Below are 94,065 nucleotides of genomic sequence, written 5' to 3'. Positions count from 1 at the left end.
AGCCCCGCCGACTACGAATCCGTTCACGCACCCGATAACATGGCTCAAGCCGCGTAATCACAAACCCCGTGTCCAACTTCCGGGGTCAAGGCCCAACTTCAGTCCGGAGGGCGTGCTGTGGTCGCAGGTCAGTGTGTCGCAGCCGTACGAGATTATGCTCGGGGCCGCGGAACTGCTGGCAGGAGTACTGCTGCTGATCCCGCGCGCCACCGCGGCCGGCGCTCTCTTGTGTGCGGTGGACATGACACAGGTCTTCCTGTTGAACATGACCTACGACATCCGCCTGAAGACGGTGTCCTCGCAGTTCCTGCTGCTGAGCCTGTTCCTGCTCGCGCCCCATGCGCGGCGGCTGTTTTCGGTTCTGTTCTCCGACAAGGCAGCTCCCGCCTTCAAGCCGGTCCCGCTGTTCGGTACTGCGAAGGCCAACCGAATCGCGCTGGTGGCCCAGCTCGTGGTGGGTCTGATCCTGCTCGGTGTGACCGGTGCACAGAATTGGCGGCAGTGGCACAACCACACACCTGAGTTGTACGGCATCTATCAGGTGGCCGCGTTCTCTTCGGAGGGCTATGCGCGCGATCCTCTGCTGACCGACGAATTACGTTGGCGCCGAGTCGTTGTCGATCGGCCGTTCCATGTCGCCGATCCGGTGGTGCTCACTATCCAGCACATGGACGATTCCTTCGAGGAGTACGGCGGCACGATCGACCCGCGGCGTCATTTCATCGATCTGCACAACCGCATCACGCTGGGCACTTATGCGGAAACCCCGGTGCGCGTTCGGCTCACGTATTGGTGGCCGGGCCCCGGCCGCCTCATCATCGATGCCGATGACTATGCCGGCCATCGCATCCACGCTTCGTTCACGCGGCTGGACCCGAATTCGTTCCCGTTGACGGGCCGTGGCTTCAGCTGGGTCCAGGAGCAGCCCTACAACCGTTGAGCCGCCGGTAGCATGTAGTGACACGATTCTGGAGGGGGACACCATGTCGTCGAACAGTCACCGAGAGCAGGCCGCTGATCCACGCGCCCGCTGGCGGCACCTTCCCGCCGAACCCGCCCGGTATGTGGAGGAAACCCACGTCGACGGGAGTTCGTCGAGCTACACGGTGCCCGCCGTCGATCCGACTCAGGACTTCATTCGCCTGTACGGCGGTTAGCTTTCCACGACGGCTTTGATGCGCTCGAGCGTCTTCTGCATGCCGTCGGTATTGGTCTTGCCTCGCAGCCGTCCCGCGATCATCCAATACAGGCGTAGCGGCAGGATCGGGTGTAGCTCATAGGATTCGGTGACGTCGGTGCCGCCTTCGACCGGTTCGAAGTGGTAACGCCAGGTGTTCACCTGGGCGCCGCCGGGACCCAGCACGGTGAAGGCGAATTCGCGGCCCGGGTCGGAGGCGATGATTCGGCATACGGTCCAGTACTTGAGCCCCCAGCCGTTGCGGTTGACGTGCCCGCGGAACTTCACCCCCACGGCGGGGCCGGTTGCGCCACCGAGCCACTCGGCGGCGAAGGTCTCCGGGCTGAACTTGCCAGTGTTCGTGATATCGCTGACGAGCTCCCAGATCTTCTCGGCGGGCGCGGCCATCCGAACTGTCACACTTCCCTGCATGCCCGTACGCTAACAGGGTTCTCGGCGGGGTGATCGGCCCTGCCGTCCCGGTCGATACCGCGCGGTTCAGGCCTCGGCGGATCAGCCTGCTCAGCTGTCTCGGGATCGGCTCGAGGACCGTCGAATACGCAGGCCCGGCCATCAGTTGTATTGGGCGCGGATCTTGCGTTTGAAGAGTTTCCCGGTGTCCTCGCGGGGGAGGTTGTTGTCGAAGACGACGACCTTCGGGACCTTGTAGCCGGCCAGGTTCGCGCGGACGTGGTTGCGGATGTCGTCTGCGGTGAGGCCGGTGGCTTCGACGTGGGCGGCGATGGATTCGCCGAGATCGGGGTCGGGGATGCCGAAGACGGCGACGTCGCGGACGCCGGGGAGGTCCAGGAGGCAGGCTTCGATTTCGGCGGGGTAGATGTTGACGCCGCCGGAGATGATCATGTCGGTGCTGCGGTCGTTGAGGTAGAGGTAGCCGTCGGCGTCGAGGTAACCGATGTCTCCGATATCGAGGTAGCCGTCGCGTTCCATGGCTGCGCGCTTGTCGGGGTTGCGGTGGTAGGTGAAGTTCGACCAGCCGGTGGGCGGGCGGAGGTAGACGCGGCCGGATGTGCCGGTGGGCAGCAGTTCTCCGGTGTCGGAGTGGATGCGGACGCCGGCGTCGGTGATGGGGCGGCCGACCGTTCCGGGGTGGGCGAGCCATTCGTGGCTGTCGCAGGCGACGCAGCCGCCGGTTTCGGAACCGCCGTAGTATTCGCGCACGATCGGGCCCAGCCAATCGATGATGCGGCGCTTGATTTCTGGCGGGCAGGGGGCGGCGGCGTGCACGATCGTCTTCAACGAGGACAGGTCGTAGCGGGTGCGGACCTCCTCGGGGAGTTGTAGCAGCCGGACGAACATGGTTGGGACGGCCTGGAAATGGTCGATCTGGTGGGCTTCGATCAGGCGCAGCATTTCCTCCGGATCGAATTTCGGCATGATCGTCAGGTCGATACCCGACGTGGCGCTGGCCAGGCAGTGCACATTCGGTGCGGTGTGGTAGATGGGTGCGGGGACCAGGGTGCGCATTCCCGGTGCGAGGCCGAAGGTTTCGTATAGGAGTCCGGCGCTCGCCTGGCTTTGCTCCGGGGTGGTGGCCTCACGCACGATCCCCTTGGGACGGCCGGTGGTTCCCGAGGTGTAGATCATGGATTGTGGCGCCCGCATGGGCGGCTGGGACCACGGCTTCTGCGCGGCGAGCCAGTCCTCGTAGACGCGGTGGCGTCCGGTCGGCGGCGCTGCTGCGTGATTCACCTCGATCAGCGGGCGGTCACCGGCCACGGATTCGGCGATCGGCATCAGGTCCGAATGGGCGAAGATCACTCGGCTGTCGCTGTCGTCGAGCAGGTAGGACAGTTCCGCGCCCTTCCAATGCCAGTTCACCGGAACCGGAGTCGCGCCGAGGATGCTCGCGCCGATACTCGCCTCGACGAACGGGATGTCGTTGTGCAGGTAGATCGCTACCCGGTCGCCGGCGCACACACCGTGCTCGGCCAGCCCGGTGGCTACCCGGGCAGCTCGAATTCCCAGTTCATCGTAGTCGCGGATGGTCTGCCCACATCGGATCGCGGCCATTGTCCCTCGCCCTTCGCCGGATGAAATTGGTTGTACAGCAATGTATTCAGGATCAGTCAGCGATCCGCTTCGTGCGCCAGGAATCGAAGGAAGAGGCGAATTCGCCGCGTTGGAAGGCGGCGGCCTGTGCCACCGCTTCGAAGTCGATGGCGGTCGCGAGATCGACTGTGGCGGTTGTTCGCAGCAGTCGTTTGGTGGCCACGGCGGCTTCGGGATGCCGGGTGAGTGTCGCGGCGAGATCCAGTGCCGCCTGTAAGGGGTCGCTGCTCACCTGTGAGACCAGGCCCAGTTCGCGGGCGCGCTGCGCATCGACCGGTCGCCCGGCCAGCAGCATCTGCAAGGCGGGGCCTTCGCCGATGAGCCGTGGCAGCAGCCAGCTCACGCCGCAGTCGGGCAGCAGGCCCATGCGGATGAACGAGGGCAGGAACATGGCGGTGGGGGAGGCCAGGCGGATATCGCAGGCCAGTGCGAATCCCAAGCCGCCGCCGACGGCCGGACCGTCGATGGCGGCGATGGTCGGCTGCGGCAACGCCCAGAGCAGCGCCGACGCACGCATGGTGCGCGACAGGTTCGCGGCCACGACCGGCTCTGCGGCATTGCCGAGCTGGGCGATTGTGGCGAAATCGCCGCCTGCGCTGAAGGTTCCGTTCGCCCCGGTCAGTACGACCGCGTGCACGGTGGGGTCCGTGGCGATCGTGTCCAGCTGCCGGATCAGTGCGGTGAACAGCTCGTCGGTGATCGCATTGTGGGTGGCAGGCCGATCGAGGGTCAGTACGCACAGGCCGTCGGGCCGGCGCTGGACCCGCAATCCCGCGAGGTCGTCGAAGGTCGAGGTATCGGTACTCGTCACCGTGGTCCCGTTTCATCCGGAAATACAGGTCACTTGACCTGTGTCGCACGTTACAGGTCAAGTGACCTGTCGTCTATATAGTGGTGGCCATGGTTTCCACCGCCGCCGCTCCGGGACAACGGGAACGCAGTGATCAGATGCGTGCGCGGCTGATCGACGCGACCATCACCTGTATTGCGGCACACGGCTATCCGGCCACCACCACCCGGCGCGTGGCCGAGACCGCCGAGGCTTCCCTCGGCGCGATCGCGCACCACTTCCCGGTGCGACTAGACCTGATCGTCACCGCCCTCGATGAAGTCGGGCGACGGATGGCAGTCGAATTGCGCGCTGCCGCCGCCGAAGCCGTCGCGACGCGGCCGCAGGACCGCACCCCGGCCCTGCTCGACGTCCTCTGGACCGCCTTCACCGGCAACCTGTTCGGCGTCTGGGTGAAGGTGTGGATCGCCGCCGTCGACGATCCCGAACTCTATGCGGCCCTCGCGCCCCTCGAGCCGGCCTTGTCGGCAGTCTTCGCCGCCATCGCGGATGACGTTGCCCCCGAACATCTTCCGCGCGCGGAATGGACCCGCCGCATCGCCGTCGCACTCGACGCCATGCGCGGCCTCGCCCTCACCCTGACCATCCAGCCCCGCCCGGCACCGATCCGCCACGACCCCTGGCCCACCACCCGCACCGAACTCACCGCCCTACTCGACCGCCCGGCGACCTGACCCCCGCCGACCGGGCTCGAGAGTTCCGCCCATCCGGCTACCGAATGTTTGCGAGGATGGTCGGATGGCGGAGGAACTCGCACGATTGCGATCCATCACCAGCACCGCCCTGCTCGCCGAATTCGCACTGGGGCGCGGGCTGGAGCCGTCAGTGATCTTGCGTCACACCGGAATCCGCGAGGCCGATCTGCACGATGCCATGGCCGAAGTCACCGTCGGCCAGGAAATCACCGTGATGCGTAATATCGTGCACGCCATCGGCGACGAGCCCGGCCTCGGATTGCTGGCCGGAATGAACTGCCGCGCCGCCGGACTCGGAGTCCTCGGCTTCGCCCTGATGAACAGCCCGACCCTCGGCCACATGCTCGACGTCGTACTGCGCTACATCGACCTGGCCTTCAACCTCGCCCCATGCCACCTGCGCCGCACCGGCACCGAAGCGCAAGTGATCCGCGACGACAGCTTCCTGCCTGCCGAAATCCGCCGATTCGCACTCGAACGCGACTTCACCATGGTCGCCATCGCACAACAAGAACTGCTCCCCGGACCGGTACCCGGAGTCTGGATGGAACTGCGCCTCCCTCCCCACCCGATCTACGAGGCCTTCGGCGCCGCCCTCGGCATCGACAAAATCATCACCGGCGCAACCCGCGACATGCTCGTCATCCCCCTCGAAGCCCTGGACGTCCCCCTACCCCGAGCAAACCCACCCATGCTCCGCTACTACGAACAACAATGCGCCGACCTGATCCAGCAACGCCGAACCCGCCTCGGCGTAAGTGGACAAGTCCGCGACCTCCTCATCCGCCAAGGCCGCTTCGTCGACCAATCCGGCGTAGCCGCCGACCTGGGCCTCAGCGTCCGCACCCTCCGCCGCCGTCTAGCAGACGAGGGCACCACCTTCCGCGAGCTGAGCACCGAAACAATGGGTCTCCTAGCCGAAGAACTCCTGGTAGCCGGCCTCACCGTCGAACACGTCGCCGACCGCCTCGGCTACGCCAGCGTCTCAGCCTTCGGCGCCGCCTTCCGCGGCTGGAAAGGCCAGTCACCCGGCCACTTCGGCCGCGCCCACCGCGGCCGCCCCCTCGTACGCGCCTAGCGCTCTCTCGGCGAGACCGGCCGCAGTAGCCTGAACGCATGGGCGTTGTCGCCATTGAGGTTCTGCGAGATGCGCTGTGGAGGTCATGGTCGGCAGACACCAGCAAAAGCCCTGGCTGGAGCGAGCATGATCGCCCAAGGGGCAATGCGCTGTCACGGCGTGCGTGGTTCAGGACTATCTCGGCGGTGAGATAGTGAATTCGATTGCCAGATTGCCCAGCGGCGAAGAAGTCTCCCACTACTTCAACGTCATAGACGGTGCAGCCGTGGACCTGACGATTCAGCAGTTTCCGCCAGGTACGAGCTTCTCGGAGGCAGCGCCGAAGACCAAGGGCTACCGGTCCACTCGTGACTATTGCCTCTCCTTCGAGGACACAGAGCAGCGGTATCTAGTGCTCAGCGCACGGATGGCCGGCCTTGTCGGCGTGGACGATTGATCTCGTCAGCGTGCTGTCCATCTCCCCAGGAATTCGCGCACCTCAGGCACCGCCGCGTGCGGGCGGAAATCTGCGACGAGCTCGGTGACAGCGGTGCGCAATCGTGTCGAGGCGACGTCGCTGATGTTGTCGAAGTTGTCGGTCATTACTGTGCAGCCCTCGGCTATCGCACCTGACCGGATGTAATTCTGGGCCAACCTGATTTGCCAGGCAGTTCGCTCACGGGGAAAGGCGGCGGTCCCAGCGATCGCGGATTGCAGATGGGCCGCGGCTTCTCGATAGGCGCCGGACCGTATGAAGGCCAACCCCGTCAGACCACTGAGCTGTGCGGCGGACAGGTAGGAGAGATAGCCGGGATCATGCCCCTGGTCGATTCGTACGCTCGATCGGCTCGGCTGATCGCCGCGATCAAGGAGCTGAGGCTGGGCGCGGTCCGGGTGCCGGCCGAGCTCGGAGGGGGCGGCTGGACCGTTGCCGAGTTGTTCGACCTGCTGATCGATCTCGCCGAAGTCGATCCGGATGTGCCGCATATCCTGCGCATCCACTTCGGATTCGTAGAGGAACTGTTCACCCTGCCCCGCACGCAGCAGAAGGATGCGTGGCTGCCGCTGGTGCTCGCCGGTCTCCTGTTCGGTGGCGCCCTGACCGAGCTGAGTGACAAACCGGTCGGAAACTACGCCTACGACAGCACATTGACACCGCGGGCCGGTGGCGGCTTCGTGCTCGACGGACGCAAGTTCTACAGCACCGGCGCCCGCTTCGCCGACTACGTCCGCGTCAGCGCCGCCCTGCCCGACGGCGGCATCCTCACCGCCGTCGTCCCGGCGGACCGCGACGGCGTCGAACATGTCGACGACTGGGACGGCATCGGTCAGCGGCACACCGGCAGCGGCACCACCGTCCTGACGAATGTCCTTGTCGCCGAATCGGAAACGCTGCCCTTGCGCGGCGCCGACAGCGCGGTCGAACCGCGGATGGGATTCCCGCAATTGTATTTGCATGCCCTGGCCGCGGGAATACTCCGGTCGGTCGCCTCCGATGCGGCCGAGCTCGTCCGTACCCGCAAACGCAATTTTGTCTTTGCCAATAGTGCGGAGCCGCGCCATGATCCGCAGCTGCTGGAAGTAATCGGTTCCATATCGGCGGCGGCCTTTGCCGCCGAAGCGATTGTGCGCACGGCGGCACAAGGCCTGGACCGTGCTTTCGCGGCCGCCCGCAGCACCGGATTCGATGCACGCCTCGAAGACGAAGCCGCGGCACAGGCCGCCAAGGCCAAGGTATCGATCGAAGAATTCGCGCTCCGTGCCGCCACCCGCCTTTTCGATGTCGGTGGCGCGTCGGCCACCCGTTCCTCGGCTCACCTGGATCGCCATTGGCGCAACCTGCGAACCCTGTTCTCGCACAACCCGGCCGCGTACAAGGCGCGCGCCCTGGGAGACCTGGTCGTCAATGACACCCCGTTGCCCGCGGCCGGTCATTTCTGACGGCGCGCGGCCGGATCCGTTATGTGCCCACATTATTGAACCATTTGTTCGGCTCGCTGTGGCGTTGCCCGCCCTCCTGAACCTGTGAAATATTGCTGACCGCACCACGCACGCAACGGAATGTAATCTCAGCCGCACTGCAGGGAGTACCGCCGTGAACGAACACAGGATGGACGCGGACTACGACAATGACGTGACGAAGGTGCGAGTTCCCGACATGATCGTCGAGATCTCCATCGACTCGATAGATATCGGCGGTGCGCTCCGGGTACGGGCCGAGGATTCCGCCCATACCCAGGTGCTGGCGGGAACCGGGACGGAACTGCCCCCGATCCTGGTACACCGCCAGACCATGCGCCTCATCGACGGCGCGCATCGGCTGGAGGCGGCGAAATCCAAGGGTGCGAGCCTTATTCGGGCGCGATTCTTCGACGGCACCGAGGAAGAGGCGTTCGTGCTCGCGGTGCGGGCCAATATCGCGCACGGCCTGCCACTGTCGATCGTCGAACGCAAAGCCGCCGCCCTGCGCATCATGCGGATGTATCCGATGTGGTCGGACCGCAAGGTGGCCGAGGTGACCGGACTCGATCACAAGACCGTCGGTGCGGTGCGCCGGCTTTCGACTGGGGAAGTTCCCCAGACTGGACATCGGCTCGGTCGTGATGGTCGGCTCCGCCGGGTACGGGTTCCCTCCGGAAATCCTCAGCGGCACAGTAACACTCGCGACGAGGAGGGTGCGGAGCGCGTCGAGCCCCCGCCCATCGCGGCGGAACGGGTGTGCTCGCGGGCGGTGCTGCAGAGCCTGCGCCGCGATCCGTCGCTGCGGCTCACCGAATCCGGGCGCACGCTGCTGCGCTGGCTCGATGCCGGCCCCCGCACGCCGATGCAATCGGCCGATCTGGCCGACCGGATTCCCGAACACTGCCTGAACCTGATCCTGGACATGGCCCGCCAGAACGCGGCCAACTGGCAGAATTTCGCAGCACGAATCGGTGACCGAATGCAATGCCGCTGAGAATGTATTTCGCCGTTCGCGCAAGGGAATTCCCCAGTTTTCCCCAGTCGATTCGGACACTGTGAATATGGTTCTACTTGAATCATGAAATCCATTAATCGAAGGCCCGGCCTCACCACCGCATTGGTGATCGCCTCGGTGGCAATAGTTTTCGCAATGAGTTCGGGTGTCACGGCCCAGCCGCCGAGCACCCCGTCCACTCCCGGAAGCTCGGATCTCGGGGCCGCGCCGAAGGAGGTATTCAAGGATCCGCAGGGCATGGTCACCCAGGTGGTGCCCAAGGATCCGGTGCCGGCCCCGGCGGGGACACCGTCCGACGCCGGCGCCCAGGCGCAGGCCCAGGCCGATACGGTCAAGCAGGTTTTCGAGGCCGCCCCGGTCGGCAATCTCGTTGTCGACCAGGTGTTTCCGGTCGGTGAGGGCTCCACCGTGCGCATGCGTCAGGAGATCGACTCGATACCGGTCTTCGGCGCCTCGGTGGCGCAGTCGCTGGCCGCGGACGGCTCGCTCATCTCGGTGACCGGCGCCCTGACCCAGAAGTCGCAGGGCACCTTCCCGGAGGGCGCCGCGACTCCGCCCGCCGAGGTGTCGAAAACCGCGGTGCAGGCGATCGCCGATCAGACCCAGCAGCCGATCGACCGCTATGCCGTCACCGAGGTGAAAGCCAATTGGTACGACCCGAAACTGGCCGCCGTCGAAGACGCGGCGAGCGTGGCCGTTCCCGCGTTCAAGGTCGCGGTGAAAGACCCTGGTGAAAAGGGCGGGCACCCCGGAGAATGGGTGGTATTCGTCGATGCCGGCAATACCGGAAAGGTCCTCGACAGCTGGGGCGAGACCAAGCAACTCAACCGCGTCGTCTGCGATGCCGCACGCACCGTGGTCGACCTGGACAGCCAGCAGGATCCGACCGAATGCGGGACCTCCAACGGTTTCCCGGCCACCAGAGCCGAAGGGCAGGCCCCGGCCTCGATCGCCGATGTCGACAATATCTACGACTACTTCGGCGCCACCGAGAAGTTCTATCAGGGGTACACCCCGTTGAAGAATCTCACCGATCTGATCGGCGCCGATACCGGTGACGGTAATGGAAAAGCGTTGCGCGGCACCGTCCGTATCTGCTCACCCGATCAGTGCCCGTACGCCAATGCCTTCTGGAACAACGACCACATGGCTTATGGCGAAGGCGTCACCACCGACGACATCACCGGCCATGAACTCACCCACGGCGTCACGCAGCACGTGAACGGTCTCGTCTACCGCAATGATTCCGGCGCCATCAACGAATCGATGTCGGATGTGTTCGGGCAGTTCGTTTTCATCACCAATGCCGGTCCGTACTACAACGCGGGCACCCGCTGGCAGCTCGGCAATGGCAGCGTCCTGGGCGTCATTCGCGATATGAAGGATCCCAAGTCGCACAAACAGCCTGACAGCTACCAGGGGCAGTACTGGTACACCGCCGCCAACCCCAATGATCCGCGGCAGCAGTCGGCGCTCGTGCACACCAACAGCGGTGTCGGAAACAAAGCGGCGCAACTGATCACCGACGGCGGCAGCCTCAATGGCCAGAACGTCGGCGGCATCGGCCTCGAGAAGGCCGCCCAGTTGTACTGGACCACCCAGACGTTGCTGACCGGCAATGCGACCTACCGGACCTTGGGAACCGCACTCGCCACCGCGTGCAAGACCAACGTGCAGAACAAGGTGGCCGGGACGACCGCCGATGACTGCGCCCAGGTGGTCAATGCCACCAAGGCCGTCAAGATGCCCTCGCTCGACCGCACCACTTAGCACCGCACACAACAGGAGGCCGGTCCCTCGGGACCGGCCTCCTTTTTTGTGTCTCAACCCGCGTGCCCGATCTCGAGATTGAGCTGATCACCGAGCCACTGGATGGCATTGCGACCATCCTGGTCGACCACGAGCGAACCGTAATCCGCATGCACACCGGATGCGAAGAAGTCCGCCGCGCTCAGACCCTCGTCGATGAGGGCGACCGGATCGACATGCTCGGCAGGGGCGGCGAACGCGGCGAGCACACCGGTCAGATCGAGATGGCCGATCTGCTGGGCGGCGTCGGTCAGGAGGTCCAGACCGGCGGATGCCCAATGGGCCGGATCGGGATCCTGCTGTATCCGGTCGATGATTCCGGCAATCCGGGAGGTGTCGACCTGGGAGAGCAGCGAAGTCACCGCCGCGGCGAGCCGCGCGCACGGGCCGGGAAACATCGACAGGATCTGCGAGAGCCACTGCGGATCAACAGCATTGGCCAGCTCGAGCAACGGCTTGAACTGACCGGCCAGCTGACCGGCGATCGCCAGCGCGCCCGGAGCATCCAGCGCGACGACCTTCTTGGGCAGCAGCGCGAGATTGCTCAGGATGCCCGGAATATCGAGCGTGCCGATCTTGGCGACGGCATCGATCGTCTGCTGAACCAGCACAGCGGGTTTCAGCCCCGCCAGCGTCCCGGCCGCCGTGGCGAGAGTATCGGCCGGAGTGGCGAGGAGCGGTGCGATCAGCTGGCCGAGCCGGTCGGCTGCGTTCTTCAACGGCACCGCCTGGGCCGAACCGGTCTGGAGTGTCCCGACACCGGTATTCAACAGTGACCCTGCGGTATCGGCGATCGTGCGCACCGTTGAGACCACCCCGGACAGGTCGGATTGCCGTGCCGTGGTGAGGACCTGTCCGGCGTCGTTCTCGGCCGTTCCCGCCGGGGCGGCGGTCAACCGGGACAGGGTCGCCGGGCCGGCCGCGCCGGAGCCGAGCAGATCGGCGAGCGGGTCGATGGTGTCGGCCAGCTTGTCCGCGCTGTCGCGTAATCGGCCCAGCTCGATGCCACCGGGTGTGGTGAGCGCGGCATTCAGATCGCCGACGGTGGTGGCCGTGCCTGCCAGGTCCGCCTTCGAGAAGTCCGAGGTGAGTGTCTTGGCCAGCCGGGAATTGTCGCCGCTGCTGAGAGTTTTGCCGAGCAGTGAGCCCAGATACCCGAGGAGTGGATTGGCGCCCTTCTGAATCGAGCAGTACAGGTCCCCGGGATGGCAGATCGAGTACACCCGCCCCGCAAGCGATCCCATGCCCTGCGGGCGCGGATCGGCGATACCGGTGCCGGGGGTGGGCGGCCCGACCACGCTCTCGCCGCTGGTGCCCGCTCCGGGATCGGCGAGCAGGCCGACGGCCAGCACCCGGTCGGCGGGCACCGGACCTTGATCGTTCCCGATCGCGGAGGCGAGATCGCCCGCCGCATCGGCGCCCTGGCTGTAACCGCTGATCGTGAATTCGGCTGCGGGGCACCGGCTGCTGTAGTCGCGCAGGACCTGCTGCGCATTGTTCAGCGCGGTGCTTTTGCTGTCGGCGTAGGTGTAGCCGTTGTCGAAGGCGCGGGCCATATAGGGAACGAAGTAGATATCGGTGTCCGAGCCGTGTTCGCGGCGAACGGCTTCGGCGGCCGGCCCGAGCATGCCGCGGGGCTGTGCGGGGTCGGCGGCTTCGTCGGTTTCCCAGGTGCCGGGGATGAACAGGTTGAAGGTGGCGGCGCATTCGGGCGGCGGTGCGGGGACGGCGGCGGTGGCGGTGGCTGCCGAACCGACTGCGAGACAAGCGGTCACGATCGTTGCGGCCATGCGATGCGGGCATGAACGAGTCAGCGGCGTGGAATTCATGTTCCAGTAGAACCATATTCGATCATCCCCGGCGACTGGGGATTGACTGGGGAGACGGCGCTGGATCAATTCCGGCGAGCGCTGTTACCTTCGTCTCGGCATCCACCGATCGGATGCGTCAGTTCAAATACTGTTCCGAGACAGGCGGTTCGAATCATGCATACACTCATGAGCGCAATGGATGCAGTCAACTATATTGCCGGCGGAACCGGAAACAACGGCCAGTACACGCCCGGCGGCGGCAGCGGGCTCTCCGGCAGCGGCTCCTCCGGAATCGGCATCGGACTCATCAAATTGCTGCTGGGCGTGTTCAGTTCATTCCTCGGCAGTTTCTGAACCGGGTGTGGCGGCCATGGTCTCCGACCATGCGGCGTATCCACCGAGCAGATCGGTGGTCGCCGAATGCCCTTGGGCGCGAAGGAGACTGGCCGCCACACTCGACCGCCAGCCGCTCTGGCAGTGCACGACCACGGGCCTGCCATCCGGCACCTCGGACGCTCGCCGGGCCAGCTCGGCGAGCGGGATGTGCAGCGACCCGGCAATGTATCCCGATTCCCGCTCGCCGAGATTGCGGACATCGAGCAGGGTGATGGAATTCTGCTCGAGCAGGTCCGCCAGTTCGGCGACCGTGACGCGATCGGTGTGCTCGACGAATTCGGAAAGTGAAGCGGGGAAGGCGGATCCGGATTCACCCGGGCTGGTGTCGTAGACACCGATGACATTGTCGTATCCGATGCGGGAAAGACGCAGCAGGGCTTCCTGCTCCTGGCCGGGATTCGTGATCGCGAGGATCGGGTCGCCGATATCCGCCACCATGCCACATGTTTCCGCGAATCGGCCGCCGAGCCCGACATTGACCGAGCCCGCGAGATGACCGACCGCGAATTCCTCCGGTGCCCGGGTATCGATCACGAATGCGCCTGCTCCGCTCAGCACATCGCGGAGTTCGGCGTCGGTGAGCGCGGGAACCGTCTTGGTGCTGTCGAAGAGGGTGTGCACCCGGCGGTTGAGGTCGGCGTCGGTGCTGAAGTAGCCGGGCACCGCGGGCTGACCCGCGGTGATGAGGGCGACGAAATCATCCTCGGTCATCGGCTGCACGGCCGGATTGCTCAGGCGCTGTTCGCCGATGGTCGACACCAGCGCCGCCGACAGATTCTTGCCGCACGAGGATCCGGCGCCGTGCGCGGGCATCACCTGGACATGGTCGGGCAGGGTCAGCAGCGTCTTGTGGATGGTGCCGTACATGGCGCGCGCCAGATCGGTATTGGTGCTGCCGCCCAGATTCGCGAGATCCGGGCGGCCGACATCCCCGATGAACAGCGAGTCGCCGGTCAGCACCGCAATGGGCTCGGCGCCGTCCCGGACCAGCAGACTGACCGACTCCCAGGTGTGCCCGGGCGTGGACAGGACCTCGATCTCGACCGCGCCGAGCGAGATCCGCTCGCCGTGGCGCAGCCGGCGGATCGGATAGTCGGTCTCCGCGGCCTCACCGAAACCGATCCACGCGCCGGTGGCGGCGGCCAGTTCGAGATGGCCGGAGACGAAATCGGCGTGGAAGTGGGTATTGACGACACCCTCGATGCGCAGGCCGTCCCGTTGCGCATCGGCGAGGTACTCGTCCACATCACGCCGCGGGTCGACGATGATCGCCCGGCCGGTCGCCTCGTCCCCGACGAGGTAGGAGGCGTGGGAGAGGCACTGCAGGTAGAACTGTTCCAGAATCATGCGTGAACTCCATTCTGTGTTACGGCAGTAGCCCGAAACTGCGAGCGCCCACGTAACCGGCCACTACTAGCAACATCGCCGCGAAGCTGCGAGTCAGTACGGATTCGGAGGTGCGCTGCGAAATGACCTTGCCGACGACGGATCCGAGGATCGCGACCACGGTGACCGGTATGACCACCGACCACTCGATCGGCTGATGGCCGATCCGGGCCAGTAGCGCGGTCGCGGAGTTGAGCGAGACCACGAGCAGCGAGGTGCCGACCGCGACCGGCATGGGGTAGCCGAGCAGGATCACCAGCACCGGGACGATGACGAATCCGCCTCCGACGCCGAAGAATCCGGTCAGGCCGCCGATGAGGAGACCGGCGAGTATGACTTCTACTGCGCTGCGGATCTGTGTTGTCCGCTCGGAGCGTGGGAGGTCGTTCGACTGGGTCGCCGGGGAGATCGAACGGGTCAGCCGGGATCTCGACCGATAGAGCAAGGACAGGGCCACCACGAGCATCAGGACCGCGAACGAGGCCAGTGCCGTGCTCGCGGGTATCAAACGACCGAAAGCCGTTCCGCCCCAAGCGGCAAGCGCGCCCACCGCGCCGAGGGCGATGCCCGCGCGCCATCGCACATGACCGGCGCGGGCATGACCGGCGACGGCGACGACGGCGGAGATTCCGACGATCACCAGGCTCTGGGTGATGGCCGTCGAGAGCGGCTGCTGCAGCAGATACACCAGCGCGGGCACGGTGATGATCGACCCGCCGCCACCGAGCGCACCCAGGCACACCCCGATACACGCGCCGATCACGGACGCGATGACGATCAACGGGTCCCCTGACCGGAATACGAAAGATCCCTGGGCGCAGCGAGATTCACGGTGTAGCCGGATCGCGCGGAGAAACTGGCGAGAACGCTGAAGCGATCGCCCCGGATCAAGGACATGCGCCACTCGACCGGCAGGCCGTTGACCGCACCGATCCGGTCGACCCGCATGGCGGCGGTCTCCGGGCCGATCTCGAGCAGTCGCTGCTGGGCGGGCGTGGGGACCACCGCGCGGATCTGCTCGTGCCCGTCGGTCAGCCGGACGCCGCAGCGAGTGGAGAGTTCCTCGTAGAGCGAGGTGTGCGAGAAGTCGGCATCGAGCAGCCCTAGCGCGATCGAGGCCGGAAGCCAGGCGCAATCGAGGGCCAGCGGCTGTTCGTCGGCCAGACGCAGCCGTTCCAGATAGACCAGCGGCGTCGACTCCTCGAGGCCCAGCCGTACCGCCGCGTGCGCGTCGGCTCGAACATCCAGGCGCCGCACGATGCTGCGCTGGCGTTGATCGGCGGCCTCGACGGATTCGAACAGACTGTAGAGCGCGCCGAGCGGCTGGGTGATCTCCGCTGGTGCGGCGAGTTTGGCGGGTCGGCCGCGGCTCGCGGTGACCACGCCGTCCTCGCGCAGTCCGCGCAGGGCCTCGCGCACGGTGTGGCGGCTGACGCCGTACTCGTCGCGCAGTTCCAGCTCGCCGGGAAAGTGCTCGGTGAACTCGCCTGCGCGCAGCCGGCGCTGCAGGTCGGCCTGTAGTTGCCGCCACAAGGTGGTGCCCGCTTCGCGCGGCAGCGGACGGGCGGGGGCCTGGTCCGGGTTCGTGGGCATCGGATCTCCTGCGTTTTTGGCGGCGTCTCGCGGGTCAGACTAATGTACGGACATTAGGAATCATAATGTACGGACATTTTGACGATCGGCAGGGGAGAGGCAGCAGTGATGCCCGCACACGCTCTACGTCACGAAATCGTCGTTCTGGGCGGCGGTAGCGCCGGAATCAGCGTCGCCGCGCGACTGCGGCGGAAAGGCCGGGAAGTCTGCGTCATCGACCCGGCGGTCACGCACTACTACCAGCCGCTGTGGACCCTCGTCGGCGGCGGGTGCGCCGGCATGGGGGAGAGCGGCCGGCCACAGGCGGCGGTCATGCCGAAAGGGGCGAGCTGGGTCCGGCGGGCCGCCGAGAGCATCGACCCGCATCAGCGGCAGGTCATCCTCGACGACGGCGGCACCGTCGGGTACCGGCGCCTCGTCGTCTGTCCTGGCATCCAGATCCATTGGGACGCAATCCCCGGCGTGCGCGAGGCCCTCGCCGGCCCGCACGCCTCGAGCAACTATGCCCGCGAACTCGCACCCAAGACCTGGGAGCTGATCCGCAATATGCGTTCGGGCACCGCGGTTTTCACCATGCCGAGCGGACCGATCAAATGTGCCGGTGCGGCGCAGAAGATCGCCTACCTGGCCTGCGACCATTGGCGCCGCGTCGGGGCATTGCGGGACATCCGCGTCGTGCTGGTCATGCCCACACCGGCCATGTTCGGGCTCGCGGCCTTCGCGGCCGAACTCGAGCGCGTCGCGGCCGGGTACGGCATCGAAGTGCGCTTGAACAGCGAACTCATGCAGGTCGATCCCGACGGGCGGCGGGTCACGATCCTGGACAATGCGAACGGGACCACCGACTCGATCGGCTACGACATGCTGCATGTGGTCGCGCCCCAATCGGCGCCGGACTGGCTCGGGTCCTCCTCGCTGTCCGACCCGGACGACACGGCCGGTTGGATCGACGTCGACCGATACACGCTGCAACACAACCGGTTTCCCGAAGTCTTCGCCCTGGGCGACGTGTCGTCCACCCCGAACGCGAAAACCGGTGCCGCCGTGCGCAAACAAGCCCCCGTTGTGGTGGACAACCTGCTCGCCACGTTACGGTCGAGGCCATTGCCGGCGCGCTACAACGGCTACGGTTCATGCCCGCTGACCACCTCGCGAAGAACCATGCTCCTCGCGGAGTTCGACTACAGCGGCACCCACACACCGTCGTTTCCCCTCATCGACACCACCAGATCGCGGCGCGACATGTGGTACCTGAAGCGGTACGGGCTCCCGTTCTTCTACTGGAACCTGATGCTTCGCGGCCGCGCATAGCCCGCGCCGGTGGGGGCGCGGAAGGCGTCGAGATTCTCGGCCACGTAGGACTCGAGCGAGCGAGGCGGCCTGCCGAGGATGCGCGCGACGGTATCGGTCGGATGCTCCGGGTTCGCGACGGCCAATTGCTGGATCTCGGTGATGTGGTCGGCCAGCCAACCAGGCATGCCGGACCGCTCGATGAGCTGTGCGCGGAAATCCGCGGGCGAGAGCACGAGGTAGCGGACCGGGGTGCCGAGCATGCCGCTCAACAGGTTTGCCAGCTCTGGGTAGCTGTAGGTTCGTGAACCGGTGAGAGTGTATGTGCCGCCAGCTATTTCGGTTCGAGTCAGCGCCGCGGCAGCGACGTCCGCGATATCACGGGCGTCGATGTAATTGCACGCGGCCGAACCCATGGCCCCGAGAATCGTGCCCCGCGCCGCCACCTGCGGGCCGAGTAGCGGCAGCTTCTGCATGAAGGCGTACGGACGTAACAGCGTGTGCTCGAGACCGGAGGCTCGCAGTGTCTGCTCGATCGCATGATGCCAGCGCGAGACGCCCACCGGCGAGTCCGGCGCGGCAGCCGGGGCCGACAGCTTGACCACGTGCCGAATCCCGCATTCCCGCGCGATTTCGATTGCGCGAGTCTCGTGTTCGACCTGCGCCGGACTGTTGACCATGGTGAGGAACAACTGCGTCGCGCCCTCGAACGCGACCCGGAGCGAGGCTGTATCCGCCGCATCGGCATACGCGACCTCGGCGCCGGCTGTCATGGCGCGCAACCTATCCGGGTCGCGGCTCAGCCCCCGACAGGGGATACCTTGCTCGATCAGGCGGATCAACAGTGCATGACCGGTCGCGCCCGTGGCGCCCATGACGGCAATCATCTGGCTGCCTCTCGTCGGGCCGAGCACCAGCGCCACGTGATGATCGTGGCGGCCAGCGCGGCGGCAACAGGAAAGTCGATCCGAATGCGATCGGGCAACGACGTGGTGGCAGTGAGGAATTGAGCCTCCACCCCAGCAGCGACGCCCGCCCCGACCCCGAACCCCACGGTGAGCAACACCGCCAGCTCCTCCCACAGCCATTCATAGCGAAATCCCTGGTACTTCAACCAGATTCCGAGCAGAAAGGCCACGAACGCGGAAGTCCCCGCAATAGAAGTCACCGCAGCACGCAGCAAACCCACCTGCCCGGTGATCAACCCGCCCGCCCCGGCACACACCGCCGGTGCCAGGTAGGCGAACAGCACTTCCCGCCACACGACGAATCGTGCCGACCCGATACCTTCACTCATCTGATTAGGTCCCTAACAACATGGTCAAAAGAGAGCGCCGACCGATGCGCATGCGATCAGTCGGCGGTGAGGGCACCCATACCCTGCGTGATCCGCCCAAGCAGATCCAGGAAGGTAGCTCGCTCATCCCGCGTAAGCCCCCCGACCATCGATTGCAGCCGACCGAAAAGCTCAGGCGCCATCTCGCGCAACTGCTGCGCCCCCCGCGCGGTAAGCACCACCACCACAGCGCGCCCATCCTCGGCAGACCCCCGCCGCACCACCAGCCCCTGCTGCTCCAACCCATCGATCAACCCGGAAACCGTTGCCCGCGTAACCCCCAACCCAGCCGCCAGCTGCGAAGGCGACTTCTCCCCACCGGCATCCTCCAGATCGGCCAACAACCGATAACGCCCCGTAGACAACCCGAACCGAGCAAAATGCGCCTCGGTAGCCTGCCCGAGCCGCGCCCCCGCAGCCAACAGCCGCACCGCAACCAGCACCGCCTGCGGATCCACCTCGGACTCCAGCCCATACCGCCGCAACTGCGTCCGCGCCTGCCCCAGCGTAGGAGCGTCCAGCGCCTCCGAACCCGATGCCATGAATCTAATATGGCACCTAACTATCTACCCGGTCAAAGTAGCCTTGCTCACGTCCTAGGCTCTGCCTCGATCGGTCAGCCACCACACTCCGCGGCCTGAGCGGCCGTACAGAACAGCCCGTCCTGCTCGCCATTGATGGACCACTGGATGGCCTGCCCCCAAGATTCCGACTGCAACGTCACCGTCACCGGCTCCCCGACCGAGTAGGCCGCGGTATCCGAACTGGCAGTGACGGTCCCACTGGCTACATTCCCCGACACTGACGTCAGAGTGAAGTTCACCGTGCTCCTCGGTGCGTCTGCCATCGAACAGCCGGAGCAGTTGTGAAAGTCCGTGTAGTCGAACTGTCCGCTCCCGCCGGTGCCGATGACGACATCCTCCCGCATCCCGTCCCATGTCCCGGCGAAGGCCCCCACCCCCGCATCGGCGCTCGCAGGTGCCGCGAAAAGCAAAACGGCAAAACCGATTCCGAGCCCACTCGATACGATCTTCATTTCTGTCCTTACCGACTCCAGGCGCAATTATCCCGCCGCCGGTTGTCTTCGCGATAGATGCGAGTTGCGGCCGAGGTGGGCCTGGATCAAGCGGTCAAACGTCACCGTCGTCCGGGGTGCCCGAGTATCGGAAGGGCTGAAGGGCGAGCCTCAGTCTGGCCTCACGTGCCGCGGCTTCTCCTGTCGTCCAGCGAAACCGGCTCACTGGCTTGACGGTGTGGAGCTCCGCGAACTTGGTCACGGCCACCGGTGAACCGCCCACGTGATCGAGGTTGGGTGTGATGACGATGGCGGCGTCGAGCTGGCGGACCATGCTGAGCAGCTCGTTTACTCCGACGTTGATGTTGTCTGCCACCAGGACCCGACCGACCCGAAGGTTGTGGCCGATCGCATATTGCCTCGCGTAGAACTCTGCCCAGTCCAGCCGAGCCTTCGTTGCCGCGAGCGCCCTGTAGATGAAGATGACCGCCTTTGCCGGCGGCTGCTGTGGAGTGTCAGTCATGTCCGCCCCTGTCGTCGTTGGTGAAGCAGCTCGGGGTGGCTCGACCGGCTCCGAACTCCTGCCTGAGACGCTAGAGACGAGAGCGGTTGCAAGACCAGGAAATTGCTCGGGATTGCTCGACGATCTGCCTGATGTGCGAGTGATTTCGAGCAATAATGGATGCCTGGACACTCTCCTTCGGAGGCAAAGCCATGCGTTTGCGCTTTCTCGGCAAGAACACCCAGGGCGACCATTCCCCGACTCTGTATGCCTCGGACCGAGGTACCTACGTCTGTCAGGGGTGGCGCGTCCCGGAGGACCCGGACCTGATCGAAATCCCCCATCCACTGCTCGCCTATCTCGAACCCGGCACCTGCCTCGGGACGCTGCTACACGACACCGGGCACGGTACATTCACTCTCACGGGTGACACTGTTGCTGATCCGGAAGCGCTGGCGCAGATGGACATTCCGCCCTACGAACGCAGCATCGAAGTACCTGTCGGAAAAGAGATTCGCCGCGATGCTCCACGTAATTGACGACGACTTCACAGAGATGTTCCGATCGTGCCGACGTTCGGCCTTTCATCTCGAGGTCCAGGACAGCTACGAGACGCCGGAGGAGTCAGAACCGTTCCGGAAGTTCTTGACCGGTGAACCCGATGACTTCGGCTGGCTTCAGGGGTGGCTCGATCTGGTCCGTGAATCAACGTTGCGTGGTGTGAGTTTCAGCCGGGTTCGGGTCGTGACGGAGCCGCATCTCGACTACGTGTGCTGGAGTCTGGCCGTGTCGCCGTTGAATATCGAAGCGGGGGAGGATATCCGGTATCTGCCGCGGCGTCGTGTCGCGGTCGACGAGCTGAGCACCGATGACTATTGGTTGTTCGATGACGACACAGTCGCTTTCACGCTGTTTCGAGTAGACGGGTCAGCCGCCGGAGCGGCGGTGACCACCGATCCGGTCCTGGTACGACGGTGCGCGCAGGTGCGTGACGCTGCCTGGCAGCGCGCGATTCCGTATGCCGATTACCGCCGGACGGCCGCTACCGCGTGACCAACGTCCAGAAGGCGCGCGAAGCGCTCGGACAGCAACTCCGAGACCTTCGCAGGGATGCAGACCTGACCGGCCGCCAGCTGGCCGAGTTGGCCGATTGGCACCCCTCGAAGGTTTCGAAGATCGAGTACGGCAAGCAGACGCCGTCCGAGGACGACATACGGACGTGGTGTGAACACACCGCCGCCGAAGACCACGTACCCGAACTCGTTGCCGGCCTCCGCAATATCGATGCCGCTCACCTCGAATGGCGACGATCACTCAGTATCGGCATGCGCCGCGCACAGCAGCATGTCAACGAAATCGAATCGGAGACAAGGCTTATCCGCGGATACGATCCGGCTCTGATCCCAGGATTGCTCCATACTCCGGAATACGCCGAGGCCGTGTTCCATCGCGTCGCCGAGTTCAACCAGACGCCGAACGATGCCGAGGAGGCCGTGGCCGCGCGTATGGACCGCCAGCAGCAATACCTGTACCGAGGGGCTCGGCGTGTGCACTACATCATCGGAGAGCAGGCGCTCTATACGACCGTCGGAGGCGACGGGGTGATGTTCGGGCAGTTGGACCGCTTGCTGACGGCAATGTCGCTTCCCCGGGTATTATTGGGAATCATCCCATCGACGGCCCAATACCTCGTATCCCCAACCAATTTCGTCATCTATGACAACAAACTCGCCGTTGTAGAGGGCATCACTGCCGCTCTGAGTACCACTCAGCCACGCGAGGTGGCCGCATATGGCCGCGCTTTCGATCTCCTCGCAGCACAATCAGCCAAGGGCGAGGCGGCGCGAGCGCTGATCCGCAAAGCAGTCGAGACCCGACGAACCGCGTCGACAGGTTCAATCGAGGACTTCAGTTAGCCGGGTTGGGGATGGCGCACCGCGTCACTGTTGGTGGTCCGAGCCCGGATAGTCGCCCCGGTTGCGGGTGTTGTCGCCGTCGTCGTTGTCGTGCATGTCGGTGCAGTATGGGTTGTCGGCGGTGGGGTAGGGGCAGACGCCTGTGTTGGGGTCGGGGCTGTCCGGGTCGGCGGTGGCTAGGCCGGTGGTGAGGATTGATAAGGGGATGCACAGGGCTGCTAACAGTGCAGCTGGGCGTGAGGACCGCATGATGCCTCCTCGTGTTGGTTGGGACGAACACGGAGTGACGCTTTATGGGTCAAGATAGCTGACTGTTCACTGTTGTGATCGAGGGGTCGGGGTTGTCGGTGGGGTGGCCTACGGTGGTCGGGTGACGATCAATGGCTCCGGCTCATCCAGCGACGCTGTGCCTACCGGCGTCGGACGTACTGCGCTCATGGTCGCCGCTATGCGGGCGGCGGAGACTCGGCGAGCGGATCGGCTCTTCGACGATCCCTACGCGGCTGACTTTCTACAAGCGAGTGGGGGTGATCCGTTCGGGAGTGAGAATGCCGGGGGTGGTGAGGGGTTCGCGGATATTTGGGCGAATTTCGCCAACTATGCGCCGATTCGGACTCGGTTTTTCGATGAGTATCTGCGGGAGGCTACGCGGGGGATTCGGCAGGTGGTGATTGTGGCTGCGGGGCTGGATACTCGGGCGTTTCGGCTGGGGTGGGCGGCCGATGTGACTGTGTACGAGCTGGATTCGGCTGAGGTGCTCGGATTCAAGCAGCGGGTGCTCGATGGGTGCGGGGCGAAGCCGGAGGGGCGGCGGGTCGCGGTGGCGGTGGATTTGCGGGAGGAGTGGGGGTCGGCGCTGGTTGCGGCCGGGTTCGATGCGGGGGAGCCGTCGGCTTGGCTGGTGGAGGGGCTGGTCAGTTATTTGACGCCGGAGCAGAACGATCGGTTGTTGGGGGCGATCAGTGGGCTGGCTGTTTCGGGGAGCCGGATCTCGGTCGAATATCTGCACGTTGATGCTGTGGCGTTGATGGGGCGGGCGATGAGTGTGGCCGCGGGTGAGGACGTGGAGTCGATGTGGTCGGGGTGTGGGATCGGCGAGGCCTCGGCGGTGTGGCTGGATCGGTTCGGGTGGGACTCCGAGGCTTTCGACGCGTTCGAGCGGTCGATCGCTTATGGGCGCGAGCTACCGCCGCCGGGGGATACGCCGATCGATCGGTTCACTGCCGCTGCGCGGAATGGGTTCGTCATTGCCCGTCGGCGGTGACGCGTAGGCCGTCTAGGGTTACGGCGAGGAGGCGGTCGGCTGCGTCGGGGGATGTTTCGCAGGCTACGCCGATGCCGTGGCCGATCCTGAGCAGGTCGCGGGATTCGATGTCGGAGCGGATCGCGCCCGCGTCCCGGCCGGCTTGCAGTAGGGCCTCGGCGGCCTCGTTGAGGGCCGTCCGGCACAGGGTGAAGGTGGGGGAGCCGTGATCCATGCCGGCCTTGAGGGTGGTGGCCAGGATGCGGTTGGCCATCACCCACTGCACCTGTTCGCGTAGCCACTGCTCCAAAGCCGTGGCGGGCGGCTGGGTTTCGAGCAGTTCGTGGGCGCGGGCGCTCAACTGCTCGATATTGGAACGGTAGACCGACTCGATGAGCACGTCTCGATTCGAGAAGTGCCGATACAGCGTGCCGATGCCGACGCCGGATCGGCGCGCGATCTCCTCCAGCGGCGCGTCCGGTCCCAGTTCGGCGAAGGCCTGCTGGGCGATCGACACGATCCGCTCGTAGTTCCGGCGTGCGTCGGCGCGCATCGGTTTGGACGGTGCTTCCACGAACCCTCCAGTAGAAAACGGATGGACCCTCCGGATAGACTTGCGTAAGTGGAGGAACCCTCCATATGATAGCTCTATCGGAAACGGAGGATCCCTCCGTTTGATTTCCATTCGTTGGAGCTTTCCTTGTCGACCAGCCTTTCCTCGGACGCTGCCGTCACCGGCACCCGCGTCTCCCCACCCTCCGAGAGCCGACTTCGATCGAACCTGGTGCTGGTCACGCTGCTGACCTGCCAATTGATGATCGTCCTCGACATCACGGTCATGAATGTGGCGCTGCCGCGCATCCAGGCCGATCTGCACTTCAGCGCGACCGGCCTGTCCTGGGTCATGAACGCCTACACCCTGGTCTTCGGCGGGCTGCTACTGCTCGGCGGGCGCGCCGGTGACCTGTTCGGGCGCCGCACGCTCTTCATCGCCGGCGCAACCCTTTTCACCCTGGCCTCACTCGCGGGCGGGCTCGCGCCCTCCGCCGCATGGCTGCTCGCGGCCCGCGTCGTGCAGGGCATCGGCGGAGCCATGGCCGGACCCAGCACTCTCGCGCTGCTGACCACCATCTTCCGTGAACCCAAGGCCCGCATCCGGGTGCTCGCACTGTTCTCCGGCATGTCCAGCGCGGGCTTCGCCATCGGCCTCATCGTCGGTGGCCTGCTCACCGAATGGCTGAGCTGGCGCTCGGTGTTGTTCATCAACGTGCCCTTCGGGCTCTTGGTCGTGGTGCTGGCACTGCGCTACCTGCCCCGCGCCGAACGACAGTCCGCGCATCTCGACCTGCCCGGCGCCATCACCGCGACCAGTGGCGTGGCCGCCCTGGTCTACGGCTTCATCAGCGCCGCCTCCCACGGCTGGGGCAATGCGACCACCGATATCTCGCTGGCGGCCGGCGCCGCGCTGATCCTCGCCTTCCTGGCCATCGAATCGCGTTCGGCCCAACCGCTGTTGCCCTTGCACCTGTTCCGCGATCGCAATCGCGCCACCGCCTACGCCAGCATGTTCCTGGCCCCGATGGCCGGCATGTCGATGTTCTTCTTCCTCACCCAGTTCCTGCAGGATGTGCTCGGATTGAGTGCGCTGGCAACAGGTTTCGCCTTCCTGCCCACGGCACTGCTGATGTTCACCATGATCCGCACGATTCCGCGCCTGCTACCGCGCTTCGGCCCCAAGCCGCTGACCATGACCGGTACGGCGTCCATGGTCGCCGGACTGATCCTGCTCACCCAGCTGACCGATCGCAGCGGCTACTTCCCGCTGCTGTTCATCGCGATGATTCTCATGGGATTCGGTATCGGCCTGGCGGTTTCACCGCTGAACGTCATCATCATGTCCAATGTCGAGCCGCACGAAGCCGGTGCGGCGGGCGGTGCGCTGCAGACCCTGCAGCAGACCGGCGCCTCGCTCGGCCTCGCCATCCTGGTCACGATCTTCGGCACCACCTCGCGCGGTGCGGGCGGTTCGGTGCAGCACGCCCTGGTCAGCGGGATGACGGCCGCGTTCGCGGCCGCCGCGGGCATTGCCGCGCTGACCTTCGTCGTCGCCTTCATCTACCGGAACCCGCGCCCGGCGAACTGAAATGGCCCGTGAACCGAGATCAGGGATTCGGCAGGATGACGGCCCGGCCACGGACCTTGCCGTCGTGCAGATGCTGATAGGCGATCGGGGCATCCTCGAGGGGGTAGGTCTCGGTATGCACCGAAATCACCCCGGCCCGAGCCAGATCCAGCACTTCGATCAGCTCGGTCCGGCTACCCCAGTACGGGGCGGTCACCGACACCTCATACGGCAGGGCGCCGAAACCGACCGGCAGGGCGCCACCGCCGATCCCGACGATGGTGACATCCGATTCGACGCGGGCACACGCGCCGGCGGTCGTCACCGTCGGGGGAGCGCCGACGAAATCGAAGATCGCCTCGGCCCCGACGCCGCCGGTCAGGTCCCGAACCTGCTGGGCCGCCGCGGCATCGGAGCGGACCGTCTCGTGGGCGCCGACCTCACGGGCGAGCTCGAGCTTCTCGTCGCTGACATCCAAGGCGATCACCCGGGCCGGGGTCAGTGCCCGCAGGATCTGGATGGCGACGTGGCCGAGCCCGCCGGTGCCGATGACGACCGCGGTCGAACCCGGAACCAGTTTCGGCAGCGAACGTTTGATGGCGTGATACGGAGTCAGGCCCGCATCGGTCAGCGGGACCGCCTGCACCGGATCCAGATCGCCGAGCGGCACCAGATGACGCGGGTCATCCACCAGCATGTACTCGGCGATCGCGCCTGGCGCGCCCAGACCCGGCGGGTGGATGCCGAGATCGCGGGCCCGCAGACAGTAATTCTCTTTGCCCGCAGCACATTCGGTGCAGCGGCCACAGCCCCACGGACCGTAGACGGCGACGGCGTCACCCACCGCCACGGTGGTGACTCCGTCGCCGAGTTCGGCCACGATCCCCACCCCTTCGTGGCCGAGCGTCAGCGGTAGCGGAAAGCTCAACTGCTCGGCCGGCACTCCCATGATCAGGAAGTCGGAATGGCAGACGCCCGCCGCCGTGACCCGCAGCAATACCTGGCCGGGACCGGGCACGGGTTTGGGTATCCGCACCACCTCGGGTGCTGCGCCGACCGATGGGTACTGGATGGCTTTCATCGATTCCGTCACGAGGTCGTTCCCTTCCGGTGTGGGGCAGGTCCCTAACCGAGCCTAGGCCGAGGGGCCGGGCGTCAGGTGAACAAAGAACCGGTCAGCGGATTGATCCACAGCGGGAAACCGTCGGCGAAACACACACTGCCGGAATTGATTCCGATCCGATGCACCTCGATATCGAGCCGCCCCGACGAGAATCGCCCGTCCGGCGCCCACTGCCGCACCTCGATGGCATGCCAGCCCAGATTGCCCGGTGTCCACAGGACCTGCGGGTCGCCGTTCTGATCGATCGTGACCGGCTGCAGTTGAGCGCCATTGTCGGTGATCTCGTATCGACTGCCGGCGGGGTCGGTGATGCCCGCTTGGATGGTTTGCGGGCAGCCCATGACCGGGCCTTGGCTGCCCGTGTTGTAGACGATGATGCCGACGATCTCCGCATTGGCGGGCGGAGCCGCGGGCAGCAGCAGCGCCGCCGCGGAACATACGGCCAAGGTCACCCCGCGCCGGCCCCCGAGACCCAGCGTGCCCATGAGTTTCGTAATCGCTGTGTGCCGCATCGAACGCCCCTCTCCGCAGGTACAGGATCAATAACTGAAGCGTAGCTGTTGGGTCGCTCCGGCCAGCGGGAATCCCCTGCGCGAGGGATACGGAATCCCCCGGCGGTGCGATGAATCGGGCCGTGGCCGTCATTAGCGTGAAGACATGACCCCCGCTCCCGAAGCAAATCTTTTGCCCCAGACCGCCGCCCCCGCCGATCCGGTGCGCGCGGTCTTCGGGCGACGGCATGTGGTCGACGCCGTGGTCCCCAATGCCGGGTTCCTGCTCGGATACCTGACCCTCGGCGCGATGGGCGGGGTGGTCGTCGCGCTGCTCCTCGCATCGGTGCTGGTCGTGGTGCGGGCGGCATCCGGGCAGCCGTTGCGGCTGATCACCCTGTCGTTCTGTGGCGTACTGCTGCAGGCCGGACTCGTCCTCGGGACCGGGGAGGGGCGCAACTTCTTCCTGTCCTGGCTGGCGCTCAATACCGCGCTCGTCCTGGTGTTCGCGGGCTCGCTGCTGCGCGGCCGTCCGGCCACGGCGTTCGTCGCGCGGCGGATGGATCTTCCCGGCGACGTCGCCGTGCACCGGACCTTGACCGGATACTGGCTCGGGCTGTGGTCCTTGCACCTGGTGGTCGGCATCCCGCTGTATCTCGCGAATCAGGTTGTCGCGCTGGGGATTGCGCACTTCGTGCTCGGCCTGCCCATGCTGTTCGCGCTCGCGCTGATCTCCTGGCGCCGGATTACGGCCGCCCAGCCCCAGGGACAGTGACGGGCAGTGCGAGGATCTCGCCGGTCCGCGGGCCGGTATTGATCCGGGTCAGATTGTCGGTGACGCTGTCGGATTGACGCCATTCGGCGGTCAGGATGAACAGCGTCGAGCGATCCGGACCACCCAGCATCAGCGCGAAAGGCGCACGGTTCTCGGCCAATTCGACCCGCTGCAGGATCTCACCGCCCGCCGCCACCCGCACCACCGAATTCCCGCCGGTCGAAACCCACACCGCGCCTTCGGCATCGAGGCAGATGCCGTCCGGGCCTAGCCCCTCGGCGAACACCCGCCGGTTGGACAGGCCGCCGTCGGTGTCGATATCGAAGGCGGTGAGACTGCCCGCGAAGGATTCGGAGATGATCAGCGTCGCGTTGTCGGGCGTGATGACCATGCCATTGGGAAACGCGATATCGCCGGCTACCTCTCGCAACCGGCCATCGGGGGTGAGGAGCTTGATGTAGCCGGGCTCGGGCGGCGCACCGGCGGCGAAATCGAAGTCCGCGCCGTTGAGATAGATATTGCCGTGCGCGTCCACCACGATCTCGTTGGCATGCTGGTCGGCATGCACGACCAGCTCCCCGTCCGCCTCCTGGCGCCGCAGTTTGTCACCGGTCACCAGCAGCCGGCCGTCGGGCAGCCAGTCGATGGAGTAACCCATCGGATGGCTGTCGGGCTCGCGGACGGCCATCACTTCGGCCTTGCCGTCCATATCGACGGCGACGACCTCGCGCGCGATCCAATTGCAGAACCACAAGCGATCCTCGTGCCAGCGCGGCGACTCGGGAATCCCCAGCCCGTCCAGCAATACCTTCGGCTCGGCCATGACCATCTCCATTCGTGCGGCTGTCTACTTCTTCATCAGCTATACGAACGAGATCTCGCCATTCCGACAGTCAGCGATAACCGCGCTTGAGCAGGATCTTCGCCCCGGACGCGTAGCCCTCGGGGGTGAGCAGTTCGAAACCGAAGGCGTCGGCGAGGCGGTTGGTGGTGTCGAACGCGGTGCAGACGGCCAGCGCGTCCTCGATCTGTCGGCGAGTTATGCCCGCGGACAACACTTCTCGCATGTCGCCGGCGGTGACCGTGCCCTCCCGGGTGAGTTTGCCGAGCATCCGCAGGGTTGCGCGCAGGCCGTCCTCGATCGGAGCCGAATCCAGATCCGCCAGCACGGCGGCGACCTTCGCGCTGTCCTGGTAGGCCTGTCCCGCGGTCGCGGTATGCGCGCCGATGCAGAACGGGGAGTCGTTGACCTTGGATACGTAGGCCGCCATCAACTCTCGATCGGCCACCGACCAGGCCGAGGGGCCGCGCATCGCCTCGTGCGTGAACTTCTTCGCGCGTGCGCCGTAGAAGTCGGGGCGATAGAAGACGAGTTTGGCGGCGTCGGGCAGCGGTTGCCTGGAGACCACGCGGATCACCGTGAAGAGGGCTTTGGTCGCGGCACCGTACCCGCTGTTGAGAATCTCGAGTCGCATTATCCGGCCTCCCCGGCCGCCTCGGCCAGGGCCGCCAACCCCGCCGCGTACATCCGGTCGGATCGCCCCACCGCGGCGGCCACCACGACCTCGAAGATCTCGTCCTCGGTGAAGGCCGCCCGTTTGGCCGCGGCGAAGTCCGCGTCGGTGACTTCCGCCGGCTCCGCAACCACCTTCTCGACCAGCGTCCGAAGCGGCAGCGGGACATTGGTATTGCCGAAGGCGTTGGCGCGCAACTCGGCCGACGCCTTCCCCTGCCCGGTCAGAATGTGATCCACCAGAGCCTGATGCGCTACTTGTTTCTCGTCTACATAGGACACAGCGGCCTCCACCCTTCTGTCCGGGTCTCAACGCTCGGTACCACGATAGACGTGAGAGGCCGAAGCCTCCCGGATAGCCGGAAGGCTTCGGCCTCGTGTTCGACATTAGTCGGTGAAAGTGACGGCTCCGGACGGACAGATATTGGCTGCCTCCCGGACGGCAGGCCGGTCGTCCTCACCGGGGACCGGGTTGAGGAGTTCGACCAGGCCGTCGTCGTCCTGATCGAAGACGGCGGGCGCGGTCAGGGCGCAGAGGCCGGCGCCTATGCAGATATTGCGGTCGGCGGTTACCCGCATGACGGGTCCTTTCGGGTGGTTACCAGGTGACCGGTAGCTCGTTGACGCCCTGAATCGTATGTCCGGGGCGGAGTTTCAGTTTCGCTACCGGGACGGCCAGGCGCAGCGTCGGGACGCGGGCCAGGAGGGACGTGAGGATGATTTCCAGCTCCAGGCGGGCCAGGTTCTGGCCCAGGCATTGGTGGACGCCGTAGCCGAAGGCTATGTGGTGGCGTGCCGAGCGGTGGACGTCGAAGGTGTCGGGCTCGTCGAACACCGTGGCGTCGCGGTTGGAGATGGAGTTGGAAATGATCACGCCCTCGCCCGCTTTGATCAGCTGGCCTTCGATTTCGATGTCGGCCTTGGCGAATCGGCCCCCGGCGATGTCGGCGATGGAGAGATAGCGCAGCAGTTCCTCCACGGCGCCGGGGATGAGTGCCGGGTCGGCGCGCAGGGCGGCGTGCTGATCGGGATGTTCGAGCAGCGTGATGACCGACAGCGAGGTCATGGAGGCGGTCGTCTCGTGGCCGGCGACGAGTAGCAGGATGGCGGAGGAAACCAGTTCCTCGCGGTCGATTTCGCCATTGGCCAGCTGGTCGTCGATCAGGCTGGTCAGCAGGCCCGGGCGGGGCTCGGCCTGCAATCGGGTGATCAGTCCGTCGAGATAGTGGTCGAGGTGTTCGCGGGCGGCGATCGCGTCTTCGGCGGTCGTCGACTGTAGTAGTCGCCGGCTCGCGTCCTGGAAGAGCTCGTGATCCTCGTACGGCACGCCGAGCAGCCGGCAGATCACCATGGACGGAATGGGTAATGCGAACTGGCGCACCAGATCCGCGGGCGGGCCGGCGGCGAGCATATCGTCGATGAAGCCGTCCACGATCCGCTCGATCTCCGGCCGCAGGCTCTTGACGCGGCGAACGGTGAACTCGCTGATCATCATTCGCCGTTTGGGGCCGTGTTCGGGCGGGTCGAGGCCGATGAAGGCCGGTCGCCGGTCCCGGAAACTCACGAATCTCGGTGAGGTGGCGGGGAAGTCGGGATGGGCGCGGTCGGAGGACATGCGCGGATCGGCGAGCAGGGCGCGGGCGGTTTCGTGCTTGGTGACCACCCAGGCCGTGCGGCCGTCGTAGAGCGTTACTTTCTGCAGCGCGCCGTGCGCCGCGCGGAGCCGGGAGTACTGCTCGGGGAGCTGATATGGGCAGGTCCGGTCGCTGGGGAAAGTGGGGGAGAGTTCGGAATGCAGCGTCGAAACAGTCTCGGTCATTGGTTCCCTCAAGATCATAAGATACTATCGGTACTCTATTCCCAGACTAAAACTCCTTACCCAGAGAACGCAACGTTCTCTCGAAGCGCTTCCAGGAGTCACGCTGCCACTGAACGTCGAGCAATCCGTCGACGCGACAGTTGACCACCGCAAAGGCCCGCGCCGGCGCGGCGAGCAACTCGAGCAAGCGATCCTGACGGCGACGCTGGAAGAACTTGCCGACGGGGGTTACTCCGCACTCACCATGGAACGCGTCGCCATCCGAGCGCGCACCAGCAAGGCCGTGCTCTACCGGCGCTGGCCCGGCCGCGCCGAATTGGTCATGGACGCATGCAAATTGAACGGCGTCTCCGATGTCGACATCCCCGACACCGGCTCCCTGCGCACCGATGTCATCGCGCTGCTGCGCCAGCTCTCCGCGAAAATGGCCACCCCACTGGGCGGCATCATCCGCGGCCTGATCGCCGAAACGGCCCGCGACCCCGAATTCGCCCGCCTCGTGCGCGAACGCGTGCACATCGGCCCCGCCGCGATCGACACCATCCTCGAGCGCGCCGTGACCCGCGGCGACGTCGAGCCCGCGATCCTGACCTCCCGCCGCGCCACCGTCGCCACCGACCTGCTCCGAAACCAGTTCCTGCTCTTCGGCGCCCCGATCGACGACGCGATCATCCTCGAGATCGTCGACGACGTGTACCTGCCGCTGGTTCAGCGAGTGGTGTAGCCGCCGTTGGCGAACAGGGTCTGGCCGGTGATCCAGCCGCCGTCGGTGACCAGGAATTGGACCAGGGGTGCGATGTCCTGGATGCGGGTGAGGCGGTTGCCCATGGCCTGGGAGGCGTGGAACTGGGCGCGGTCCGGGGTTTCCTGCGGATAGAAGAACGGGGTGTCCATGGGGCCGGGGGCCACATTGTTGACCGAGATTCCGCGGGCAGCAAACTCTTTCGCCGCCGCGCGGGTGAAGTGTTCCACGGGGCTTTTGGAGCCTGCGTAGGTGGAGTAGCCGTCGGTGAAGGCGGCCAGCAGCGACGTGACGATCGTTACTATTCTGCCGCCGTCTTCGAGGCGTTTACCGGCTTCCTTGAGGAAGAAATAGGCGGCCTTGGCATTGATGTCGAACATCGAATCGTATTCGGCTTCGGTGGTTTCCACGATCGGTTTGCGCAGGACCTTGCCGACGGTATTGACGGCTATGTCGATGGATCCGAATACGTCCAGGGCGGTTTCGAACAGGAGCTCCACGTTCGAGGGGACGGTCAGGTCGGCTTGGAATTTCAGGGCTTGCACGCCGTGCCCGCGGGCGGCCATGACGGTGCGGTTGGCCTCGTCCTCGGTGCTCGTACTGTTGTAGTGCACCAGCACATTTGCGCCCTCAGCTGCGAGTGAGGTGCTGATCAGGCCGCCCAGGTTCTTGGCGCCCGCGGCGATGATCGCCGATTTGCCTGCCAGGGATCCGGTCATGGGGCGGTCTTTTCGATCTGCGGTCTGGCCCGGTCGCCGAAGCGGCGGCGTTCGCGGGCGGTCATGCCGCCCCAGACGCCGAAGCGCTGGTCGTTGTTCAGGGCGAATTCGAGGCACTCCGTGCGGACCTTGCAGGAGAGGCAGATTCGTTTGGCGACGGTGGAGGATTCGCCTTTGCTGGGGAAGAAAGCCTCGGGATCGGTTTGGGCGCAGACTGCTTGACGGTGCCACAACTCGGGCCGGAGTTCCTTCGATGGCTCCGGTCGAAGTTCCTTCGATGCGGGGCATGATTGCACTTCGGTCGCTTGCCTGTTCATAACTTCGCTTTCGGTAGTTATGTGTCAGAACTAGTGGATTGCGACGAAGGTACATCGTCAGCAATGATTCAGCAATCCCTATGGATTGTTGTGATCAATCGGGGCACAGGCCGGTGAGTGCACCGAACTCGGTTGCGTCGGCCGGGTTTCCGCTGTCCGGTTCGTCCTGTGTGGACCGGCAGAGCTGTGCGGCCACCGCCGCCGGATCGGTGGTCCAGCGTTCGGATGCCAAGTCCGAAATGCCCAGTACCCGGTTCTCGTCCGTGCCGTCGAACTGCACGAACCAGCGCGCACCCAGATCGATGGAGATCGACGGGCCCAGCGGCTCGGGCTGCACCGAATTGCCCACGTCCCAGAGCCGGATCGACTGATCCACGCCCGCCGACACCAGCCGGCGACCGGACCGATCGAGGGCCATATCCGTGACCGAAGGGGTATGCACGACAGTCTCTCTCGGCGGTCCCGCCGCGGTCGCCGTGCCGAGATCCCAGGTGCGAATGGTCTCGTCGTTGGCCGCGCTGAACAGGTGCCGGCCGTCGGCGGCGAAAACGAGGGACGAGACCGCACCCCGATGCCCGGTGAGCCGCGCCTGCAGCACCGGTTTGCTGCGGTCACTGATATTCCAGAGATAGATGGTGGCGTCACCGGAACCGGTCGCGGCCAGCTTGCCATCGGGCGATACCGCCAAGGATCGGAACGATCGGGTGGTCTCCGCGGACGCGGTTCCCAGCGGGCGCGCGGCCGCCGGATCACCGACATCCCAGAGCCGGATCGAGAAATCGTCGTCACCGGTGACGAGCACCCGGCCGTCCGGAGTGAACGCGGCGGAGGTGAAATTTCGGGTGCGCGTCGGCAGCGGAGCACCGAACGGAACCGGCCGGGCCGGATCGGCCAAGTTCCACAACTGCACACCGCCGCCCTCGGAATCGGTGGTGGTCAGCGCCTTACCGTCGGGCCGAATCTGCACCCGCACACCGTGATACGGCTGCACCTCGGTGCGGGCTTCGGCGGTCATCGACACGTCGTCGGGGCCGACCGCCCACACTTGGAAGAGGCCGTCCGCGCCACCGGTCACCAATCGGGAACCGCTCCTGTCGAGCTCCACCGACGTGAACGGCGCCGGCGAGACCACCGCGACATTGGCCGGGGGACGAGTCCACACCCGGACCCGGCCGTCCTCACCCGCGGTGACCAAGCGGCCGTCATCGACCGGCAGCAGGCTCGAGATCGCCCCGCGGTTACCGCCCACCGGCCGCCCGAACGGCTGGAAACCGGAGGACGTCTGCTGCCAGAGACAGACCTTGCCATCGTCACCCGCGGAGGCCATCAGATCGTTCGAGACGAACATCAGCGCATTGACCGCGGCGCCGTGCAGGGTGCGCGGCAACCCGAATTCCCGTGGCGCGGCCCGATCGGCGAGCGACCACATCTGCACCGACCCGTTCGCGGTGCCCACCGCGAGCCGATCATCCGGGCCCAGTGCCAGGGATTTCACGGCATCGGTCGCGATCACCGGTTGACCGAGCGGACGCAGATCATCGCCGAGACTCCAGAGCCGGACGGTGTGATCGTCACTGCTGCTGGCCAGCAGGGTCCCGTCGACACTCGTTGCCAGCGCATTGATCGCATCGGCGTGTGCGGGAACCTGCGCGCGGATGCGCGACGCCGCCGGATCGGTGACATCCACCAGGGTCAATTGCCCGCTCTCACAACCCACCACGATCGAGCGACCGTCCGGTGCGTAGGTCATCGTCAACACCGGCGCACCGAGCTCCAGAACACCCAGCGCCCGGGGCTGTTTCGGATCGCGGACATCCCAGAACCGCAGCGTCTTGTCATAACCGGCGGCCGCCAGCACACCGCCACCCGGCGCGAACGCGACCGCGGTCACCCCGCGCTTGTTACCGCGCAGGCCGTCACCGAGCGCGGTCGGCCGATCCCCACCGGCGAGCGTCCAGAGCCGAACCACGCCATCATCACCCGCACTGGCCAGCAACCGACCAGCCTTGTCGTACGCGAGCCCGTTGACCCGCCCCGCATGCCGCTCGAGTGAGGTACTGATGCCCGGATACGCCTGCGTGGACAACAGCCGCGCCCGCGCCTCCAGATTGTCGGGCCGGGTTCGATACGCCGCCAGCGCCATTCGCGCCGATTCGGCCGGATCGAAGTTCTGGATCCGCTGCGACTCGTGGATCAGCGCCGCGACCTCGGCATCGGTCCGCTCGTGCTGGATCGCGCGATACTGCACGACCGCCAGCGCGGCAGCGAGCAACGCGACCACGCCCAGCATCGCCGCCGCCGACCACAGGATCCGCCGCCGCGACGACTGACCCCGCTGGTGGCGAATCGATTCCGCCACGAACTCCTGGGCGATGCGGTTGATCGAGCCGCCGGTACCGGTCACCACATCGACGGTCTCCAGGCGTTTCGCGTCGTAGAGCAGGGTGGCCGGGCGGCCCTCGCCGGACCAGTTCCGCGCATCCTCCTCGATGCGATGCCGGGCCGGCCCGAATTCCTTTTCCTCGCTCACCCATTCGGCCATCCGCGGCCAGACCCGCGGCACCGCCTCGTGCAGCAGCTCGATCTCGTCGCCGTCCACGACCACCAGCCGCGCATCGACCAGGCGGTTGACGACCTGTTCGGCGAGGCGAGGATCGGTGGATTCGCCGATGAGCGCGCTGTGCGGCACCCGATTTCGCGTCACCGACCGCGGGCCGATCACGGTCAGCGTCATCAGGATCGAGCGCGCGAAATGCCGCTGCTCGGAAGTCAGCTCGCCCCAGGCCCGTTCGGCCGTGGCCGCGACGGAACCGGCCATCTCGCCCGCCGCCCGATATGCCTCCAGGGTGAGGGTGCGGCCCCGGCGCCGCGACCAGGTCGCATCCAGCACATGCGACAACAGCGGCAGCAGTGCCGCCCGGCCGTCGTCGGAGGTGGCGGTATCCAGATCGCGCAGCACCACATCGATCAGCGCGGGCTCGACCTTGAGCCCGCAGGCCTGGGCCGGGCCGATGATGGCCTCGCGCAGTTCGGGCTCGGTCATCGCGCTCACGATGACCGAGGAGTCCTTCATCGCGGCGGCCAGCAGCGGTTCCTCGATGACATCGTTGAAGAAGTCCGAACGCAACGCCATCACGACGGTGATCCGCCGATCGGCTTCGGGCGCGGTGATCTTCCGCAGTTCGTCGAGGAAAACCCGCCGGGCAGTGCCGTTCTCGCCGAGGGTGAACAGTTCCTCGCCCTGATCGATCAGCAACAGCAGGTCATCGGCGTCGCCGGCCTGCTCGATCGCGGCGCGCAGGGCCGCGTCCGGCCGTGTCCCCGGGCTGATCAGCACCGGCGTCCGCACCTGGGCATGCGCCTGTAGGCCGGCGGCCAGCAAGGACGACTTGCCCGCGCCCGAGACACCGACGACCAGCACGAGCCGGGGCCGGTCACGGTCGGCTTCCACCGCGGTGATCGCCGCGTCGATGGCCGCGCGGGTGCTGTCGCGCCCGAAGAACAGGTCCGCATCCTCGGCGCGATACGGGGACAGCCCGCGATATGGCGGATGTCCCGGCTCGCGGACGCGCAGGGCCGCGGCACTCGGACCGTTCTTCGCCTGCTGCCACAGCGCCAGCCAGCGCTCGAGGTCGAGCAGTTGCCGATCGCCGTCCGCGGACTGCGGCCGGGCCTTGGCATCCTCGATCAGCACGGTGAGCACCGGCAGCACGGCCTCGAAGCTGGCGGGCAGCGTATTGCCGCGCCGCCAATCGCTGAACCGCTGCCCGGTGACCGTGGGCGCGCCCGGCACGCCCTGAGAGTTCGCGCGGCGGACAACCGATTTGATGACGGGCGCACCGGCGAGCTCGAAGAGCGCGGTCAGCCATTCGGCAAAGCGCTCACGCGCACCTGGTACCACCTGCAGACTCCTGAAAACTTCCGACGATCCGGTTCCGAACACGCCGCCTCGGGCATCGCGGCCGCATCGAACGTAGCAGCTCGCCTCGGTCAGCAAACTTCTAGCGAACTCATCCTGACGCCCGCGTGGATGTCAAACGGATTCCTGTAAACCTCTTGTTAACCAATGCCGCCCCGGATTATTGACATAAACGATCTGCCTGCATAAACGCGCAATTTCGCCGATCCGAACTTGGTAGCCGACCGCTCTTCAGGAAAGGATCGACGCTGTTCGGAAGGAATGTGAGGAGTCGTCCGAGAATGGACATCATCGATCCCGAGTTCAGCGCAGCGAACATCCCGCCGACCATCCTGGTCCGCCTGTGCGACGTCGCCGCCGAGCGCGGCGTGGACCCCGAGCCCTGGTTCCTGGGCACCGGCGTCTCGCCGGCACAACTGGACGCACCGGAGGCCCGGTTGTCGTTCCGGCAGGAGACGGCGATCCTCGGTCGCGCCCTGCGCAGCCTGCCCGAGGGGCCCATCGGGCTCGCGGTCGGTTCCCGCAATGCGGTCGTGGGATTCGGCATCATCGGATTCGCCATGCGGTCCTGCCGTACCGCCGGCGACGCCCTTACGCTCGGCATGCAGCTGCACCGGCTGGCCGGCAGCCTGATGGACTTCGAATTGACCGATCACGGCGACCACGCCGGCGTGCGGGCCTTCGAACGGCTGCCCGATCCGGAACTGGTCCGCTTTCTCTGCGAGGAAGCGATGGCCGCCTCGATGGCCTTCGGCCGCTCGCTGCTGAACGATGACTTCGATCCGATCCGGATCCGGCTGAGCTACCCCGAACCCCCGTATGCCGCCGAGTATCGCCGCTACTTCCGATGTCCCATCGAATACGACTGCGCGGAAACCGAACTGCTCTTCGATTCCGCACTGCTGCAACGACAGCTGCCGACCTACAGCGAGGCGAGCCTGGTGGTCGCGCGCGAGGCCTGTGAGCGGCTGCGCGGCGATTCCGAGGACCGGCACGACACCGTGTCCTCGGTCGAATCGATCCTGGGGGAGAACCTGCGCCGGTCGATGACCATGGCGGAGGTGGCCGAACAGCTCTTCGTCACCGAACGCACCCTGCGCCGGCACCTGCAGGCCGCGGGGGAGAAGTTCAGTGACATCCGCGATCGCGTCCGCCAGCAGCGCGCGCTGTATCTGGTCCGGGAGACCGGGATGACGATCGCGCAGATCGCGGCGGAGACCGGCTTCAGCGATGCCCGTGAATTCCGGCGGGCCTACATCCGATGGAACGGTGAACCGCCCAGCCACACCCGCAGCGCGACCCGATTGCCATGGGGCGCTGCGACGGTGGAAGCGGCCACGGCGAAATCGGCAGCGGCCGCGGCGAAGTCCGCGGCCGACCGCATGGCGTCCTGATCTCCGGACCGGTGTCTCACAACCGATCAGCGCACCGGGTGCAGGGCGCCGGCCTGTTTGGTCTGCGCCGTCACCTCCCGCGACACCGTCAGCAGGGTGCGGGAGCCGTCGCGCAGGGTCCGCCCCGCGCGGGTGAGCGAGACCCGCCGGGTGGTGCGCTCGAAAAGCAGGACGCCGAGCTCTCTTTCGAGGCGGCGAATCGAGGTGCTCAATGCCTGCTGCGTGATGTGCAGGCGGCGTGCCGCCTGGGTGAAGCTCAGCTGTTCGGCCACCTCGAGAAACTGCGCCAGCCGGTACAGATTGAGCGGTTCTGCGGCCGTCGGCAGCGGAAGCGATTGCATAGCTACAGATTCGCTGAATGCCATGCTCGAAGCGTATTTCGACCGCGATCCGACCGGGTAGGGGATTACTGGCCGAAAGGGTGCGCTGCCCGGACGTCTCGTCGGATCGCTCAGGTCGTGGCGGCGCGCACGGCGGCGTCGAGCCCTTCGGGGGTCAGGTTCGTGACTGTGGTGGAACCGATTCGGACGGTCGGGACGTGAGTGAGCTTGGCGGCGACCGCTTTCCTGGTCTGCTCGGCCACGAAGGCGCTGTAGCGGTGGGAGGTCACACATTCGGCGAAGGCGGGGGTGGCGGTGAGGCCGGCGCGGGTGGCGCCGGCGATCAGGTCCTGATCACTCGGGCCCGGTGTGCCTTCGGCGGGAACCTGATTCAGCAGTTCGCGCTGCCAGGCCGACCATTTGCTCAGGTCCGCCTCCGCGACGCAGGCCGAGGCATTGGCCGCGCGGCTCGAATAACCGTTGGTGGTGCCGCGATCGCGGATGGCGACCAGGTCGTAGTCGATCGCGATGGCATTGCGGCCGACCAGTGCGTCGAGGGCAGGGCCGGTGACCGACTGGAATGTCTTGCACAGCGGGCATTGTGCGTCCTCGACGATGGTGACCACGACCTTGGCGTCCGGGCTGCCGACGCGGACCATGCCGTCGGCGGTCAGCGTGTTGGGGCCCGCGACCGCGGCGGCGGCCCGGGTCGCGGCCCGCTCGTGATTCTTGATCTGGACGAACAGCCCGGCGACGATCGCCACGGTCAGCATTGTCAGGACCGCGGCCCCGAACAGGCGGCCGGTGGGGCCGACGCGTTGCAGTTGATCCGCTTGGGGGAGACGGATCTTCCGGGTCTTGCGCATGGCTGGTTTCTCCCCTGACTTCCGAGTGCCGCCAAGTTAGCAAACAGTTAGCTATCAAGCAATCGTGTCCAGATGTCAAGTGCTAACCCGAGAATTCTGTGTAAGAAAATCCCGGACCGGAAAGTCTGTACGTGCAAGTTCATCTGGGGTTACAACTCCGACCCGGGTAATCGTCATTGACGCCTGCGGTACATCACTCGACTATGGCCGTGCACCAGCAATCCGACGGCTACTAAGGATGACCCAGATGAATGAACAGGCAACCCTGCACCTGGAGTACCTGTACGGCCCGCAGTGGCAGCACGTCGTCGCGATCGTGGAACGGGCAGCGCAACTCACCGCCGAGGAGCGCGAGCGGTTGAACGCCGCCGCGGGACGCATCGCGGAAACCCAGATGAAGAACCTGCAGAACGTGGCCGCCAATGGCGGCGGCCTCGCCGGTCTGCTGGCCGGCTTCGGCCAGCAGACCACCGGCCAGCCGCTACAGATCGCCACCCAGGTGGCCAAGGGGTTCGGCCGCGCCCGCAATACCCAGATCGCGACCGCGGTTGCGGGCCAGGCCATGTCGCCCGGCGCCGGCGCCGGGGATATCGGCGGCATCCTGCAGTCCCTCGGTGCGCTCGGCGCGGTCACGGTCGTCTCGCAGGCGGTGACCGCCGCGGTGCTGAGCGATCTCGTGGGCCGGGGCGATTTCACGCAGAGCGTCTACGACGACCTCGTGCGGCCCTGGCAGGAAGGCATCGCGGACTGACCGATGAACAGCACCAACCAGGCCGGCCAGTTCCCCACTGGCGGATCGCCGTCATTCACCGATATGTCCGAGCTCAGCGGCGGATCGGTCACCTTCGGTTACGAACAGCAGGATGTGGCCGAACGTCCGGAGGCCGTCGCGCACAACAAGACCGAGCGCCGCGGCCCGATCGGCTGGTGGAATCGGCACAAAATGCTGACCACCGGAGTGGGGTTGGCGGTGGCGGCGAATCTGGCCTTCGTGCCGCTCATCCAGAACGCGGCACTGGTGGTGCTCGGGCATGTTCTCTAGCACCGGAACACGATTCCGGCTCGGCCTCCCGGTCCTGCTCGCGATGGTGATCGCACTGCTCACCGCGTGTGGCGCCGCCGAGGGCGACGCGGGCTCCCGGACGGCAACCACCACGGGAAGGGATTCCGCCAACTGCTCGGGCGGCGCGACCGCCACCAGCAATCTGCAACCGGAAATCCGCCGGCTCACCGACGGTCTGAACGGACTGCAATCGGCTTCCCAGCGAAACGATCTCGACGCGGTCCTGCAGCAACTCGACAGCGCCCGCCAAGCCGCGGACCGGATCGGCGGGGGACTGAGCACGGCGGCCGCCGCCATGAGCACACCGTCATTGATTCGCACCGAATTCGAGAACGCCTCGGCTTCCGGTGCGGGACTGCGCGACACCCTCGACGGACTCCGCGCGGTGCTCACGGGCAACCGCGCGCAAGACGATCAATCGGCGCAGCTGCAGAACTCGGTGACGGCATTCAACACCTCGGTCGAGCGACTCTCGCTGGCCTGCTCGAATCTCTTCTCCGCCTCGACGGTGGAACCGACAACCACGGTTCCACCCAGTCGAATTCATCACTGATCAGTGTTACTTCCTCGAAAGGCGACACGTGCAGTTGAACCATGACTACATACCCGGTCTGAAAACGCGAGTCACCAAGGCCTCGGTGCGAAATCAGAAGAAGGTGATCAGGAACCGGCGCGGGCTCTACGCGGCCGCCGCGTTCGCTTCGGTCGCGACCGCGTCGCTGGGGGTCGGCGGCGCGGCCCATGCCGATACCGCGCCGCCCGCCGAGGGTGGGCTGCTCACTCAGGTCGGGAACGCCGTCGGGACGAATCTCGATCCGGGCGCGCGGTCCCAGTTGGAGTCGGCGCTCAGCGGTGTCGCATCCATCACGGACGGAAGCCCTTTGGCGAACCCCGTCAGCGAATTCGCGGGCGCGGTACGCGGCCCGGCAGGGAACGACGGCCCGCTGATCCGCCAGGCGGCGCAACCGACCGGAGTCGAGAATGAGGGGGTCGCCAGCAATGGCGGCACCGGTCGGGCGCCCGCCGCGGTGGAGGAGATCGCCGGCACCGTCAGCCAGGTCGTGTCCTCGGGACTGGACCTGAAGCAGATCGGCGCCTGGGCCGAGCAAGTGCCGGACGGTCCACTGCGCCAGCCGGTACAGGATCTGCTCGCCTTCGTCTCCGAGGCAACCCAGATGGCGGGCAGTCAGCGCCGCGACAGCCGGGGCACCGTCATCGACGACCTGATCCAGCAGGCGCGGCAGGTCTTCGATTTCCCGCAGGGCGGCGATGATCCGACCAAGGCCCTGCGTGAACTGCTCGAGCCGGTGGCCACCCAGGCCGCGGGCGCCGACTGGTCGCCGGTGCTCGAACACATCGCTCCCGCACTGCGCGAAGCCGCCGCGGGTACAGATATCAAAACTGTTCTGACAGAACACCTTACGCCGTTGTTGCAGTCCGGTCCGCTGGCCGATGCGGTGCGGCCGGTCATCATGCAGTTCGCTCCGGCCCTGCAGGAAGTCGCCCCGACGCTGACCGCGGTCTCCGAGGGGACGCTGCCGGCCAACGCACTGCTCGGTGCGCTGGAACAGGTACTGCGCTCCGGCACGCTGGCGGCCTCGCTCGCGCCGTTCGCCGGATTCCTGGCCCCGGTGCTGAGCGCGGTGGCCGATCCGGGTTCGGCTCTGGGCGCGGCGCTTTCGCCGGTGCGTGACGGGCTGCTGCAGGCGGTGCGCGCCTTGATGCCGACGCAGTTGCACGACACCGCGCTGCCGCTGGTGCTGCCGTTCCTCGCGATTCCGATCTTCGTGGCGATACTGGCCGCGCCGGTGATCGGCATTGTGGTGCTGGGTCTCGCGGCGGCGGCGCTGGCCGCCGTCGTGGTCGGCGCGCTCGTCCTCGGCGGGCTCGCGGTGGCCGCGGTGGTCGGCGCGCTCGTGGTGGGCGCCATCGTGCTCGCGCCGGTGCTGCTGGTGGTGGGAATCATTGCGCTGCCGGTGATTCTGGTGGGCCTGTTCCTCTTCCAGTTCGCGGCGCCGTTCATCCTGGCCGGCCTGCTGGCCACGATCCTGGTGGTCGGCGTCGGCGCCATCCTGGCCGCCGCGGCCGCGCTGGTCATCGGAGTTGTGCTGACCGCGCTGGCCTTCGTCATCGCCGGTATCGCGGCGGTCGTGCTGACCGCGTTGCTGCCGCCGCTGGCGCTGGTCCTGGGGCCGCTGCTGTTCACCGGCGCGCTCGCCGTCCTCGTGATCGGCCTGTTGCTCACTGCCGCAGCCGTTTTCGGGGTGCTGCTGATCGGTGGTCTGGTGTTCGCCGCGCTGGCGGTCGTCACCGGCCTGTTGTCGCTGCTGACGCCGTTCGGTCTGCTGGCCTTGCCAATTCTGGCCGTGCTGGTGGTCGCGGCGGTAATCCTTTTCGCCGCAGTCGGTTTGATCGCCCTGGTGGCGCTGCCGTTGGTGTTCATCGCGGGCCTGGTGCTGCTGGGGATCGCGGCGGGCGTCACGGTGACCTGGTTGCTGCTGCTGGCGCTGGTGGGTCTGGCGCTGGCGTCGGTCGCCGGTGTGATCATGGGCTATCTGGTCGGTTCGGCCGCGAAGCTGCTCGCCATCGGCGGTCTGGTCGTGACGGCACTGGTGCTGGTGTTCGGCACGGTCGCCGCCGCACTGCTGATTCTCGGGTTGCCGATCATCGGCCCGTTCCTGGCGCCGCTGTTCTTCCTGGGCCTGGTCGCGCTGCCGATCGCCTTCGGGTTGTTCCTGATGCTGGGCGGTCTGGCCGCGGGCATCATCGCCACCGTCGCGTGTGTCGCCATCGGGCTCACGCTGATCGCGGGCCTGGCCGCCGCGGTGCTGGTCGGTTCGCTGTTCCTGATGGTGTTGATGCCCTACGCGATTCCGATCATCCTGCTGGCGGACATCGTGTTCGCGGCGGTGGTCGCGGTGACGCTGGGCCTGCTCACCATCGGCGCCACCATCCTGACGCTCATCGAGGGCGGGGCCTTCATGCTGCTGACGGTGGCGGCGGCGGTCATCGCGGTGGGTCTGCTGTTCGTGAGCGGATTCCTGTTGACCGTGGTCGCCTTCGTGGGCTTCGTGCTGGCCGCGCTGTTCCTGCTGGTCTTCTCCCCGCCGCTGTTCGTGCTGGCCTCGCCGCTCATCTTCGGTGCGATCCTGCTCGGCCTGCTGGCCATGATCGCGACCACGATGGTGGCCGCCAGCGTGGTGGCGCTGGGTGTGGCAGCGGCGGTGATCGGCTTCGGAATCGTCTGGGGCCTGGCCGTTCTCGCGTTCGCGGCGACCCTGGTGCTGGTGACGGGCCTGTTCCCGCCGCTGTGGATCGTGTCGATTCCGCTGGCGCTGGCCATTGTCGCGGTGCTGTTCGTGGCGATCGCCGCGGCGGTGGTGCTGGCGCTGGCGGTGACCGCCGCGATCTTCCTGATCGGCAATGCGCTCGCCCTCGTGCTGGGTGTGATCGCGGTGGCGGCCGTGGCGATCGTCGGTGTGGTCGCGGTGGCCTTGGCCGCGGTGCTGTCGATTCCGTACCTGCTGCTCTTCCCGATCGCGGTGTTCGCCTTCCCGGCCGTGGCGCTCGCGCTGCTGGTGCTGCTCTCCCCGGTGCTGGCCATCGCGCTGGCCATCGCGGCGGTGGCGGCGCTGGTGGTGCTGGCCGTGGTCACCTTGGGGCCGTTGGTGATCGGTGGTCTGGCGGGCAGCCTGTTCGTGGTCGGCTGCGTGCTGTTCGTCGGCGCGATCGCACTGGGTCTGCCGCTCACCTTCTCCTGGCCGCTGGTGTTCGTCTCCAAGCAGGTGGACGGCCCGGCGGCGACCGGCGCGGCGCGCACCGGCCGGCGCAATGGCGAACTCACCACCGAGGAGATCGTCGCCGGACTGCAGGACCTGTTGCGGCCCATGCCCGCCGCGGCTCCGGTCGCGGCCGAGGTCCCGACGGTCGGCGCTGGTGTGACCGATGGTCCGGTCCGTGGCTCGGCCAATCGACTGGTGTCCGTCTCACTGTGATCGCCTGATCGCAGTACCGGGGCCGGTCACCCGACGATGTGGGCCGGCCCCGGCTCGTTCTCCGATATTCCGAGGTAAACCGATGATTCGTATCAAGACCCGCGCCGTGCCGAGACTGCTCGCGGCACTGCTGGCCGCGGTGGTGGTGAGCGCGGGAAGCACTGTGGCAGTGGCGAATGCGGTACCGGCGCTCCCCGGCCTGCCGCCGGGACCGGCAGCGGACCCGTTCTACGCGCAGCCGCCATCGTTGACCCAGTACAAGATGGGTGATGTCGTGGACAGCCGCCCGGTGGCGCTGCGTGATATCCCGGCGCGCACGAATCCGACTGCCTGGCAGGTCAAGTACGTGAGTCAGGATACGAACGGCAAGCCCTGGACCACGGTCGCGACGATCATCCGGCCCGAGGGCGGCGCGCAGCTGTCCAAACTGCTGGTCTTCGATCCGTGGATCGACGCGCTGGATACGCGATGCAATCCGTCGTATCAGCTGCGCGCGGGCGCCGGGTTCATGGCGGGTACGGGCATGGTGTCGGAGCTGCCCGATCTCATCGCTCTGCTGGATCGTGGCTACACGATGGTCGTCCCCGACTATCTGGGCCCGGACAATCAGTTCACCGCCGCATATGTGGAGGGCCGCAATACGATCGACGGCGCCCGCGCCGCACTGAATTTCGCCCCGGCGGGTCTGTCGCCGACGACACCGGTGGGCATGTTCGGCTACTCCGGTGGCGCGCGCGGCACCGAATTCGCCGCCGAGCTGGCGCCGGCCTACGCGCCGGAACTGAACCTGGTCGGCGTGGTCGCCATCGGAATCCCGGTGAGCCTGGCGAATTCCGGCCTGCACATGAACAAGAGCCTGTTCACCGGCATCGACGTGTCCTCGGCCTTCGGGCTGGGCCGCGCCTATCCGGAATTGGACGTGCCGGCCATGTTCACCGATCCGGACCTCGGCGACAAGATCGGCAGCGTCTGCAATGCGGAGGCCATGGCCACCTACGCCTTCGCCGACGGCCGCGATATGACCGTCAACCGGATCTGGCCCCTGGACGAGCCGAAGATGGCCGCGGTGGTCGCGTCGATCGTGGCGGGCAAGCTGGGAACACCCAGGGCCCCTTTGTATCTGGGCGTCGGCGCCAATGACGAGGTCGCGCTGCCTCAGGACAATGACGCGCTCGCGGCGGACTACCGCCGGCGCGGCGTGGACCTCACCTACGAGAAGTTCCCCGTGGTGAATCATCCGACCTCCATCGGCGTGGCGGCGCTGCCGTCGATGGAATGGCTGGCCGCTCGTCTCGACCACGCCTAGCAACTCGATCCGAACTGGCAAGAAATCTCGAGAGGTTTTCATGACTGTACGAAAGAGCGTCGCGCTTTTCCCCGGGCAAGGCGCGTATTTCGCGGGCGCTCTGGTTGCCGTGCAGGACTATCCGGAAATCCAGGATATTCTGCGCGAGATCGACGAAGTGGCACAGCGGCTGGCGGGCGAGACGGTCTCGGAACTGTTGTTCTCCGCGGACGCCCCGGCCATCGACGAACTCCTGGAATCGAATCCGGACCTGCTGCAGCTGGCCATCTACAGCACGTCGGTGGTCGCCCATCGCGTACTGCTGTCGCGCGGACTGCATCCGGATGTGCTGGCGGGCCACAGTTTCGGTGAGATCGCCGCACTGGTCTGCGCGGGCGCGTTCTCCGTGGGCACCGGCGCGGAGATCGTCTGGCATCGCAGTGCCGCCCTGCGCGCGGCCGGTGAGCTGGACGGCTATCTGCTCGCGGTGAGCACCGATGTCGGCAGATCCGAACAGATCCTGCGGCTGGTGGGCGATCCGGAAGCCGTTGTCGCCGTGGAGAATCACGAGGGGCAGACGGTGCTCGCGGGTCCGCGCGCCTCGATCGATACCGCGGGCGCGGTGGCGAGTGCGCTCGGAATCGGTGCGGTGTCGTTGAAAGCGCCGTACCCGTTCCACAGCCCGCTACTGCGTGATGCGGCGTTCGATTTCGCCGCCCGGACCCGGCACATTCCGCAGCGCCGGATCGAGGTCGAGGTCTACTCGCCGATCCTGGGCCGTGCGTATCGCGACACCGACAAGCTGACGGCGGTGCTGGCGGGGCATTTGACGCGGCGGGTGAGCTTCGCCTCCGCGCTGCGGGCGCTGCAGCGCGGCGGCGCGAATACCTTCGTCGAATGCGGTTCCCTCGATACCTTGTCCAAGATCGCCCGCCACGTCCTCGGCGACGGGCCGGAAATCATCCCGCTCTTGCTGCCCGGCTCGACCTTGCCGGAAGCCCTTGCCACACAGGGAAATGCGGGTGCCGCAGTCGTGCGCCCGCGCGATGCGCTGCGATCGGCGCTGGCTCCCAGGCTGTCCGCGGGCGAGTTCGAGCGACTGTGGAAGACCTGCGTCGAGCACATCGTGCAATTCACCATGAGCGAGTTCGCCCCGGCCGCGCCCCCGGTGGACGAGGCGCCACCGGTCCGCATCGAGACGCTGCCCGCCCCGGTCCCGGAACCCGCGCTGCCCGCCGTGCCCGTCGAAACGCCGGTGCTCGCCGGAGTTCCGCAGCGCGACCAGCTCTTTCAAGAGCTGGTGTTCATCTACGCCGACGCCCTCGAGTACCCGCCGGAAGTCTTCGACGAGGACACCGACCTCGAAGCGGAACTGGGCGTGGACTCGGTGAAACAGACCGAACTGCTGCGCCGGATCGGGGAGACCTATCGGCTCGGACCGCTGCCGACCGACTTCAAGATCGGGGAGCACAACACCCTCGGCCGCATCGCAGACATGATCACCGCGGCCTAGGCGACAGCGATGACAGCAAGATTCGAGGGCAGGATCGCGCTGGTCACCGGTGGCGCGCGGAACGTGGGCCGCGCCATCGCGCTGCGCCTGGCGGCCGACGGCGCACTGGTGATCATCAACCACTTCCGCTCGCCGGCCGCGGCACGCGCGACCAAGGCCGAGATCGAGGCCGCGGGCGGCCGGGCGCACATCATCCGCGCCTCGGTGGCGGACGCGGCGCAGCGGAACCGGATGTTCGAGGAGATCGCCCGCGAGTTCGGCGCCCTGGACATTCTGGTGAACAATGCCGCCGACGGCCGCCTCGCCGCCAATGCGGAGGTCGAGGAGGCGATGATCGACCGGGCGATCGAGACGAATCTCAAAGGCGGACTGGCCTGTGCGCGCCTCGCGCTGCCGCTGATGAAGCATCGACCAGGCGCGAGCATCGTGAACGTGTCCACACTCGGGGGCGGACAATTCGTGATGGCCGACTATCTGGCCTGTGGCCCGGCCAAGGCCGCGGTCGAGGCCATGACCCGTTATCTGGCCGTGGAGTTCGCCGAATTCGGCATCCGGGTGAACACCGCGGCCGCCGGCATGCTGGAAAGCCCGGTGGCGGATCAATTTCCGCAGGCCGAGGCCAGACAGCACGCCACGATCGCCGCGACGCCCATGCATCGGCTCGGCACGCCCGAGGAGTTCGCCGCGATCATCGCCTTCCTGGCCTCACCGGATGCGAGCTGGGTGACCGGCCAACTCCTGCTCGCCGACGGCGGCCTGTCCACCGGCGCCGCACTGCTGTCACCGCCGCTCGAAACAGTCGTCGAGGATGCCGAAGACGCCATCGCCATTGTCGGCATGGGGATCACGGTGTCGGGAGCCAATGACCCGGACGAATTCTGGGCCGAGCTCATCAACGGTGATGATCGCTTCCTGCATGTACCGCCGGAGCGCTGGGACAACAGCAGCTTCCATTCGCCGGACCGCGAGGCCGAAGACAAGTCCTACTCCGAGCATTCGGCCTTCATCACCGAATTCGTCCCGCATCCGGCCTTGGCCGCGGAACTCGCCGCCGCCGGGAAGACACCGGCCGAGGTCGAGTCCACCACCCTGTGGCTGCGCAATTCGCTGTGGCAGGCCATGGATTCGGTGGCCCGGCGCCCTTCGGACAGGTTCGGCTTCCTGGTCGGTTACACAGCCGACGGCAATCAGCACGCCGAGGAGGCCACGGTTGTCGCGGGCATCGTGCAGCGCGCGCGAAAGGCATTGCTGGAGCGCGGGATCGACGATCCCGAAGCCAAGCTGGCGGCGATCGAAGCCCGGCTCCGCGCACGGTACCCACGCAGCGCCATCGACCCGGATCGCGTGTTCCCGCATCAGGTGGGCGCGGGCGCGATGGCCGGTGTACTCCCCGCCGACACCGAGATGATGATGGTCGACACCGCCTGCTCATCCTCGTTGTACGCCGTGGACCTCGGGATCAAGGGCCTGCTCGAAGGCCGCCACGATATCGCGGTCTGCGGCGGCGCTTTCGCGGTGGGCCCACGCGGCTCGGTGCTCTTCGCGAAGCTGAACGGCCTGTCGCAACGCGGCGAAGTGCGCAGTTTCGACAAGACCAGCGATGGCGTGCTGTTCTCCGACGGCGCGGCCACGGTCGTGCTGAAGACGGTGCGCCGCGCGCGGGCCGACGGCGATCGAATCCTCGGTGTCGTCAAGGGCTTCGGCGCGTCCTCCGACGGCAAGGGCAAGGCCATCTACGCGCCCAATGCCGCCGGTCAGCAACTGGCCATCCGGCGCGTGCAGGCGCAGCCGCAGATGGCGGGGGTGATCCCGGACTGGGTGGTGGCGCATGCGACGGGCACTCCGGCGGGGGATACCGCCGAGTTCACGACCTTGCGGACCACCATGGCGGGCACCGAACCGGTGCGGGTGACATCGAACAAGTCGGTCATCGGCCATACGGGCTGGGCGGCCGGGACCGCGTCGCTGATCCAGGTGCTGCTCGGGTTCGACCGTGAACTGATTCCCGCACAGCACCGATTCGACCAGGCCCCACCGGAATTCATGATCGATGCCAGCAATGTAGAAATCCCCAAGACCGCGGTGCGCTGGCCCGTGGATCGGCGCAAGCCGCGCATTGCGGCGGTGTCCGGCTTCGGCTTCGGCGGCACCAACGCCCATCTGGTGGTCGAGGAACCACCGGCGGCCGGTCAGCGAGTCGCCACGCAGTCAACCGGCGCGAAGCCGACCGACGCCGGACGGCTGGCCGTGGTGGCGGTCGCCACTCGTCTACCCGGTGCAGGCGATCCGGAAGAATGGCTTGCCGCAACGGATCCCGCGACCACCTTCGGTGACCGGTACCCGCTGCCGACCATCGACGAGGTCAAACTGCCGCCCGGCCTGATGCGATCGATCGACCGCTGCCAGCTGATGATCCTCGCCTGCGCCCGTTCCCTGCACAGTCGGCTCGGCGACTTCTGGACCGCGAACCAAGCCGAAACCGGCGTCATAGTCGGGCATTTCGGTGAGACCCGCAATGCCACCCTGTACGCGGCGCGCTGCTATCTCGACGATGTCGCCACCACCCTGCGAGCCGATCCGCACCTGGCCGACGGACCGTGGCTGGAGCAGATGCTGGCCGATATCGCGGCCGACATTCGTGAACTCGTCCCGCCCGCCACAGAGAACACCTTCCCGGGCCTCATGCCGAACGTCATTCCCGCCCGAGTCGCGAACTACTTCGGCCTCAATGGTCTGAACATGACCGTGGACACCGGCTTCACCTCCGCGCTCACCGCGATCGACGTGGCCGCGCGCTACCTCCGCACCGGTGAGCTGCGAATGGCATTGGTGGGCGGGATAAACGGCAACACCACCGCCGAGCACCGGGCGCTGCTCGGCGAGCTGCTGCCTCCTGAAGCGGCGATCGCGGAGGGCGCGTTCCTGCTGGCCTTGACCACCGAAGACACGGCGGCACAGGCGGGACTACAAGTTCTCGGCTTCCTGGATCCCGTCGCCGCGGACATCGAGGGTGAAGTCGAATGTGGTGCCCGCAATGCCACCGGGCGTGCGAACTTTCTGGGCGGCGAGGGCGCATTCGGCATTCTGTCGGCGCTGCGATCGGTCGCCGTCGGCAGGTCCACAGTGGTGCGGTGCCATGGTGAGGACGGCGCACCGGATGCCGCGATTCGTATTACCGGGCCGGACATGCCCGTCGAGTTGCCCTCCACCGTGGCCACTCGCGTCGACAGTCATGCATGGGGGCTGGAGCCGGAACCGGGTGTGGCGGTTCGCCCGCCGATCGGCTTTCTCCCCGATGCGCCGACCCTGCTGCTGGTCGAGGATCCCGCACTGTTGCACGGTATTGCGCTGCCCGACCGGACCACTGTGCTCTCGCTGCATCCCGGCACGGGCGCGTTCCACGTGCCCGAGGTGACCGCGGAGGCGATTGCCCAGATACTCGAACAGTGCGACGGCCGGTCCGAGATCCGCCATGTGCGCCTGATCGCCGATGTATCCGCTGACGTTTGCGCCGAACGCACCGACGCGCTGCGCGCCTTGCACGATCTGTGGTTCCTGGTGTCCCAACAGCGTTCGAACGCACTGGCCGAGCCCGATGCGTCCACGGTGGCCCTGCTGCTCCGCGGGCTCGACGGCACCACGCCCCGCCCGTACGTGGGCCTGTTCACCGGGGCGATCAAGGTCGCCGCGCTCGAATGGCCGCACAGCACCACCTTCGCCCTCATCACCGATGGCGATCTCGCGGCGGGCAGCGCGGCCGCGGCGGACGAGTCGATGCTGGCCCGTCCCCTGCCGATCGCCTACTACTCGGACGGCATCCGCTACCGCAGCGCGCTGACCGTACTGGACCAGGAACCGGACGAAACCGCACGCCTGGACCGTAATTCGGTCGTCGTCGCGGCCGGCGGCGGCCGCGGCATCACCGCCGAGCTGCTGGTGGCCGTTGCCCGCCGATTCGGGGGCCGGTTCTACATCCTCGGCAGCAGCGAACTCGGTGCGGTGCCGCCGCGCTACCTCGGACTCGGCGATACCGAATTCGCCACGGCGAAAAGGGAATACATCCGGCAACGGCTGACCGAGGATCCCACGGCGAAACCGCGGGAGCTGAACGCCGAGTTCGAGCGAATCGGCCACGCGCGCACGACGATCCGGAACCTGCGCCGCATGCGGGAGGCCGGCGCCACCGTCGAGTACCTCGCCTGCGATATCGGCGACGCCGCGGCGGTGCGGCGGGCGATGGACATCGTCCACGCCGCGGCGGGCCGGATCGACCTGTTGATCAACGCGGCGGGCCTGAATCGGTCGGCGCGGATCGCGGCGAAGGATTTCGCCGAATTCCGTCGTATTCGCGATATCAAGCTGCTGGGCTACACCAATCTGGCTGCGGCACTGGCCGATCGCCCGCCGCGCCGCTGGTGCAACTTCGGTTCACTGCTCGGCGTCACCGGCCAGGTCGGTGAGGTGGACTATGCCGCGGCCAATGACTTCCTGGGCACCGCGGCGCTGGCGGCCGTTGGCCGCGACGAGTTCACCATCGGCTGGACGCTGTGGGGTGAAGTCGGTCTCGGCGCGAACGAACTGACCAAGTCCTACTTCGATCAGTCCGGCCAGTACTCGAACATGCCCACCGACGAGGGCGTGCACCATTTCATCCAGCAATTGCAGGCGATCCGCCGCAGCCCATACGTCGCACACCTCGGGATCGCGGAATACGGCGCGGTGGACGCCTTGCTCCCCGGTTTCCTCGGGCCGACCCCGCGTCCGTTCTATCTGGATCGCCGGGTGGATTCCGGTGTCACGGAAGGTCGTTCATGGGCCGTCTTCGAGCGATCGTTCGACCTGCACCGCGACGGCTACCTGGCCGATCACCGCGTCGGCGGCGTGCCGACCTTGCCCGGCTCGTTCGTCGCGGAAATGGCATTGGAAGCGGCCTCGGCGCTGGTCCCGGTACGGCGGGCATATGCCCTGGAGGACTTGGCCTTCCACCACTTCCTCAAGCTGCACTCATCGGATCGCCCCGTACACAAACGGATTAGCGCCGAGGTGCTGGAGGACGACACCGACCTCGGCGAGGTGCGAGTGGCTGTCGAGGTGACCGGTGATGTGATCGCGCCGAATGGCACCGTACTGGTGCGGGATCGGGTGCATTTCAGCGCCGTCGTCCTGATGGCGCCCGTACTGCCCGCGGCTCCCCGGTGGCAGCCCTGGTATCCGGCGGCGGAACAGCCCGTCGTGGATCCCTACCATCGGGACGGCTCACCGGTGCCGCTGACCGGCGTCTTCGAATCGACTTCCGGCACCCGCCTGCACCCGCTGGGGAAGCGTTCGACCTACAGTCTGCGGCTGGCCCCCGGCGATCCGGTGTTCTCCCGCTTCCGCATTCCGGTCATCCTGCTCGATGGTCTGTTGCGGACCGGTGTGCTGTCCGCCGGTGACGCCGCGGGTTTCGTGCCGATCGCGGCGCCTTTGCGGATCGCGCGGCTGGATCTGTACGAGCACACCAATGACGCGCTCGTCGCGGCCTCCGGCCCGGTCGACCTGTACGCCATGGTCGCCGGTTCGGACAACTTGTTCGTGGCCGCCCGCCCGGATGGGCGAACCATCCTGTCGCTGCGCGGCCTCGACTGGACCACCACCGGCTACCTGCACCCCGCCACCGGCGAATTCGCCGCACCGGGCACAGGGAAAGGGGCCGAGTGAAATGGCCACCATCGATATCGGCGCCCCGCACCGCATGCCGCCGGGACCGCGCGGCGCGCACCGGATTCCGGAGCACGTCAAGGCACTGCGCACCAATGGCCCCGGCTTGTTCGAAGCCCTGCGCCGTACCTACGGCGACACCGTCCGCCTGCCGCTGGGCCTGCTGACGGCCACCCTCGTCTTCCATCCGGACGGCATCAAGCATGTGCTGCAGGACAACAACGCCAACTACATCCGCGGCAAGGGCTACGAACGCTTCAAGATCTTCATGGGCAACGGCCTGCTGACCACCGACGGCGAGGCCTGGCGCGAGCGACGGCGAACGGTGAATCCGCTGTTCCACCGCACGGCCATAGACGCCATGGTCGACACGATGGTCTCGGTGACCGCCGAGGTGCTCGACGACTGGGAGCGCCGCGGACCCCGCGGATACACCGCCGATGTGATCCCGCAGATGATGCGAATCACCCTGGGCGCCTTGGGCCGCATCATGTTCGACACGGACCTGGACCGCGACCGCCATCGCGTCGGCACGGCCATGGACACCGCCATCGAGGCCATGGTCTTCCGCGGCACCGTGCCGGAACTACTGCCCCCGTGGCTACCGTTCCCGTCCAACCGGCGCACCGACCGCGCCCGCGACACCCTGTACGAGGTGGTCGGCCGGATCATCGACGCACACCGCACCGGCGCGCACGCCGACCGCCCGGATCTCGTCAACCTCCTGCTGGCGTCCTCGACCGACGAGGAGGTACGCGACGAACTGATGACAATCTTCATGGCCGGCCACGAAACCACCGGAACCGGCCTGGCCTGGGCACTGTACGAACTGGCGAATTCCCCTGACGCACAACAACAACTGCGCGAGGAAGCCCGCCGCGTGTTCGGCGGCCGCAACCCGGTCACCGCGGATCTGGCCGAGCTCACCTACACCAAGCAGGTGGTCGACGAGGCGTTGCGCCTGCACCCGCCGATCTGGATCTATCCACGCGCCGCAGTGTCCGACGACGAGATCGCGGGCTGGCACGTGCCGGCCGGTGAATGCGTCTTCCTGAGTCCATTCGTGACACAACGACATCCGGACCTGTGGGTCGAGCCCACGCGTTTCGATCCCGGCCGCTTCACCGCGAGCGCCGTACGGAATCACCCGAAGTACGCCTTCTTTCCCTTCGGCGGAGGTCAGCGTAAATGCGTAGGCGAGTCGATGGCTACGACCCAGATGTACCTCACACTGGCAATGCTGTTGTCCCGCTTCACGATCCGCCCCGTGCCCGCCACCGACGTCACCCTGTCGACGGCGGTGTCGCTGCGCCCGGTCGGCGGCATCACGCTGCGCCTCACGCCGAGGAACCCATGACACTGACGTCCGGCCCCGACATTCGGGCCGACCGTTCCGTGCTGCCGGTGCAGCGATTCGTCTGGCGGCCCATGGAACTCGAGCCACTGCCCGCCGAGCCGAGCCCTCAGTTGCTCGGCCGCCGGATCGCGGTACTGGGCGGGAGCGAGGCGTCGGTGGATCGGGTGATGGTGGCCCTGCGCGCGGGCGGCGCGGCACCCTTGCGACTGGCCCCACCGCAGACCGGCGGCGATGCTGCGGACTTCTATCGAGCCGTCTGCCCCATCGACGGCATCATCGATCTGAATCACGAACGCCCCCTGAGCCTTTCCGAGTCCGGCGACTGGGAGGCGCAACTACTCCAGACGATCGAGCTGCTGCAGCAGTGCTATCCCGACTGGCGGGCCGAAACCGGCAGCGAGCGCCTGTTCTACCTCGCGGTGACCCGCCTCGACGGCCGGCACGGATACGCCGGTGGCCGCATCGCCCAGCCACTGGGCGGGCTGTGGGCCGGCCTGGCCAAGGGCCTGCCACGCGAGTTCGACACCGTGAACATCCGGGTACTGGACTTTCCCGCGCACCGCCTAGCGATCGAGCCCCTCGACGACGAGATGGCCGATGTGATCTGCCGTGAGCTGTATCGATGGGGCTACTTCGAGATAGGCCATGACGCGGGCCGCCGCTACACCCTGGTGGCCGATCGCGCGGACGTGCCACCACCGTCCGTGGACCTCGGGCCCGGCGATGTGGTCGTGATGTCCGGCGGCGGCCGCGGGATCGGCTTCGAGTTGGCCCGCCGCCTTTGTCAGCGGCACGGCTGCCGCGTGATCATCTCCGGCACCAGCCCACTGCCGGATCCCGCCGATCCGATCGCCCAGCTGCCGGACCGGGACTTCCGGGAGTATCGCGACCGCAGGCTGATCGAGGCCGCCCGCCAGCACACGCTCCGGCAGACCCGCGCGGAGCTGTCTCGTCTGGAGCGAAGTCGCCGGCTCGTCGCACGACTGGATGCCGCGCGAGCCGACGGACTCGACCTCGTCTACCACCACTGCGATGTCACCGATCCGGCCCAGGTGCGCGCACTGCTGGCCGCCGCCGGGCCGAAGCTGGCCGGTGTGATCCACAATGCGGGCGTCGATACCCCGGTCCGGCTGCCCGCCAAGTCACCGCAGGCCATCCGCCACACCGTCGGGGTCAAGGTGACCGGCCTCCTGAATCTCCTTGCCGCACTGGCCGATCACCCGCCGATTCGCTTCTTCAGCACCGCGGGCTCACTCGCCGGCCGTTGGGGCGGGATGGTGGGACAGCTCGAGTACGGCGCCGCCAATGACGCCCTGAGCCGGATCGGCCTGTGGGCCGCCGCGGAAGGATCCGATCGTATTCCGGTCGCCACCATGTGCTGGCCGACCTGGGAGCGGCTGGGCATCATCACCAATTACGAAGCGACCCTGGCCTATATGTCGGCCATGCGGGTCGAAGAGGGCCTGCACCACTGGGAGGACGAGATCCTGGCGGGTACCGCCGGCGAATTCACCTTCGTCGGGGAATTCGGCCGGGCCTGGCTGCCGTCGCTCTTGCGCGGATACCACCCGGCCGCGGACCTCGCCGGGCTCGACCGGCTCGCGGCTCGGCTGTTGTTCCTGGGCACGCCGATCCGATTCGCCGCCGGTGCGATGCTGGAGATCGACCTGGATATCAGCCCGGATACGTTCCCCGCCTGTCTCGATTTCCGGGTGGACGGCAGCCCGGCCGTCCCGCTCAGCGTGCTGCTCGAATTCATGCGCTCCCTGGGCGATTGGGTCCAGCCCGACGGCGTCGAGCAACGGCTGTCCGGCATGCACGACATCCGGATCGACCTGACTGCCATCGGTGTCGACGATCCGGGCGCGCGGCTCCGGGCCACCGCTGAAGGCCGATGGGGCGCGGACGGGGCCTGGGAGGTCGTCGTGCGCGTCCGGCGTGGCGGCGTCCCGGTCGCGAGGACGACCCTCCGCTACGGCAACGGAATCGAAACACGCACCACATCAGCCGATCTCGCCATCGAGGCCGAGAGCAAGCCGGCGCGCCCGGTGCGGCGATTGCAGTGGAGCGGTCACCGCATGCGCGATCTGGTGCTGGACGCGCCGGCGCCCCGGCCGGACCTGCCGCTCGACGAGCTGGAGACGCGGCTTCGGGACGCCTACGTGCGGCAAGCGCTCGACTCGGTGCGCTACCTGACCATCGACTCGATCGAATACGCCCGGGACAGCGATACAGAGCCGGAAGTCCATGAAATCCGCTATGGGAAAGGATGATTCGATGAGTGCCACGCACATCGATCGCTACTGCGTGATCGGCGCGGGCGCAGCGGGCCTGACCGCGGCCAAGAACCTCCTGGAATACGGCATCCCGGTCGACGTGATCGAACGCGCCTCCGATGTCGGCGGCACCTGGAATCTGGACTGCCCGACCAGCGCGGCCTACCCGTCCATCCACCTGATCACCTCGAAACCGTTCATCCGCTACACGGATTTCCCGATCCCGGACGAGTACCCGACCTACCTCGGCCAGCGCCACATCATGTCCTACCTGCGCGCCTACGCCGACCATTTCGGCGTGCGCGCGCATATCGAGTTCGACAGCTCGGTCGAATCGGTGCATCGGGTCGACGGCGGCCCGGAATGGATCGTCCGGATCCTCACACCCGAAGGCGTTTCCGAGCGCAGGTACGGGGGAGTGGTCATCGCGAACGGCCACAACTGGTCCCCGCGGCAGCCGCATTTGCCGGGCGTCTTCGACGGCCTGTCGATGCACTCCGCCGAATACCGCGGCCCGGAAGCCTTGCGCGGCAAGCGGGTACTGGTCATCGGCGCGGGCACCTCGGGCTGCGATATCGCCGTGGAATCCTGCCAGACCGCCGCCGCCGAGACCTTCCTGAGCGTGCGGCGCGGCAACTACATCTGGCCCAAGTACATGTTCGGCCTGCCCACCGACGCCTACTACGAGCTCATCCTGAAGTCCCGCATGCCGCGCCCACTGGTGCGCGCCTTCGGAAAACCCTTGCTGCGCATGAACAGTGCGGGCAATCCGGCCCGCTACGGCCTACCGCGGCCGCGCCACAAGCTGCTCGAAGAGCATTTCGTCATGAACTCGACCCTGCTCTACCATCTCGGGCACGGCGAGATCGGCGTCAAGCCGGAGCCCACCCGACTATGCGGTGATCGTGTGCGTTTCGCCGACGGCTCCACCGAGAAGATCGATGTCATCGTCTACGCCACCGGCTACCGGCAGGCCGAATTCCCGTTCATCGACCGCAAGTACCTGAACTGGACCGACGGCCCCATCCCGGAATTGCACCTGCATGCCTTCCACCCCGAGTACGACAACCTGTTCGTCATCGGATACTTCCAAACCTCCACCGGCACTTGGCCGATCATGGATTACCAGTCCCAGATCATGGCCAGATACCTGTACCTGCGCCGGATCGACCCGCAGCGCGTGGCGCGGTTCCGTCAGGCGAAGGCGAATCCGATCCACGGTGCGAAGTTGAACGGCGGCATCGACTTCTACCGTTCGGAACGACATTGGCTGCAGGTCGAGCACGTGTCCTACCGGGAGCGGCTGCGCAAGCTGGCCGCGCAGCTGGCGGTGGACCCGCCGTCCGCCGTTCAGCCGGGGTAGACGCCGGCGACGAAAGCGCCCTTGGTGGTGTACTTCCGCAACGGTTGCAGCGTCGAGGTGTCGTAGGCGACGACCGAGGCGTCCAGATCCGCCAGGTTCCACATGAACGGATCCCACGCCTGCTGCTTGGCATGGAACCACCCGGCCAGCGGGCTGAAGTAGATCAGCGGCGCGCCATCGGACACCGTCGACAGGTACGCGGTCTTCCCGTCCCCGGAGAATCCCGCGTACACCGCCGCACCGTCGGAGGCGAAGCGGTTCAGCTCGTCACCGGTCTGCGCGTCGAGCACGATCACCTGATCGGAGTTGTAGAGACAGACCCACAACTGGCGACCGTCGGGGGTGATGGTCGCCGAGATCGGTTCGGACCAGAGATCCATGAAGACGGTCTTGCGTACCGTCCAGCTCGGCACATCGACGAAAGTGACTCCGGCCCAGAAGTTGACCGTGTAGAGGGTGTTGCCGTCCACGGACAGCGCACCCCAGCCCGGCGTGGTCCCGTTGAGGAAGATCGGCGGCGCTTGGACCGCGCCGGTGACGGCGTCGTATTTCGTCAGCGTGCCGGCCGCGGCCATCACATAGATCGAGGAGCCGTCCGGGGAGACCTCGATGTGTGCGGGCCCGGGCGGCAACAGGATCGGTATCGTCCGGATGACCTCGAGGGTCCGGGTGTCGATCACCTGCGTCATGGACAGCGCCGTGGGCACGAACAGATACCGTGCGTCGCGCGAGAGAATGATGGTCGCGTACGGCGCACCGAGCGTCGGAATGCGTTTGACGACAGTGCCGCTCGGCATATCGATCACCGACACGTTCCAGGTGAAGGGATTGCCCGGGCCGAAGTTGCCGACGAACATGCGCGAGCCGTCGGGCAGCGCCTTGATGACCATGGGATGGTCGCCGACATTCCGTACTTCCTGTTGCACGGTCAGCGTTTCCGGATCCAGTTTCAGCACCGATCCGACACCGTAGTTCGGGATCCAGATCGGTCCGCCGGACCCGGTGGAGGACCCGGATATCGAGGGATTCGCCCGGGCGATACCGGAGGTACCGAGTGCGGCGGTCGCACAGAGGGCGGCGAGCATGGTTCTGCGTCGGATCAAAACGAAATCACCTTGTCGAAGTGTCGGGGTGGTCGATCGGGCCGATTCGGACCGCGGCGCTGATGGATTCGCCGGTCAGGAACCACAGCAGCAGCCCGGCCGGATCGATATCGGAGCGGATGCGCAGATCCCGATCGGCGGTGATGGGTGAGTTGTATTCGATGACCGCGCGATACGGTTCGGTCAGCAGTTCGGTGTGACCGGGCAGCAGCTGTTCGACGGCCTGCCAGTACGCGGCATTGTTCATGTGCTGGAACAGGTCGATATCGACCTCGCGGAGGGGATACGGCAGGTCGTATGCGGGGTCGGTGGGCGGGGTGTCGCCGATCATGCGGGACCAGCGCAGCCGGTGCTCCGCGGTGGTGGCGGCGAGGTGGGTGAAACCGGCGTCGCTGATTCGCGCTGTGGTGCCGCTCTTCTCGTCGACATTGATCCAGAACGCCTCGGTCTCGACGAGCCCGCCCGCGGCACTGGTGATCCGGACGCGCATGTTCGCCCAGCGGGTCGAGACGCCCGAGCACCAGCGGTGCAGCGTGACCCGGTCGGGCCATTCGATCGGGCGGATCACATCGATGACGGTGCGCCGCACGATCCAGGTGGGATCGGAGGTGACGAATCCGCTGGTGTTCAGGTCTTCCCAGGCGATGTCCTGCAGATAGCGTGCGATGCCGTCGAGCCGGAGCCGCCCGTGGCGGTCGACGTCGCCGGCGCGGACCGGCCAGTGGTTCGTGTAGCCCGCGTCCTGCGACGGCGGATCGGGCAGGGTGCCGATGGTGCTGGTCATCAGACTTCTCTCTGCGTAACGGGCGGGGTGGCGCTACTTCATGAGGGGCAGCCAGGCGGGCACGCCCGGGCCTACATTCATCGGAATCGGGTCGCCGACAACCTGATCGGTGCGCGGATCGAAGACGACGATCTGTCCCGGCGTGAGGCCGATGCCCGCGGTCACCAGATTGCCGAACAGCACCGGGTCGAGAATGGGCCCCGGGTAGGCGTTGGACGACGGACCCATATCGGTGATGTAGCCGCGGGTGCCGTCCTCGCTGAACATGACCGCGGTCGAGGCGCCGGTCGTCGGAATGCGGCCGATCACTTCGTCTTTCGCGGTATCGACGACCAGGACGTCCTTGCCGCCGAACACGGTGACGTACAGCTTCTTGCCGTCGGGGGTGAGGGTGGAGACGAAGGCGCCGGGATTGCTCAGGTGGTAGTTGCCGTCCTCGCTGGTGTGCAGCAGTTTGGTCACACGCCAGTTCTTCAGATCGATCACGCTGAGCGTATTGATCGAATTGGCATACAGTTTCGAGCCGTCCTTGCTGAACGTGTACCAGAAGGTGCCGATGCCGCCGACGATCAGCGGCGGGCGCACCACATTGCCGGTGACCGGGTCCAGGGCCTCGATCATGCCGCTGTTCATGAACCCGACATAGAGCAGTCCGTCGGGGCCCTGGATGGCGCCGGCCGGGATCTCGGGATGTCGTCCGGCGGCCAGATCGGGATACCGGAAGCGTCGCACGATGGTGTCGGTGGCGACGTCGAGGACCTCGATCACGAAGCCCACTTCGGGGATGAAGATCTCTTTGCCGTCGTTGGAGGTGAAGATGCCCAGTGGCGGGCTTTCCACCGGAACGGATCTGGTGGTGTTCGCGGGCCGGTCGATGATGGTGACGCTGGGCGGCTGGAACCCGAAGTTGTCGACGTAGATCTTCTTGCCGTCCGGGGTCGCGGCCAGCACACCGGGTTTGGTGTTCGGTCCCGTCGGTATGCGCTGCTTGACGGTGTCGGTCGCGGTATCGATCACCGCGACCGTATTGCTCTGCACCTCCGGCACATACAGCTCACCTTCGGGGCCGAGCTCCGTGGGTGGTGCGGCAAAGGCGGTGCCGGCGGTGACACACAGCGTCAGAAACGAAGCCATGCCGAGGCGGCCGAGAATTCGCATGAGAACGCGCTCCTGTCGATGGACGCTAGACATTGGTGCTGTTCGGAATGCCGCTGGGCAGCAGGTAGGTATAGGGCTCACGCTGGGAATTGCGATCGTTGATGGTGTTCTCGGCCTGTCGTAACGTGGCCCGGAACTTGTCGAGGGGTCCACCCGGGCCGACGATTCGGGGATCGTTGATGGCATTCGGGAACGGGACGGTATTGGTGCGGTAGTCACCGAGCGGGCGATAGTGCAGGCTGCCGAGGGTGTCGAGCACGTACAGCTGAGCGACCGAGGTCAACAGCGACGGCAGCATGCGGATCCAGTCGGCCTCGCCGTTGCCGGTGGTGGCAGAGGGGGCGGGCGCGGCGGTCATGCCGCAGTAGAAGGGCATGAACTCCATCAGGTCCTTCTGCGGGAAGTTCACGGCGGAATGTTGTGCGCTGGCGGTGAAGATGATCATCGCCACGACATCGACCAGCTGATCGACGCTGTCGATGCGCCGGAAGCCCTTGATCTTTCCGACCTGGGCGATTTCGTCGGCCCAGGCGACGAGCTCGAAATCCTCGCGCACATCGCTGTCGGCGGGATAGTAGGTGCGCACGTAGTCGTCGGCCCAGGTATGGATGGCGTCCCAGATCAGCAGTGCGTCATCGCGATACGGGTACCGCAGCTGCGCGCCGTCGACGCCGCGCTCGGCGAACTCGTTGGTCGGCATCTTCTCGTAGAAGTCCCAGTCCAGCCGGGCCTGACCGGCGGTGGCGACGAGGTCGCCGAGCTCGGCAGCCAGGATCAGATCACCCGTGGTCTCCGGCGCGAGGATGAGATAGGTGGCCAGCTGATTGATGAACAGCGAACCCTCGAAATGCGGTGTGAGCAGGACACACAAGGGGTGATTGGCGGCCAGGTGGCGGCGGGTGGCCACACAGAACGCCTCCGACACCAGATGGGTACGGCCCAGGTGTGAGAACCATTCGTGATGGTTGAAATCCGCGGTCTGCACCACGGTTTTGGCCATCTGCCAGCTCCAATAGCGGTCGGCGTCACCGGGGCCCGGCCGCAGGAACATGACATGCTTGGCGGGATCCTGGCCGCATTGGATGGCCACGGGTTGCAGTTCACCGCCGCCGGCCGGTACGGCGAACGCCGCCATCGGTGCGGTGTTGTAGCCGGGCCCGGTCAGCAGCTTGTAGGTCGCGGATTCCGAGGCCGAGGGGCCCAGTTCCGCGTAGTCGATCATGTACAACCGGCCCTGCGAGATCGCCGCGCCGAGGCTGTCGCCGGCCATGACCGACCGATAGCCCTTGTCGTCGAGCGGGAAGTTCTGCGGCAGTGCGCCGTTCACCTGCCGCAGCACCATGGGGTTCGGCCCCGCGACCCGCATGCGCGCGAAAACCATGTCGTCGTGGAAGGTTTCGGCGATGGCCGGCACCGGCATGGTGGCCCACAGCTGCACGTAGCGCTGGACGCCGTCGACCGTGCCGAAGTTCCCCAGCCCGGGACTGTCGAAGATCTTGCGCAGCGCCGCGAAGAGCCCGTCCCGGATCTGATCGAGGGTGCGCAATACGGTTTCCGCGGTTTGCACCGTGAGGTACTCGGCCGAGCGTGCGGCCGGATCGAGCGGATACGCGGCCGGGCTCTCGAGCACGGGCGCCACGATTTTGAAGACACCGTCGATCGTGTTCTTCAGCCCGCCCAGCTGGTCCACCAGCGGTTGCAGCAGGTCTCCGGCGAGATTGTTGAAGTGCCTGCTCAGCGCCACAATGATATTGGAGATGACCTGGTACTGCTGATCGATCGAGGTGGTGAACCATTCCAGGGTCGGCAGATCCTCGATGGACAGTGAGGCGGCCATGGGAACGCCGTGCACGTAGTTGGAGTCCTCGGACCACACGTACTTCGCCTGCAGCCGGCCGAGTTCGGCCACGCGTGCGGCGGGATTCGGATCCTGCTGGGGGAGCAGGGGATTCACGGGTCCGGGTCCCAGTGGATCACCGAACGGCATAGGAAGATCGAACGGCGGCGCGGCGCCGGCAGTACCCGCGGACAGAGTGAGAGTTCCCGCCACCGACGCCCCGACGGCGGTCGCCGATGTCTTGAAGAATTTCCTACGATCCATTACCAGTCCTGACGATATCGCTTCGGTCTGAGCAAACTTTTCGCAACAGTAGGGAAACCTCAGTGATATTCCCAGTAAATGTGCAATAGATCACGCTATTCATAGATCAGTAAAGAATCGGCAGGTCAAGGCAGGGATCTACGATTTTAATATCTCTGTAGCTATGTTCTAGTTACCGATTTATACATCCAAAACATTTACCAATGCGCCGCCGCCGGGTATCGGCGGCCACAACGGTGGGCGGGGCGGACAACCCGCTTGATATGACCGACGCAACAAATGCGGAAAACCGCGAATTAACAGCGCACCGCTAGGTTTCGCCATATGAAAGTTGGCAGATCGGTTCGACATTCACTCGAGGCCCTCGACTGCGGTGCCTTCGAGGACGCCCTGCAACATGCCTACAAAGCACTCGACATGACCGTCTATCGGCGTCGGCCGCAACAGGATCCACGGGGCCGGCTGGCCACGTTCCTGCACGAGCACCGCGAACTCTACGCGCTGGTCGTGGGGGATCGGCGGACGCCGGAGGCCGCCATCGCGGGCCTGCTCGTCGTCGCGGTCACCGACCCCATCAATCGCACCGAGTATCTGCCCAGGGGTTACCGATTGGAGGTAGGAGGCATGGGGGAACTGACCATCGACGTCAGTCAATGGTGGGCGCGCAGAGATCAACTGCTGCAGCAGCTACGGCCGGTCCGGGATCGGCTCGGCGCGTAGCCGCGCGTGGTCACCTAATGAGGCCGGGACACCTGGGGAAAGCTCGGCGCATTGAGCGCGTCGTGCAGGACGCCGATGCCCGCGGTGACCGCGGAACCGCCCGTGCCCCAGCTGATTCCGGCGGGCTGGGAGGTCAGCACCACCACGGCGTAGCGCAGGGGCTGGCCGGGACCGGCGCCGACGAGGCCGGTGGTGTCCATGGTGGTGGAATCGTTGAGCATCATCCACCCCTGCTTGATCGCCCGCGGCGAGCCGGGCAGACCGTCGGGGATGCCGAAGTATTGATCGGTGCCGTCGGCGGCGATCTGGGCGGCATTGCGCAACCCGCTCATGATGAGCTCACGCGCCGGGCCGGGCAGCACCGTCGTGATGTAGCGGTAGATGGCGACGACATCCTCTGCGGTGGTACGGGTTTCGCCCCACTGCGAGGAATCGCCCGGCGGCGTGGTGCCGGTCAGGCCGATGAGCCCGACCATGCGGCTCACGATCGCGTCCCCGCCATTGCTGCCCCACAACTGATCGGCGATCTCGTCGTCGCTGACCGACAACATCCGATCCAGCTGCGCGGCGGTATCCGAATCCGCCTGCCACCCTTGACTGTTCAACTTGTCGAGCGCGATGAGCAACTTGACCACGGACGCGGTATAGAACTGCTGATCGGCATTGAGCGAGGCGATCACCGCACCGGTGGCGGTATCGATGACATCGATACCGGCTTGACTACCGGGCGACGCGTCCTCGATCGCGGACTCCATCTGCTGGCCCAGCGCCGTGGCCGCGGCGCCGGGACGCCACGATCCGGTCGGGGCCGCCGACGCGTCGAGGGGCACGACAGTAATGGTGGCAAGGGCAATGAGGCTGGCTGCGGCCCCCAGCTGCCATGGCTGAAACGAGCGAACTGGCTGCGCGATGGCGCGGGCGCTGGTCTTCCGCATGTATGTGCTTTCAGGACTCCGTGTACATGAAACTCAAAACGGGTGCACACGAGGAGTCATCGGGGCAGCGCTGCCATCGATAGCACCCCACTCGTACAGGAGCCTCGCCTAACGAGGTGCTGATTGCGGGTCAAAGCTTGACATCACATGATCATCTCGTCAATTCGAAGCATCGGCCCGGCAACCGGCGCGGTAAGTCAGCGGCCCTTCAGGGTGGCGCGCAGCAGGTCCTTGTTGAGGCGGCCGATGACGTCCTGGGGGATCTCCTTCGGGCAGGCGAGGGTGCATTCGCCGGTGTTGGTGCAGCCGCCGAAGCCGAGTTCGTCGTGGGTCTCGACCATGTCGGCGACACGGGAGTAGCGCTCGGGCTGGTCCTGGGGGAGCAGGCCGAGGTGGGTGACCTTGGCGGCGGTGAAGAGCATGGCCGAGCCATTGGGGCAGGCGGCCACGCAGGCGCCGCAGCCGATGCATTCGGCGGCCTGGAAGGCGAAGTCGGCGTCGGGTTTCGGGACGGGGACCGAATGCGCCTCGGGCGCAGTGCCGGTGGGGGCGGTGATGTAGCCGCCGGCCTGGACGATCTTGTCGAAGGCCGAGCGGTCCACGACCAGATCCTTGACGACGGGAAAAGCCTTGGCGCGCCAGGGTTCGACGGTGATGGTCTCGCCGTCGGTGAACTTGCGCATGTGCAGCTGACAGGTGGTGGTCGCCTTCTCCGGACCGTGCGGAGTGCCGTCGATGACCAGTGAGCACATGCCGCAGATGCCCTCGCGGCAGTCGTGATCGAAGGCGATGGGCTCCTCGCCCAGGACCGCCAGCTGCTCGTTCAGTACATCGAGCATTTCGAGAAACGAAGCGTCGGGCGAGATCTCGACGCCGTAGTCGACCAGCCCGCCCCGGTCCCGGGGACCGCGCTGCCGCCAGATACGCAGTGTGAGCTTCATGTGACAGCTCCCCTTACTTGTAGGACCGGGTGGTCGGATGGACGTACTCGAAGTCGAGGGCTTCCCGGTGCAGGGTCGGCGCGGCGTCCGCGCCGCCCCACTCCCAGGCGGCGACATAGGAGAAGTGGGCGTCGTCGCGCGCGGCTTCGCCGTCCTCGGTGCGGGATTCGGCGCGGAAGTGCCCGCCCGCGGATTCGGTGCGATGCAGGGCGTCGATCACCATCAGCTCGGCGAGTTCCAGGAAATCGGCGACCCGGCCCGCGCGCTCGAGCGACTGATTGAGGTCATCGCCGGATCCGGGTACCGTGACCCGCTCCCAGAACTCCGCGCGCAGTGCGGGAATCAGCGCCAGCGCCTTGCGCAGTCCCTCCTCGGTGCGTTCCATGCCGCAGTACTCCCACATGATGTGGCCGAGTTCGCGGTGGAAGGAGTCCACCGTGCGGTCGCCCTTGATCGACAGCAGCCGGTCGATCATCGAAACCACTCGTGCCTCAGCCTCTTTCACGGCCGTCTCGGGCACCTCGCCGACGGGCCCGCGGGCGAGGTAGTCGCCGATGGTGGCCGGCAGGACGAAGTACCCGTCGGCCAGGCCCTGCATGAGCGCGGAGGCGCCGAGCCGGTTGGCGCCGTGGTCGGAGAAGTTGGCCTCGCCGATCACGAACAGTCCCGGAATGGTCGACTGCAGGTCGTAATCCACCCACAGCCCGCCCATCGTGTAGTGCACGGCGGGGTAGATGCGCATGGGCCTCTCGTACGGGTTCTCGCCGGTGATCCGCTCGTACATCTGAAAGAGGTTGCCGTACTTGGCTTCCACGGTCTCCAGCCCGAGTCGCGCGATGGCGTCGGCGAAGTCGAGGTACACGCCGAGCCCACCCGGCCCGACGCCACGACCCTCGTCGCACACGTTCTTGGCCGCCCGCGAAGCGATATCGCGGGGAACGAGATTGCCGAACGCCGGGTAGATGCGCTCGAGGTAGTAGTCGCGCTCGTCCTCGGGGATATCGCCCGGCGCCCGGTGGTCACCGACCTGCTCGGGCACCCACACCCGCCCGTCATTGCGCAGCGACTCCGACATCAGGGTCAGCTTCGACTGATGCTCACCGGAGACCGGGATGCAGGTCGGATGGATCTGTGTGAAGCAGGGATTGGCGAAGTATGCGCCGTGCTTGTGCGCCCGCCAGGAGGCCGTGACATTCGAACCCATGGCATTGGTCGACAGGAAATACACGTTCCCGTACCCGCCGGAGGCCAGCACCACCGCATCGGCGGTGTAGGACCGGATTTCTCCGGTGATGAGATCCCGCACCACCACGCCGCGCGCCACTCCCTCGACCATGATCAGGTCGAGCATCTCGTGGCGCGCATGCAGTTCCACGGTGCCGGCATCGACCTGCCGCATCAGGGCCTGATACGCGCCCAGCAGCAGCTGCTGCCCGGTCTGCCCGCGGGCATAGAAGGTGCGCGAAACCTGTGTGCCACCGAAGGATCGGTTGTCGAGCAGCCCGCCGTACTCGCGCGCGAACGGAACCCCCTGCGCCACACACTGATCGATGATCTGGGTGGAGATCTCGGCCAGCCGGTGCACATTCGATTCGCGGGAGCGGTAGTCCCCGCCCTTCACCGTGTCGTAGAACAGCCGGTGCACGCTGTCGCCGTCATTGCGATAGTTCTTGGCGGCATTGATCCCGCCCTGCGCGGCGATCGAATGCGCGCGCCGCGGCGAGTCCTGGAAGCAGAACTGGATGACGTGGTAACCCTGCTCGCCCAGGGTGGCGCCGGCCGAGCCGCCGGCCAGCCCGGTGCCGATGATGATGATCTTCTTCTTGCGCTTGTTCGCGGGATTGACCAGCTTGGCCTCGAACTTGCGGGTGGTCCAGCGGTCGGCGATCGGCCCGGGCGGCGCCTTGCCGTCGGTGATCGGTTCGCCTGTGCGGTAACTGTTTTCACTCATGTTCACTTCACCCATCCGAACGTGACGGAGATCGGGACGGCCAGGAATCCGGCCACCAGCAGGGTCGAGACGATCGCCGCGAGCAGGTCGTAGCGGGCGTAATTGCGCTTGTCGGCCAGTCCCAGGGTCTGGAAGGCGCTGCGAATGCCGTGCCGCAGATGCAGGCCCACCAGCACCACGGCAATGACATAGAACAGCGTGATGTACCAGTGCGAGGGCGCGAAGTCGGCGACGACCTTCGCATACGGAGTCGCTTCCGCGCCTGCGGGATTCACCGCGCCGAAGGTCAGATCCAGCAGATGCCAGATAATGAACAATGCGACGACGATGCCGCCGTAGCGCATGGTGTAGACGGCGTACCCGTGCGCATGCGACTTCTTCCCCGCCGCGTACCTGACGGGCCGCGCCCGATGTGCCGTGCGGGCGAGCGATATCGCCGACCACATGTGCAGGAGCACACTCGCGCCGAGCACGATCTCGATTCCGGTCAGCAGCCACCGGTGCGGCAGTGCGGGCTCGCCCAGTGTGCGCAGCCACGCCGCGTAGTGATCGAACGTCGCCGCCCCCAGAAATATCTTCAGATTCCCGGCCATGTGAGCGACCAGGTACAGCACCAGGATTCCGCCGGTCACCGCCATGACGGCCTTCTTGCCGACCGTCGAGCGATACACCGCGGGTATTGCGAGAGCCACCAGCGAAAAGTACGACCGCGCCGGTCAGCGGGTCCAAGTCCGCGCCGCTCTGGTGTCCATGACCGCAGACTATGAAGCAAGCTGTGGCCGTAATTACTACGCCCTGTAGAGGTTTCGCCCGGTGAGCCCTTTCACACGCCCGGGCATGATCTTCGCCTCGGAATCGTGCAACCGAAGTCCATGAACCTAGGCTGTGAACTGTGCAGTTGCAGCAATTGACGTACTTCCTGGGCGTGGCGAAGACCCGGCATTTCACGCAGGCCGCCGAGGCGCTGGGGGTCGCACAACCCTCGCTGTCCAAGCAGATTCGCGCACTGGAGACCGAGCTCGGCGCGCCGCTGTTCAGCCGCGCCCGCGGCAACATCACCCTGACCGCCGCCGGTGAGGCATTGCTGCCGCTCGCCGACCGGATCCTCGCCGATCTGGACACCGCCCGGCTCGAGGTGCAGGAACTCGCCGGATTGCGGCGCGGCCGAGTCCGATTGGGGGCGACCCCCTCGCTGTGCTCCGGAGTGCTGGCCGACACCCTGTGCCGCTTCCACGACGCCTACCCGGGCATCGGGCTGGAAGTAGAGGAGGGCGGCTCCCGCGATCTGGTCCGCGACCTCACCCGCGGCGCGCTGGACCTGGCCCTGGTCATCCTGCCGCTCGCCGATGACACCCCACTGGTCACCAGCCCGATCCTGCGCGAGAACCTGGTGGTCGCCTCCCGCGCGGGTGACGAGTCCCTCCCGAACCGCTCCCACCTGCGCATCACCGACCTGCGCGACCGGCCCATGGTCATGTTCCGCCGCGGCTACGACCTGCGCGAGGCGACCATCGCCGCCTGCCGGCAGGCCGGGTTCGAACCGCGTTTCGCCGTCGAGGGCGGGGAGATGGACGCCGTGCTGCGCTTCGTGGAGGTCGGTCTCGGAGTCGCGGTCGTACCGAGCATGGTCCTGGCCGGGCGGCCCGGGCTGCGCGGCACGCCGCTGTCCCTGGACGGCGGCCGCGGCGCACGCGGCCTGCACCGCACGGTGGCCCTGGCCCACCGCAAGGACGTCATCCCCACCCACGCCGCCACGGCCTTCCGCGCGACGCTGGAGAACTTCCTAGTCGAGGCCGCCGCCGACGGCAGCCTCCCGGCCGGATTGGAGTCGCTGGTCCAGCGCTAGGGCGCGTAGCGCAGAACGGCCGCCGCGTGCGCGCCGTCGGGAATGTCCTCGGCCCGCACCGCCAGCACCCGTCCATTGGAAAGCACTACGCGGCGCGCGATTTCGTCGAGCACGCCGGGTGCGTCGGCGGCCGCGGAGGTGACGATGCTGCCGTCGTCGGCGACCGTGCCGGGGACCGTGGCATCGATGTCGACGAACAATGCGTGCACGATGCCGTAGGTGGCGGCGCGCGCGATATCGGCCAGGTCGATGGCGCCGCGGCCGTCGCTGCGCCGCTTCTCGAATTCGTCACGCAGGGTGGACAATTCGTCGGCGTAGTGCTTGTCCAGCAGTTCGCGGGTGCGGGTGGCCAGTTCGGCGTCGGAGAGGTGCTCCGGATTGCCCGGCAGGCCCTCGGTGAGCAGTCCCGGATAGCTGTTGACGGTCCGATACAGCGAATCGGTGGGCTCTGCCGCGGCGAGTACCAAGGGAATGTCCATGCCGGACAACACACTTCGCAGCGCGTGGTCTACCGCGCGGCAGTACTGCCGCACCCGCACCTTGCGTCCTTCGCTGCCCTGCAATCGTCCGTGCGGACTGCGGCCCAGCGGTGGCAGATCCAGGTAGGAGTTCAGGTCGGACGGCATCCCGGCGATCTGCACATCCTCGGCGGGCCCGTCGGCGACCACCTCGACCAGCCGCACCGAGCCCTCGGCCAAGGCGAGCACGAAGGCGGTCTGCGGAAACGTGATCGAGCGCAGCAGCGGCTTGATATTGAACCGGTCGCCGACCGTCGTGCTCGCCTCCAGCCGGTTGGGCACCCGATAGGTCCGCATGCCGTCCGGTGTGGCGTGGACGGCCAGGGTCCGTGACTGGTAGCGCCAGTAGTCCTCGTCGTCGATCAGGTCCGCGAACTCCTCCGCCAGGGTCTCGCGCGCACCCTTGTCGGTGACGAGCTCGAGCGCCTGTTTGACCTGGTTCTCGAAGGCCACCCGATTCTTGTCCGGCGTCGGCGTATCCACCTCGGTCGGCGTGTAGATGGACACACACCAGGGCCCGGTCGTGGATGCCAGAGCCAGAATGTCGCCGTGCGTGGGGATATCGGTATGCAGCATGCTCACCCTCCACGGGATCGATTCGGTTGTTCCTCCATCAAAGGTAGCCCGTGTCAGATGTGACGCTGTGCCTGGTGGCTGAGCAGGGCGTCGAGGGTCGCGGTGCGGTGCGCGCGCACGGCCAGCTCGATATCGATCGGCGTCGCACCCTCGGTGAGCAGCCGCAGTATCCGCTCGTGCTCGGCGACGGACTGCTGGGCGCGGCCGGGCACGAATCCGAAAGTGGAATCGCGGATCACCGCGAGCCGGCTCCAGCCCCGATGCACCAGCTCGAGCAGCTGCGGATTGGGGCAGGCGGCGAACAGCGCGCGATGGAAGGCCTGGTTGAGTTCGGTGAAGCGGTGCGGATCGAAATGGGTGAGGCATTCGGCCATTCGATCGTTGACGGCGCGGGCCTCCTCGAGGGCGGCGGCGGTCAGCAGCGGTGCGGCGAGCGCGGTGGCGGAGCCTTCCAGAATCGCCAAAGTCTGCATGGTGTAGAAGTATTCGCGTTCGTCGACCATGGCGACGTGCGCTCCGACATTGCGTTCGAACTCCACCAGCCCTTCGGCTTCGAGGCGGCGGATCGCCTCGCGAACCGGGACCGCGCTGACCTCGAGCTGTTTGGCGATCTGGTCCAGGACCAGGCGGTATCCGGGGGAGTACCGGCCGTCGGCAATGCGCTCCTTGAGGAATCGATAGGCCCGTTCGGACTTGCTGGCGCGCTGGTCGGACGCGGCCGATCGATCGGTCATGAGCGCTCCCTCGTCGAAGCCGTGGACTGTGAATAGCGTTGCTGCCATTGACTGTTCATCGGATAGAGCCCGTCGACGGAGGCGCCCGCCGCCACCTGCTCGGTGATGAAGGACTCCTCGTCCTCCTGCGCGCGGGCAGCGGCCGCCACCTTCGCCACGTAATCCGGCGGGATGACCAGCACGCCGTCCGTATCGCCCACGAGGACATCGCCGGGCTGCACGGTCGCGCCGCCGCAGGCGACCGTCACATCCACATCCCAGGGCACGTGCCGACGGCCGAGGACAGCAGGGTGAGAACCCTTGGCATAAACCGGAATTCGCAGATCCCGCACGGCCACCGAATCCCGCACACCACCGTCGGTGACGATTCCGGCTGCGCCGAGCACCTGAGCGCGCAGCGCGAGAATATCGCCGACCGTGCCGCTGGTGGCCTCGCCGCGCGCCTCGATCACCAGGACATCACCGGGCCGCAAGCCGTCGAATGCCCGCTTCTGGGCATTGAAACCGCCACCGTGCGAGGCGAAAAGGTCCTCCCGGTGCGGTACGAATCGCAGCGTGCGTGCGCGGCCGACCATCTTCTGGCCGGGCCGCAGCGGCGCGACACCGTCGATGGTGACGGTGTCGAGACCGTGCTTGCGCAGCTGCGCACTGAGGGTCGCCACCGATACAGACAACAGCGCGTCGCGCAGTTCATCGGTCAGCTCGAAGGACTCCGGTTCCGGTGGCAGACCCGCCGCCGCCCGGCTGCCCCACGCCTCGATCCGTTGCCGGTCATCGACTTTCGGCCCGGCGCCATGGCGGCCCGGTGTAATGACACCCTCCACGACCCGGGTGATCAAGCGGCCCGATGACGGGCATCCGGGCGCTTCCGGGGCGTCGACTTCGACCTCGACCGTCCGGCCGGGCTCGACGACACTCGACCCGGCGGGCGTGCCCGTGAGAATGACATCACCCGGTTCCAGCGTGATCAGTTCGGACAGATCCGCGATCAACTGATCGAACGGAAAAGCCAGCTTGTCGGTCCGATCCTCTTGTACCAGAACGTCATCCACCCACGTCCGGACACGCAACGCGGCCGGATCGATGGTCGCCGCATCGATGAGTACGGGACCGAGCGGGGTGAAACCGTCCCCGCCCTTGGCGCGCAGATTCGATCCCTTGTCCGCGTACCGCAGTTCGTAGACGCCGAAGTCATTGGCCGCGGTGACGGCGGAGACGTGCGACCAGGCCGTGTCGCGGTCGACATTGCGTGCCGCGGTGCCGATCACGAGCGCGATCTCGCCCTCGAAGGCGAGAAGTTCGGTGCCCGCGGGTCGTTCGATGCTGCCGCCACCGGCGGCGACCGAGGTGCTCGGCTTCAGGAAATACGACGGCTGTTCGGGTGCGCGTCCGCGCTGTGCGATGCGGCTGGGGTAGTTGAGGTGGACGGCGATCACTTTGCCCGGGCGGTCCGCGCCGGCCGGATCGAACTCGGACGCAGCGACCTGATCAGTCATGATGCCGATTATATACAATCTTGTACACGACAAAGCGTGGCCGGGCGGGTGGGCGCACAGCGCTAAATCCTGTGCGCGCATGGACAAGTCGCGATAGCCGCAAGGCAGCAGACTCCTGAATCAGGAGGTACACATGACCAGCCTGTCCGACACCTCGACCTGGTTGCCGCTCGACGGCCTCGCACCCGGCTTCGACGCCAACAAAGGCGCACTGTCACAGGAATTGACCGGCCGCACTGTGCTTTTGACCGATGACGACGGCTACACCGAGTACCGCTTCGCGGCGGACACCGTCGAGTGGGAGCATCGCACCCAGGATCAGACGCACACCGGCACCGACCGCTACGAGGCATTCGATATCGCGGATGGCTTGGTATACAGCCAGTTTCACCGCGCAGATGAGCCGGCAACGGCGGTCAGCCTGATGCTCGATTTCACCACCGGTCACGCACTGACGGTGCACACCACCATCGGTGACCCGGAACCCGGCCGGACCAGGGTCCGCCAGCGCTTCACCCCGGGCCGGATCGCGGGCACGCCCGCCCACGGCCCTGCACCGGCCGCGACGAACACCCTGACCGGGCGGCGCGCACTGTGGGTCTACAGCCCCGAACACGCCTACGAACACGTCTATCTCAGTCCCGACTGGTATTCGTGGCAGTGCCTGGCGGGTCCCGAGCGCGGGCTGGCCGACACCGACGAGAACACGATCTATCAGCTGCGTCCCGGCATCTATGTGTTCGCCTGGCGCGAGAAGGTCATCCCCTGCGCCGCGGTCACCGTCGCCGACCATCGCGACCTGCGCGGCCTGCGCTCGCACGGCGCATTGTTCGGCCTGGACGAAACCGGCCGCACGCCGGTCCATTTCACCTTCGGCGCGTACGGCCGCCTGCTCGGCGCCGTCGTCTATCCCGCCGATCTCGACCCCACCCGCTAGCAGGAGACCCTCATGCCGACCCGCTTGTACATCGACGGAGAGTGGATCGCCGGTGGCGGCGAACCCATTCCGACCCTCGACCCCGCCACCGCCCAGCTCATCGACGAGGTCGCCACCGCCGCCCCGGCCGACGTCGACGCCGCCGTGACCGCGGCCCGCCGCGCGCTCACCGCGCCCGCATGGGCCGGGCTGCTCCCTGTTCAGCGCGCGGCGGTGCTGTTCCGCATCGCCGCCCTGCTCGAGGAGCACCACGAGGAGCTGGCCCGGCTCGAGACCCGCGATCAGGGCCAGCCCCTCGCCATCTCGCGTGCGGTCAGCGTGACCGGCGCGGCCGAGCACTTCCGCTACTACGCGGGCTGGGTCACCAAGATCCAGGGCAGCACCAACCCGATCTCACACCCGGACACCCTGCACTACACGCGCCGCGAACCCGTGGGCGTCAATGCCTTGATCACACCGTGGAACTTCCCGCTCATGATCCTGGCGTGGAAGCTGGCCCCCGCCTTGGCCACCGGCAATACGGTGATCATCAAACCGAGCGAGGTCACGCCCCTGACCGCGATCCGCTTGGTGGAACTCATCGAGCGCGCGGGCGTGCCGCGCGGGGTGGTGAATCTGCTGACCGGCGATGGCGCGGTCGGCGCGCTGCTGTGCGCGCATCCCGGCGTCGACCATGTGTCGTATACCGGTTCCACCGCCGTCGGCAAGCTGATCACCATGGCCAGCGCGCAATCCAACCTCAAGCGGCTCACCCTCGAGCTGGGCGGCAAGGCCCCCAGCGTGATTGCCGCCGACGCCGATATCGACACCGCCGTGGCCGGGAATCTGGCCGGGGCGACCATGAATTCGGGTCAGGTGTGCGCTGCCTACACCCGGTTCTATGTCGACCACAAGCGCGAGGCCGAGTTCGTCGACAAGCTGGCGCGCGGGCTGGCCGGGCTACGGCTCGGCGCTGGCGTCGACGAGTCGACCGAGCTCGGGCCGCTGGTCTCGGAGAAGCACCTCGGGCACGTCGAGCGGCTGGTCGCGGTGGGCCGGGAACAGGGCGCCGAACTCGTGACCGGCGGTGAGCGCGCCGAAAATGCCGGTGCGGGTTACTTTTTCGCGCCGACCCTGTTCACCGGCGTGACCGACGAGATGACGATCATGCGCGAGGAGATCTTCGGACCGGTGCTCGCGGTGACCGCCTACTCCGACGGCGACGAACTCGACCACCTCATCGCACGCGCCAATGACACCGAATACGGTCTGGCCGCGACCGTCTGGACCCGGGACATCAAGACCGCCCACCGGCTGGCCGACGGCATCCGCGCCGGCGCGGTGTTCGTGAACATGCCGCCGATCCCGGATATGGCCGCGCCGTGGGGCGGGTACAAGGCCTCGGGCTGGGGCCGGGAGATGGGCCCGTGGGCGATCGACGCCTACACCGAGATCAAATCGGTGTGGCTGCACTACGGCTACTGACGATGATGCGGGCGGCCGGGCCCCTCGAGCCCCGGCCGCCCGCATCCGGCGGTGCGCTCAGAGTTGGTTCCCGGCCTTGAATCCGGTGGTGGTGTCGCCGTGGCGGGTGTAGGAGAAGCCGTCCGCGCCGACGGCCACATCCATTTCCCGGGGCTCGGCGCTCTCGCTCATGGGCACCGGTTTGCCATCGAGGTCGAGTACGGGTGAGGCGTCGGTGTACCAGCTCGGGACCACCGCGTGCCCCCACCAGTCGCGGCGCTGGTTGTCGCGCACGTCCCAGGTCACCACCGGGTTGTCCGGATCGCCGGTGTAGTAGTCCTGGGTGTAGATCTCGATCCGATGCCCGTCCGGATCGCGGAGGTAGAGATAGAAGGCGTTGGATACCCCGTGCCGGCCGGGACCGCGTTCGATGGCGTCCGAGCGGCGCAGCGCACCCAGCTTGTCGCAGATGTACAGGATGTTGTGCCGCTCATGGGTATTGAAGGCGATATGGTGCATGCGCGGGCCCGCCCCGGCGGTGAGCGCCGTATCGTGCACGGTGTCCTTGCGGGCGAACCAGGCGGCGTAGGTGACGCCGGCCTCGTCGCGAATATCCTCGGTGCGTTTGAACCCGAGATTCTCCAGATACTGCCCGCCCGCGGAGACATCCGGGCAGACCTGATTGAAGTGATCCAGCCGCACCAGCGCGCCCGCGCCGTGCATCTCGTAGTTCCACGCCAGACGGGGGACATGAGCCACGTCATAGAAGAACTCGTAAGGGAATCCGAGCGGATCGAGCACCCGCACGAGTTCGCCTACCCCGGTGCGGAATCCGGCGGATTCGCGGCGCACGTCGCAGCCCAGTGCGCGGTAATAGGCTTCGGCCCGGTCGAGTTCGCCGGGCGCGCGCAGCCGGAAACCGAAGGCGGCCACCGCAGGCCGGGAACCTCGGCGCAGCACCAGATTGTGATGGATGAATTCCTCGAGCGCGCGCAGATGTATGCACTCGGAGGTCTCCTCGGTGACCACCAATCCGAGGATGTCGACATAGAACTCGCGCGCCGCCGCGAGATCGGTGACCACCAGTTCGAGATAGGCGCATCGCACGATATCGGGCGGGTTGCCGGGCACGGTCGGGACCACTAGGGCCTCCTTGCTGCAGAGAAGTACGGATCGCGTTCGTCGTAGCCGCCCGCGCCGAAGCGCGCGGTGTGCACATCGCCGAGGGTGACGTGCACGGCCTGTTCCTCGGTGTAGAAGTCGAGGGACCGGTAGCCGCCCTCGTGCCCGAGCCCGGACGCCTTCACCCCGCCGAACGGTGAGCGCAGATCGCGCACATTGTGGGAGTTGATCCAGACCATGCCCGCTTCGAGGCGATCCGCGACCCGGTGCGCGCGGCGCAGGTCATCGGTCCAGACATAGCCCGCCAGACCGTATTTCACCGCATTGGCGAGCTCGACGGCCTCCTCCTCGGTGCGGAACGGCGTGAGCGCGGCCACCGGGCCGAAGATCTCCTCCTGGAAGATGCGCGCGGTGACTGGCACATCGGCGAAGACGGTGGGGGAGAGGTAGTTTCCGGCCGGCAGATGCTCGGGTCGCGTGCCACCGGCGACGAGTTTCGCTTCGCCCCGGCCGATTTCGACGTAGCCCATGACCCGCTGATAGTGCTCGGGATGGACGAGCGCGCCGATCTCGGTCGCCGGATCGGCCGGATCACCGACCTTGATGGCCTCGGCGCGGGCCGCGAAGCGGGTGACGAATTCGTCGTAGATCGACTGCTCGACGAGAATGCGCGAGGACGCGGTGCAGCGCTCACCATTGAGCGAGAAAACCCCGAACAGCGTGGAGTCCAGCGCCGCGTCCAGATCGGCGTCGGCGAAGACGAGCGCCGGTGACTTCCCGCCCAGCTCCATCGACAACGCCTTGAGGTGTGCGGAGGCGTTGCGGTAGATCAGCTGACCGGTGGTGGTCTCGCCGGTGAACGAGATCAGGTTCACCGCAGGGTGTTTCACCAGGGCGTCCCCGGCGACTTCACCGATCCCGTTGACCAGGTTGAACACCCCGTCCGGCAGACCCGCCTCGGCGAAGATATCGGCCCACAACGACGCGCTCAGCGGAGTGAACTCCGCGGGCTTGAGCACCACCGTGCACCCGGCGGCCAAGGCCGGAGCCAGCTTCCAGGATTCCAGCATGAACGGCGTGTTCCACGGCGTGATGAGCCCCGCGACACCCACCGGCTTGCGATTGACGTAATTGAGTTGGCGGCCCGGCACTTTGTAGGCCTGGTCGGAGCGGGCGACGATCAGGTCGGCGAAGAACCGGAAGTTCTCCGCGGCCCGGCGCGCCTGCCCGGTCGCCTGGGTGATGGGCAGGCCGGTATCGAAGGATTCCATGCTCGCCAGTTCCCGATCACGAGCCTCGACCCCGTCGGCGATGCGCACGAGAATGCGGGCGCGCTCGCGATCGGCCAGGTGCGGCCAGGGCCCGGTGTCGAAGGCGCGCCGCGCGGCGGTCACCGCCGCCTCGATATCGGCCGGTCCGCCCGCCGCGGCGCTGCGATAGACCTCGTTGGTGGCCGGAGCCAGCACCTCGAAGGTGGCGCCGTCGGCCGAATCGGTGAGCCGCCCGTCGATGTAATGCCGTAGTCGCTCGGGGATATTCACGCCAGCCCCTGCTCCGCCCCGGTGACCGGGACTCCGGCGACAGGGGTCAGGTACTTCTCGCCTTGTCGGGCCAGCTCGCGCACGCGCGCCCGGCCCGGGTCGGTGAGCGGGACGAGGGGCGGGCGTACCTGCCCCGAGCCGATGAGCCCGCGCTCGGCCATCAGCCATTTCGCCGGCGCCGGATTGGTCTCCACGAACAGCAGATCCACCAGCGGATGCACGCCGTAGTGCAGTTCCCGGGCCCGCTCCCAATCACCGGCGACCGCCGCGTCGTACATCTGGGAGACCGCCGCCGGCGCGATATTGGCCAGCGCCGAGACGAATCCGGTCCCGCCCAGCGCGATCAGCGGCAGGCACAGCAGTTCGATCCCCGACCACATGAGCACGTCCTTGCCGCACAGGTGCATGACCCGCGAGAAGTGCTCGAAGTCCTTGGTGGTCTCCTTGATCCCGACGATATTGTCGTGCTCGCGGTACAGCCGCGCGAACGTCTCCGGCGCGAGATCCACCGCCGTGCGCGTCGGCACGTTGTAGGCGATGATCGGCAGCTCCGGAAACTCCTGGGCCACAGTGGAGTACCAGCTGTAGAGGCCCTCCTGCGTGGGCCGCGCGTAGTACGGCGTGATGACCAGAACCGCGTCGGCGCCCGCGTCCTGGGCGATGCCGGTCAGCTCCAGGGTCTCGGGCAGCGCGGCCGAGCCGGTGCCGGGCAGGAAGGCGACCTCGTCGCCGGCCGCCGCGGCGACGGTCCGGATGGCGGCCGCCCGCTCGTCGCCGGATTGCGCGCCGGGTTCCCCGGTAGAACCGCCGATGGACACGCCACGGGACCCGTGGGCGATCTGCCAGCGGACCATGGTTCGCAGCGAATCATGGTCCACCGCACCGTCTTCGGTGAAGGGCGTGAACAGTGGTGCTATCGACCCGCGGATGCGGGACGGGTCGGAGCGCAGCTGCATGGTGTCCTCTCGATCGGGGCCCGGGTGCGACCGGACCTGACCCCACAGTGGCCGTCCCGCACGGCCGCCGGAAACGCCACGGCGGCACGGGGTTCTGGCGGACAAGGACTGTGCACCCAGCGACAACCCCACCCGCCCCCTGCTGCCGGAAGCTGGTCGTGAGGCCGACCACGGCGTGAGGAAGAGTGGATATGAACCAGCCGAAGAGACCGCTGCTCCGGAGACTGCTGCCCTGGGCGATAGTGCTCGCGATCATGCTGCTGGTGATGGGATGCGGCGCGTCCGGCGGTGGCGGCCGCATCCATCTCGCCTTCATCTACTCGACCACCTCGCAGAATCCCTTCCAGGAGATGGCCTTCGGCGCCAAGGCGGCCGCCGCCGACTCCGGCAATGTGGATCTGACCGAGAACGCCCCGCCGAGCATCAATGGCCCGCAGGAGGTTTCGCAGCTACAGGCCGCGATCCGCACCTCCCGCGACGGCATCGCCATGGAGACGCTCACCCCCGACCTGTTCACCCGCCCGCTGCAGCAGGCCGCGGACGCCAAAGTGCCCGTGGTCGCGGTGGATACGGCCGCACCCGCCGACACCGGGGTGGGACTGTTCGTCGGCAACAGCAATACCGACCTGGGCCGCAGCCTCGCCACCGAGATCATCAAGCAGATCCCCGCGGGCACGACGGGCGAGGTGGTACTCGGTGACGACATTCCCGGCCTGGACCTGCTGCAACAGCGCCTGGACGGGATGAAAGCCGTACTGCACGAGCAGCGGCCGACACTGACGGTGCTGGGGCCCTACGACTCCGGCTCGGAACCGGTGGACAACTTCACCAAGTGGAACAACATCGTCAAGGCGCACCCGGACGCCATCGCCTTCCTCGGCGCGGGCGCCTCCGACGCGGTGTCGCTGGCGTTGATCCAGAAGAACAGCGGGCATCGATACCTGGTCGGGTCCTGCGATCCCGACGCGCAGGCCCTGGTCGCGGTGAAGGACGGGTACGTCGCCGCCTTGGCCTCGCCCGAGCACTGGCTCAAGGGCTACATCGCCATACGACTGCTGGCCGAGCACGCACGCACCGGTAAGGCACTGCCGCAGGGCTGGTGGAATCCCGGCGGCCTGATCATCAACTCCGCCAATATCGACCAGATCACCGCCCGCCAGCAGAGCGAGGCCTCCCGCAAACAGTGGTTCGACCAGGTGGTGGCGCAGCAACTGGCCGACCCGGGCAAATACCTGCAGCCACTGTCCGCCGCGAACTGAGCCTCGAGCACACCGAATTCTCGAAGGAACCCGATCATGACCGTCGCCGACCTCGTCGTCCGCAATGCCGCGGTGTACACCGGTGATCCGAAACAGCCATGGGCCGAGGGGTTCACCGTGGCCCACGGCTGCTTCCGCGCCGTCGGCAGCCTCGCGGGCGCGCCGGTCCAGATCGGCCCGGGCACCCGGGTCGTCGACGCGGGCGGGCGGATGATCCTGCCCGGCCTCTGCGATGTGCACATCCACCTGGGAATCGGTGGCGCACAACAGGCTTGGGAGCTGCTGCTGGGACCGGACCACACGGCGGAGGACATCTATGCGGCGGTCGCGGGGCGCGCGCGGCAACTGCCGCCGGGGGAGTGGGTGGTCGGCGGCATCGTCGGCAGCACGGTCATGGACGATATCGCCACGCCGCACGCCTTGGCCCGGCTGGATGCCGCCGCCGGCGGGCGGCCGGTACTGCTGCGCGACGACTCCATGCACAACCGATGGGTGAGTTCGGCGACGCTGGCCGCCATCGGAATCGGGCCGCAGACACCGGATCCCGACGGCGGCTCCTATGTCCGCGACGCCGCGGGCCGGGCGACGGGCGTCCTGCGCGAACAGGCCTCCCGGCACGCGGAAGCCGCCTTCGCCCGCAGCCTCGCCGATCCCGCCGAACGAGACCGGATCTCGCTGCGCGCCGCCGCGGCGCTGTGCAACCGATCCGGCATCACCGCGGTGCAGGAGGCGGCCACCATGGAACCGGCCCTGCGGGCCTTGGCGCGGCTGGAACGCGACGGCGACCTGACCCTGCGCGTGGTCACCTCCACCCCGATGCGGGAGTTCCTCGAATCGGGCACCACCGGAGCCGAATTGATCGCCTTCTCCGAGGGGTACCGCTCACCGCTGGTGCGCCCGGATTTCGTGAAGGTGGTGCTCGACGGCGTCCCGATGACCCGGACCTCGGCCCTGCTCACCCCGTACCCGTCCACCGGCTGTGCGCACCACAGCGGCGAATGCCTTTACACCCCTGCGGAACTCGTCGAAACACTGGAGAGCGCGGTCACGGCCGGTCGGGGTGCGAAGATCCACGCCACCGGTGATGCGGCGGTCCGGAGGGCGCTGGACGCCATCGCGGTGCTGCGCTACCGCTACGGCAGTGGCCCGCGATTCCAGATCGCGCACACCGAGCACGTGCATCCCTCCGATATCGCGCGATTCGCCGATCTGGGCGTGGTGGCCGATGCCTCACCGTTCATCTGGTATCCCGGCATCATGCAGGACAGCAATGGGAAACAGCTGCCCGCGGGCTATCAGGACGCCGCGTGGCCGCTGGCCGATCTGCTGGGTGGCGGGGCCGTGGTGGCGGCGGGTTCGGATTGGCCCTGTGCGCTACCGACACCGGACCCGTGGACCGGCCTGGAAACCATGATCACCCGCCGGGCTCCCGGCAGCCGTACCGGGCGCGCCCTGAATCCCGCTCAGGGGCTGTCACTGTCGCAGGCGCTGCGCGCGTTCACGCTGGCGCCCGCCACCGCCATGGGCCTGGGCGGTGTGGCCGGCAGTATCGAGGTCGGCAAGCACGCGGATTTCGTGGTGCTGGACCGGAATCTGTTCGAGATCGAGGTCACCGAGATCCACGAGACCCGGGTGCTCGCGACCTATTTTCAAGGGCGCGAGGTCTTTTCGGCCGAGTAGTCATCGGTGGCCGCCCGGTATTCGCGCGGGCTGATGCCGTAGGCATTGCGGAAGACCCGGCTGAAATTGGCGGGATCGGCGAAACCCCAATGCGCGGCGATCACGCCGATGGACCGATCCCGCCGCGCCGGATCGCGCAGCTCGCGCCGGCAGTGCTCGAGCCGGCGGGTGCGGATCCAGCTGGTGACCGTGGCCGACTCCTCGTGGAACAGCTTGTGCAGGTAGCGGGTGGAGATGTGGTTCTCGTCGGCAATGCGCTTGGGGGTCAGTTCCGCCTCGTCGAGATGACGTTCGATGTAGGACACCACCTTCGACATCAGCGGCTTGCGCCCGGCCGCATGGCCCGGAGTCCCGCCGTCGAGTTGGTCGGCGTAGACCGTGGCCACCAGGTTCACGATGGTGTCGGCGAGGCGGATATCGGTCCGCTCGGTCAATTCGTCCAGGCGGTAGGCGATTTCGCGGACCAGCACGTGCAGCAGTGCGCCCAGGCCCTGATCGCCGGGCACCCGCCGCGCGGTGATGGCCCGGATGCGATCGTCCGGGAGGCAGAGCAACGGGCGCGGGAACATGACCACCAGTTGCCGATACGGCCCGTCGAAGGTCATGGTGTAGGGGCGGCTGGTGTCGTAGATGGCGGAATCACCTGCCGTCAAACAGGTTTCACGCCCGGCTTGGGAGAGGGTGCACCGGCCCTGGAGTTGCACGCCGAGCTTGTAGTACTCGGGATCCGAGCGGGCGATGAGGGTGGGGGTGCGCCGGACCCGGTGCGGGGTGGCGCCGACGCCGGTCACCTTCAGGGCGCCGAGGTCGACGCTGCGCAGCCAGCCGTCGAAGGGCTGCGCGGTGACGCGCTCCACCTGTAGTGGCACAAAGGTATTGGAGACCGATTCGCGGAAGGCCTCGAAGCGGTCGGCTTGCTGAATTGTCGATGGCAGACACGGAATCGCCGTTGACATTGTGTCGCTCCTCGATACTGAGGCACGGGTGTCGAACGGCACTCATCATATATGATTTCGTAGCTGACATCGGATGTTTCGTGCGATGGCCGCCCCTATTCAGTGCCCGTATTCATCGCCCGCAACACGGCGTGCTGATCGATCCGATCCCCGGACAGGGTGGCGCACACCCGGCCTCGATAGAGCACCAATACTCGATCGCACAGCGAGGTGAGCTCATCGAGGTCGGTGGAGCACAGCAACACGATCGCCGTGCCGGAGACCGCACGCAGCAGTGCGTGGATCTCCTCCTTACCGCCCACATCCACACCGCGCGTGGGATCGTCGAGCAACAGCACCGTCGGCTCGGAGGCGAGCCATTTGGCCAGCACCGCCTTCTGCTGATTCCCGCCGGACAACAGTCCCGCGACGGTATCGACGCTCTCGGTGCGAATTCGCAACCGCGACACCAGCTCTCGCGCGCGTTCCCGTAGCCGGCCCGGCTGCAGCAGCAGGCCATCGCGCCCGAGTGCCACCGAGCTCACCTGGGCCAGGTTCTCCCACAACGGTTTGTCGAGCATCAGCCCGAGGCGGCGCCGATCCCCGGACACCAGCGCGACGCCCGCGTCGATCGCCGCGCGCAGGGAGTGTGGCACCGGCCGTCCGCCGGGCAGTGTGACGCGGCCTGCGCTCGGCGGGCGCAGTCCCGCAATGACTTCCAGGATCGCGGTGTGCCCCGAACCGGCCAGCCCGGCAATGCCGATCACTTCGCCGGGTGCGGCAGTGAAGCTCACGCTGTGCAGCCGATCCGGAACCTCGACCTCGCTGAGCTTCAGTGTCGCACCTGTCGCGGTATTCACCGGTGCTGCAATGGTTTCGGCGACTGCGGGCGGTGCGGTTTCATTGCGGTCGCCGAGCATGGCCTCGACCACCTGGGCGATATCCAGCTCGGCGCGGGGGATGCCGTTCAGCACGGTGCTCCCGTCGCGCAGCACGCTGATCTCATCGCACAGCGCCATTACTTCTTCGAGGATGTGCGAGACGAACACGACCGCCACCCGGCGCTCGCGCAGGGATCGCAGAATATCGAGCAGGCGCTGACTTCCCGCCTCGTCCAGCGCCGAGGTGGGCTCGTCGAGAATGAGCACGCGCGGCTTCGTGAGCAGGGCCTTCGCGATCTCGATCAGCTGCCGCTGCGCCAGCGAGAGACTGCTGAGTGGCTGGCGCAGATCGACTTCCACGCCGAGTTCCGCGAGCACCGGCCGCGCCGCCGCGGCCATGGCCGCGCGGTTCAGGAACGGCCCTCGCGTCGGCTCGCGCATGGTGTACAGATTGGCCAGCACATCCAGATCGGGAAACAGATTCAACTCCTGCGACACCACCGCGACGCCCTGCGCGGCCGCGCGCGCCGTGGAGCCGAACGACACCGCCCGCCCCTCCAGCAGCAGGGAACCCCGATCCGGTGACACCGCACCCGTGATCACCTTGATGAGGGTCGATTTGCCCGCGCCGTTCTCCCCGAGCAGCGCGTGCACCGATCCGGCGCGCACACTGAGCCGCGCATCGCGCAAGGCCACCACGCCGCCGTAGGTCTTGCCGATCCCACTGACTTCCAGCACATTCATCGGAATCCGTTCCCCTACAACCCGAAGCGGGCATTGCGTGCCCGCCGTCTGCTGCGCAGGAGGCTGTCGATGGCCACCGCCACCAGCACCACGAGACCGCTGGCGAAGGAACTCCAGTTCACCGGAATATCGAAATAGACCAGGCCGCTGGACACCACGCTCAGCAGCACCGCGCCCACCACCGCACCGACCACGGTCGCACTGCCGCCGCGCAGCGGGGTGCCGCCGATGACGGCTGCGGCGATGGCCTGCAATTCGAAGCCGGTGCCGACATTGGGGTCGCCGGAACCGAAGAACGCCAGCCCGAGTGCGCCGGCCAGCCCGCACAGCGCGCCCACGCACACCATGACCCGCATGCGCGTCCACGGCTGGGAGATGCCGGAAAACGTCGCGGCGTCCGGATTGGATCCGATGGACCGGACCCGGAATCCGAACGGCGTCAACCGCAACACGGCGGTCAGCACCACCGTCACCACGATCAGGATCCACACGCTGACGGGCAGCCCGAGGAAGTTCCCGCCGACGACGGTGAAAAACGAACTGTGCAAGGGCAATCCACTGACCTGCTGGCCATTGCTCCACGCCACCGCCAGTCCCCGGAACACCTGCATGGTGGCCAGCGTCGCCACGATCGCCGGAATCGCGATGAACTGCACCACGAGTGCGTTGATCAGCCCCAGGAACGCGCCCAGCACGATCCCCGCGGCGACCGCCAGCCACGGATTCAGGCCATTGCGGATGAGCACCGCCGAGCTGATCAGCGTCAGCCCGAACATGGCGCCGACCGACAGATCGATCTCGCGCATGGCCAGCAGGAAGGACATGCCCGCCGCGAGCAGCCCGACGTACACCGAACTCTGCAGCATGTCCCGGATCTGGCCGGGGCTGAAGAAGTCCCGGTGCAGTACGCCGATCAGAATGACCAGGGCGATGGTCGCCAGCAATGCGCTGTTGGATTCGGCCTGCGTCAGCCGCCGCACCGCCGGGCTGAGCCGGCGCAGGGCCAGGGTGAGTCGGGCGCCGCCGGACGTCGGAGGAGGTTGCCGGGCCGACGCGCCGGCCCGTTCGATGTCGTTGGCTGTCACGGGAATTCCTGTTCGTCCAAGGTGTCCGATCAGCTTCCGGCACCGGAGGGCGCGAGTACTTGTCCGTGCGTGCACAGTCCTTGTCCGGCCCGACCCCGGCCGTTACGACCGCCCGGATCCGGCGTGACGGCGGGCCTACGGTGCACGCGTGGATATGACGAAACGGCTCGCGGGCCGAGTAGCTCTGATCACCGGGGGCGGTACGGGTATCGGCGCGGCCGCCGCGCGACGACTGGTCGCCGAGGGATCCGCCGTCGTACTGTGCGGCCGCCGGTCCGAACCGCTACAGGCCCTGGCCGAGGAATTGGGAGAGGAAGCGCGCGCCGTCGCGGGCGATGCGGCCGACCCGGAGGATGTGCGCGGCATGGTCGCCCAGGCGATCGATTCGTTCGGACGCCTGGACATGGTGGTCACCGGGGCGGGCGGGCACGGTCTCGGGACGGTCGCCGACACCGGCGACGATGCCTGGAAACAGAGTCTGGACAGCAACTTGACCAGTGCGTTCGTGACCGTGCGCGAGGCCCTGCCGAGCCTGCGCGTGCGCGGGGGATCGGTGGTCGTGGTGTCCTCGCTGGCCGGGCTGTTCGCCGGACCGGCGGTGGCCGGCTATGTCACGACCAAACATGCGCTCATCGGCCTCACCCGGTCCCTCGCCCGTGACTACGGCAAGCATGGCGTGCGCGTGAATGCCCTGTGCCCCGGCTGGGTTCGTACCGCCATGGCCGACGAGCAGATGGACGCGCTCGCCGCCGCACGGGGATTCGATCGCGCCGACGCCTACGCCCTGGCCACCAAGGACACGCCTCTGGGCAGGCCCGCCGAGGCGGAGGAGATCGCCGGGATCGTCGCCTTCCTGCTCTCCGACGATTCCGCCGCCATGACCGGATCGGTGGTGGTCGCCGACTGCGGCGCCGCCGCCGTGGACCTCCCGACGCTCGCCTTCGAGGACATCGCATGAACACCGATGCCGCGGTCCCCGCAGACTGGAAGGCCCTGGACGATTTCGCGGCCGGTATCGACACCAACCGGTTGCCCGCCACCGATGGCCTGATCGGGCAACGCTGGCTGCTGGAACGATCCGGCGGCGCACCCATCGATCTGCGATTCCGCACCGCCGACCGGGTCGACTGGACCAGCGGATCCGCCTCGGGCACAGACTGGTACGAGGCGGTCGAGGTCGCCGACGGCGTCTACTTCCTCGCCCGCACCTTCGCCGACCGCCCGTACGTCTCGGAGGTGACCGCGGTCCATCTCCCGACCGCGCGCACCATCACCGTCGTCTCGACCATCGCCACCGAGCCCACCCCGGGCGTACCGCGCGTCTCGCAGGAATTCTTCGCGGGCACAGTCGATATCGGCGGCGTGGCCGGTCCGAGCGGCGACGTGCCGGGCCCGACCCGCGACCTCATCGGCTGGCGCGCGGTGTACCGCTACAGTCCCAACCATCTCTACGAGCACGTGTACCTGAGCTCGGAACGCTATTGCTGGCAATGCCTGATCGGCGAGCAACGCGGCCACGGCGACGTGGACCTGGCCACCACCTGGAAACTCGCGCCGGACCTCTACGTCTTCACCTTCCGCGAGTTCCTGATCCCCGTCGCCGCCACCTGGCTCTACAACCTGGACGCCATGCGCTCCACCGGACGCTTCTTCGGGCTCGCCGACGACGGCGCGGTCCGGAACGCACCCGGCGGCGCCCACATCACCGCCCTGGGCCGCGTGCAATACCCCGATGACGGCCAGCCGGCCTGACCGATTCGATCGCAAAGGATGATCCGTGAGCAATAACAGTGACCTCGAAGTCATTCGGGCGCACTACCGCGCCTCCGACCGCGGGGACCTGGTCGGCATGCTGGCGCCCCTCGCCGCCGATGTGGCCTGGACCGAGATGGCGGGGTTCCCTTACGCGGGCACCTACATCGGGCCGGAAGCCGTGCGCGACAATGTCTTCGGCCGATTGGCCGCCGAATGGGACGGCTACACCGCCACCGTCGACGAGGTGGTGGGCGCGGGTGACGGCATAGTGGTCGGCATCGGCACCTACTCCGGTGTCTACCGCGCCACCGGCACCAAGATGACCGCCAGGTTCGTCCACATCTGGCGGCTGGAGAACGGCGAAGTCCGGCGCTTCGAACAGTTCACCGATACCGCGGCGGTGCGAGCGGCCATGTCCTAGCCGCTCGCCGGCATCACACCGGAGCCATCAGATCCGCGGCGCGTTCCGCAATGAGAATGGTTGGGGCATTGGTGTTTCCGGTGGGGATGCGCGGCATGACCGAGGCATCCACCACTCGCAGCCCGTCGATCGCCCGCACTCGCAACGCCGGGTCGACCACCGCGTCCGCGTCGACTCCCATCCGGCAGGTTCCGGAGGCGTGGTGGTAGGTGACGACCGTGTGCCGAATGTAGCCGTGCAGTGCCGCGTCATCGTGGATGTCCGGTCCCGGATACTGTTCGATCGCGCCCCAATCACGCAGTGCGGGAGCACTTCCCACCTGTCGGCACAGTCGCACGGCCGCGGTGAGCCGGCGCAGATCCGCGGGTTCGGCGAGCACGTTCGGATCGATCAGCGGCGGGCCCTCCGCACTGCCGAGGGTGACCCGGCCCGTGCTCGCGGGCCGGATCAGTCCCGCCATCAGCGAGAAACCATTGACGGGCCCGGACATCCACGATTCGTACAACGGCACACTGAAATGCAACGGCTGCAGGTCGGGCGTGGGCAGACCGGCTTCGCTGCGCCAGAAGATCTGCGTCTGCGCATGCGGCAGTCCGGGCGTGTGGGTGATCTCCCGGCTCGCCGAGTAGATCACCGGGACCAGCCAGTGATCGCGCAGCTCACGGCCGACGCCGCGTAGGTCGGCGATCGGCCGAATACCGATGGCCCGCAATTCATCTGCGGGCCCGATACCGGAGCGCAGCAGCAGTGCGGGCGTGCCGATGGCCCCGGCCGCCAGCACCACCTCGGTCCCGGCCGATGCCCGGAACGGACGGCCGTCGATCACCCCGCTCACCCCGCGCGCCCGGCCGTGGTGGATATCCAATCGATGTACCTCCACGCCGGTCCGCACGGTCAGCCGTGGATGCCCGGCGACCGGCCCGAGATAGGCGTCGGCCGTGGTGATCCGGATGCCGTCGCGGATGGTCAGATGGACCGCCGCCGCCCCATCCTGCACCCGGCTGTTGTAATCGGGGTTGCCGGGGATTCCGGCCTCGTGCGCGGCCGACAGGATGGCCTGCTGCACCGGATCGGGATCGTATTTGCTGAGGATGTCGAGCATTCCGCTGCTTTCCGAGCCCGCGCGGTCGTACCGCTCGATGCGCTGGAACAGCGGCTCGACCTCGCGCCAGGACCATCCGGCATTGCCGAGTTCGGCCCAGCCGTCGTAATCGGCGGGATTCCCGCGCACGTAGATGGTGGCATTGAGCGCGTGCGACCCGCCGAGCACCCGCCCGCGCGGCACATGCAACCGGCGCCCGGCCGCATTCTGTTGTGCGACAGTGTGATAGTCCCAATCCTGTGCCGAATGCCATAGCTCGTGCATCCGTAGCGGATCGTGGATCGCCGGGTTGGTGGCGGGCCCGCCCGCCTCCAGTATCAGCACCGTCGCCTCGGTGCGATCGAGCAAGCGTCGCGCCAGTACCGGCCCGGCCGTGCCCGCGCCGACGATCACATAATCCGCATGAAACTCATTGTCCTGCACGGGGCGATCATTGCCGCCCGCGCGCGCCGGCCACAGCCGCATTCGACGGGCGGTGCGCGCCAGGCCAACAGCAGTACACCGTGCGCCAGGATCAGCGCGTGATATTGGACTGCTGATTGCTCCAGTTGGTGTTCTCCGAGAACAATTCCCCGCTCCCGGAGACGAATGCGGCGTGGGCGCGCTGATCGTGGGTCAGCTGATCCATGAACCACGCGGTGGGATAGCCGAGGAACCCGTAGACGCCGTGCACGCAATCGTTCTGCACGACATCGCACGCCGGTTGGCCCTGGATGTCGTTATGGCTGGTGCCGTTGAGGCTCGCCCGGGCCTTGGTCACCGAATCCGGCGTCGCGTCGTAGTAGGCCTGGGCGGATTGCAGACCGGCGAGCTGCGAGGAAATCGGCTGAGCGGATTGGGAAATCGGATCCGCCGAGCCATTGAGATAGAGGACCGAACCGGAGGTGAGCGTGCGCGGGTCGGCACAATCCTCCGGGGCCTGGAATTGGGTGGCGAGCGGAATCGCCGAGCAGATCAGCTGCCCGACGAGCTCGATGGTGACCGCCGTCTTGATCCGCCCACCCGAACGCGCCAGCGCGTTGAGCGCACCGGACGCGCCCTGCGAATGTCCCATCGCGCCAATGGAATCGGTGTCGAGCGCATCGTGGAACGGGCTGCCCGGATCGGCATTCTGCCGCGTCAGATAGTCGACGCCGTCCAGCAGTTCGCGCCCCGAGCCCACATTGGTGTTGTCGGCCGCGATCACGACGAAGCCCCACGAGGCCAGATGCGAGAGCAGATAGTCGTACTGCCCGGGATGGGCCCAGGTGCCGTCACCCCACGCGATGATCGGATGCCGGACACCGTCCTTGCCGAGGTTCGCCGGATACCAGAGGTCGTACTTGTCACCCCCGGTATCGCAGCAGCCCTGCTGCCTCATCACCGCCGAAGGCCCCTGCTGGAAGTAGGTCTTCTCGATATCTCCGGTGGGGAGGTTGCCCGGCGCCGCGTCGGCGTGGGCGACTCCGCCGGTCAGCGTGAGCGCCGCCGCCATCGCGACCATTCCCAGCGAGCGTGTCCACATGGGCCGCAAGGCTAACCGAACTTACCTAGTGTTCGGTAGGTCAATTTCGATCCTTGCCTGTAATCCATCCCGTGGTGTTCACTAAGTGAATCAGCGTTAGTCAATGATGATGGGAACGATATGGCTGCACACGCCATCGTTGCCGGTGTCGGGATGATTCCATTCACGACACCGAGCCGAAGCGAAACCTACGACGTCATGGGCACCCGGGCAGCGCGCGCCGCGCTGACCGACGCCGGCCTCGAATACTCCAAGATCCAGCAGGCCTACGCCGGTTATGTGTACGGCGACTCGACCTGCGGGCAGGCCGTGGTCTACGGCCTCGGGCAGACCGGGATCCCGGTCTTCAACGTGAACAACAACTGCTCGACCGGATCGTCGGCCCTGTATCTGGCGCGCCAGGCGGTCGAGTCCGGCGCCGCGGACGTGGTGCTCGCCGTCGGGTTCGAGCAGATGCAGCGCGGTGCGCTGACCATGGCCTACACCGACCGCCCGACCCCGTTCGTGCGGTTCGACGAGGTGATGGACAAGCTGCAACAGCGCGACGAATCCCCCTTCGCCGCACAGATGTTCGGCGGCGCGGGCCGGCAGTACACCGAGCGCTACGGCACCTCGCCCGAAACCTTCGCCAAGATCTCGGTGAAATCGCGCAAGCATGCCGCGAACAACCCGTACGCGGTGTTCCGGGACCCGCTGACCGTCGAGGAGGTACTGGCCTCCCCGCACATCTACGGCGCGCTCACCCGCCTGCAGTGCTGCCCGCCCACCTGTGGCGCGGCCGCCGCGGTCCTGGTCAGCGAGAAGTTCGCCAAGGCCAATGGCATCGACGCCGCGGTGATCATCCGCGCGCAGGCCATGGCGACGGACTTCCCGTCCACGTTCACCGAGGACGATATGACCAAGATCGTCGGCTACGACATGTCGAAGGCCGCCGCACAGCAGGTCTACGAGGCATCCGGGGTGTCGCCGACCGATATTCGCGTGGTCGAGCTGCACGACTGCTTCACCACCAACGAACTGCTCACCTACGAGGCGATCGGGCTGACCGCGGAGGGGACGGCCGAGAAGTTCGTCGAAGACGGTGACAACACCTACGGCGGGCGCGTCGTCACCAACCCGTCGGGCGGGCTGCTGTCCAAGGGACATCCCTTGGGCGCAACGGGTTTGGCGCAGTGCGCCGAACTGGTCTGGCAGCTGCGCGGGCAGGCCGAGGGCCGTCAGGTGGAGGGCGCGCCGAAGGTCGCGCTGCAGCACAATATCGGCATCGGTGGCGCGGCCGTGGTGACCCTGTACGAGAAGGTGAGCTGACCGATGCCCGTGGACCAGAGCGTGATCGGCAGGAAACTGCCGCCCAGCACCATGACCGTGGACGCGGGTCGGCTGCGCTTCTTCGCGCGGACCATCGGCGAGACCAATCCGGTCTTCACCGATCTCGACGCGGCGAAGGCGGCGGGTTTCACGAATCTTCCGGTGCCGCCGACCTTCCTGTTCGGCATCGAGTTCGACAATCCGGATTCCTTCGGCTGGCTCGCCGAGATGGGCGTCGATCTGCGCCGGATCCTGCACGGCGAGCAGTCCTTCGTCTATCACGCGACCGCGGTGGCCGGTGACGAGCTCACCTCCACTCCGATCATCGGCAATGTGTACAGCAAGAAGGGCGGCGCGCTGGAGTTCATCGAGAAGACCTCGACGATCACCCGCGCCGACGGTGCACTCATCGCCGAGCTGAAATCCGTTATCGTCGTGCGTAATCCGGAGGTCGGGCAATGACCGGTATCGATGCCATCGAGGTCGGAACGGAACTGCCGGCCCTGCCGATCGGCCCGATCAGCCGGACCACCCTCGCCCTGTTCGCCGGTGCCTCGGGTGATCACAACCCGATTCACATCGACCTCGATTTCGCCCGCTCGGCGGGGCTGGACGATGTGTTCGCGCACGGCATGTTGTCCATGGCCCACCTGGGCCGGCTGCTCACCGATCGGTTCGGCCCGCAGGCGATCCGGAGCTATCGGGTGCGGTTCTCCGCCATCACCCCGGTGCTGGCGCGGCCCACCGCGACCGGGCGGGTCACCGCCGTCGACGAGGTGGACGGCGAGCGTCGCGCCACTCTCGAACTCGCCGTCACGCTGGCCGACGGCACCGTCACCCTCCTCGGCGACGCCGTCGTCGCACTCTGAAAGGATTTGTCACACATGGGAACTCTCGATGGCAAGGTCGCCATTGTCTCCGGCTCCGGACGCGGCATCGGCCGCGAGATCGCGCTGAAGCTCGCGAGCGAAGGCGCGAAGGTCGTGGTGAACGATATGGATGCCGAGCCCGCGAAGGATACCGTCGCCACGATCGAGGCCGCGGGCGGTCAGGCCGTCGCCTGCACCGGCAGTGTCACCGAGGAAGGGTTCGCCGAGCGCTTCGTGCAGACCGCCGTGGACAGCTTCGGCGGACTCGACATCATCATCAACAATGCCGGGTACACCTGGGATTCGGTGATCCAGAAGATGACCGACGAGCAGTGGGACGCGATTCTCGACGTGCACCTCAAGGCCCCGTTCCGGATCCTGCGGGCCGCACAGCCGGTGATCTCCGCGCAGGTGAAGAAGGCCAAGGAGGCCGGCGAGCCGATCCCGTGCCGCAAGGTCGTGAACATCTCCAGCCTCGCCGGGACGGGAGGCAATGCGGGACAGGCGAACTACTCGTCCGGCAAGGCCGGGGTGATCGGCCTGACCAAGGCCATCGCCAAGGAATGGGGCCGCTACAACGTCACCGTGAACAGCGTGGCCTTCGGCATGATCAAGACCCGGCTCACCGAGACGCCCGCCGGCGGCGACGGCACCATCGACGTACAGGGCAAGGAGATCAAGGTCGGCGTGAACCCGGGCCTGCTGGCCGCGATGGAGCAGATGATTCCGCTGGGCCGCGCGGGCACGCCGTCCGAGGCCGCGGGCGCGGTGTACCTGTTCTGCATTCCGGAATCCGATTACGTCAGTGCGCAGACCCTGGTCTGTGGCGGCGGCTTCAGCATCTGATCGAGGAGCCGGCATGTACCTGACCCAATCACTGCACCGCAACCTGCAACAGCAGCCCGACCGACCGCTCACCATCTTCGGTGCCCGGGTGCGCACCATCGCCGAATCCGCCGACCGCATAGCAAGATTGGGCGGCGCGCTGGCGGCGCTCGGTGTGCGGCGCGGTGATCGGGTCGGCATGCTCGGCCTCAATTCCGACCGCTACTTCGAATATCTGTATGCCGTGCCGTGGGTCGGCGCGGCGGTGAATCCGGTCAATATCCGCTGGAGTCCGGTCGAGATCGCGTACTCGCTGCAGGAATCCGATACTCGGGTGCTGTTGGTGGATGATGCCTTCGCGCCGATGATTCCGGCGCTGCGTGCGCAGTTCCCGGAACTGGCCACCGTCATCTTCTGCGGCGACGGCGCCCAACCGGCGGACACGCTGAGCTACGAGGAGCTGGTGGCCGGGCACGAGCCGATCGGCGATACCCGCACCGGCGGCAGCGAATTGGCGGGCGTCTTCTATACGGGCGGCACCACCGGGTACCCGAAGGGCGTCATGCTCAGCCATGACAATCTGATCGTGTCGGCGCTGGGTTCGGTGGCCGCCGGTGATTTCGTCACCCGCCTCGGCACGGTGCTGCACGCCGCGCCGATGTTCCACCTCGCCGACGCCGCCATGTGGGTGGCGGCCAATCTGTCCGGCTCGACCCACGCGATCGTGCCGGTTTTCACCCCCGCGGGTGTCGCCGACGCGATCTCCGCGCATCGGGTCACCAATCTTCTGCTGGTGCCGACCATGATTCAGATGCTGGTCGACGATCCCGCCACGCTCGACCACGATCTCGACAGCGTGGAGACCATCACCTACGGCGCCTCGCCGATCTCGGAGGCGCTGTTGCTGCGGGCGCGGAAGGTCTTCCCGCGGGCTCGATTCACCCAGGCCTACGGCATGACCGAAGTCGCGCCGGTGGCCACGCTCCTGCAGCCGGACGACCACGACGATCCGGTGCTGCGCCGCTCGGCGGGGCGCG

The 94,065-nt window shown here is 66.8% G+C and carries 87 protein-coding genes (1 of these 87 cut by a window edge); 41 read left to right on the top strand and 46 right to left on the bottom strand.

The features are described from left to right. Both ACH438_RS33700 and ACH438_RS33695 read left to right on the top strand, forming a co-directional pair. Nucleotides 1–940, top strand: a 940-nt coding sequence (locus tag ACH438_RS33700) for a DoxX family protein (RefSeq protein ID WP_397012688.1), incomplete at its 5' end; no start/stop codon positions are given. Nucleotides 941–983: 43 nt separating this feature from the next. Further along, nucleotides 984–1,157: a hypothetical protein gene (locus ACH438_RS33695; RefSeq protein ID WP_397012686.1), complete on the top strand. Its 174-nt coding sequence runs from the start codon at nucleotides 984–986 to the stop codon at nucleotides 1,155–1,157. On the opposite strand, the gene ACH438_RS33690 is transcribed toward ACH438_RS33695, so the two are convergent. The 3 genes from ACH438_RS33690 to ACH438_RS33680 form a co-directional block, all read right to left on the bottom strand. Further along, entirely contained in the window at nucleotides 1,154–1,609 is a 456-nt protein-coding gene (locus tag ACH438_RS33690) for an SRPBCC family protein (RefSeq protein ID WP_397012684.1), read from the bottom strand. The two genes, ACH438_RS33695 and ACH438_RS33690, sit on opposite strands and share 4 nt — an antisense overlap. Nucleotides 1,610–1,750: 141 nt before the next feature. Beyond that, entirely contained in the window at nucleotides 1,751–3,211 is a 1,461-nt protein-coding gene (locus ACH438_RS33685) for an AMP-binding protein (protein WP_397012682.1), read from the bottom strand. A 52-nt stretch (nucleotides 3,212–3,263) separates the two neighbouring features. Then, nucleotides 3,264–4,061 carry an enoyl-CoA hydratase/isomerase family protein gene (locus ACH438_RS33680; protein WP_397012680.1) on the bottom strand — a complete coding sequence of 266 codons (798 nt, stop codon included), beginning with the start codon at nucleotides 4,059–4,061 and terminating at the stop codon, nucleotides 3,264–3,266. 89 nt (nucleotides 4,062–4,150) lie between these two features. Here ACH438_RS33680 and ACH438_RS33675 point away from each other — a divergent pair, with 89 nt between their 5' ends. From ACH438_RS33675 to ACH438_RS33665, 3 genes are all read left to right on the top strand, one after another. Beyond that, a complete protein-coding gene (locus ACH438_RS33675; RefSeq protein ID WP_397012678.1) occupies nucleotides 4,151–4,774 on the top strand; it encodes a TetR/AcrR family transcriptional regulator in 624 nt (207 codons plus the stop codon). Between the two features lie 64 nt (nucleotides 4,775–4,838). Beyond that, on the top strand, nucleotides 4,839–5,873 hold the full coding sequence (locus tag ACH438_RS33670) for an AraC family transcriptional regulator ligand-binding domain-containing protein (RefSeq protein ID WP_397012676.1): 1,035 nt from the start codon (nucleotides 4,839–4,841) through the stop codon (nucleotides 5,871–5,873). A 163-nt stretch (nucleotides 5,874–6,036) separates the two neighbouring features. Next, nucleotides 6,037–6,309, top strand: a complete 273-nt coding sequence (locus ACH438_RS33665) for a hypothetical protein (RefSeq protein WP_397012674.1) — start codon at nucleotides 6,037–6,039, stop codon at nucleotides 6,307–6,309. Between the two features lie 5 nt (nucleotides 6,310–6,314). On the opposite strand, the gene ACH438_RS33660 is transcribed toward ACH438_RS33665, so the two are convergent. Then, complete coding sequence (locus ACH438_RS33660; RefSeq protein WP_397012672.1) at nucleotides 6,315–6,455, bottom strand: hypothetical protein; 141 nt, start codon at nucleotides 6,453–6,455, stop codon at nucleotides 6,315–6,317. A gap of 213 nt (nucleotides 6,456–6,668) precedes the next feature. Between ACH438_RS33660 and ACH438_RS33655 the strand changes: the two genes are divergently transcribed. From ACH438_RS33655 to ACH438_RS33645, 3 genes are all read left to right on the top strand, one after another. Then, nucleotides 6,669–7,793 (top strand): acyl-CoA dehydrogenase family protein, encoded by a 1,125-nt coding sequence (locus ACH438_RS33655; RefSeq protein WP_397012669.1) that lies wholly within the window; start codon nucleotides 6,669–6,671, stop codon nucleotides 7,791–7,793. Between the two features lie 154 nt (nucleotides 7,794–7,947). Beyond that, nucleotides 7,948–8,808, top strand: a complete 861-nt coding sequence (locus ACH438_RS33650; RefSeq protein WP_397012667.1) for a ParB N-terminal domain-containing protein — start codon at nucleotides 7,948–7,950, stop codon at nucleotides 8,806–8,808. A gap of 84 nt (nucleotides 8,809–8,892) precedes the next feature. After that, nucleotides 8,893–10,599 carry a M4 family metallopeptidase gene (locus tag ACH438_RS33645; protein ID WP_397012665.1) on the top strand — a complete coding sequence of 569 codons (1,707 nt, stop codon included), beginning with the start codon at nucleotides 8,893–8,895 and terminating at the stop codon, nucleotides 10,597–10,599. 53 nt (nucleotides 10,600–10,652) lie between these two features. On the opposite strand, the gene ACH438_RS33640 is transcribed toward ACH438_RS33645, so the two are convergent. Further along, nucleotides 10,653–12,428, bottom strand: coding sequence for a cutinase family protein (locus tag ACH438_RS33640; RefSeq protein ID WP_397012663.1), 1,776 nt, complete (start codon nucleotides 12,426–12,428; stop codon nucleotides 10,653–10,655). 195 nt (nucleotides 12,429–12,623) lie between these two features. Here ACH438_RS33640 and ACH438_RS33635 point away from each other — a divergent pair, with 195 nt between their 5' ends. Next, complete coding sequence (locus ACH438_RS33635) at nucleotides 12,624–12,803, top strand: hypothetical protein (protein ID WP_397012661.1); 180 nt, start codon at nucleotides 12,624–12,626, stop codon at nucleotides 12,801–12,803. Here ACH438_RS33635 and ACH438_RS33630 read toward each other — a convergent pair. Genes ACH438_RS33630 through ACH438_RS33620 form a run of 3 tightly spaced genes read right to left on the bottom strand, consistent with a single transcriptional unit; the run spans nucleotide 12,783 to nucleotide 15,824 of the window. Continuing rightward, nucleotides 12,783–14,192 carry a rhodanese-like domain-containing protein gene (locus ACH438_RS33630; protein WP_397012658.1) on the bottom strand — a complete coding sequence of 470 codons (1,410 nt, stop codon included), beginning with the start codon at nucleotides 14,190–14,192 and terminating at the stop codon, nucleotides 12,783–12,785. The genes ACH438_RS33635 and ACH438_RS33630 overlap by 21 nt on opposite strands. A gap of 19 nt (nucleotides 14,193–14,211) precedes the next feature. Next, nucleotides 14,212–15,012, bottom strand: coding sequence for a sulfite exporter TauE/SafE family protein (locus tag ACH438_RS33625; RefSeq protein ID WP_397012656.1), 801 nt, complete (start codon nucleotides 15,010–15,012; stop codon nucleotides 14,212–14,214). Next, the gene (locus tag ACH438_RS33620) at nucleotides 15,009–15,824 is read right to left on the bottom strand and encodes a GntR family transcriptional regulator (protein ID WP_397012654.1); all 816 of its coding nucleotides are present in this window, start codon (nucleotides 15,822–15,824) and stop codon (nucleotides 15,009–15,011) included. The genes ACH438_RS33625 and ACH438_RS33620 overlap by 4 nt, the downstream gene beginning before the upstream one ends. A 108-nt stretch (nucleotides 15,825–15,932) precedes the next feature. Between ACH438_RS33620 and ACH438_RS33615 the strand changes: the two genes are divergently transcribed. Continuing rightward, the gene (locus ACH438_RS33615; RefSeq protein ID WP_397012652.1) at nucleotides 15,933–17,135 is read left to right on the top strand and encodes an FAD/NAD(P)-binding oxidoreductase; all 1,203 of its coding nucleotides are present in this window, start codon (nucleotides 15,933–15,935) and stop codon (nucleotides 17,133–17,135) included. On the opposite strand, the gene ACH438_RS33610 is transcribed toward ACH438_RS33615, so the two are convergent. The 5 genes from ACH438_RS33610 to ACH438_RS33590 form a co-directional block, all read right to left on the bottom strand. Beyond that, the gene (locus tag ACH438_RS33610; RefSeq protein ID WP_397012714.1) at nucleotides 17,102–17,989 is read right to left on the bottom strand and encodes an NAD(P)H-binding protein; all 888 of its coding nucleotides are present in this window, start codon (nucleotides 17,987–17,989) and stop codon (nucleotides 17,102–17,104) included. The two genes, ACH438_RS33615 and ACH438_RS33610, sit on opposite strands and share 34 nt — an antisense overlap. Before the next feature lie 8 nt (nucleotides 17,990–17,997). Then, nucleotides 17,998–18,411: a hypothetical protein gene (locus tag ACH438_RS33605; RefSeq protein ID WP_397012650.1), complete on the bottom strand. Its 414-nt coding sequence runs from the start codon at nucleotides 18,409–18,411 to the stop codon at nucleotides 17,998–18,000. A 56-nt stretch (nucleotides 18,412–18,467) separates the two neighbouring features. Beyond that, nucleotides 18,468–18,992: a MarR family winged helix-turn-helix transcriptional regulator gene (locus ACH438_RS33600; protein WP_397012648.1), complete on the bottom strand. Its 525-nt coding sequence runs from the start codon at nucleotides 18,990–18,992 to the stop codon at nucleotides 18,468–18,470. A 74-nt stretch (nucleotides 18,993–19,066) separates the two neighbouring features. Beyond that, nucleotides 19,067–19,486, bottom strand: coding sequence for a hypothetical protein (locus ACH438_RS33595; protein WP_397012646.1), 420 nt, complete (start codon nucleotides 19,484–19,486; stop codon nucleotides 19,067–19,069). 94 nt (nucleotides 19,487–19,580) lie between these two features. After that, entirely contained in the window at nucleotides 19,581–19,988 is a 408-nt protein-coding gene (locus ACH438_RS33590; RefSeq protein WP_397012644.1) for a hypothetical protein, read from the bottom strand. A 405-nt stretch (nucleotides 19,989–20,393) separates the two neighbouring features. Between ACH438_RS33590 and ACH438_RS33585 the strand changes: the two genes are divergently transcribed. Both ACH438_RS33585 and ACH438_RS33580 read left to right on the top strand, forming a co-directional pair. Then, entirely contained in the window at nucleotides 20,394–21,020 is a 627-nt protein-coding gene (locus ACH438_RS33585) for a DUF6879 family protein (RefSeq protein WP_397012642.1), read from the top strand. After that, the gene (locus ACH438_RS33580) at nucleotides 21,017–21,883 is read left to right on the top strand and encodes a helix-turn-helix domain-containing protein (RefSeq protein ID WP_397012640.1); all 867 of its coding nucleotides are present in this window, start codon (nucleotides 21,017–21,019) and stop codon (nucleotides 21,881–21,883) included. The genes ACH438_RS33585 and ACH438_RS33580 overlap by 4 nt, the downstream gene beginning before the upstream one ends. Before the next feature lie 24 nt (nucleotides 21,884–21,907). Here ACH438_RS33580 and ACH438_RS33575 read toward each other — a convergent pair whose 3' ends face one another. Continuing rightward, on the bottom strand, nucleotides 21,908–22,132 hold the full coding sequence (locus ACH438_RS33575; RefSeq protein ID WP_397012638.1) for a hypothetical protein: 225 nt from the start codon (nucleotides 22,130–22,132) through the stop codon (nucleotides 21,908–21,910). Nucleotides 22,133–22,235: 103 nt separating this feature from the next. On the opposite strand from ACH438_RS33575, the gene ACH438_RS33570 reads away from it, so the two are divergent. After that, nucleotides 22,236–23,147 (top strand): SAM-dependent methyltransferase, encoded by a 912-nt coding sequence (locus ACH438_RS33570; RefSeq protein WP_397012636.1) that lies wholly within the window; start codon nucleotides 22,236–22,238, stop codon nucleotides 23,145–23,147. Here ACH438_RS33570 and ACH438_RS33565 read toward each other — a convergent pair. Further along, nucleotides 23,128–23,679, bottom strand: a complete 552-nt coding sequence (locus ACH438_RS33565; protein ID WP_397012634.1) for a TetR/AcrR family transcriptional regulator — start codon at nucleotides 23,677–23,679, stop codon at nucleotides 23,128–23,130. The genes ACH438_RS33570 and ACH438_RS33565 overlap by 20 nt on opposite strands. A 147-nt stretch (nucleotides 23,680–23,826) precedes the next feature. Here ACH438_RS33565 and ACH438_RS33560 point away from each other — a divergent pair, with 147 nt between their 5' ends. Further along, the gene (locus ACH438_RS33560) at nucleotides 23,827–25,269 is read left to right on the top strand and encodes an MFS transporter (protein WP_397012632.1); all 1,443 of its coding nucleotides are present in this window, start codon (nucleotides 23,827–23,829) and stop codon (nucleotides 25,267–25,269) included. Nucleotides 25,270–25,288: 19 nt separating this feature from the next. On the opposite strand, the gene ACH438_RS33555 is transcribed toward ACH438_RS33560, so the two are convergent. Together ACH438_RS33555 and ACH438_RS33550 are read right to left on the bottom strand one after the other, a co-directional pair. Beyond that, nucleotides 25,289–26,329 carry an NAD(P)-dependent alcohol dehydrogenase gene (locus ACH438_RS33555; RefSeq protein WP_397012712.1) on the bottom strand — a complete coding sequence of 347 codons (1,041 nt, stop codon included), beginning with the start codon at nucleotides 26,327–26,329 and terminating at the stop codon, nucleotides 25,289–25,291. Nucleotides 26,330–26,403: 74 nt separating this feature from the next. Next, on the bottom strand, nucleotides 26,404–26,883 hold the full coding sequence (locus ACH438_RS33550; protein WP_397012630.1) for a hypothetical protein: 480 nt from the start codon (nucleotides 26,881–26,883) through the stop codon (nucleotides 26,404–26,406). Nucleotides 26,884–27,028: 145 nt separating this feature from the next. Here ACH438_RS33550 and ACH438_RS33545 point away from each other — a divergent pair, with 145 nt between their 5' ends. Then, a complete protein-coding gene (locus ACH438_RS33545; protein ID WP_397012628.1) occupies nucleotides 27,029–27,637 on the top strand; it encodes a DUF3159 domain-containing protein in 609 nt (202 codons plus the stop codon). Here the strand turns inward: ACH438_RS33545 and ACH438_RS33540 are convergent. The 5 genes from ACH438_RS33540 to ACH438_RS33520 all read right to left on the bottom strand — a co-directional run bounded on the left by ACH438_RS33540 (nucleotide 27,609) and on the right by ACH438_RS33520 (nucleotide 30,969). Then, nucleotides 27,609–28,460 (bottom strand): SMP-30/gluconolactonase/LRE family protein, encoded by an 852-nt coding sequence (locus ACH438_RS33540; RefSeq protein ID WP_397012626.1) that lies wholly within the window; start codon nucleotides 28,458–28,460, stop codon nucleotides 27,609–27,611. The two genes, ACH438_RS33545 and ACH438_RS33540, sit on opposite strands and share 29 nt — an antisense overlap. A 70-nt stretch (nucleotides 28,461–28,530) precedes the next feature. After that, nucleotides 28,531–29,112: a carboxymuconolactone decarboxylase family protein gene (locus tag ACH438_RS33535; RefSeq protein WP_397012624.1), complete on the bottom strand. Its 582-nt coding sequence runs from the start codon at nucleotides 29,110–29,112 to the stop codon at nucleotides 28,531–28,533. Continuing rightward, on the bottom strand, nucleotides 29,112–29,432 hold the full coding sequence (locus ACH438_RS33530) for a hypothetical protein (protein ID WP_397012622.1): 321 nt from the start codon (nucleotides 29,430–29,432) through the stop codon (nucleotides 29,112–29,114). The genes ACH438_RS33535 and ACH438_RS33530 overlap by 1 nt, the downstream gene beginning before the upstream one ends. A 105-nt stretch (nucleotides 29,433–29,537) precedes the next feature. Next, nucleotides 29,538–29,729: a ferredoxin gene (locus tag ACH438_RS33525; protein ID WP_397012620.1), complete on the bottom strand. Its 192-nt coding sequence runs from the start codon at nucleotides 29,727–29,729 to the stop codon at nucleotides 29,538–29,540. A 19-nt stretch (nucleotides 29,730–29,748) separates the two neighbouring features. Further along, nucleotides 29,749–30,969: a cytochrome P450 gene (locus tag ACH438_RS33520; RefSeq protein ID WP_397012618.1), complete on the bottom strand. Its 1,221-nt coding sequence runs from the start codon at nucleotides 30,967–30,969 to the stop codon at nucleotides 29,749–29,751. Here ACH438_RS33520 and ACH438_RS33515 point away from each other — a divergent pair. Continuing rightward, nucleotides 30,926–31,693 (top strand): TetR/AcrR family transcriptional regulator, encoded by a 768-nt coding sequence (locus ACH438_RS33515; RefSeq protein WP_397012616.1) that lies wholly within the window; start codon nucleotides 30,926–30,928, stop codon nucleotides 31,691–31,693. The two genes, ACH438_RS33520 and ACH438_RS33515, sit on opposite strands and share 44 nt — an antisense overlap. On the opposite strand, the gene ACH438_RS33510 is transcribed toward ACH438_RS33515, so the two are convergent. The 3 genes from ACH438_RS33510 to ACH438_RS33500 form a co-directional block, all read right to left on the bottom strand. Continuing rightward, nucleotides 31,678–32,430, bottom strand: a complete 753-nt coding sequence (locus ACH438_RS33510; protein ID WP_397012614.1) for an SDR family oxidoreductase — start codon at nucleotides 32,428–32,430, stop codon at nucleotides 31,678–31,680. The genes ACH438_RS33515 and ACH438_RS33510 overlap by 16 nt on opposite strands. Beyond that, nucleotides 32,427–32,663 carry a WhiB family transcriptional regulator gene (locus ACH438_RS33505; protein ID WP_397012612.1) on the bottom strand — a complete coding sequence of 79 codons (237 nt, stop codon included), beginning with the start codon at nucleotides 32,661–32,663 and terminating at the stop codon, nucleotides 32,427–32,429. The genes ACH438_RS33510 and ACH438_RS33505 overlap by 4 nt, the downstream gene beginning before the upstream one ends. Before the next feature lie 178 nt (nucleotides 32,664–32,841). Then, nucleotides 32,842–36,648: an NACHT and WD repeat domain-containing protein gene (locus ACH438_RS33500; protein WP_397012610.1), complete on the bottom strand. Its 3,807-nt coding sequence runs from the start codon at nucleotides 36,646–36,648 to the stop codon at nucleotides 32,842–32,844. Between the two features lie 299 nt (nucleotides 36,649–36,947). Here ACH438_RS33500 and ACH438_RS33495 point away from each other — a divergent pair, with 299 nt between their 5' ends. Beyond that, complete coding sequence (locus ACH438_RS33495) at nucleotides 36,948–38,060, top strand: AraC family transcriptional regulator (RefSeq protein ID WP_397012608.1); 1,113 nt, start codon at nucleotides 36,948–36,950, stop codon at nucleotides 38,058–38,060. A gap of 26 nt (nucleotides 38,061–38,086) precedes the next feature. Here ACH438_RS33495 and ACH438_RS33490 read toward each other — a convergent pair whose 3' ends face one another. Beyond that, nucleotides 38,087–38,401 (bottom strand): LysR family transcriptional regulator, encoded by a 315-nt coding sequence (locus ACH438_RS33490; RefSeq protein WP_397012606.1) that lies wholly within the window; start codon nucleotides 38,399–38,401, stop codon nucleotides 38,087–38,089. Between the two features lie 110 nt (nucleotides 38,402–38,511). Next, nucleotides 38,512–39,246: a DsbA family protein gene (locus ACH438_RS33485; RefSeq protein ID WP_397012604.1), complete on the bottom strand. Its 735-nt coding sequence runs from the start codon at nucleotides 39,244–39,246 to the stop codon at nucleotides 38,512–38,514. 247 nt (nucleotides 39,247–39,493) lie between these two features. Between ACH438_RS33485 and ACH438_RS33480 the strand changes: the two genes are divergently transcribed. The 10 genes from ACH438_RS33480 to ACH438_RS33435 all read left to right on the top strand — a co-directional run bounded on the left by ACH438_RS33480 (nucleotide 39,494) and on the right by ACH438_RS33435 (nucleotide 57,798). Continuing rightward, the gene (locus tag ACH438_RS33480) at nucleotides 39,494–39,997 is read left to right on the top strand and encodes a hypothetical protein (protein WP_397012602.1); all 504 of its coding nucleotides are present in this window, start codon (nucleotides 39,494–39,496) and stop codon (nucleotides 39,995–39,997) included. A 3-nt stretch (nucleotides 39,998–40,000) separates the two neighbouring features. After that, a complete protein-coding gene (locus ACH438_RS33475; protein WP_397012600.1) occupies nucleotides 40,001–40,288 on the top strand; it encodes a hypothetical protein in 288 nt (95 codons plus the stop codon). Continuing rightward, nucleotides 40,278–40,862 (top strand): hypothetical protein, encoded by a 585-nt coding sequence (locus ACH438_RS33470; protein WP_397012598.1) that lies wholly within the window; start codon nucleotides 40,278–40,280, stop codon nucleotides 40,860–40,862. Before ACH438_RS33475 ends, ACH438_RS33470 begins: the two co-directional genes overlap by 11 nt. 28 nt (nucleotides 40,863–40,890) lie before the next feature. Next, nucleotides 40,891–44,304, top strand: a complete 3,414-nt coding sequence (locus ACH438_RS33465; RefSeq protein ID WP_397012596.1) for a hypothetical protein — start codon at nucleotides 40,891–40,893, stop codon at nucleotides 44,302–44,304. 82 nt (nucleotides 44,305–44,386) lie between these two features. Continuing rightward, a complete protein-coding gene (locus ACH438_RS33460; RefSeq protein WP_397012594.1) occupies nucleotides 44,387–45,610 on the top strand; it encodes a lipase family protein in 1,224 nt (407 codons plus the stop codon). A gap of 40 nt (nucleotides 45,611–45,650) precedes the next feature. After that, nucleotides 45,651–47,102, top strand: coding sequence for an acyltransferase domain-containing protein (locus tag ACH438_RS33455; protein WP_397012592.1), 1,452 nt, complete (start codon nucleotides 45,651–45,653; stop codon nucleotides 47,100–47,102). A gap of 9 nt (nucleotides 47,103–47,111) precedes the next feature. Beyond that, nucleotides 47,112–52,802 (top strand): SDR family oxidoreductase, encoded by a 5,691-nt coding sequence (locus ACH438_RS33450; protein ID WP_397012590.1) that lies wholly within the window; start codon nucleotides 47,112–47,114, stop codon nucleotides 52,800–52,802. 1 nt (nucleotide 52,803) lies between these two features. After that, a complete protein-coding gene (locus ACH438_RS33445; RefSeq protein ID WP_397012588.1) occupies nucleotides 52,804–54,159 on the top strand; it encodes a cytochrome P450 in 1,356 nt (451 codons plus the stop codon). Further along, nucleotides 54,156–56,432 (top strand): KR domain-containing protein, encoded by a 2,277-nt coding sequence (locus tag ACH438_RS33440; protein ID WP_397012586.1) that lies wholly within the window; start codon nucleotides 54,156–54,158, stop codon nucleotides 56,430–56,432. The genes ACH438_RS33445 and ACH438_RS33440 overlap by 4 nt, the downstream gene beginning before the upstream one ends. Before the next feature lie 4 nt (nucleotides 56,433–56,436). Then, a complete protein-coding gene (locus tag ACH438_RS33435) occupies nucleotides 56,437–57,798 on the top strand; it encodes a flavin-containing monooxygenase (RefSeq protein ID WP_397012584.1) in 1,362 nt (453 codons plus the stop codon). On the opposite strand, the gene ACH438_RS33430 is transcribed toward ACH438_RS33435, so the two are convergent. Genes ACH438_RS33430 through ACH438_RS33415 form a run of 4 tightly spaced genes read right to left on the bottom strand, consistent with a single transcriptional unit; the run spans nucleotide 57,786 to nucleotide 62,944 of the window. Next, on the bottom strand, nucleotides 57,786–58,901 hold the full coding sequence (locus tag ACH438_RS33430; RefSeq protein WP_397012582.1) for a hypothetical protein: 1,116 nt from the start codon (nucleotides 58,899–58,901) through the stop codon (nucleotides 57,786–57,788). The two genes, ACH438_RS33435 and ACH438_RS33430, sit on opposite strands and share 13 nt — an antisense overlap. A gap of 7 nt (nucleotides 58,902–58,908) precedes the next feature. After that, the gene (locus ACH438_RS33425; RefSeq protein WP_397012580.1) at nucleotides 58,909–59,685 is read right to left on the bottom strand and encodes an acyl-[acyl-carrier-protein] thioesterase; all 777 of its coding nucleotides are present in this window, start codon (nucleotides 59,683–59,685) and stop codon (nucleotides 58,909–58,911) included. Nucleotides 59,686–59,718: 33 nt separating this feature from the next. Further along, a complete protein-coding gene (locus tag ACH438_RS33420; RefSeq protein WP_397012578.1) occupies nucleotides 59,719–60,843 on the bottom strand; it encodes a YncE family protein in 1,125 nt (374 codons plus the stop codon). 25 nt (nucleotides 60,844–60,868) lie between these two features. After that, complete coding sequence (locus ACH438_RS33415; protein WP_397012576.1) at nucleotides 60,869–62,944, bottom strand: lipoxygenase family protein; 2,076 nt, start codon at nucleotides 62,942–62,944, stop codon at nucleotides 60,869–60,871. 324 nt (nucleotides 62,945–63,268) lie between these two features. Here ACH438_RS33415 and ACH438_RS33410 point away from each other — a divergent pair, with 324 nt between their 5' ends. Next, nucleotides 63,269–63,664 (top strand): hypothetical protein, encoded by a 396-nt coding sequence (locus tag ACH438_RS33410; protein ID WP_397012574.1) that lies wholly within the window; start codon nucleotides 63,269–63,271, stop codon nucleotides 63,662–63,664. Between the two features lie 14 nt (nucleotides 63,665–63,678). Here ACH438_RS33410 and ACH438_RS33405 read toward each other — a convergent pair whose 3' ends face one another. The 4 genes from ACH438_RS33405 to ACH438_RS33390 all read right to left on the bottom strand — a co-directional run bounded on the left by ACH438_RS33405 (nucleotide 63,679) and on the right by ACH438_RS33390 (nucleotide 68,183). Continuing rightward, entirely contained in the window at nucleotides 63,679–64,599 is a 921-nt protein-coding gene (locus tag ACH438_RS33405) for a hypothetical protein (protein ID WP_397012572.1), read from the bottom strand. Between the two features lie 197 nt (nucleotides 64,600–64,796). After that, a complete protein-coding gene (locus ACH438_RS33400) occupies nucleotides 64,797–65,540 on the bottom strand; it encodes a succinate dehydrogenase/fumarate reductase iron-sulfur subunit (protein WP_397012570.1) in 744 nt (247 codons plus the stop codon). Between the two features lie 13 nt (nucleotides 65,541–65,553). Further along, nucleotides 65,554–67,491 (bottom strand): fumarate reductase/succinate dehydrogenase flavoprotein subunit, encoded by a 1,938-nt coding sequence (locus tag ACH438_RS33395; RefSeq protein WP_397012568.1) that lies wholly within the window; start codon nucleotides 67,489–67,491, stop codon nucleotides 65,554–65,556. Nucleotides 67,492–67,493: 2 nt separating this feature from the next. Continuing rightward, nucleotides 67,494–68,183: a succinate dehydrogenase cytochrome b subunit gene (locus ACH438_RS33390; protein WP_397012566.1), complete on the bottom strand. Its 690-nt coding sequence runs from the start codon at nucleotides 68,181–68,183 to the stop codon at nucleotides 67,494–67,496. A 200-nt stretch (nucleotides 68,184–68,383) separates the two neighbouring features. Here ACH438_RS33390 and ACH438_RS33385 point away from each other — a divergent pair, with 200 nt between their 5' ends. Beyond that, on the top strand, nucleotides 68,384–69,337 hold the full coding sequence (locus ACH438_RS33385; RefSeq protein WP_397012564.1) for a LysR family transcriptional regulator: 954 nt from the start codon (nucleotides 68,384–68,386) through the stop codon (nucleotides 69,335–69,337). Here the strand turns inward: ACH438_RS33385 and ACH438_RS33380 are convergent. From ACH438_RS33380 to ACH438_RS33370, 3 genes are read right to left on the bottom strand one after another with little or no spacing between them, the layout of a single operon-like run. After that, nucleotides 69,334–70,431, bottom strand: coding sequence for a hypothetical protein (locus tag ACH438_RS33380; protein WP_397012562.1), 1,098 nt, complete (start codon nucleotides 70,429–70,431; stop codon nucleotides 69,334–69,336). The two genes, ACH438_RS33385 and ACH438_RS33380, sit on opposite strands and share 4 nt — an antisense overlap. A gap of 53 nt (nucleotides 70,432–70,484) precedes the next feature. Beyond that, a complete protein-coding gene (locus ACH438_RS33375) occupies nucleotides 70,485–71,165 on the bottom strand; it encodes a GntR family transcriptional regulator (RefSeq protein ID WP_397012560.1) in 681 nt (226 codons plus the stop codon). Further along, nucleotides 71,162–72,661, bottom strand: a complete 1,500-nt coding sequence (locus tag ACH438_RS33370; RefSeq protein WP_397012558.1) for a fumarylacetoacetate hydrolase family protein — start codon at nucleotides 72,659–72,661, stop codon at nucleotides 71,162–71,164. The genes ACH438_RS33375 and ACH438_RS33370 overlap by 4 nt, the downstream gene beginning before the upstream one ends. Nucleotides 72,662–72,794: 133 nt before the next feature. Here ACH438_RS33370 and ACH438_RS33365 point away from each other — a divergent pair, with 133 nt between their 5' ends. Beyond that, nucleotides 72,795–73,598, top strand: coding sequence for a molybdenum cofactor biosynthesis F family protein (locus ACH438_RS33365; protein WP_397012556.1), 804 nt, complete (start codon nucleotides 72,795–72,797; stop codon nucleotides 73,596–73,598). Between the two features lie 12 nt (nucleotides 73,599–73,610). After that, nucleotides 73,611–75,062, top strand: a complete 1,452-nt coding sequence (locus tag ACH438_RS33360) for an aldehyde dehydrogenase family protein (protein ID WP_397012554.1) — start codon at nucleotides 73,611–73,613, stop codon at nucleotides 75,060–75,062. A gap of 57 nt (nucleotides 75,063–75,119) precedes the next feature. On the opposite strand, the gene hpaD is transcribed toward ACH438_RS33360, so the two are convergent. From hpaD to dapA, 3 genes are read right to left on the bottom strand one after another with little or no spacing between them, the layout of a single operon-like run. Continuing rightward, on the bottom strand, nucleotides 75,120–76,184 hold the full coding sequence (hpaD, locus tag ACH438_RS33355; protein ID WP_397012552.1) for a 3,4-dihydroxyphenylacetate 2,3-dioxygenase: 1,065 nt from the start codon (nucleotides 76,182–76,184) through the stop codon (nucleotides 75,120–75,122). Then, entirely contained in the window at nucleotides 76,184–77,704 is a 1,521-nt protein-coding gene (gene hpaE / locus ACH438_RS33350; protein WP_397012550.1) for a 5-carboxymethyl-2-hydroxymuconate semialdehyde dehydrogenase, read from the bottom strand. Before hpaE ends, hpaD begins: the two co-directional genes overlap by 1 nt. Continuing rightward, nucleotides 77,701–78,660, bottom strand: a complete 960-nt coding sequence (gene dapA / locus ACH438_RS33345; RefSeq protein WP_397012548.1) for a 4-hydroxy-tetrahydrodipicolinate synthase — start codon at nucleotides 78,658–78,660, stop codon at nucleotides 77,701–77,703. The genes hpaE and dapA overlap by 4 nt, the downstream gene beginning before the upstream one ends. A 191-nt stretch (nucleotides 78,661–78,851) precedes the next feature. Here dapA and ACH438_RS33340 point away from each other — a divergent pair, with 191 nt between their 5' ends. After that, a complete protein-coding gene (locus ACH438_RS33340) occupies nucleotides 78,852–79,919 on the top strand; it encodes a sugar ABC transporter substrate-binding protein (protein WP_397012546.1) in 1,068 nt (355 codons plus the stop codon). A 36-nt stretch (nucleotides 79,920–79,955) separates the two neighbouring features. Continuing rightward, complete coding sequence (locus ACH438_RS33335) at nucleotides 79,956–81,599, top strand: amidohydrolase (RefSeq protein WP_397012544.1); 1,644 nt, start codon at nucleotides 79,956–79,958, stop codon at nucleotides 81,597–81,599. Here ACH438_RS33335 and ACH438_RS33330 read toward each other — a convergent pair. The 3 genes from ACH438_RS33330 to ACH438_RS33320 all read right to left on the bottom strand — a co-directional run bounded on the left by ACH438_RS33330 (nucleotide 81,569) and on the right by ACH438_RS33320 (nucleotide 85,244). After that, nucleotides 81,569–82,555, bottom strand: coding sequence for a helix-turn-helix domain-containing protein (locus tag ACH438_RS33330; protein ID WP_397012542.1), 987 nt, complete (start codon nucleotides 82,553–82,555; stop codon nucleotides 81,569–81,571). The genes ACH438_RS33335 and ACH438_RS33330 overlap by 31 nt on opposite strands. 95 nt (nucleotides 82,556–82,650) lie before the next feature. After that, nucleotides 82,651–84,159, bottom strand: a complete 1,509-nt coding sequence (locus ACH438_RS33325) for a sugar ABC transporter ATP-binding protein (RefSeq protein ID WP_397012540.1) — start codon at nucleotides 84,157–84,159, stop codon at nucleotides 82,651–82,653. A gap of 14 nt (nucleotides 84,160–84,173) precedes the next feature. Then, nucleotides 84,174–85,244 carry an ABC transporter permease gene (locus ACH438_RS33320; RefSeq protein WP_397012538.1) on the bottom strand — a complete coding sequence of 357 codons (1,071 nt, stop codon included), beginning with the start codon at nucleotides 85,242–85,244 and terminating at the stop codon, nucleotides 84,174–84,176. Between the two features lie 154 nt (nucleotides 85,245–85,398). Here ACH438_RS33320 and ACH438_RS33315 point away from each other — a divergent pair, with 154 nt between their 5' ends. From ACH438_RS33315 to ACH438_RS33305, 3 genes are read left to right on the top strand one after another with little or no spacing between them, the layout of a single operon-like run. Continuing rightward, on the top strand, nucleotides 85,399–86,202 hold the full coding sequence (locus tag ACH438_RS33315) for an SDR family NAD(P)-dependent oxidoreductase (RefSeq protein ID WP_397012710.1): 804 nt from the start codon (nucleotides 85,399–85,401) through the stop codon (nucleotides 86,200–86,202). Then, nucleotides 86,199–86,996 carry a molybdenum cofactor biosynthesis F family protein gene (locus tag ACH438_RS33310; protein WP_397012536.1) on the top strand — a complete coding sequence of 266 codons (798 nt, stop codon included), beginning with the start codon at nucleotides 86,199–86,201 and terminating at the stop codon, nucleotides 86,994–86,996. The genes ACH438_RS33315 and ACH438_RS33310 overlap by 4 nt, the downstream gene beginning before the upstream one ends. A gap of 25 nt (nucleotides 86,997–87,021) precedes the next feature. Next, entirely contained in the window at nucleotides 87,022–87,420 is a 399-nt protein-coding gene (locus ACH438_RS33305; protein ID WP_397012534.1) for a nuclear transport factor 2 family protein, read from the top strand. A gap of 13 nt (nucleotides 87,421–87,433) precedes the next feature. On the opposite strand, the gene ACH438_RS33300 is transcribed toward ACH438_RS33305, so the two are convergent. Further along, complete coding sequence (locus ACH438_RS33300) at nucleotides 87,434–88,945, bottom strand: GMC family oxidoreductase (protein ID WP_397012532.1); 1,512 nt, start codon at nucleotides 88,943–88,945, stop codon at nucleotides 87,434–87,436. Between the two features lie 91 nt (nucleotides 88,946–89,036). Then, nucleotides 89,037–90,026 (bottom strand): hypothetical protein, encoded by a 990-nt coding sequence (locus tag ACH438_RS33295; RefSeq protein ID WP_397012530.1) that lies wholly within the window; start codon nucleotides 90,024–90,026, stop codon nucleotides 89,037–89,039. 120 nt (nucleotides 90,027–90,146) lie between these two features. Here ACH438_RS33295 and ACH438_RS33290 point away from each other — a divergent pair, with 120 nt between their 5' ends. The 5 genes in view from ACH438_RS33290 to ACH438_RS33270 are tightly spaced (at most 15 nt apart) and all read left to right on the top strand, a layout consistent with a single transcriptional unit that may run on beyond the window. Next, nucleotides 90,147–91,334, top strand: a complete 1,188-nt coding sequence (locus ACH438_RS33290; protein WP_397012528.1) for a lipid-transfer protein — start codon at nucleotides 90,147–90,149, stop codon at nucleotides 91,332–91,334. A 3-nt stretch (nucleotides 91,335–91,337) separates the two neighbouring features. Then, the gene (locus ACH438_RS33285; protein WP_397012526.1) at nucleotides 91,338–91,796 is read left to right on the top strand and encodes a MaoC family dehydratase N-terminal domain-containing protein; all 459 of its coding nucleotides are present in this window, start codon (nucleotides 91,338–91,340) and stop codon (nucleotides 91,794–91,796) included. Then, nucleotides 91,793–92,203, top strand: coding sequence for a MaoC/PaaZ C-terminal domain-containing protein (locus ACH438_RS33280; protein WP_397012524.1), 411 nt, complete (start codon nucleotides 91,793–91,795; stop codon nucleotides 92,201–92,203). Before ACH438_RS33285 ends, ACH438_RS33280 begins: the two co-directional genes overlap by 4 nt. A 15-nt stretch (nucleotides 92,204–92,218) precedes the next feature. Beyond that, nucleotides 92,219–93,049: an SDR family NAD(P)-dependent oxidoreductase gene (locus ACH438_RS33275; RefSeq protein WP_397012522.1), complete on the top strand. Its 831-nt coding sequence runs from the start codon at nucleotides 92,219–92,221 to the stop codon at nucleotides 93,047–93,049. A gap of 13 nt (nucleotides 93,050–93,062) precedes the next feature. After that, a protein-coding gene (locus tag ACH438_RS33270) for a long-chain-fatty-acid--CoA ligase (protein WP_397012520.1) crosses the window boundary here: on the top strand, nucleotides 93,063–94,065 show its 5' portion. The gene runs 545 nt beyond the window's last position; only the first 1,003 of its 1,548 coding nucleotides appear in the window; the start codon lies at nucleotides 93,063–93,065; its stop codon lies beyond the right edge, outside the window.

Origin of the sequence: Nocardia sp. NPDC020380, from assembly GCF_044386975.1 — a bacterium.
Taxonomy (GTDB): Bacteria; Actinomycetota; Actinomycetes; order Mycobacteriales; family Mycobacteriaceae; genus Nocardia.
Note: the sequence above shows the minus strand (reverse complement) of the source record. Positions and strands in the feature narration are given on the sequence as shown.

Coding starts and splice junctions, on each gene's coding strand:
- ACH438_RS33695 (WP_397012686.1), top strand. CDS start 984: ATGTCGTCGAACAGTCACCGAGAGCAGGCCGCTGATCCACGCGCCCGC.
- ACH438_RS33690 (WP_397012684.1), bottom strand. CDS start 1,609: ATGCAGGGAAGTGTGACAGTTCGGATGGCCGCGCCCGCCGAGAAGATC.
- ACH438_RS33685 (WP_397012682.1), bottom strand. CDS start 3,211: ATGGCCGCGATCCGATGTGGGCAGACCATCCGCGACTACGATGAACTG.
- ACH438_RS33675 (WP_397012678.1), top strand. CDS start 4,151: ATGGTTTCCACCGCCGCCGCTCCGGGACAACGGGAACGCAGTGATCAG.
- ACH438_RS33670 (WP_397012676.1), top strand. CDS start 4,839: ATGGCGGAGGAACTCGCACGATTGCGATCCATCACCAGCACCGCCCTG.
- ACH438_RS33660 (WP_397012672.1), bottom strand. CDS start 6,455: ATGACCGACAACTTCGACAACATCAGCGACGTCGCCTCGACACGATTG.
- ACH438_RS33655 (WP_397012669.1), top strand. CDS start 6,669: ATGCCCCTGGTCGATTCGTACGCTCGATCGGCTCGGCTGATCGCCGCG.
- ACH438_RS33645 (WP_397012665.1), top strand. CDS start 8,893: ATGAAATCCATTAATCGAAGGCCCGGCCTCACCACCGCATTGGTGATC.
- ACH438_RS33640 (WP_397012663.1), bottom strand. CDS start 12,428: ATGGCCGCAACGATCGTGACCGCTTGTCTCGCAGTCGGTTCGGCAGCC.
- ACH438_RS33635 (WP_397012661.1), top strand. CDS start 12,624: ATGCATACACTCATGAGCGCAATGGATGCAGTCAACTATATTGCCGGC.
- ACH438_RS33630 (WP_397012658.1), bottom strand. CDS start 14,192: ATGATTCTGGAACAGTTCTACCTGCAGTGCCTCTCCCACGCCTCCTAC.
- ACH438_RS33620 (WP_397012654.1), bottom strand. CDS start 15,824: ATGCCCACGAACCCGGACCAGGCCCCCGCCCGTCCGCTGCCGCGCGAA.
- ACH438_RS33615 (WP_397012652.1), top strand. CDS start 15,933: ATGCCCGCACACGCTCTACGTCACGAAATCGTCGTTCTGGGCGGCGGT.
- ACH438_RS33610 (WP_397012714.1), bottom strand. CDS start 17,989: ATGGGCGCCACGGGCGCGACCGGTCATGCACTGTTGATCCGCCTGATC.
- ACH438_RS33605 (WP_397012650.1), bottom strand. CDS start 18,411: ATGAGTGAAGGTATCGGGTCGGCACGATTCGTCGTGTGGCGGGAAGTG.
- ACH438_RS33600 (WP_397012648.1), bottom strand. CDS start 18,992: ATGGCATCGGGTTCGGAGGCGCTGGACGCTCCTACGCTGGGGCAGGCG.
- ACH438_RS33595 (WP_397012646.1), bottom strand. CDS start 19,486: ATGAAGATCGTATCGAGTGGGCTCGGAATCGGTTTTGCCGTTTTGCTT.
- ACH438_RS33590 (WP_397012644.1), bottom strand. CDS start 19,988: ATGACTGACACTCCACAGCAGCCGCCGGCAAAGGCGGTCATCTTCATC.
- ACH438_RS33575 (WP_397012638.1), bottom strand. CDS start 22,132: ATGCGGTCCTCACGCCCAGCTGCACTGTTAGCAGCCCTGTGCATCCCC.
- ACH438_RS33565 (WP_397012634.1), bottom strand. CDS start 23,679: ATGCGCGCCGACGCACGCCGGAACTACGAGCGGATCGTGTCGATCGCC.
- ACH438_RS33555 (WP_397012712.1), bottom strand. CDS start 26,329: ATGAAAGCCATCCAGTACCCATCGGTCGGCGCAGCACCCGAGGTGGTG.
- ACH438_RS33550 (WP_397012630.1), bottom strand. CDS start 26,883: ATGCGGCACACAGCGATTACGAAACTCATGGGCACGCTGGGTCTCGGG.
- ACH438_RS33545 (WP_397012628.1), top strand. CDS start 27,029: ATGACCCCCGCTCCCGAAGCAAATCTTTTGCCCCAGACCGCCGCCCCC.
- ACH438_RS33540 (WP_397012626.1), bottom strand. CDS start 28,460: ATGGCCGAGCCGAAGGTATTGCTGGACGGGCTGGGGATTCCCGAGTCG.
- ACH438_RS33535 (WP_397012624.1), bottom strand. CDS start 29,112: ATGCGACTCGAGATTCTCAACAGCGGGTACGGTGCCGCGACCAAAGCC.
- ACH438_RS33525 (WP_397012620.1), bottom strand. CDS start 29,729: ATGCGGGTAACCGCCGACCGCAATATCTGCATAGGCGCCGGCCTCTGC.
- ACH438_RS33520 (WP_397012618.1), bottom strand. CDS start 30,969: ATGACCGAGACTGTTTCGACGCTGCATTCCGAACTCTCCCCCACTTTC.
- ACH438_RS33510 (WP_397012614.1), bottom strand. CDS start 32,430: ATGACCGGATCCCTGGCAGGCAAATCGGCGATCATCGCCGCGGGCGCC.
- ACH438_RS33495 (WP_397012608.1), top strand. CDS start 36,948: ATGGACATCATCGATCCCGAGTTCAGCGCAGCGAACATCCCGCCGACC.
- ACH438_RS33490 (WP_397012606.1), bottom strand. CDS start 38,401: ATGCAATCGCTTCCGCTGCCGACGGCCGCAGAACCGCTCAATCTGTAC.
- ACH438_RS33485 (WP_397012604.1), bottom strand. CDS start 39,246: ATGCGCAAGACCCGGAAGATCCGTCTCCCCCAAGCGGATCAACTGCAA.
- ACH438_RS33480 (WP_397012602.1), top strand. CDS start 39,494: ATGAATGAACAGGCAACCCTGCACCTGGAGTACCTGTACGGCCCGCAG.
- ACH438_RS33475 (WP_397012600.1), top strand. CDS start 40,001: ATGAACAGCACCAACCAGGCCGGCCAGTTCCCCACTGGCGGATCGCCG.
- ACH438_RS33470 (WP_397012598.1), top strand. CDS start 40,278: ATGTTCTCTAGCACCGGAACACGATTCCGGCTCGGCCTCCCGGTCCTG.
- ACH438_RS33460 (WP_397012594.1), top strand. CDS start 44,387: ATGATTCGTATCAAGACCCGCGCCGTGCCGAGACTGCTCGCGGCACTG.
- ACH438_RS33455 (WP_397012592.1), top strand. CDS start 45,651: ATGACTGTACGAAAGAGCGTCGCGCTTTTCCCCGGGCAAGGCGCGTAT.
- ACH438_RS33450 (WP_397012590.1), top strand. CDS start 47,112: ATGACAGCAAGATTCGAGGGCAGGATCGCGCTGGTCACCGGTGGCGCG.
- ACH438_RS33445 (WP_397012588.1), top strand. CDS start 52,804: ATGGCCACCATCGATATCGGCGCCCCGCACCGCATGCCGCCGGGACCG.
- ACH438_RS33440 (WP_397012586.1), top strand. CDS start 54,156: ATGACACTGACGTCCGGCCCCGACATTCGGGCCGACCGTTCCGTGCTG.
- ACH438_RS33435 (WP_397012584.1), top strand. CDS start 56,437: ATGAGTGCCACGCACATCGATCGCTACTGCGTGATCGGCGCGGGCGCA.
- ACH438_RS33425 (WP_397012580.1), bottom strand. CDS start 59,685: ATGACCAGCACCATCGGCACCCTGCCCGATCCGCCGTCGCAGGACGCG.
- ACH438_RS33420 (WP_397012578.1), bottom strand. CDS start 60,843: ATGCGAATTCTCGGCCGCCTCGGCATGGCTTCGTTTCTGACGCTGTGT.
- ACH438_RS33415 (WP_397012576.1), bottom strand. CDS start 62,944: ATGGATCGTAGGAAATTCTTCAAGACATCGGCGACCGCCGTCGGGGCG.
- ACH438_RS33410 (WP_397012574.1), top strand. CDS start 63,269: ATGAAAGTTGGCAGATCGGTTCGACATTCACTCGAGGCCCTCGACTGC.
- ACH438_RS33405 (WP_397012572.1), bottom strand. CDS start 64,599: ATGCGGAAGACCAGCGCCCGCGCCATCGCGCAGCCAGTTCGCTCGTTT.
- ACH438_RS33400 (WP_397012570.1), bottom strand. CDS start 65,540: ATGAAGCTCACACTGCGTATCTGGCGGCAGCGCGGTCCCCGGGACCGG.
- ACH438_RS33395 (WP_397012568.1), bottom strand. CDS start 67,491: ATGAGTGAAAACAGTTACCGCACAGGCGAACCGATCACCGACGGCAAG.
- ACH438_RS33380 (WP_397012562.1), bottom strand. CDS start 70,431: ATGCTGCATACCGATATCCCCACGCACGGCGACATTCTGGCTCTGGCA.
- ACH438_RS33375 (WP_397012560.1), bottom strand. CDS start 71,165: ATGACCGATCGATCGGCCGCGTCCGACCAGCGCGCCAGCAAGTCCGAA.
- ACH438_RS33370 (WP_397012558.1), bottom strand. CDS start 72,661: ATGACTGATCAGGTCGCTGCGTCCGAGTTCGATCCGGCCGGCGCGGAC.
- ACH438_RS33365 (WP_397012556.1), top strand. CDS start 72,795: ATGACCAGCCTGTCCGACACCTCGACCTGGTTGCCGCTCGACGGCCTC.
- ACH438_RS33360 (WP_397012554.1), top strand. CDS start 73,611: ATGCCGACCCGCTTGTACATCGACGGAGAGTGGATCGCCGGTGGCGGC.
- dapA (WP_397012548.1), bottom strand. CDS start 78,660: ATGCAGCTGCGCTCCGACCCGTCCCGCATCCGCGGGTCGATAGCACCA.
- ACH438_RS33340 (WP_397012546.1), top strand. CDS start 78,852: ATGAACCAGCCGAAGAGACCGCTGCTCCGGAGACTGCTGCCCTGGGCG.
- ACH438_RS33335 (WP_397012544.1), top strand. CDS start 79,956: ATGACCGTCGCCGACCTCGTCGTCCGCAATGCCGCGGTGTACACCGGT.
- ACH438_RS33330 (WP_397012542.1), bottom strand. CDS start 82,555: ATGTCAACGGCGATTCCGTGTCTGCCATCGACAATTCAGCAAGCCGAC.
- ACH438_RS33325 (WP_397012540.1), bottom strand. CDS start 84,159: ATGAATGTGCTGGAAGTCAGTGGGATCGGCAAGACCTACGGCGGCGTG.
- ACH438_RS33315 (WP_397012710.1), top strand. CDS start 85,399: ATGACGAAACGGCTCGCGGGCCGAGTAGCTCTGATCACCGGGGGCGGT.
- ACH438_RS33310 (WP_397012536.1), top strand. CDS start 86,199: ATGAACACCGATGCCGCGGTCCCCGCAGACTGGAAGGCCCTGGACGAT.
- ACH438_RS33295 (WP_397012530.1), bottom strand. CDS start 90,026: ATGTGGACACGCTCGCTGGGAATGGTCGCGATGGCGGCGGCGCTCACG.
- ACH438_RS33290 (WP_397012528.1), top strand. CDS start 90,147: ATGGCTGCACACGCCATCGTTGCCGGTGTCGGGATGATTCCATTCACG.
- ACH438_RS33285 (WP_397012526.1), top strand. CDS start 91,338: ATGCCCGTGGACCAGAGCGTGATCGGCAGGAAACTGCCGCCCAGCACC.
- ACH438_RS33280 (WP_397012524.1), top strand. CDS start 91,793: ATGACCGGTATCGATGCCATCGAGGTCGGAACGGAACTGCCGGCCCTG.
- ACH438_RS33275 (WP_397012522.1), top strand. CDS start 92,219: ATGGGAACTCTCGATGGCAAGGTCGCCATTGTCTCCGGCTCCGGACGC.